This is a genomic window from Mesorhizobium australafricanum, assembly GCF_033977265.1.
Taxonomy (GTDB): Bacteria; Pseudomonadota; Alphaproteobacteria; order Rhizobiales; family Rhizobiaceae; genus Mesorhizobium; species Mesorhizobium australafricanum.
Window position 1 is genome coordinate 57,672 of record NZ_JAVIIT010000004.1, and the last position, 115,099, is coordinate 172,770.

The 115,099-nt window shown below is 63.7% G+C and carries 104 protein-coding genes and 1 other RNA gene (1 of these 105 running past the window's edge); 44 read left to right on the top strand and 61 right to left on the bottom strand.

Annotated elements, in window-relative coordinates:
* From RFM98_RS09530 to RFM98_RS09545, 4 genes are all read left to right on the top strand, one after another.
* Positions 1-3,230 carry the 3' portion of a peptidoglycan-binding protein gene (locus tag RFM98_RS09530; protein WP_320308636.1) on the top strand. 835 nt of this gene lie to the left of the window's left edge, so only the last 3,230 of its 4,065 coding nucleotides appear in the window; its start codon lies beyond the left edge, outside the window; its stop codon occupies positions 3,228-3,230.
* A gap of 192 nt (positions 3,231-3,422) precedes the next feature.
* Positions 3,423-4,346, top strand: coding sequence for a sulfite exporter TauE/SafE family protein (locus RFM98_RS09535; protein ID WP_140629510.1), 924 nt, complete (start codon positions 3,423-3,425; stop codon positions 4,344-4,346).
* A complete protein-coding gene (locus RFM98_RS09540) occupies positions 4,346-5,137 on the top strand; it encodes a TIGR02186 family protein (RefSeq protein WP_320214316.1) in 792 nt (263 codons plus the stop codon). Before RFM98_RS09535 ends, RFM98_RS09540 begins: the two co-directional genes overlap by 1 nt.
* A 197-nt stretch (positions 5,138-5,334) precedes the next feature.
* Positions 5,335-6,591 carry an Hsp70 family protein gene (locus RFM98_RS09545; protein WP_320308637.1) on the top strand — a complete coding sequence of 419 codons (1,257 nt, stop codon included), beginning with the start codon at positions 5,335-5,337 and terminating at the stop codon, positions 6,589-6,591.
* Between the two features lie 325 nt (positions 6,592-6,916).
* On the opposite strand, the gene RFM98_RS09550 is transcribed toward RFM98_RS09545, so the two are convergent.
* On the bottom strand, positions 6,917-7,804 hold the full coding sequence (locus tag RFM98_RS09550) for a LysR substrate-binding domain-containing protein (protein WP_320308934.1): 888 nt from the start codon (positions 7,802-7,804) through the stop codon (positions 6,917-6,919).
* A 123-nt stretch (positions 7,805-7,927) separates the two neighbouring features.
* Here RFM98_RS09550 and RFM98_RS09555 point away from each other — a divergent pair, with 123 nt between their 5' ends.
* Genes RFM98_RS09555 through RFM98_RS09570 form a run of 4 tightly spaced genes read left to right on the top strand, consistent with a single transcriptional unit; the run spans position 7,928 to position 12,685 of the window.
* On the top strand, positions 7,928-8,086 hold the full coding sequence (locus RFM98_RS09555; protein ID WP_320308638.1) for a hypothetical protein: 159 nt from the start codon (positions 7,928-7,930) through the stop codon (positions 8,084-8,086).
* A complete protein-coding gene (locus RFM98_RS09560; protein WP_320308639.1) occupies positions 8,083-11,013 on the top strand; it encodes a molybdopterin oxidoreductase family protein in 2,931 nt (976 codons plus the stop codon). The genes RFM98_RS09555 and RFM98_RS09560 overlap by 4 nt, the downstream gene beginning before the upstream one ends.
* Positions 11,010-11,744 carry a 4Fe-4S dicluster domain-containing protein gene (locus RFM98_RS09565; protein WP_320308640.1) on the top strand — a complete coding sequence of 245 codons (735 nt, stop codon included), beginning with the start codon at positions 11,010-11,012 and terminating at the stop codon, positions 11,742-11,744. Before RFM98_RS09560 ends, RFM98_RS09565 begins: the two co-directional genes overlap by 4 nt.
* A 5-nt stretch (positions 11,745-11,749) precedes the next feature.
* Complete coding sequence (locus tag RFM98_RS09570; protein WP_320308641.1) at positions 11,750-12,685, top strand: dimethyl sulfoxide reductase anchor subunit family protein; 936 nt, start codon at positions 11,750-11,752, stop codon at positions 12,683-12,685.
* A 5-nt stretch (positions 12,686-12,690) separates the two neighbouring features.
* Here RFM98_RS09570 and pdeM read toward each other — a convergent pair whose 3' ends face one another.
* The 5 genes from pdeM to RFM98_RS09595 form a co-directional block, all read right to left on the bottom strand.
* Positions 12,691-13,407, bottom strand: coding sequence for a ligase-associated DNA damage response endonuclease PdeM (pdeM, locus tag RFM98_RS09575; protein WP_320308642.1), 717 nt, complete (start codon positions 13,405-13,407; stop codon positions 12,691-12,693).
* A 15-nt stretch (positions 13,408-13,422) separates the two neighbouring features.
* Positions 13,423-15,954, bottom strand: coding sequence for a ligase-associated DNA damage response DEXH box helicase (locus RFM98_RS09580; protein WP_320308935.1), 2,532 nt, complete (start codon positions 15,952-15,954; stop codon positions 13,423-13,425).
* A gap of 225 nt (positions 15,955-16,179) precedes the next feature.
* Complete coding sequence (locus RFM98_RS09585; protein ID WP_320308643.1) at positions 16,180-17,040, bottom strand: C40 family peptidase; 861 nt, start codon at positions 17,038-17,040, stop codon at positions 16,180-16,182.
* 28 nt (positions 17,041-17,068) lie between these two features.
* Positions 17,069-17,419 carry a MarR family winged helix-turn-helix transcriptional regulator gene (locus RFM98_RS09590; RefSeq protein WP_140782196.1) on the bottom strand — a complete coding sequence of 117 codons (351 nt, stop codon included), beginning with the start codon at positions 17,417-17,419 and terminating at the stop codon, positions 17,069-17,071.
* A gap of 176 nt (positions 17,420-17,595) precedes the next feature.
* Positions 17,596-18,960, bottom strand: coding sequence for a leucyl aminopeptidase family protein (locus RFM98_RS09595; protein ID WP_320308644.1), 1,365 nt, complete (start codon positions 18,958-18,960; stop codon positions 17,596-17,598).
* A 123-nt stretch (positions 18,961-19,083) separates the two neighbouring features.
* Here RFM98_RS09595 and RFM98_RS09600 point away from each other — a divergent pair, with 123 nt between their 5' ends.
* Complete coding sequence (locus RFM98_RS09600; RefSeq protein ID WP_320308645.1) at positions 19,084-19,911, top strand: tetratricopeptide repeat protein; 828 nt, start codon at positions 19,084-19,086, stop codon at positions 19,909-19,911.
* Between the two features lie 90 nt (positions 19,912-20,001).
* On the opposite strand, the gene RFM98_RS09605 is transcribed toward RFM98_RS09600, so the two are convergent.
* From RFM98_RS09605 to RFM98_RS09645, 9 genes are all read right to left on the bottom strand, one after another.
* Positions 20,002-21,021, bottom strand: a complete 1,020-nt coding sequence (locus RFM98_RS09605) for a type II secretion system F family protein (protein ID WP_320308646.1) — start codon at positions 21,019-21,021, stop codon at positions 20,002-20,004.
* 13 nt (positions 21,022-21,034) lie between these two features.
* Entirely contained in the window at positions 21,035-22,048 is a 1,014-nt protein-coding gene (locus tag RFM98_RS09610; protein ID WP_320308647.1) for a type II secretion system F family protein, read from the bottom strand.
* A gap of 154 nt (positions 22,049-22,202) precedes the next feature.
* Complete coding sequence (locus RFM98_RS09615) at positions 22,203-23,702, bottom strand: TadA family conjugal transfer-associated ATPase (RefSeq protein ID WP_320308648.1); 1,500 nt, start codon at positions 23,700-23,702, stop codon at positions 22,203-22,205.
* Between the two features lie 30 nt (positions 23,703-23,732).
* Positions 23,733-25,016 carry a CpaE/TadZ family protein gene (locus RFM98_RS09620; RefSeq protein ID WP_320308649.1) on the bottom strand — a complete coding sequence of 428 codons (1,284 nt, stop codon included), beginning with the start codon at positions 25,014-25,016 and terminating at the stop codon, positions 23,733-23,735.
* Between the two features lie 31 nt (positions 25,017-25,047).
* The gene (locus RFM98_RS09625; protein WP_320308650.1) at positions 25,048-25,776 is read right to left on the bottom strand and encodes a CpaD family pilus assembly protein; all 729 of its coding nucleotides are present in this window, start codon (positions 25,774-25,776) and stop codon (positions 25,048-25,050) included.
* Positions 25,777-25,790: 14 nt separating this feature from the next.
* Positions 25,791-27,317 carry a type II and III secretion system protein family protein gene (locus tag RFM98_RS09630; RefSeq protein WP_320308651.1) on the bottom strand — a complete coding sequence of 509 codons (1,527 nt, stop codon included), beginning with the start codon at positions 27,315-27,317 and terminating at the stop codon, positions 25,791-25,793.
* A complete protein-coding gene (cpaB, locus tag RFM98_RS09635) occupies positions 27,314-28,126 on the bottom strand; it encodes a Flp pilus assembly protein CpaB (RefSeq protein ID WP_320308652.1) in 813 nt (270 codons plus the stop codon). The genes RFM98_RS09630 and cpaB overlap by 4 nt, the downstream gene beginning before the upstream one ends.
* A 301-nt stretch (positions 28,127-28,427) precedes the next feature.
* A complete protein-coding gene (locus tag RFM98_RS09640; RefSeq protein ID WP_320308653.1) occupies positions 28,428-28,946 on the bottom strand; it encodes an A24 family peptidase in 519 nt (172 codons plus the stop codon).
* A gap of 250 nt (positions 28,947-29,196) precedes the next feature.
* A complete protein-coding gene (locus RFM98_RS09645) occupies positions 29,197-29,376 on the bottom strand; it encodes a Flp family type IVb pilin (RefSeq protein WP_040973431.1) in 180 nt (59 codons plus the stop codon).
* A gap of 356 nt (positions 29,377-29,732) precedes the next feature.
* On the opposite strand from RFM98_RS09645, the gene RFM98_RS09650 reads away from it, so the two are divergent.
* From RFM98_RS09650 to RFM98_RS09660, 3 genes are all read left to right on the top strand, one after another.
* The gene (locus RFM98_RS09650; protein ID WP_320308654.1) at positions 29,733-30,155 is read left to right on the top strand and encodes a pilus assembly protein N-terminal domain-containing protein; all 423 of its coding nucleotides are present in this window, start codon (positions 29,733-29,735) and stop codon (positions 30,153-30,155) included.
* 141 nt (positions 30,156-30,296) lie between these two features.
* On the top strand, positions 30,297-30,890 hold the full coding sequence (locus RFM98_RS09655) for a TadE/TadG family type IV pilus assembly protein (protein ID WP_430682284.1): 594 nt from the start codon (positions 30,297-30,299) through the stop codon (positions 30,888-30,890).
* Between the two features lie 37 nt (positions 30,891-30,927).
* Complete coding sequence (locus tag RFM98_RS09660; RefSeq protein WP_320308655.1) at positions 30,928-31,539, top strand: TadE/TadG family type IV pilus assembly protein; 612 nt, start codon at positions 30,928-30,930, stop codon at positions 31,537-31,539.
* Between the two features lie 4 nt (positions 31,540-31,543).
* Here the strand turns inward: RFM98_RS09660 and RFM98_RS09665 are convergent, their stop codons facing one another.
* On the bottom strand, positions 31,544-32,482 hold the full coding sequence (locus RFM98_RS09665; protein WP_320308656.1) for a phosphate/phosphite/phosphonate ABC transporter substrate-binding protein: 939 nt from the start codon (positions 32,480-32,482) through the stop codon (positions 31,544-31,546).
* 132 nt (positions 32,483-32,614) lie between these two features.
* Here RFM98_RS09665 and RFM98_RS09670 point away from each other — a divergent pair, with 132 nt between their 5' ends.
* The 11 genes from RFM98_RS09670 to RFM98_RS09720 all read left to right on the top strand — a co-directional run bounded on the left by RFM98_RS09670 (position 32,615) and on the right by RFM98_RS09720 (position 44,332).
* Positions 32,615-33,853: a phosphopentomutase gene (locus RFM98_RS09670; protein ID WP_320308657.1), complete on the top strand. Its 1,239-nt coding sequence runs from the start codon at positions 32,615-32,617 to the stop codon at positions 33,851-33,853.
* Positions 33,846-34,736, top strand: coding sequence for a bifunctional DNA-formamidopyrimidine glycosylase/DNA-(apurinic or apyrimidinic site) lyase (gene mutM / locus RFM98_RS09675; protein ID WP_320308658.1), 891 nt, complete (start codon positions 33,846-33,848; stop codon positions 34,734-34,736). The genes RFM98_RS09670 and mutM overlap by 8 nt, the downstream gene beginning before the upstream one ends.
* A gap of 47 nt (positions 34,737-34,783) precedes the next feature.
* Positions 34,784-35,557 (top strand): enoyl-CoA hydratase, encoded by a 774-nt coding sequence (locus RFM98_RS09680; protein WP_320308659.1) that lies wholly within the window; start codon positions 34,784-34,786, stop codon positions 35,555-35,557.
* Positions 35,558-35,752: 195 nt separating this feature from the next.
* Positions 35,753-36,019 carry a 30S ribosomal protein S20 gene (gene rpsT / locus RFM98_RS09685; RefSeq protein ID WP_320214292.1) on the top strand — a complete coding sequence of 89 codons (267 nt, stop codon included), beginning with the start codon at positions 35,753-35,755 and terminating at the stop codon, positions 36,017-36,019.
* Between the two features lie 913 nt (positions 36,020-36,932).
* Positions 36,933-38,408, top strand: coding sequence for a chromosomal replication initiator protein DnaA (gene dnaA, locus RFM98_RS09690; protein WP_430682285.1), 1,476 nt, complete (start codon positions 36,933-36,935; stop codon positions 38,406-38,408).
* A 303-nt stretch (positions 38,409-38,711) separates the two neighbouring features.
* Positions 38,712-39,830 (top strand): DNA polymerase III subunit beta, encoded by a 1,119-nt coding sequence (gene dnaN / locus RFM98_RS09695; protein WP_320308661.1) that lies wholly within the window; start codon positions 38,712-38,714, stop codon positions 39,828-39,830.
* Positions 39,831-39,969: 139 nt separating this feature from the next.
* Positions 39,970-41,130: a DNA replication/repair protein RecF gene (gene recF / locus RFM98_RS09700; protein ID WP_320308937.1), complete on the top strand. Its 1,161-nt coding sequence runs from the start codon at positions 39,970-39,972 to the stop codon at positions 41,128-41,130.
* Positions 41,131-41,423: 293 nt separating this feature from the next.
* Positions 41,424-42,179, top strand: a complete 756-nt coding sequence (locus tag RFM98_RS09705) for a molybdopterin-synthase adenylyltransferase MoeB (protein ID WP_320308662.1) — start codon at positions 41,424-41,426, stop codon at positions 42,177-42,179.
* A gap of 4 nt (positions 42,180-42,183) precedes the next feature.
* Positions 42,184-42,672: a GNAT family N-acetyltransferase gene (locus tag RFM98_RS09710; RefSeq protein WP_320308663.1), complete on the top strand. Its 489-nt coding sequence runs from the start codon at positions 42,184-42,186 to the stop codon at positions 42,670-42,672.
* Positions 42,669-43,922, top strand: coding sequence for an aconitase X (locus tag RFM98_RS09715; protein ID WP_320308664.1), 1,254 nt, complete (start codon positions 42,669-42,671; stop codon positions 43,920-43,922). The genes RFM98_RS09710 and RFM98_RS09715 overlap by 4 nt, the downstream gene beginning before the upstream one ends.
* Positions 43,919-44,332, top strand: a complete 414-nt coding sequence (locus RFM98_RS09720) for an aconitase X swivel domain-containing protein (protein WP_320308665.1) — start codon at positions 43,919-43,921, stop codon at positions 44,330-44,332. The genes RFM98_RS09715 and RFM98_RS09720 overlap by 4 nt, the downstream gene beginning before the upstream one ends.
* A 6-nt stretch (positions 44,333-44,338) precedes the next feature.
* On the opposite strand, the gene RFM98_RS09725 is transcribed toward RFM98_RS09720, so the two are convergent.
* A complete protein-coding gene (locus RFM98_RS09725; RefSeq protein ID WP_320214285.1) occupies positions 44,339-45,340 on the bottom strand; it encodes a 2-hydroxyacid dehydrogenase in 1,002 nt (333 codons plus the stop codon).
* A 270-nt stretch (positions 45,341-45,610) separates the two neighbouring features.
* Between RFM98_RS09725 and RFM98_RS09730 the strand changes: the two genes are divergently transcribed.
* Entirely contained in the window at positions 45,611-46,168 is a 558-nt protein-coding gene (locus RFM98_RS09730; RefSeq protein WP_320214284.1) for an SH3 domain-containing protein, read from the top strand.
* On the opposite strand, the gene RFM98_RS09735 is transcribed toward RFM98_RS09730, so the two are convergent.
* The gene (locus RFM98_RS09735; RefSeq protein ID WP_320308938.1) at positions 46,158-46,550 is read right to left on the bottom strand and encodes a DUF4260 domain-containing protein; all 393 of its coding nucleotides are present in this window, start codon (positions 46,548-46,550) and stop codon (positions 46,158-46,160) included. The genes RFM98_RS09730 and RFM98_RS09735 overlap by 11 nt on opposite strands.
* A gap of 10 nt (positions 46,551-46,560) precedes the next feature.
* Positions 46,561-46,992, bottom strand: coding sequence for an iron response transcriptional regulator IrrA (gene irrA, locus RFM98_RS09740; RefSeq protein ID WP_320308666.1), 432 nt, complete (start codon positions 46,990-46,992; stop codon positions 46,561-46,563).
* Between the two features lie 246 nt (positions 46,993-47,238).
* Between irrA and fabA the strand changes: the two genes are divergently transcribed.
* The 4 genes from fabA (at position 47,239) to RFM98_RS09760 (ending at position 51,587) form a co-directional block, all read left to right on the top strand.
* A complete protein-coding gene (gene fabA, locus RFM98_RS09745) occupies positions 47,239-47,754 on the top strand; it encodes a 3-hydroxyacyl-[acyl-carrier-protein] dehydratase FabA (protein ID WP_320214281.1) in 516 nt (171 codons plus the stop codon).
* A 116-nt stretch (positions 47,755-47,870) separates the two neighbouring features.
* Entirely contained in the window at positions 47,871-49,091 is a 1,221-nt protein-coding gene (gene fabB, locus RFM98_RS09750; protein ID WP_320308667.1) for a beta-ketoacyl-ACP synthase I, read from the top strand.
* Between the two features lie 11 nt (positions 49,092-49,102).
* The gene (gene fabI, locus RFM98_RS09755) at positions 49,103-49,915 is read left to right on the top strand and encodes an enoyl-ACP reductase FabI (RefSeq protein WP_320214279.1); all 813 of its coding nucleotides are present in this window, start codon (positions 49,103-49,105) and stop codon (positions 49,913-49,915) included.
* A 118-nt stretch (positions 49,916-50,033) separates the two neighbouring features.
* Positions 50,034-51,587: a putative bifunctional diguanylate cyclase/phosphodiesterase gene (locus tag RFM98_RS09760; protein WP_320308668.1), complete on the top strand. Its 1,554-nt coding sequence runs from the start codon at positions 50,034-50,036 to the stop codon at positions 51,585-51,587.
* 120 nt (positions 51,588-51,707) lie between these two features.
* Here RFM98_RS09760 and RFM98_RS09765 read toward each other — a convergent pair whose 3' ends face one another.
* The 10 genes from RFM98_RS09765 to rimP form a co-directional block, all read right to left on the bottom strand.
* Positions 51,708-52,715 carry a class I SAM-dependent methyltransferase gene (locus RFM98_RS09765; protein WP_320308669.1) on the bottom strand — a complete coding sequence of 336 codons (1,008 nt, stop codon included), beginning with the start codon at positions 52,713-52,715 and terminating at the stop codon, positions 51,708-51,710.
* 130 nt (positions 52,716-52,845) lie between these two features.
* Entirely contained in the window at positions 52,846-54,996 is a 2,151-nt protein-coding gene (gene pnp / locus RFM98_RS09770; RefSeq protein ID WP_320308670.1) for a polyribonucleotide nucleotidyltransferase, read from the bottom strand.
* 360 nt (positions 54,997-55,356) lie between these two features.
* Entirely contained in the window at positions 55,357-55,626 is a 270-nt protein-coding gene (rpsO, locus tag RFM98_RS09775) for a 30S ribosomal protein S15 (RefSeq protein WP_027165894.1), read from the bottom strand.
* 190 nt (positions 55,627-55,816) lie between these two features.
* Positions 55,817-56,911, bottom strand: a complete 1,095-nt coding sequence (gene corA, locus RFM98_RS09780) for a magnesium/cobalt transporter CorA (protein WP_320308671.1) — start codon at positions 56,909-56,911, stop codon at positions 55,817-55,819.
* A gap of 148 nt (positions 56,912-57,059) precedes the next feature.
* Complete coding sequence (gene truB / locus RFM98_RS09785; protein ID WP_320308672.1) at positions 57,060-58,019, bottom strand: tRNA pseudouridine(55) synthase TruB; 960 nt, start codon at positions 58,017-58,019, stop codon at positions 57,060-57,062.
* Complete coding sequence (gene rbfA / locus RFM98_RS09790; protein WP_320214273.1) at positions 58,020-58,436, bottom strand: 30S ribosome-binding factor RbfA; 417 nt, start codon at positions 58,434-58,436, stop codon at positions 58,020-58,022.
* A 123-nt stretch (positions 58,437-58,559) separates the two neighbouring features.
* Positions 58,560-61,142 carry a translation initiation factor IF-2 gene (infB, locus tag RFM98_RS09795; RefSeq protein WP_320308673.1) on the bottom strand — a complete coding sequence of 861 codons (2,583 nt, stop codon included), beginning with the start codon at positions 61,140-61,142 and terminating at the stop codon, positions 58,560-58,562.
* Complete coding sequence (locus tag RFM98_RS09800; RefSeq protein WP_320214271.1) at positions 61,139-61,789, bottom strand: RNA-binding protein; 651 nt, start codon at positions 61,787-61,789, stop codon at positions 61,139-61,141. Before RFM98_RS09800 ends, infB begins: the two co-directional genes overlap by 4 nt.
* A gap of 38 nt (positions 61,790-61,827) precedes the next feature.
* Complete coding sequence (gene nusA, locus RFM98_RS09805) at positions 61,828-63,423, bottom strand: transcription termination factor NusA (protein WP_320308674.1); 1,596 nt, start codon at positions 63,421-63,423, stop codon at positions 61,828-61,830.
* Positions 63,424-63,469: 46 nt separating this feature from the next.
* Positions 63,470-64,102, bottom strand: coding sequence for a ribosome maturation factor RimP (gene rimP / locus RFM98_RS09810; RefSeq protein WP_320308675.1), 633 nt, complete (start codon positions 64,100-64,102; stop codon positions 63,470-63,472).
* Between the two features lie 311 nt (positions 64,103-64,413).
* On the opposite strand from rimP, the gene RFM98_RS09815 reads away from it, so the two are divergent.
* Positions 64,414-64,554, top strand: coding sequence for a hypothetical protein (locus RFM98_RS09815; protein WP_320308949.1), 141 nt, complete (start codon positions 64,414-64,416; stop codon positions 64,552-64,554).
* Between the two features lie 131 nt (positions 64,555-64,685).
* Here RFM98_RS09815 and trmB read toward each other — a convergent pair whose 3' ends face one another.
* From trmB to RFM98_RS09905, 18 genes are all read right to left on the bottom strand, one after another.
* Positions 64,686-65,396 carry a tRNA (guanine(46)-N(7))-methyltransferase TrmB gene (trmB, locus tag RFM98_RS09820; protein WP_320308939.1) on the bottom strand — a complete coding sequence of 237 codons (711 nt, stop codon included), beginning with the start codon at positions 65,394-65,396 and terminating at the stop codon, positions 64,686-64,688.
* On the bottom strand, positions 65,393-66,658 hold the full coding sequence (metK, locus tag RFM98_RS09825; protein WP_320214266.1) for a methionine adenosyltransferase: 1,266 nt from the start codon (positions 66,656-66,658) through the stop codon (positions 65,393-65,395). The genes trmB and metK overlap by 4 nt, the downstream gene beginning before the upstream one ends.
* 164 nt (positions 66,659-66,822) lie before the next feature.
* Positions 66,823-67,245, bottom strand: coding sequence for a helix-turn-helix domain-containing protein (locus tag RFM98_RS09830; RefSeq protein WP_320308676.1), 423 nt, complete (start codon positions 67,243-67,245; stop codon positions 66,823-66,825).
* Positions 67,246-67,385: 140 nt separating this feature from the next.
* Entirely contained in the window at positions 67,386-68,972 is a 1,587-nt protein-coding gene (gene lnt, locus RFM98_RS09835) for an apolipoprotein N-acyltransferase (RefSeq protein WP_320308677.1), read from the bottom strand.
* A 183-nt stretch (positions 68,973-69,155) separates the two neighbouring features.
* On the bottom strand, positions 69,156-69,626 hold the full coding sequence (locus RFM98_RS09840) for a VOC family protein (protein WP_320308678.1): 471 nt from the start codon (positions 69,624-69,626) through the stop codon (positions 69,156-69,158).
* A gap of 231 nt (positions 69,627-69,857) precedes the next feature.
* Positions 69,858-70,934 carry a hemolysin family protein gene (locus RFM98_RS09845; RefSeq protein WP_320214263.1) on the bottom strand — a complete coding sequence of 359 codons (1,077 nt, stop codon included), beginning with the start codon at positions 70,932-70,934 and terminating at the stop codon, positions 69,858-69,860.
* A gap of 27 nt (positions 70,935-70,961) precedes the next feature.
* Positions 70,962-71,459: an rRNA maturation RNase YbeY gene (gene ybeY, locus RFM98_RS09850; protein ID WP_320308679.1), complete on the bottom strand. Its 498-nt coding sequence runs from the start codon at positions 71,457-71,459 to the stop codon at positions 70,962-70,964.
* A gap of 269 nt (positions 71,460-71,728) precedes the next feature.
* Positions 71,729-72,721, bottom strand: coding sequence for a PhoH family protein (locus tag RFM98_RS09855; protein ID WP_320214321.1), 993 nt, complete (start codon positions 72,719-72,721; stop codon positions 71,729-71,731).
* A gap of 137 nt (positions 72,722-72,858) precedes the next feature.
* Positions 72,859-74,238 (bottom strand): tRNA (N6-isopentenyl adenosine(37)-C2)-methylthiotransferase MiaB, encoded by a 1,380-nt coding sequence (gene miaB, locus RFM98_RS09860; RefSeq protein ID WP_320308940.1) that lies wholly within the window; start codon positions 74,236-74,238, stop codon positions 72,859-72,861.
* A 186-nt stretch (positions 74,239-74,424) separates the two neighbouring features.
* A complete protein-coding gene (gene olsA / locus RFM98_RS09865) occupies positions 74,425-75,225 on the bottom strand; it encodes a lyso-ornithine lipid O-acyltransferase (RefSeq protein ID WP_320308680.1) in 801 nt (266 codons plus the stop codon).
* Positions 75,226-75,351: 126 nt separating this feature from the next.
* On the bottom strand, positions 75,352-75,846 hold the full coding sequence (rimI, locus tag RFM98_RS09870) for a ribosomal protein S18-alanine N-acetyltransferase (RefSeq protein WP_320308681.1): 495 nt from the start codon (positions 75,844-75,846) through the stop codon (positions 75,352-75,354).
* Positions 75,846-76,535, bottom strand: a complete 690-nt coding sequence (gene tsaB, locus RFM98_RS09875) for a tRNA (adenosine(37)-N6)-threonylcarbamoyltransferase complex dimerization subunit type 1 TsaB (protein WP_320308682.1) — start codon at positions 76,533-76,535, stop codon at positions 75,846-75,848. The genes rimI and tsaB overlap by 1 nt, the downstream gene beginning before the upstream one ends.
* Before the next feature lie 132 nt (positions 76,536-76,667).
* Positions 76,668-77,783, bottom strand: a complete 1,116-nt coding sequence (locus tag RFM98_RS09880; protein WP_320308683.1) for a DUF1513 domain-containing protein — start codon at positions 77,781-77,783, stop codon at positions 76,668-76,670.
* Positions 77,784-77,786: 3 nt separating this feature from the next.
* A complete protein-coding gene (locus RFM98_RS09885) occupies positions 77,787-78,866 on the bottom strand; it encodes an imelysin family protein (RefSeq protein ID WP_320308684.1) in 1,080 nt (359 codons plus the stop codon).
* Complete coding sequence (locus tag RFM98_RS09890; protein WP_430682290.1) at positions 78,866-80,350, bottom strand: di-heme oxidoreductase family protein; 1,485 nt, start codon at positions 80,348-80,350, stop codon at positions 78,866-78,868. Before RFM98_RS09890 ends, RFM98_RS09885 begins: the two co-directional genes overlap by 1 nt.
* A 129-nt stretch (positions 80,351-80,479) precedes the next feature.
* Positions 80,480-80,965: a bacterioferritin gene (gene bfr / locus RFM98_RS09895; RefSeq protein ID WP_320308686.1), complete on the bottom strand. Its 486-nt coding sequence runs from the start codon at positions 80,963-80,965 to the stop codon at positions 80,480-80,482.
* Positions 80,931-81,242, bottom strand: a complete 312-nt coding sequence (locus RFM98_RS09900; protein WP_320308687.1) for a (2Fe-2S)-binding protein — start codon at positions 81,240-81,242, stop codon at positions 80,931-80,933. The genes bfr and RFM98_RS09900 overlap by 35 nt, the downstream gene beginning before the upstream one ends.
* A gap of 166 nt (positions 81,243-81,408) precedes the next feature.
* A complete protein-coding gene (locus RFM98_RS09905; RefSeq protein WP_320308688.1) occupies positions 81,409-82,698 on the bottom strand; it encodes an imelysin family protein in 1,290 nt (429 codons plus the stop codon).
* Between the two features lie 414 nt (positions 82,699-83,112).
* Here RFM98_RS09905 and RFM98_RS09910 point away from each other — a divergent pair, with 414 nt between their 5' ends.
* The 4 genes from RFM98_RS09910 to RFM98_RS09925 all read left to right on the top strand — a co-directional run bounded on the left by RFM98_RS09910 (position 83,113) and on the right by RFM98_RS09925 (position 85,402).
* On the top strand, positions 83,113-84,366 hold the full coding sequence (locus RFM98_RS09910; protein WP_320308689.1) for an NAD(P)/FAD-dependent oxidoreductase: 1,254 nt from the start codon (positions 83,113-83,115) through the stop codon (positions 84,364-84,366).
* 38 nt (positions 84,367-84,404) lie between these two features.
* Positions 84,405-84,635 (top strand): ribbon-helix-helix domain-containing protein, encoded by a 231-nt coding sequence (locus RFM98_RS09915; RefSeq protein ID WP_320308690.1) that lies wholly within the window; start codon positions 84,405-84,407, stop codon positions 84,633-84,635.
* Between the two features lie 198 nt (positions 84,636-84,833).
* Entirely contained in the window at positions 84,834-85,091 is a 258-nt protein-coding gene (locus RFM98_RS09920) for a type II toxin-antitoxin system ParD family antitoxin (RefSeq protein ID WP_320308691.1), read from the top strand.
* On the top strand, positions 85,091-85,402 hold the full coding sequence (locus RFM98_RS09925; protein WP_320308692.1) for a type II toxin-antitoxin system RelE/ParE family toxin: 312 nt from the start codon (positions 85,091-85,093) through the stop codon (positions 85,400-85,402). Before RFM98_RS09920 ends, RFM98_RS09925 begins: the two co-directional genes overlap by 1 nt.
* A 23-nt stretch (positions 85,403-85,425) precedes the next feature.
* On the opposite strand, the gene RFM98_RS09930 is transcribed toward RFM98_RS09925, so the two are convergent.
* On the bottom strand, positions 85,426-86,703 hold the full coding sequence (locus RFM98_RS09930) for a 4-aminobutyrate--2-oxoglutarate transaminase (protein ID WP_320308693.1): 1,278 nt from the start codon (positions 86,701-86,703) through the stop codon (positions 85,426-85,428).
* A 380-nt stretch (positions 86,704-87,083) separates the two neighbouring features.
* Between RFM98_RS09930 and RFM98_RS09935 the strand changes: the two genes are divergently transcribed.
* The 3 genes from RFM98_RS09935 to RFM98_RS09945 are packed head-to-tail and all read left to right on the top strand — an operon-like array spanning position 87,084 to position 92,382.
* Positions 87,084-88,220 (top strand): efflux RND transporter periplasmic adaptor subunit, encoded by a 1,137-nt coding sequence (locus tag RFM98_RS09935; protein ID WP_320308694.1) that lies wholly within the window; start codon positions 87,084-87,086, stop codon positions 88,218-88,220.
* Positions 88,217-89,290 (top strand): efflux RND transporter periplasmic adaptor subunit, encoded by a 1,074-nt coding sequence (locus RFM98_RS09940; RefSeq protein ID WP_320308695.1) that lies wholly within the window; start codon positions 88,217-88,219, stop codon positions 89,288-89,290. Before RFM98_RS09935 ends, RFM98_RS09940 begins: the two co-directional genes overlap by 4 nt.
* Entirely contained in the window at positions 89,290-92,382 is a 3,093-nt protein-coding gene (locus tag RFM98_RS09945) for an efflux RND transporter permease subunit (protein WP_320308696.1), read from the top strand. The genes RFM98_RS09940 and RFM98_RS09945 overlap by 1 nt, the downstream gene beginning before the upstream one ends.
* Before the next feature lie 210 nt (positions 92,383-92,592).
* Here the strand turns inward: RFM98_RS09945 and RFM98_RS09950 are convergent, their stop codons facing one another.
* From RFM98_RS09950 to ffs, 11 genes are all read right to left on the bottom strand, one after another.
* Positions 92,593-93,339 (bottom strand): ABC transporter ATP-binding protein, encoded by a 747-nt coding sequence (locus RFM98_RS09950; protein ID WP_320308697.1) that lies wholly within the window; start codon positions 93,337-93,339, stop codon positions 92,593-92,595.
* On the bottom strand, positions 93,336-94,172 hold the full coding sequence (locus RFM98_RS09955) for an ABC transporter ATP-binding protein (protein ID WP_320308698.1): 837 nt from the start codon (positions 94,170-94,172) through the stop codon (positions 93,336-93,338). The genes RFM98_RS09950 and RFM98_RS09955 overlap by 4 nt, the downstream gene beginning before the upstream one ends.
* A complete protein-coding gene (gene nikC / locus RFM98_RS09960; RefSeq protein ID WP_320308699.1) occupies positions 94,169-95,095 on the bottom strand; it encodes a nickel transporter permease in 927 nt (308 codons plus the stop codon). Before nikC ends, RFM98_RS09955 begins: the two co-directional genes overlap by 4 nt.
* 196 nt (positions 95,096-95,291) lie before the next feature.
* A complete protein-coding gene (locus tag RFM98_RS09965; protein ID WP_320308700.1) occupies positions 95,292-96,359 on the bottom strand; it encodes an ABC transporter permease in 1,068 nt (355 codons plus the stop codon).
* 18 nt (positions 96,360-96,377) lie between these two features.
* Positions 96,378-98,006: an ABC transporter substrate-binding protein gene (locus tag RFM98_RS09970; protein ID WP_430682291.1), complete on the bottom strand. Its 1,629-nt coding sequence runs from the start codon at positions 98,004-98,006 to the stop codon at positions 96,378-96,380.
* 268 nt (positions 98,007-98,274) lie between these two features.
* Positions 98,275-99,549, bottom strand: a complete 1,275-nt coding sequence (locus tag RFM98_RS09975; protein ID WP_320308702.1) for a lytic murein transglycosylase — start codon at positions 99,547-99,549, stop codon at positions 98,275-98,277.
* Between the two features lie 194 nt (positions 99,550-99,743).
* Complete coding sequence (gene recR / locus RFM98_RS09980) at positions 99,744-100,349, bottom strand: recombination mediator RecR (protein WP_320308703.1); 606 nt, start codon at positions 100,347-100,349, stop codon at positions 99,744-99,746.
* A 203-nt stretch (positions 100,350-100,552) separates the two neighbouring features.
* Entirely contained in the window at positions 100,553-101,530 is a 978-nt protein-coding gene (locus RFM98_RS09985; RefSeq protein WP_320308704.1) for a cell wall hydrolase, read from the bottom strand.
* 217 nt (positions 101,531-101,747) lie between these two features.
* Positions 101,748-102,071, bottom strand: coding sequence for a YbaB/EbfC family nucleoid-associated protein (locus RFM98_RS09990; RefSeq protein WP_027165932.1), 324 nt, complete (start codon positions 102,069-102,071; stop codon positions 101,748-101,750).
* Between the two features lie 22 nt (positions 102,072-102,093).
* Entirely contained in the window at positions 102,094-103,911 is a 1,818-nt protein-coding gene (locus RFM98_RS09995; RefSeq protein ID WP_320308705.1) for a DNA polymerase III subunit gamma/tau, read from the bottom strand.
* Positions 103,912-104,017: 106 nt separating this feature from the next.
* Positions 104,018-104,114: signal recognition particle sRNA small type (ffs, locus tag RFM98_RS10000), an RNA gene on the bottom strand.
* A 180-nt stretch (positions 104,115-104,294) separates the two neighbouring features.
* Between ffs and RFM98_RS10005 the strand changes: the two genes are divergently transcribed.
* The 3 genes from RFM98_RS10005 to RFM98_RS10015 are packed head-to-tail and all read left to right on the top strand — an operon-like array spanning position 104,295 to position 106,005.
* Entirely contained in the window at positions 104,295-104,714 is a 420-nt protein-coding gene (locus RFM98_RS10005) for an HIT domain-containing protein (protein ID WP_320214238.1), read from the top strand.
* Positions 104,715-104,750: 36 nt separating this feature from the next.
* Positions 104,751-105,692: an NAD(+) diphosphatase gene (gene nudC, locus RFM98_RS10010; RefSeq protein ID WP_320308706.1), complete on the top strand. Its 942-nt coding sequence runs from the start codon at positions 104,751-104,753 to the stop codon at positions 105,690-105,692.
* A 10-nt stretch (positions 105,693-105,702) separates the two neighbouring features.
* The gene (locus tag RFM98_RS10015; RefSeq protein ID WP_320214236.1) at positions 105,703-106,005 is read left to right on the top strand and encodes a Dabb family protein; all 303 of its coding nucleotides are present in this window, start codon (positions 105,703-105,705) and stop codon (positions 106,003-106,005) included.
* A gap of 327 nt (positions 106,006-106,332) precedes the next feature.
* Here the strand turns inward: RFM98_RS10015 and RFM98_RS10020 are convergent, their stop codons facing one another.
* Entirely contained in the window at positions 106,333-107,196 is an 864-nt protein-coding gene (locus tag RFM98_RS10020; protein WP_320308707.1) for a prephenate dehydratase, read from the bottom strand.
* 9 nt (positions 107,197-107,205) lie between these two features.
* Complete coding sequence (locus RFM98_RS10025) at positions 107,206-107,934, bottom strand: 3-deoxy-manno-octulosonate cytidylyltransferase (RefSeq protein ID WP_320308708.1); 729 nt, start codon at positions 107,932-107,934, stop codon at positions 107,206-107,208.
* 193 nt (positions 107,935-108,127) lie between these two features.
* Here RFM98_RS10025 and RFM98_RS10030 point away from each other — a divergent pair, with 193 nt between their 5' ends.
* From RFM98_RS10030 to RFM98_RS10050, 5 genes are all read left to right on the top strand, one after another.
* Entirely contained in the window at positions 108,128-108,790 is a 663-nt protein-coding gene (locus RFM98_RS10030; RefSeq protein WP_320308709.1) for a c-type cytochrome, read from the top strand.
* 274 nt (positions 108,791-109,064) lie between these two features.
* Positions 109,065-110,942, top strand: coding sequence for an extracellular solute-binding protein (locus tag RFM98_RS10035; RefSeq protein WP_320308710.1), 1,878 nt, complete (start codon positions 109,065-109,067; stop codon positions 110,940-110,942).
* On the top strand, positions 110,942-112,819 hold the full coding sequence (locus RFM98_RS10040; protein ID WP_320308711.1) for an extracellular solute-binding protein: 1,878 nt from the start codon (positions 110,942-110,944) through the stop codon (positions 112,817-112,819). The genes RFM98_RS10035 and RFM98_RS10040 overlap by 1 nt, the downstream gene beginning before the upstream one ends.
* A gap of 30 nt (positions 112,820-112,849) precedes the next feature.
* The gene (locus RFM98_RS10045; RefSeq protein ID WP_320308712.1) at positions 112,850-113,944 is read left to right on the top strand and encodes a microcin C ABC transporter permease YejB; all 1,095 of its coding nucleotides are present in this window, start codon (positions 112,850-112,852) and stop codon (positions 113,942-113,944) included.
* Positions 113,944-115,083, top strand: coding sequence for an ABC transporter permease (locus tag RFM98_RS10050; protein ID WP_320308713.1), 1,140 nt, complete (start codon positions 113,944-113,946; stop codon positions 115,081-115,083). Before RFM98_RS10045 ends, RFM98_RS10050 begins: the two co-directional genes overlap by 1 nt.
* Positions 115,084-115,099 lie beyond the last annotated feature (16 nt).

Consider the following 115,099-nt stretch of genomic DNA (forward strand, 5'->3'; position numbering starts at 1 on the left):
GCCTTTCGGCGCTGACCGACCGGCTCGAGCAGATCAGCAGCGCCGTCAACAGCCTGCCGGAATCGCTTTCGCTGCGCTCGCTGGAGGAAAAGGTGCGCACGCTTGCCGGCGCGGTCGACCGTTTCGCCGGCCAGCAGACCGTGCGCGGCGGCGAAACGCTCGCCATGATCGACGAGCGGCTGGATGAGATTTCGCGCGCCATCGTCGCATCGACCGTGGCCGCGCAGGCCAATGCCTTCGATCCTGAAACCTTCGGCCGGATCGAGAAGCGCATGGCCTCCCTGGCGGTGCAGATCGACGAGGTCGCGCAGTCGCGGCCGGGAGCGGAGGTGCTCGACCACCTCAACCTTCTGTCCAGCCGCGTGGACCAGCTGGCCGGCCGCGCCGACCTGCCCGAGCAGGCCATGGAGCGGCTGGGCAAGCAAATCGCTTTGATCACCGACAAGATGGACCGCGCGCCGGCCATGCCCGACGCCGATCATATCTTCCAAGGCCTGGAGCAACGCTTCGACGCGCTGTCCACGCTGCTTGAGCGTCGCCAGGGCGATGCGATGGAACAAGGCAATCTCCTGTTCCGTGATCTCGAGCGTCGGCTGGACGAGGTCGCGGACAGGCTCGACCAGCGCATGCGCCAGGACGACAGCGCCGGCATCATGGAAGCGATCGACGCTCGTTTTACCGCGCTTGCCCAGCGCATCGAGACACGCGCGCCGGATCCCGCCAGCGAGATGGCGATCCGCGGACTGGAAAGCCGGCTCGAGGATATTTCCAGCCGGCTGGAATCGTCGGCGCAGCAGGTCGCGGGCATCGATCCGGCCCTGATCCGCAGCCTGGAAGCACAGGTCGCCGGTCTGTCGGCGCATCTTTCCAAGCCCGGCACGCCGCTGCCCGAATTCGAAGACATCAGCCCGCGCCTCAACGAGATCGAGAAGTCGCTGGCCGGCACACGCGATTCCATCCTGAGCGTGGCGCGCGAGGCGGCCGAGGGCGCCGTCAAATCGCTCGCCGAGTCGACGTCCAGCACCGCCCAGACCAATGCGATCGCCGTTGCCGGCCTCGCCCAGGACTTGAAGACGCTCGAAGCGCTGACCCGCCGCTCCGACGAGCGCAACTCGCGGACATTCGAGGCGATCCACGACACGCTGCTGAAGATCGTCGACAGGCTCGGCTCGCTGGAATCGGATGAAACCAGCGAAGCGGTCAGCGAACTGGTCGATCCGCAGCCGGCCGGCAAGCGCGGCGGCCGCGGCGGCAAGATCGCGGTGCAGGACGCGCCGTCGATGGATATCGACCAGCCGCTGCCGCTTACGGGAGACATGGCCAGCCTTGAAGGACGCGCCGCGGCGATCATGCGCGAAGAGCCAGATGCGCCGCGCACGCCTGCGGAGGCTGCGGCAGCAGCGGCGATGGCTGCGCTCGGACCGGACGTGGTCGGCGACAAGAGCGAGACGGCCGGCCGCAAGAGATCGATGTTCGGCGGCCTGGCGCGCGCCTTCAAGGGCAAGAAGGACGCGGATACGCAGCCGCTTGCCGGCTCGGCACCGGTCGGGGACGTGCCAAGCGTCGACATTGACGAACCACTCGACCCCAAGGCCGCCAACCGGCCATTGGAACCCGGTTCCGGCGCGCCGGACCTCAACGCCATCATGAAGCGCGTGCGCGACGAACGCGGCGGCCAGCCGGTCAGGCGCAACGAGAGCGATGCCGCGAAGTCCGATTTCATCGCCGCGGCGCGCCGCGCGGCCCAGGCGGCCGCCGCGGAAGCCGACACGCTGAAGCGGCAATCGACCATGACCGGCCCGGTGAAGGCGCTGAGGATCGGCGACCTGCTCAAGGCGCGGCGCAAGCCGATCCTGATGGCGGCGGCGGCGATCATGATGGCGCTGGCCGGCCTGCAACTGGGCAAGGCCTTCTTCTCCGATCCCGTCGCAGTGGCCAACAGCCAGCCCGCCCCGATCGTCTCCGCGCAGACGGTCGATACGGCTTCGCTCAATGCCACCGCCGCGCCGAAGGCCGACACGCCGAAAGTCGACACGGGGACCGCAAAGGCCGAAGGCGCCCCGGCCCGCCCCGTCAGGCAGGCCGAGCCCGTCCAGGACACGGCACCGGCCGCTTCTATCCCCTCAAGTCCTGAAAATGCCGCCGCCATGCCCGCCGAGCCGGCACCGGCGCCTTTGGCGCTTGCGACGCCTGCCGAACCTGCCGCCGCGGCCGCCACCGCGACGGACACGGATGGCGACACGCAGCCCATGGCCGAGGAACCGGCGACGACCAGTCCGGCGGCCGACGGCGCGGCAGCCAGCGCGCCGACGGCCACCTCCGCGGACACGACAGGCGCCGTGCCGTCGGCCGGGAGCCAGGCAGCCGCGGCCAAATTCGACATTCCTTCAGAAATCGGCCCGGTGGCGCTGCGCGACGCAGCCGCCGGCGGCGACGCCAAGGCGCTGTTCGAGATCGGCTCGCGCTACGCGGAATCGCGCGGCGTGAAGGAAGACATGAAGGCAGCCGCCAAATGGTATGAGCAGTCGGCCGAGCTCGGCTTCGCACCGGCCGAATATCGCATCGGCAATTTCTACGAAAAAGGCATCGGCGTCGCGCGCGACATCAAGAAAGCCAAGACCTACTACCAGCTCGCCGCCGAGCAGGGCAACGCCAGCGCGATGCACAATCTGGCCGTGCTGTTCGCCATGGCCGCGGACGGGGTGACCGACAATGAATCGGCGACGCACTGGTTTCAGGAAGCCGCGGATTTCGGCGTCAAGGACAGCCAGTTCAACCTCGGCATCCTGGCCGCCAAGGGCGTCGGCATGAAGCAGAACCTGGAAGAATCCTACAAGTGGTTCGCGCTGGTCGCCAAAACCGGCGACAAGGACGCCGCCGCCAAGCGCGACGAGATCGCCAATGCGCTGCGGCCCGAGCAGCTCGAGCGGGCGCGTGCCGCCACGGAGCTGTGGAAGGCCAAGCCGCTCAACGCTGCCGCCAACTCGGCCGACGTTCCCGAGTCCTGGCAGGACTCGACGCCACAGACCACCGCCGGCATCGACATGAAGAAGGCGGTGAAGAACATCCAGCTGATCCTCAGCAAGAACGGCTACGACGCCGGCGGCGCCGACGGCGTGATGGGTGGCAAGACCAAGACCGCCATCATGGCCTTCCAGACCGACAACAAGATGAAGCCTACCGGCGAGATCGACGCGCCGCTCGTCAAGGCGCTGCTGGCGCACAAATAACGGCAGACACGTCGCATACGCGACGCCTTGCCACACATTTGCCTGTTAACTGATTGAGATGGTTTTTGTTTCGACGCGGCGGCAGGGTTTGGCCCTGCCGCCGCGTCGGTGCAAGAAAAAATTGGCTTTTCGGTGCTTTATTGTCCGGGGACGGCACTATGCGCCGACAGACAAACTGATCGAGACAGACGGGTGGGCATCTATCTCCCGATCGCGGAAATTTCCGTCAACGTCTTCGTGCTGCTGGCAATGGGCGCGGCGGTGGGCTTCCTGTCGGGCATGTTCGGGGTCGGCGGCGGCTTCCTGATCACGCCGCTTTTGATCTTCTACAACATCCCGCCGGCGATCGCCGTCGCCACCGGCGCCAACCAGGTCATCGCCTCCTCTTTCTCCGGCGCGCTTTCGCATTTCAAGCGCGGCACGCTCGACTTCAAGCTGGGCGGCGTGCTGCTGGCCGGCGGCATCGTCGGCTCGACGGCCGGCATCTTCGTCTTTGCGCTCTTGCGCCGGCTCGGCCAGTTGGACCTGTTCATCTCGCTGCTTTACGTCGTGCTGCTCGGCACCGTCGGCGGGCTGATGCTGGTCGAAAGCGTCAATGCGCTGCGCGCCAGCCGCAGCGGCGCGGCGCCCGTGCTGAAGAAATCCGGGCAGCACAACTGGATCCACCGGCTGCCGTTCAAAATGCGCTTCCGCGCCTCGAAGCTGTTCGTCAGCGTCATCCCGGTGCTTGGCCTGGGTGCCGGGATCGGCTTCCTGTCGTCGATCATGGGTGTCGGCGGCGGCTTCATCATGGTGCCGGCGCTGATCTATCTGCTCAAGGTGCCGACGAATGTCGTTATCGGCACTTCGCTGTTCCAGATCATCTTTACCTCGGCCTACACGACCCTGGTGCACGCCACGACCAACCAGACGGTCGACGTGATCCTGGCCTTCCTGTTGATGGCCGGCGGCGTCGCCGGCGCGCAATATGGCGCCAAGGCCGGCCAAAGGCTGCGCGGCGAACAGTTGCGGGCGCTGCTGGCGATGCTGGTGCTGGCCGTTGCCATCCGCCTTGCCGTCGACCTCTTCGTGACGCCGCCCAATCTTTATTCGCTTACCGCCGCGGGCCTCAACTGATGGCGGGATTGAGAGCATTTGCAGCCGCCTTATCGTTGTCGATGCTCTTTGCCCTTCCCCCGGCAACGGCGCAGACGCCGCCCGCCGAAAGCATCCAGATCGGCCTGTCGACCGACGCCATCTCGATCACCGCGGGTTTCTCCGGCGCCGACCTCACCATCTTCGGATCGTTGGAAAATCCCGATCCGCTGGTCGCGCGCCAGGGGCGCTACGACGTGATCGTGGTGCTCGAAGGGCCGCCGCGGCCGGTCGTGGTCCGGCGCAAGGACCGCGTGCTCGGCGTCTGGATCAACCTTGACTCGGAGACGTTCGAGAACGTGCCGGTCTCCTATTCCGTCGCCACGACGCGGCCGCTGCAGGACATCGCCGAGCCGGCGAAATACAAGCAGCTCTCGCTCGGCGCGCAGAACCTCTACATGAAACCCGCCGACGAGACCGACAGCCCGGCCACCATCGAGGAATTCACCGCGGCACTTCGCGACCGCAAGGCGGCGACGGGCCTCTACAGCGAGAATGTCGGCGGTGTGCAATTCCTGTCGCAGAACCTGTTTCGCGCCACGGTGCGGCTGGCGCCCAATGTTCCGGTTGGAACCCATAAAGCCCGCGCGTTCCTGTTCAAGAGCGGCATGTTCGTCAAGGAAAGCTCGGCCCAGCTCGAAATCCGCAAGTCTGGCTTCGAGCAGTCGGTCTTCCGCGTCGCGCATGACTATTCCTTCCTCTATGGCGTGTTCGCCATATCGCTCGCCATGCTGACCGGCTGGCTTGGCCGGCTCATCTTCCGCAAGGATTGACGTTTCCCGGGGAAAATGGGGCGACCCATTTTCCCGTGAAAAGGGGTTTCCCTTCAGGCGATCATGCGATAAACCGCCGCCTCCCAGCCCAAGGTGAACACGCACGATCAATTCGGCAGAGCGGTCCGGCCATCCGGATGACGGCGCGCTTCGCGTCATTGGCGATCCTGCCACAAGGCAAACGACAGGAGGCTGCGATGCAATCGGCATTCGGCGGCATCGATTTCGGCACGTCCAATTCCACGGTGGGCGTGATCCGCAACGGCCGGGCGCGACTGGTGGCGCTTGAAGGCGAGCAGCCCACCTTGCCAAGCGCCGTGTTCTTCAACTTCGAGGACGGCTTCACCTATTTCGGCCGCCGCGCGATCAGCGACTACACCGATAGCATCGAAGGCCGTCTGATGCGCTCGCTGAAGAGCGTTCTCGGCAGCTCGCTTGCCAACGAGAAGACGCGCATCAAGGCGCGCCAGATCGGCTTCATCGACATCATCGGCCTGTTCATCGATCATCTCAAGAAGCGGCTGGAAGAAGACGCAGGCGGTCCGGTCGAAAGCGTCGTGCTTGGCCGACCCGTGCAGTTCGTCGACGACGACACGGCTGCCGATGCGAAGGCGCAAGGCGAGCTTGAAAAGGCCGCCCATGCGCAAGGCTTCAAACACATCGCCTTCCAGTTCGAGCCGATCGCGGCGGCGCTCGACTACGAGCAGAAAGTCGCCCGCGAGGAGCTGGCGCTGATCGTCGACATGGGTGGTGGCACCTCCGACTTCTCGATCGTACGGGTCTCGCCTGAACGCGCCCGCTCGACCGATCGCAAGGCCGACATCCTCGCCAACCGGGGCATCCATATCGGCGGCACCGACTTCGACCGGCTGCTCAGCATCGCCCATGTCATGCCCGAGCTCGGCTATCTGACGCGGACCAAGGATCACAAGCGCAACCTGCCAGCAGCCTATTTCATCGATCTGGCGACCTGGCAGCGCATCAACCTCGTCTACACCGCCAAGGCGATGAACGACCTGCGACAGATCCGCTACGAGGCCGAGCGGGCCGACCTCGTCGACCGCTTCATCCATGTCGTCGAGCATCGCTATGGTCATGCGCTGGCAGGACTGGTCGAAAGGGCCAAGATCGCGCTGACCGACCAGCCCTCGGCCGAAGTGAAGGTGTCGCTGCCCGGCGCGCGCTTCGCGTCCGAGATCACGCGCGCCGGCCTCGAGGAGACGATCCGCGGCGACATCGAACGCGTGGCCGCTACAGTCCAACAGACGATCGCCGACGCCGGCGTTGCCGCCTCGGCCATCACCGCCGTGTTCCTCACCGGCGGTTCAACCGCCATCCCGCTGGCGAAGCGGCAGATCCTTTCGCTGGTGCCGCAGGCCTCCGTCATCGAAGGCGACATGTTCGGCTCGGTCGGCCTGGGCCTGGCGCTCGACGCGCAGCGCAAATACGCGTGAGCATCAGGTTCTTTGCCCTAAAATTTGGCGGACTGCCTGCGTACGAGATCGACCGAAACGCCCGTCTCTTCGTCATCCACGGGCGAAGCAAGGAGCGAAGCGACGCGCGCAGACCCGAGGATCCATGCCGTGACTTCAGAGCGCTGCTAAGGTCCAGAATTCTGCTCCGTTGAGCTCCTCGGCCAAGGTAACGGCATGGATCCTCGGGTCTTCGCTCCGCTTCGCGTCGCTACGCCCAAGGATGACCACGTTCGGAGGCCTCGGCCAATCTCAAACGTTTGCGATGATCCCCGTCCCGGGAACGCTGTCCGTGTTCTGGCACCGATCAGCCGAGTTTCCCGCTAAGATGCGCCTTCAGCGCCATCTGGGCGAGGCTCGCCTGGCGGTCGCGGTGCGTGATCATGGCGAAGTCGCGCTTCGGCAATTCGACCGGCACGGCCCTGAGGCTGCCCTCCGCCAGCGAGCGCGCGACAACGAGCTCCGAGATGATCGTAGCCCCCGCGCCGGCCTCCACTGCCTGACGTACCGCCTCGTTGCTGGGCAGAACGAGGAAAATCTGCAGCTCCGCCGGCGGGACGCCCTGACTGTGCGCGAAATCCTCCAGCGCCTCGCGCGTGCCGGAACCGCCTTCCCTGATGATCCAGCGCAATGCCCTGATGTCGAGGTTTCCGGCTCGTGTCATCGGAATCTCGGGATGCGAACGCGCCACCACCAGCATCGGATGGTCCTCATCGACCGTGGCGCGGCGCAGGATGTCGGACTCGGTGCGGCCCTCGACCAGGCCGAAATCGGCGCGTCCGTCCAGCACATTGGTCTCGACCTGCCTCGTGTTGCCGATCGTCACGCTCAGCTTCACGGCAGGATAGGCTTCGTGGAAGGTCGCCAGGCGACGCGGCAGCCAGTAGCTGGCGATGGTCTGGCTGGCCGCGATCGACAGGCTGCCGGCGACGGTCTGCGAGACATCCTCCAGCACGCCGCGGGCAGCCGCGGCGCGATCCAGGACCGCCTTCGCCTCCGGCAGGAAGCGGTGGCCGGTCTGGGCCAATTCGATGTTGCGTCCGACCCGGTTGAACAGGCGCACGCCGTGCTGGCTTTCGAGCGCGCGGATGGCGGCCGATGCCGCCGACTGCGAGATGCCGAGCCGTTCGGCGGCCTTGGTCATGTGGCCGTGCTCGGCGACGGCGACGAATATCCGCAACTGGTCGAGGGTCATGGTCAACTAAGAAGCAAAATCGATCGGAATTACAAGAGCTGCTTGTTAGACGGATCAATTGGTTTGTTCTAAGTTTTTGCCTGAAGATGGAAAAAATTGGCCGTCACACGCCAAGAGTTGGAAATGGCAGGGCGCTTCAAATCCCTATTCGCGCATTGGAGCCGCCGGCTGAAGCGGCAGCTCGCCGGCGAGCGCTATCATCCCGAGCTCCACTACATGCGCGGCCCGGGACCTAAGACAAAGGCCAAGATGGCGGACGGCAAGAGCGTTCGCGGATCATGAGCAAAGCTGCGCCGCGCGGCGCCAATTCCGCCCCCTCGCAGCGGCCGCTGGCCGACAGCCGAGCGCCGAATGAAGGCGACGGCGTCGAGACCTCGCCAAACGTCTCCGACCGCGTCGCCAAGACCACCTGCTACATGTGCGCCTGCCGCTGCGGCATCGATGTCCATATCAAGGACGGCAAGGTCCGCTACATCAACGGCAACAAGGACCATCCGGTGAATCGCGGCGTGATCTGCGGCAAGGGCAGTTCAGGCATCATGCAACATTACAGCCCGGCGCGGCTGAGGAAGCCGTTGCTGCGCAGCGGACCGCGCGGCTCGGGCGAGTTCCGCGAGATCGAGTGGGACGAAGCGCTGAGCCTCGCCAGCGAAAGGCTGTCGGCGATCCGCCGTACCGACCCGAAGAAACTCGCCTTCTTCACCGGACGCGACCAGTCGCAATCGCTGACCGGCTGGTGGGCGTCGAAGTTCGGCACGCCAAATTTCGCCGCGCATGGCGGCTTCTGCTCGGTCAACATGGCGGCGGGCGGGCTCTACACGATCGGCGGCTCGTTCTGGGAGTTCGGCGAGCCCGACTGGGACAACACCAAATACTTCATGCTGTTCGGCGTTGCCGAGGACCATGATTCCAACCCGATCAAGATCGGCCTCGGCAAGCTCAAGGCGCGTGGCGCCAAGGTGGTTTCGATCAACCCCTGCCGCACCGGTTACAACGCGATCGCCGACGACTGGATCGGTATCCGGCCGGGCACCGATGGCCTGTTCGTGCTGGCGCTCGTCCATGAATTGCTCAAGGCCGGCCGCGTCGATCTCGACTATTTGCTGCGCTACACCAACGCGCCGGTGCTGGTCGTGCAGGAGCCGGGGTCCGCCGATGACGGGCTGTTCGTTCGCGACGCCGACGGCAATCCGCTTGCCTGGGACAGGGTGGCGAAGCGGCCGGTCAATGCGGCCGACCCTGAAGCAAAGCCGGCGCTGACCGGCAGCTACGAGGTCGGCGGTCGGCGCTGCGCGCCGGTGTTCCAGCTCATGGCCGAACGTTATCTCGACGAGACGTATTCGCCGGACGCCGTGGCGGAGCGCTGCGGTGTTGCCGCCGAGACGATCAGGCGCATCGCGGCCGAACTGGCGCATGTCGCGTTCGAACAGACGATCGAGCTGCCGGTCGCCTGGACTGACTGGGCGGGCCGCCGGCACGAGACGATCAAGGGCCGGCCTGTCTCGATGCATGCCATGCGCGGCATCTCGGCGCATTCCAACGGCTTTCATACCTGCCGCGGCATCCATCTGCTGCAGGTGCTGCTGGGCACGGTGGACGTTCCGGGCGGCTTCCGCTTCAAGCCGCCCTATCCCCGTTGCGCGCCCCCCGGTCCCAAGCCATGCGGCAAAAATGTTCGGCCGATGACGCCGCTCGAGGGCATGCCGCTCGGCTTCGTCTGCGGCCCGGACGATCTTCTCGTCGACGAGGCCGGCCGGCCCACCCGCATCGACAAAGCCTATTCATGGGAAGCGCCTTTGGCCGCGCACGGGCTGATGCACTCAGTCATCCGCAACGCCTGGGCCGGTGATCCTTATCCGATCGACACGCTGATGATGTACATGTCGAACATGGCCTGGAACTCGTCGATGAACACCGTCGAGACGATTCGGATGCTGACCGACAAGGACGAGACGGACACCTACAAGATCCCCTTCATCATCTATTCCGACGCCTATTATTCCGAGACGGTGGCTTTCGCCGATCTGGTGCTGCCCGACACCACCTATCTCGAGCGGCACGACTGCATCAGCCTGCTCGACCGGCCAATCAGCCATGCCGACGGTCCCGGCGACGCCATCCGCCATCCGGCGGTGCAGCCGGACCGCGATGTGCGGCCGTTCCAGTCGGTGCTGATCGAGCTCGGCGCGCGGCTCGGCCTGCCCGGCTTCGTCGACGAGGACGGCTCGGCGAGATATCGCGACTATGCCGATTACATCGTCAACCATCAGCGCACGCCCGGCATCGGCCCGCTGGCCGGCTGGCGCGGCAAGAATGGCGACGCGATCGGCAAGGGCGACGTCAACCCCAACCAGTTGCAGCGCTACATCGACAATGGCGGCTTCTGGCACCACGATTTTTCCGACGACCAGCGCTATTACAAGATGGGCAACCGCTCCTATCTCGATTTCGCGGTCAAGATGGGCTTTATCCCGAAGGCCGAGCCTATCGTCTTTCAACTCTACTGCGAGCCCATGCAGCGCTTCAGGCTCGCCGCGCGTGGCCACGGCAAGGTCCAGCCGCCGGAAGGGGAGCGCGGTCGCATCGAAGCCTGTATGGACCCGCTGCCGTTCTGGTATGCGCCCTTCGAGGAGGAGACCGTCGATCTTGATAAATATCCGCTGCATGCGCTGACGCAGCGGCCTATGCACATGTACCATTCCTGGGGCTCGCAGAATGCGTGGCTGAGGCAGATCACCAGCCAGAACCGGCTCTTCGTCCATCATCAGACGGCCGCCGGGCTTGGCCTCGACGATGACGACTGGGTGTGGATCGAGAGCATCAACGGCCGGGTGAAGGGCCAGATCAAACTCATCGACGGCGTGAACCCAGACACGGTGTGGACCTGGAACGCCATCGGCAAGCGGCGCGGCAGCTGGGGGCTGAAGGACGATGCCGCGGAAAGCAACCGCGGCTTTCTGCTCAACCACATCATTGGCGACCAGACGTCGGCCGATGCCAACGGCAAGCGCTATTCGAATTCGGATCCCGTCACGGGACAGGCGGCATGGTTCGACGTGCGCGTGCGCGTCACGAAATGCGCGCCGGAGGAAGCCGGCTTCACCGAGCCGCAATTCGAGCGCTTCCGGCAGCCACCACATTTGGAGCCATCGCCGGACGTGCTTCGCTTCGGCGCCGCGTTTCGCATGAAGAGGGAAGCCGCCGAATGACCTGCCTTCCCGCCCAAACCGAGAAAAAGCTCGGCCTCGTCATCGACCTCGACACCTGCGTCGGGTGCCAGGCCTGCGTGACCGCCTGCAAGGAGTGGAATACCGGCGGACACATGGCGCCGCTGACCGACATCGACCCCTATGGCGGACATGTCGACGGCGTCTGGTTCAACCGCGTGCACAGCTATGAGCACACGACGGAACTCGGCGGCCGCACGGTGAACTTCCCGCGCTCCTGCCTGCATTGCGAGACGCCTGCCTGCGTCACCGTCTGCCCGACCGGCGCCTCCTACAAGCGCGCCTCGGACGGCATCGTGCTGGTCGATGAGGATAAATGCATCGGCTGCAAACTATGCAGCTGGGCCTGCCCCTATGGCGCGCGCGAATTCGACACCGATGTCGGCGTGATGAAGAAATGCACGCTCTGCGTCGACCGCATCTATAACGACAATCTGGCGCAGGAGGATCGCGTGCCGGCCTGCGTTGCCGCCTGCCCGACCAGCGCCCGGCATTTCGGCGATCTCGGCGATCCGGCCTCGGCCATCTCGCAACTTGTCGAGGAACGCGGCGGCGTCGCGCTGATGCCGGAGCTTGGCTACAAGCCGACCAACAGATACCTGCCACCGCGTGCCCGCAGCGAACGCGCGGCGAAGGTGGATGCGCCGGCGCTGGAGCCGATCCGGGCCGAGGGCGGTTTCCTCGGCTGGATCGACCGCATGCTTTCGAACTAGCGATCATGCATCCCGCTTTCTCGGTCGTCTTCTTCACCACCGCCACCGGGGCCGGCTACGGCCTGCTGGCGCTGCTCGGCCTGCTTGGCGGGTTGGGATTCATTCCTGCCGACTTCTGGCTTGGTCTTGCCGGCATGGCGCTGGCGCTCGGTCTCATCGTGGCAGGCCTGCTCTCCTCGACCGGCCATCTCGGCCGGCCAGAGCGCGCCTGGCGCGCCTTCTCGCAATGGCGCAGTTCCTGGCTGTCGCGCGAAGGCGTGGCGTCGGTGGCGACCTTCATTCCGACCGCGCTGTTCGGCATCGGCTGGGTGTTTCTCGGCAAGAGCGGCGGCTGGGTGGCGGTCGCCGGCCTGCTGACGGCGACAGGCGCGGCTGTAACTGTCTGCACGACCGGGATGATCTATGCGTCGCTCAAGCCGATCGCGCAGTGGCATAGCCGCTATACTTTTCCGGCTTACCTTATCTTCGCGGCGATGACCGGAAGCGTTCTCGCCAATGCTCTGCTTCAGGGGTTCAAGCTGGTCTCAACGGCGGTGCTGGTCTGGGCTTTGCTTGCCACGCTCGCCGGCTGGGGCTGGAAGCTTGCGACCTGGCAGCACAACGATCGGCTGGAAATCCCGACCACCGCCAACACGGCGACGGGTCTGGCGGGCGGCACCGTCCGTTCGATCGAATGGCCGCACACGGAAGAGAACTATCTGCTGAAGGAAATGGGGTTTCGCATCGCGCGCAAGCATAGCGCGAAGCTACGGCTGATCGCGCAGGCTCTGGCTTTCGCAGCGCCCGCTGTCCTGTTGGCCATAGTGTTCTTCCTGCCATGGCCTTTGGGCGCGATCGTATCCGTGCTTGCAGCCGTCGCGCAGTTGGCCGGAATGCTGATCGAGCGCTGGCTGTTCTTCGCCGAGGCGAAGCACACGGTCACGCTCTATTACGGGCGATAGGAGGGTCAGCCCGGCCGCAGCATCGAGCCGGAGATGGCAAAGATGCGCTCGGCGCCCAGCATGTAGGCCATCAGCGTTTCCAGGCGGAACAGGCCGGCATAGGCGCGGTCGAGCACGTTGAGCGAGCCGGTATAGGCGCCGAAGGCCGGCATGATCATGCGGCCGCCATCGCCGGCGAAGCAGCGCCGCCTGACCGAGCGGCCACGCTGGACGATGCGCGCGCAAGGGTGGAGGTGACCGGCGATCTCGCCTTCGACACGCAATTTCGACGGCTCGTGCCGGAAGAGCAGCGAGCCGATGGCGAGTTCCTTGACCGTGTCGCCGGGCAGGTCGGCTGGGGCATCCGGATCGTGGTTGCCGGCGACCCAGAACCAGTCGCGTCCGGCCATCATTGCTTCCAAGCGCTCACGGAAGCTTGAATGCATGCGTTCGGCGCCGCCGCCGTCGTGGAAGGAATCGCCGAGGCTGACGACGATCCGCGGCTGGTAGTCGGCGATCACCGCCTGCAGCCGGAGCAACGTCGCGCCCGTGTCATAAGGCGGGATCAGCGCACCGCGCTTGGCGAAGGACGAACCTTTTTCGAGATGCAGATCGGAAACCGTGAGCAGCCGCAGATCGGGGAAATAGAGCACGCCACGACGGTCGCAGACCGCGCGCTCGCCGGCGATGCCGACAAGGTCGGCCTCGGCGATCAGCGTTGCGCGCGACAGCGAAAAATTCATCCCCTCTACACTCTCCTAGTCCGCCATCTCCGGCCCCATGGCCTCCTCAACGAGCGTGGCGGCATCCATCAGCAGCGTTTCATCCGCCTCGCCATTCACCGGCATCTTGCCGATTTCAAGCATGATCGGCACCGCCAGCGGCGATATCTGTTCCAGATTCTTATGCATGATTCGACCACGGATGCGCGAGAGCATCTCGGCAAGTCTGCTGACATCGAGCAACCCCGTCGCGGCATCCGTACGGGTGGCCTGCAGCAGAATATGGTCGGGCTCATGGCTGCGCAGCACGTCATAAATAAGGTCGGTCGAGACGGTCACCTGGCGGCCGCTTTTCTCCTTGCCGGGGTGGCGCTTTTCGATCAGGCCGGAGATCAGCGCGCAGTTGCGGAAGGTGCGCTTGAGCAGCCAGCTGCCGGCGAACCAGGCTTCGAGATCATCCCCAAGCATGTCCTGATCAAAGAGCGCGGCCAGGGAAGGCTTCTTATTTTTGAACATCCAGCCCATGTCGGCCAGGGACCAAATAGCCAACGCGTAGTCGGTGGCGACGAAGCCTACCGGCTTCGCGCCGGCCCGATCCAGGCGGCGCGTGAGCAGCATGCCGAGCGTTTGATGCGCCAGCCTGCCTTCGAACGGATAGGCGACGAGATAGAAGCGGTTTCCGCGCGGAAACGTTTCGATCAACAGGTCGTCCCGTTTCGGCAATACGGACTTGTCCGCCTGGAACCGCAGCCAATCCGCGACCTGCTCGGGCAATTTCTTCCAGCGTTGCGGGTCATCGAGCATGGCCCGCACCTGCTCGGCGAGATAGGTCGAAAGCGGGAATTTACCGCCGCCGTAATAGGGCACTTTGGCATCGCTGCCCGGGGCGTTCGAGACGAAGCACTCGTTCTCGCGAATGCCTTCGAAGCGCAGCACCTTGCCGGCGAACATGAAAGTGTCGCCGTGGGTCAAAGTCTCCAGAAATGCTTCCTCGATCTTCCCCAGCACCCTGCCGCCGCGCGAGGCTGCCCCCCTGCTGCCGGCCTGGACATAGCGAACGTTCAGCGCCGGCACTTCGATGATGGTGCCGACATTGAGCCTGTATTGCTGGGCGACACCCGGATTTGAAACCCGCCAAAGGCCTTCCTTGTTCAAGCGGATGCGGGCATAGCGCTCGTAGTTTTTGAGCGCGTATCCGCCCGTGGCAACGAAATCGATGACCCTGTCGAAGGTCGGCCTGTCCAAGCTGGTGTACGGTGCAGCCGTCCTTACTTCATCGAACAGCGCGTCGGCATGGAACGGCGCGCCGCAGGCGCAGCCCAGCACGTGCTGTGCCAGCACGTCGAGCCCGCCATTGACCAGCGGCGGCGTGTCCTGTGCGCCGAGATAGTTCGCGTCGAGCGCCGCCCGGCACTCCAGCACCTCGAAACGGTTTGCGGGAATGAGGATCGCCTTTGAAGGCTCGTCCATGCGGTGGTTGGCACGACCGATGCGCTGTGCCAGGCGACTGGCGCCCTTGGGGGCACCGACATGCACGACCAGATCGACATCGCCCCAGTCGATGCCGAGATCGAGCGTGGAGGTGGCGACAATGGCGCGCAGCGCGTTTTCGCCCATCGCCTTCTCGACGCGACGGCGCTGGGCGACGTCGAGCGAGCCGTGATGGAGCGCAATCGGCAAAGTGTCTTCATTGACGCGCCAAAGCTCCTGGAACAGCAGCTCGGCCTGGCTGCGGGTGTTGACGAAGAGCAGCGTGGTCTTGTGCCGCTTGATCTCGCGGTAGATTTCCGGCGTGGCATAGCGCGCCGAATGGCCAGCCCAGGGCACCCGCTCCTCGGAGTCGAGGATTGAAATATCAGGTTTCGCGCCGCCGGTGACGACGATCAGTTCGGACATCGCGCCGGGCGATGCCTGGCTGACCAGCCAGCGCCGCAATTCGTCCGGCTCGGCGACGGTTGCCGAGAGACCTATGGTCTGCAATTCCGGAACGAACGCGCGCAGCCGTGCCAGCCCGAGCGCCAGCAAGTGCCCGCGCTTCGAGGTGACCAGCGAATGCATTTCGTCGAGCACGACGTAGCGCAGATCCTCGAAGAAGCGCCTTGCATCGTTCGAGGCGATCAGCAGCGCGAGTTGCTCGGGCGTGGTGAGCAGGATGTCGGGCGGCACCAATTTCTGCCGCAGGCGCTTGTGCGAAGGCGTGTCGCCGGTGCGCGTCTCGATGGTGACGGGCAGTCCGATCTCCTCGACCGGCTTACCGAGATTGCGCTCGATGTCGACAGCCAGCGCCTTGAGCGGCGAGATGTAGAGCGTGTGGATGCCGCGATGGGCTTGGCCCGGCTTTCGCTTCGGGCGGTTGGCCAGCTCGGTCAGCGACGGCATGAAGCCGGCCAGCGTCTTGCCGGCGCCGGTCGGCGCAATCAGCAGCACCGATTGGCCGGCTTGCGCCTTCGCAAGCAGCTCGAGCTGGTGGACGCGCGGGGACCAGCCCTTTTCGCCGAACCATTTGACGAATGGCTCAGGCAGCAGGACGGCGGCATTCCGTTCGGCGAGGCGCGGCTGCTCGGTCACGCGCAACAGGTAGCGCGGCGGCGCGCGATCGCCAAGAAAAATCGGAACAAAAGGGGATCATGGCAGCATTTCCTCGCCCCGTTCACGGGGAGAGGATGCCGGCAGGCAGGTGAGGGGCAGCGCCGACGCTCATAGGTTGGCCATCAGCGCAGACTATCGCAGGGTCGTGCCGCCCCTCATCCGCCCTTCGGGCACCTTCTCCCCGTGAACGGGGAGAAGGAAAGATCAGGGCCTCCTGAACCCAGTCGGACCGCCATAGAGATAGCCGATGCGGTCGACCGCTTCCTTCAGCCCTTCGCGCGAGACCAGCATGGTGTGGCCGTTGGCGTGGATCATGTCTTTTGCGTCGGTCATGATCGCGACGTGGCCTTTCCAGAAGACGAGGTCACCGCGTTGAAGCCCTGAATAGTCCGGACCCGGCTCGAACGGCGTGCCGATCGATGCCCCCTGCATATCGGAATCGCGCAGCACTTGCCTGGCGGTCATGCGCATCGACAGTTGCACGAGGCCGGAGCAGTCGATGCCGAAGCCGGAGACGCCGCCCCAGAGATACGGTGTGCCAAGGAAGCTTTCGGCGACCGTGACGTAATCCTCGACCAGCGCGGCAATCGGCCGCAAATGGCCAGCGATGATCGCCTGGCCGGAGGACAGAAGCCCGTAATGCGTGCCGCGCGTTTCGGCCGAGCCGGTCACCGTCACGGTGGAGCCCATCGAAAGTTGCCCACCTATCGGAAAGCGCAGATCCGGTCCGGGATAGAGGAAGGTGCGCGGCACCGAAACGATGTGCGTCGGCGCATGCTCGCGTGCGCCAAGAAGATTGTCCGCCACATAGCCGACATAGCCATCGCGCTCGGCCTGCACCCAGGCCCAGCCTTCGGCATCCTCGAAGACCAGCACGTCGTCGCCAAACAGCGCCTGTGTGTTCACGCCCGCATCGGGGCGCGGCGCCTTGCGCAGATCGGCGACCGACGCCGTGATCCGCGCCGGGCGGCCGGTGACGAAGCGGTCGGCGGCGACCTCGCCTTTCAGCCTCGCATCGGCAAGGTCGGAGCGGAAGGCATGAAGGCGGGCATCCCTGGCGGTCAAATCGATAATCCAGTCGTCGGCAATGAGGTCAGATGGGCAGTTCGTGCGCCCTGGCGACGATACCATCGCCGAAGCGCTCGACAAAGAGCGCGCCTTCCACCGTGCGCCTGATCAGCACGTTGCGCTTGTCGAGTTCGTCGCGATGGCGCGAAACCAGCTTCAGCGCGCCCATCGTATCGAGGGCTCGGGTGATCACCGGCTTGGTGACATTGAGCTTGGCGGCCAGCCCGCGCACAGTATGGGGCGGCGGATCGAGATAGATGGTGAACAGGATCGCGGTCTGGCGCATGGTGAGATCCGGCGCGCCGTCGCGTACCTGGGCCAGCATCACCTGCTGCCACAGTCGCAAGGCCTGGCTCGGGCGCATCGAGATCGACATCGCCCAAGCATGCCGGCAAATTGTTTCGGTTCCGTTTCAGTGACGGTTTATCCCGAACCTGCTCAGCTGTGCTCCAATGCATGTCGCCCAGAAGTGGCAGCGTTCTGGGACAACGACATGCATAAAAACAAAAACTTAAAGCGCGTCGCCTGAATCCGGTTCAGCGCGACGCGCTTTTAGGCAAATCGTCCGGCAATTATCCGCTCCAGCGCGCGAATGCCTTGCGCCTCGCCGCCGGCCAGGCCGTAGGGGCGATCGGCAGGGTTCCAGGCGAAGATGTCGAAATGCGCCCAGCCGTGAGTCCTCTCGACGAAGCGCTTGAGGAAAAGTGCTGCGGTGATCGATCCGGCAAAACCGTCGGTGGTGACATTGTTGATGTCGGCAATTTTCGAAGAGAGCTTTGCATCGTAGGGACGCCACAGCGGCATGCGCCAGAGCGGATCCTCGACCGCAACGGACGCGGCGGCCAGATCGGCCGCCAGCGTCTCGTCGGCGGTGTAGAAAGGCGGCAAATCGGGTCCCAGCGCGACGCGGGCAGCACCGGTTAGCGTCGCCATGTCGATCAGCAAGCTGGGCTGCTCTTCATCGGCCAGCGCCAGCGCATCGGCCAGGATCAGCCTCCCTTCGGCGTCCGTGTTGCCGATCTCGACAGTGATGCCCTTGCGGCTGCGCAGCACGTCGCCGGGCCGGAAGGCATTGCCGGCGATCGAATTCTCGACGGCGGGAATCAGCACGCGCAGCCGGACATTCAGTTTCGCCGCCATGATCATGGAAGCGAGGCCCAGCACATTGGCGGCGCCGCCCATGTCCTTCTTCATCAAAAGCATGCCCGACGACGGCTTGATGTCGAGGCCGCCGGTGTCGAAGCAGACGCCCTTGCCGACCAGCGTCACCTTCGGCGCTTCGGTCGGTCCCCAGGTCATGTCGATCAGCCGCGGCGCGCCGGTAGAGGCACGGCCGACGGCGTGGATCATCGGGAAATTTCGCGCCAGAAGATCATCGCCGTGGATCACGGAGATATCGGCGGCATGGGCGGTCGCCAGCTTCCTGGCGGCTTCTTCCAGCTCGAGCGGGCCGAGGTCGCTGGTCGGCGTGTTGACGAGGTCGCGCGCCAGGAACACGCCATCGGCGACGCGGCTGACATGCGCACCGTCGGCGCCGTCCGGAAGCGCAAAGCGCAAGGCCTTGCCCGGTTTCTTGCCGTAGCGGGTGAAGACATAGCCGCCGAGGACCAGCGCCAGCGCAGCCGGACCGGGCTCCCGCAAGTCCGAAGCAAAATGCCAGTCGCCTTCCGGCAGCGCCCTGGCGAGCGCGCCGAGGGCGAGAGCGCTTTCGCCGTCGCCCGTGCCGAACAATGCGCCGCCAAGGCCTCCGCCCTCGCCCGGCAAGACCAGCGTGCGCCCGGCCTCGCCGGAAAACCCGTTGGCCCTTGCCCAGGCGATGGCGGGCGGCGGCAGCGCCGCGGCTTCAAGGGCGTCCTTTGCCACCAGATAGACAGGCAAGGAGGCGTCCGGCTTTTGCTCGACGAGTTCGACAGGCATGCGATGATCTCCGGCCGAACACGACGAGTCGGCTTCTTAACGGTCCGTTAGGGTTAACAGAATATTTCTGCGGGAGGGAAGACGGCCAGCCAATGGCCGCACAGGAATGGAGACCGGGCGCCGATGCCGATCAAAGCCTTGAACCTTACAGCCAAGCGTCTGATCACCACGGCCTTCATGGCGGCGCTGGCAGCCAGCGTGGCCGGTTGCGGCAGCACCAGCAGGATGACCACCGGCTCCATCTCACGCGCCGACAGCAGGCCATTGGAAACGATGTCGGCCGGCGAACTGCACGTCGCCACGTCCAGGCTCGGCGAATCCTACGCCCGCAATCCGAACGACAAGCGCATGGCGATGAATTTCGCGGCGGCCCTGCAGATGGACGGCGATGCCGACCAGTCGCTGGCCGTGATGCGCAAGCTGGCGATCGCCTACCCCAAGGATCGCGAGGTGCTTGCCGCCTATGGCAAGGCACTCGCCGCCAATGGGCAGTTCGAGCCGGCGCTCGACGCCGTGCGCCGCGCCCAGACGCCCGAATATCCGGACTGGAAGCTGGTCTCGGCGGAAGCCGCCATTCTCGACCAGATGGGCCAGAAAGACGAAGCGCGGCAGAACTACAGGAAGGCACTGGAACTCAAGCCGAACGAGCCTTCGGTGCTGTCCAATCTCGGCATGTCCTATGTTCTCGAAGGCGACCTGCGCACCGCCGAGACCTATATGCGTTCGGCCGCGCAACAGCCCGGCGCCGACAGCCGGGTGCGACAGAACCTCGCGCTTGTGGTGGGCCTGCAGGGCCGCTTCGACGAGGCCGAGAAGATCGCCTCGCAGGAGCTTTCGCCAGAGCAGGCGCAGGCCAACGTCGCCTATCTGCGCCAGATGCTTGCCCAGCAGAACGCCTGGAGCCAGCTGAAGGATCAGGACAAGAACAAGGCGAAAGTCGCCACGAACTGACCGCGGACAGCGCTGTCAGGTGCCGATCACTGCTGAAATAAAAGCCGCGCGGACCACGCGCGGCTTTTTGATTGATGTGAACGGGTTCGCCTACTGGCTCGAGGAACTGTGCTGGTCGCCGAAGACGCCACGCTGGCTGACCTGGATGCCGGCCGGGCCCAGAATGATGGCGAATAGGACCGGCAGGAAGAACAGGATCATCGGCACGGTGAGCTTGGGCGGAAGTGCCGCGGCCTTCTTCTCGGCCGCATTCATGCGCATGTCGCGGCTTTCCGAGGCGAGCACGCGCAGCGCGTGCGCCACCGGCGTGCCGTAGCGTTCGGCCTGGACCAGGGCCTGTGACACCGACTTCACCGATTCCAGGCCGGTGCGGCTTGCCAGGTTCTCATAGGCGATCTTGCGATCCTGCAGATAGGACAGCTCGGCATTGGTGAGCACGAATTCTTCGGCAAGCGCCACCGACTGCGTGCCGATTTCGTCGGCAACCCTGCGCAAGGCCGCTTCCACCGACATGCCGGATTCGACGCAGATCAGCATCAGGTCGAGCGCGTCAGGCCACGCCAGCTGGATCGACTGCTTGCGCTTGGTCGCGCGGTTGTTGACATAGAGGATAGGCGCGTAGAAGCCGCCATAAGCGACGACGACACAGACGAACAGCTTGATGAAAGCCGGCTGCAGCGGCAGGCCGCCGAGCACGAACAGGTAGATCGCCGCCAGGGCAAAGCCGACGAATGGCAGAACGAGGCGGAAGAAGAGGAAACGCGTCATCGGGTTCTGGCCGCGAAAGCCCGCGACCTTGAGCTTCTGGATCGTGTTTTCATCGGCAAGCGCGCGCCTGAGATCCAGGCGGTCGACGATGTTGCGCATCCCGATGGACTGTTCCTCGCGCAGACCACCCTTGCGGCGGCGGTCGGCTTCGTTGGCAAGACGCTGGCGCTGCTTGGCGCGCAGTTCGTCGCGTTCGAGCGCCACGGTTTTCATGCGCGACTTGAGCGAAGTGCCGCCGAGCGCGGGCATGAGGGTGAAGACGGTCGCAAACACGGCGATGCCGACCAGCAGCGCGATCAGGAAGGAAGGATCGGTGAGTGTTTTGACGACCTGCTCTGTCACTGGATCCGCGCCCCTACACTTCGAAGTTCATCATCTTGCGCATCACCAGGATGCCGATCGACATCCAGACACCAGAACAGCCGAGGATCAGGTTACCGACGTTGGTGGTGAACAGCGGCATGATATAGGTCGGGCTCGTCAGATAGACGAGGACGGCGACGACGAAAGGCAAGGCGCCGATGATGACGGCGGATGCCTTGGCTTCCATCGACAGCGCCTGGACCTTGGCCTTCATCTTCTTGCGGTCGCGCAGCACGCGCGACAGGTTGCCCAGCGCCTCGGACAGGTTGCCGCCGGCCTGTGACTGGATCTGGATGACGATGCCGAAGAAGCCGGCCTCGCTGCACGGCATGGTCTCGGACATGCGCATGGCGGCGTCGGGCACCGACATGCCCAGCTGCTGGGAATCGACGATGCGGCGGAACTCGGACCGGACCGGTTCTGGCGACTCGTTGGCGATCAGGCGGATCGCGTCGTTGAGCGGCAGACCGGACTTGACCGCGCGTACGATGATGTCGAGCGCGTTGGGGAACTCTTCCAGGAAGGCTTTGACGCGACGCGTGCGGCGAAACGTGACGAACCAGCGCGGCAGGCCGAGGCCCCCCACCAGCAGGGCGCCGGGCAGAGCCCACAGAGGCGCGCCGAGGAAGAAGAGAAGGGCCGTCAGGACGATGCTGCAGACGGCGGAGTAGATGTAGAAACGCTCGATCGAAACCTGCATGCCGGCCTGGCGGATCTGGACCCTCAGCGGCGGTTTCTTGACGTTGCGATCATTGGCCTTCTGCTTCTCGTCGAGCTGCTTGAGCGAGTCCTGAAGACTTTTGCGCCGCTTGACCGCTTCCGAGGCGCGGTCGCGCGTGGCTTTCACCACGGACCGGTCGGTTTCGGCTGTCTTGATGGTCTGAAGCCGCTTGCCGGCCTGCTTCTCGTTGTCGATGCGCGTGAACAGGAAAGCATAGGCTATCGCGCCTGCGCTGAAGCCAGCAAGCACGATGAAAGCCAGTACGGTGGTGTCAATTCCGAACATCGACCGGTATCCCTGAGCGGTTCATCGTTTCACGGAAACGACGAACCGCTCTATCTCTTTGATTTCACGCAATTCCGGGCGGAAAGTTACGGCGAAGTCGCCGAGCCCGACCGTTTCACACTTTTCCCGGAATTGCTCTTGACCTCCAGCTGCATCAATCAGCGCGTTTCTCCATCGCCTCGAGCGCATTGGCGAGACGTTGTTCCTCGGCATAATAGCGGGCGCGGTCCCAGAAGTGAGGGCGGCCGATGCCCGTCGACACATGCTCGCCGACCAGCCGGCCGCTCGAGTCCTCGCCCTTGATGTTGTAGAGGACAAGATCCTGGGTGATGATGACGTCGCCTTCCATGCCGACCACCTCGGTGATGTGGGTGATGCGGCGCGAGCCGTCGCGCAGGCGGGCCGCCTGGATGATAACATCGATCGAGCCGACCACGATCTCGCGCACAGTGCGCTGCGGCAGCGAATAGCCGCCCATGGCGATCATCGATTCGATACGGTTGAGGCATTCGCGCGGGCTGTTCGAGTGGATCGTTCCCATCGAGCCGTCGTGACCGGTGTTCATCGCCTGCAGCAGGTCGAACACTTCCGGTCCGCGCACCTCGCCCACGATGATCCGCTCCGGACGCATGCGCAGGCAGTTCTTGACCAGGTCGCGCATGGTCACCTCGCCCTCGCCCTCGAGATTGGGCGGCCGGGTTTCGAGACGGACCACATGCGGCTGCTGCAGCTGCAGTTCCGCCGAATCCTCGCAGGTGATGACGCGCTCCTCGCGGTCGATATAGTTGGTCAGGCAGTTGAGCAGCGTCGTCTTGCCGGAGCCGGTACCGCCTGAGATGACGACATTGCAGCGGACGCGGCCTATGATCTTGAGGATTTCCGCGCCTTGCGGCGAGATGGCGCCGAACTTGACCAGCTGGTCCAGCGTCAACTTGTCCTTCTTGAACTTGCGGATGGTGAGCGCGGTGCCGTCGATCGAGAGCGGCGGCGCGATGACGTTGACGCGCGAGCCGTCGGGAAGACGCGCGTCGCAGATCGGGCTCGATTCATCGACGCGGCGGCCGACCTGGCTGACGATGCGCTGGCAGATATTGAGCAGCTGCTGATTGTCGCGGAAGCGGACGCCGGTCTGTTCGACCCTTCCGTTGACTTCGATGTAGACGTTCTTGGAGCCGTTGACCATGATGTCGGCTATGTCGTCGCGGGCAAGCAACGGCTCGAGCGGTCCATAGCCCAGAACGTCATTGCAGATGTCTTCGAGCAGCTCTTCCTGCTCGGAGATCGACATTGCGAAGTTCTTGATCGCGATGATGTCGTTGACGATGTCGCGGATTTCCTCGCGCGCGCTCTCGGGATCGAGCTTGGCAAGCTGCGACAGGTCGATCGTATCGATGAGCGCGGAAAAAACCTGGCTCTTGGTGTCGTAGTAGAGTTCGCTGCGCTCGCGCTGGACCTTTTTCGGCGGCTCTGACGCCATCGGCGGCGCCTCGACTGGACGGCGAGCCGGCGGCGCGGCCGGCGCGCTGGACGTCGGCGCGGCCGGCCGCTCGGCCGTCATCGTTCCCGTTGAAGCGGCAGCGGCGGGAGCAGATGCCGGCGGACGGAATTCGGGCGTTGCCCGGTTGCCGTCGTCCTTGCCTCTTTTACCAAACATGATCGACTACCCGATGCCGCTCAATCAGCGTCACTTCTTGTTGCGCGAGAGCTTGCCGAGGATGGAGCCCAGGCCTGCCTTCTTCTTTGCCTTGATTTCGCTGCGTCCGGTCAGGACATGCGCTATCTCATTGATGGTGGTGACGACCGGGCTCTTGGCGTCCATCTCGCTGAGCATGCGGCCGTTGTTGGAGGCATTGCCGAACAGCAACGGTTCGAAGTTGATCACGGCCATGGGGGTAATGCCGAGCGGTTCGGCGAAATCGGAAGCCGCGATCTCGGGCCGTTTCGGCACACCTGCCTGGTTGATGATCAGCTTCGGCGGCGGATCGTTCGGACGCAGCCGCTTCAGCATATCCACCATGTTCTTGGTGTTGCGAAGATTTGCGAGCTCGGGCGTGGCGGTGATGACGATCTCGTCGGCCTTGATCAGCGTGCTCTTCGTCCACCCGCTCCAGACGTGCGGGATATCGAGCACAAGCAGAGGCGCGCTGCGCTGCGCCGTCTCGATGATCTGCGAGAACGCCTCGGCGTCGAAATCATAGACGCGCTCCAGCGTGGAGGGAGCAGCAAGCAGCGACAGATGCTCGGCGCATTGCGCGAGCAAGCGGTCGAGATAGACCTCATCGACCCGCTCAGGCGAAAACACGGCCTCGGCGATGCCTTGCGCCGGGTCCTGATCGAAATTGATGTTGGCGGTGCCGAAGGCGAGATCGAGATCGGCGATGACGACTTCGGATTTGAACAGTGACGACATCGCCCAGGCGACATTGTGAGCGATTGTCGATGAACCGACGCCGCCCTTGGCTCCGATGAAAGCGATCGAGCGGCCGATCGGCTCCGATTCAGGATCGACGAAGATCGACGACACGACGCTGACGATGTCGGTCATCGAGACCGGCGCGATGACATATTCGGAAATGCCCGAACGGATAAGCTCACGGTAGAGCCCGACATCGTTGTAGTGGCCGATGACCACGACCTTGGAGGACGGATCGCAGTATTCCGAGAGCTGGCCGAGTTGTTCGAGCAGCTGCTGCGGCTCGCTGCGCGATTCCAGCAGGATCAGGTTCGGTGTCGGCGCGGACTGGTAGAACTCGATCGCGGTCGGGATGCCGCCCATGTGGACCTTGAGATGGGCCTTGGCCATGCGGCGGTCTTCGCCCGCGCGCTCCACGGGGTTGGCGACGCCTTCGGTCTCGCAGAAGGCCTGGATCGAAATGCGCGGCACCGGACGCAGCGCCTGCATGGCGGCGATGTCCTGCTGCGAAAGGTCGCCGGCTTCCGCGGGCGTTTCGTAGGCAAGATTGCTCATCGTTGTTTGCCCCAAGACTTCGAATTCATGATCAGTAATCGACCTCCTGATTAACAGGAGGAATCGCCAATGGAACTTTCCGATAATCGTCGATGATCCGGCCACGCCGCTCGGCGTCGATCTCGGACTGTTTGCGCGGTCCGAGCAGATCGTTGGGATTGGCTATCTGGGCCGCGAGGTTGTTCTGATAGGAGCAGCCGAAATCGGCATAATGCTTGTTTTCCGACGTCTCCGTCAGGTCATCGGGCCAACGCCCGCATTTGTCGGTCTGTGCCCTCACGGCGACGAAGGCCACGCGCACAGGCGCAGAGGCTTCGGGAACGGCAGACTCATAGGATGTCATGACGATCCGGTCGCGCTTCACACCGGCTGCCATGGCAACCCGGGCAAAATCGCGGCCTGCCGCCCGGGCAGCAATTTCGTTGGCGGAGCCGGCCGGCATCGCGATCGTCAGCGTCGGCGCGGCGCTCCTGTCGTAACCGCCGAGAAAGCCGAGCAGCGTGTCGCGCTGGGCACCTGTCATGCCGCGATCGCCGGCGCCGACCGGCAGGTCGATCTTCTGGTTCTTCTCGGCAATGACGATCGGATGGGTCGTGCGGTAATCGTCCGGGACTGACCCGACCGTGATGCTGTCGCGATTGGCGCAGCCAGTGAGCGAGGCCGCGAGCACCACCGCAAGTGCCGGGACCACCGACCGGCGGATCCTTGCGATACCGGATGCTGTCCGGGCCGTCATGACTTTCGATGCTGACTTGGACATATCCGCATTCCCACTCATTTGTAGATGAAGCCGACGACGCCGTGATAGCGGCCCGGCGGCCTGTCGGTCTGCATGGTGCCGTAGACGCGGTTGACGCGGCCGAGGAACATGCCGGCGCCGTCGCTCGGCGGATTGAAATTGTCATCCGGCTTGGCGAGATCGTTGCGCGCCACCGCTTTCACCAGATAGGGCGTGATGATGACAACGAGCTCGCTTTCGTTGCGCACGAAGTCCCGGCTGCGGAACAACGCACCAAGCACCGGAATCTTGGTCAGTCCGGGCAGTCCGTTCACGGCCTGCCTGACATCATCGCGGACGAGACCGGCGATCATCATCGAACCGCCAGAGGGCAGTTCGACCGTAGTGTCCGCCAGCCGCTTGCGAAGCGAAAGCACGTTGATGCCCTGGCGGCTGATACCACCTGACAGGGAGACCGATCCTTCTGTCGTTGGCTCGGAAACCGCGGTCCTGACCTTCAGACTGATGCGTCCGGGAGACAGAACGACCGGCTGGAACTCCAGGCCGATACCGTACTCGATCTGCTTGACGGTGTAGGTGACGCCGTTGGCGCCGCCTGCCGCCTGGTTCTGCACCATGTTGTATTCGCCACCGACCTTGAACGTCGCCTTCTCTCCCGAAACGGCCGTAAGCGTCGGTTCGGCCAACGTCTTCATAACGCCAGCCTGCTCCATGGCGTTGATGTAGGCTCGCAGCGGTGGGTTTGCTCCCGGCCCACTGGCAAAATTGAACCCGGAAGCCGATAACGATTTGCCGAGGCCCGCAAAGTTGTCGCTGATTGCGCCGTAGCTGATGCCGTTGCTGCCGCCGTTGCCAACCATGTTGACGCCGAGCTGCTTCATCACCGAGCGGCTGACTTCCGCCACCGTCACCTTCAGCGTCACCTGGTCGTCGCCGATGATCTGCAGCAGGTTGACGATCTTGGAGACCCGGCGCTCCTGGTCGGGATTGTTGATATCGACGCCGCCATTGACCGAGCCACCGGCGGCAGTCTGCGAATATTGACCCGTCGTCGCTTCGCCGCCTGACACGAAGATGGTGGCGAGGTCGACGGCGCGCTTGGCGTCGAGCGGCGTGTCGACGGTGCCGGTCAGGACGACGTTGTCATTGAGAAGCTCGACCTTGATCTGCGAGGACGGGATGAAGCGCTTCAGATAGTCCTCCAGCCCGGCGACGTCGCGTTCGACGGCCAGATCCAGGCTGACGATCTGCTCGCCATTGGGGCCGAAAACGAAGATGTTGGTTTCGCCGACCGCCTTGCCGAACAGGTAGATGCGCCGCGCCGTGCGGGTCACGGCATCGGCAACCGCCGGATTGGCGACAAGGATATCATAGGCGTCGCTTGGCAGGTCGATGACCACCGATTTGTTGAGGCCGAGCTTGACGCGCTGCGTGGCGACGGAAGCCGATACGCCGGCACTCGCGGCCTTGGCTTCAGCCAGGCCCAGGGCGTCGGTGCCGAGCAGGAACAGGCCGATCGCCGCGGCCGCCAGGAAGGGCAGCAGTTTACCGTCTCGCCTCATTTCCTCGCTCCTACCTCGGAAACCTCACCCGACTTGATCAGCCGCACCGTTCCGCGTCGACCATTGCCGTTGACAAGGTAGTCGGCTTCGCCCGTATTCTTCTCATGGATGTCGGTGATCGGACGCAGCGCCAGGGTCAGGCGGTCCGCCATCTGCTGCGCCACGGTGATGATCTCGGCCTGCTGCGGCGTCAGCTCCAGCGTCGCGGTCTGGCCGACCCTGGTCTTCTTGCCTTCCTCGTCTTCCTGGATGGTCTGGTCGATGGCCAGCACGCGGATGTTCTTGAGGATCGTCTCGGTGTTGAAGCCGCTGCCGCCATTGCCGGTGTCGGCGCGGCGGGTCATGATGACATCGACGAAGTCGTTGGGCAGGATGAAGCCGCCGGCGGAGGTATCGGCCGATATCGCGGTGGCGACAGCGCGCATCCCGGAAGGCAGGATCGACGACATGAAGCTCTGCCCCTCGCCGACCAGCTTGGAGCGTCGCAGCGGCTCGCCCGTATACATGGCGACGCGCGCGACCGAGCCCTTGAGCTTTTCGATCGCATCAGGTTCGGCGGCGCGGGTGATGAAATTGGCGTTGATGCCGTCGGCCGGCCATTCTTCCCAACTGATGTTGTTGGCGAGCTGGCTGCCCATCGGCACGTCGCCGGAAAGCACCAGCACATCCTGCAATGCAATCGCCGGCTGCTTGGGCCCATCGACAATGACCTGAGGCGCAGGCGCCACGACCATGTTCTTCGCGACATAGCCTGCGCCACCTGCCGCCACCGCGGCCACGCCCAGAATGATCAATCGGGATGCTGGCATTCGTCCGAAACCCTCGCCTCGTGGCAACCACCCTCGCCAGGCCGGACTTTGCAACCGCAATCGTCAAAACAAGGTTAATGCAATGCTTACGATCGTGATTAATTTAAGGCTTACTCAAATTGGAACGAACCGCTTGCCGTTAACGAAAAAGGCGGCCTTGCCGCCTCGATAACCCAGTTTTCGTCGACAGGGCGAACTAAAGCGCGTCGCGCTGAATCGGATTCAGGCGACGCGCTTTAAGTCTTTCTTTTTGATGCATGTCGTTGTCCCAGAACCGCTGCACGCTTCTGGGCGATATGTATCAGGCAGTGAGCCTCTCCAGCGCCCAGACCATTAGCGGGGAATCCGGAAAGGTGATGAGCCCGCCGAGCCCCAGCGCGACACCATAAGGAACACCTACCCGTTCGTCGGCGAAATGGCGCAGGAAGCGGTTGTGGCCGGTGTAGGCCGCAAGCGGCGATTTTCGGTAGACCAGAATGGCGATCGTCAGCACGCCGCCGATCAGTGTCGAAGTCACCAGATAGCCGACGAGATTGATGTTGAGTCCCATCCAGACGGCCGTCGCCGCCAGAAGCTTGGCATCACCCCCGCCCATGCCGCCGAGCGCGAACAGGCCGAACGTCACCGCCAGCACCAAGGCGCCTGCCGCGAAGTGCCAGCCATAGGTGGCCCAGTCCATTCCGGTCAACGGAGCGATCAGGGCGAATGTCGCCAGAAGCAGCACCGGCACCCGGTTGGCGATCGTCATCGACAGCGTGTCCGAGATCGCCGCGAACAGCATGCAGAAAGGAAAGACGACGAAGATCATGGCTTCAAGCATCGACGCGGCACCCGTGGAAAACGCTCGGCCTGCACCCTAGGCATATCCGATTAACGATTGATGAGACGGGGCTCTTAAAGCGCGCCGCGACGAAACGAATTCGGGCGACGCGTTTTAAGTCTGTGTTTGATGCAAGTCGTTCTCCCAAAACCGCTGCGCACTTTTGGGCGACATGCATTGGTGGCCCGCATCATACAAGAAGGGCCGCCCTTTGGCGGCCCTCTTTGCTAGACAAGGACGTTTCCGTTTATCACGGAGCCGTGCCGGTGTTGACGGCGCCTGCGATGGCGACGAACTTGGCATTCAGGGCGCCGCCGAGCTGGCTGGCGCCGACCATGATGGCGAGCGCGATGAGAGCAGCGATCAGACCGTATTCGATAGCGGTCGCGCCGGATTCGTCCTTCACAAAACGTGCAATGAGATTAGACATTCGAGAGCTCCTACTCCACGTGTTACAGCACTTCCGTCAACTTCTCTTCACGGTTGATCGGATGCTGCAAATCTAGGGAGAAGCCCTTTCAATCGGCTTAATAAACAGCCTTACCGATTCCTTTCCGATGGCGAACGCGTTGCGTGGTTAACCGTGACCTAAACACTGTCAGGCAGCATGGGATCCCGGAAAACAGCGGAAACCGGCGGCTCCTGCAATATTGCTAAAACAGCGAGCACCATTGATGCGTAAGGCATGGGAAGCCGATCCTCCATCGTGGCCAGGCACGGTTTAACCGTTGGTTCACCAATCTCGTTCATGTTCCGTTGAAGAATCTGCCCGCCGGGAGCGCTTCAATGACCTTGTCCAGATCGCTGTTTCCAGTCGCCGCGCTGCTGGCAACTGCCGCCTTGGTCATGCCGGCCATGGCCGGCGCGGGGATAGAAGTCACCATGAACCAGGCAAAGATCGTCAAATTGTCACGCGCGGCCGACACGGTCGTCGTCGGCAATCCGCTGATCGCCGACGCCTCCGTGCAGGACGCCTCGACCATCGTTCTCACCGGCAAGGGTTTTGGCGTCACCAATATGGTCGTGCTCGACTCCGACGGCAGCCCGATCATCGACGAACAGGTGACCGTCGTGCGACAGGCGGCCTCCTCGGTACGCATCTACAGGCGCGCCGAAGTCCAGACCATGTCCTGCACGCCCTATTGCGAGAGTGCGTTCAAGAGCGAGGCCGAGAAGACTTCCGAATCCGAAATGAGCGCCGGGCACTGAGCCCTGCGAGAAGTGAATCCACGGGCATTAAAGACCGCTTAAGGCTTGCCCGACGAATTTATCGATCATCCAAACCGGCCCTCAATGGGTTTTCGCTAACCTTGCCGCCGGTACCGATATGGGATCGGCAGGAAACGCAAAATGAGCAAGGATGCCACATCCGGCGACGGCATGGACAGCAAGGCGCGCGCCAAATCCGGCCCCGGCTTCTTCAGCGACAGACGCGGCAGCACGGCGATGGAATTCGCGATGCTGGCCATCCCGTTCGCGCTTCTCGTCTTCGCCATCCTCGAGAGCTGCATTTCGTTCGCCGGCCAGGAGGTGATGGCCAACATCACCGACGACGTCGCCCGCCAGCTGCGCACCGGACAGCTTCAGAAATCGAACGTCACCGAATCCTCGATCAAGCAGCTGATCTGCGGCAGGCTGGAGATCATGGTGGCCAAGGACTGCCCGGGATTGCTGGTCGATCTGCGCGAATATCCGAGCTTCGCCGACGCCGCCACGGCGGGCTTCAAGATCGTGGATGGAGATATCGTGCTGACGCAAGGCACGGGCTCGACGACCCCTACCGTCTCTCCGGGGTTGGCGGAGTCCATCAACATGCTGCGGGTGTTCTACAAATGGCCGGTGATGACCGATTTCCTGGCCAAGTCGATGGCCAATCTGAAGGACGGCAAAACGCTGCATTTCGCATCGGTGACCTGGCAGAACGAACCATTCGACGACAATTGAGGCTGCTCGACGGCTAAGCCGCGGCGTGGAGGATAGTATGCATAGTGCGGGGGCACTCCGGGGGATTTCGGCGAAGGTGGAGCGGTTTTGCCGCGACCGCCGCGGCGTCGCGGCGATCGAGTTCGCGTTCATCGTGCCGGTGCTGCTCATCATGTATTTCATCACGATGGAGGCCTCGCAGGCCATCGAGACCAGCAAGAAGGTCAGCCGCATCGGCAGCATGGTGGCTGATCTCGTCACACAGCAGCCGGCCGTCGTGAAGGCCGACCTCGATGCGATGATGCGAATCGGCACGTCGACGCTGCAGCCTTACAACCGTTCACTACCGACGATCATCATCACAGGCATACAGATCACGGACGAGGCGACGCCGAGAGTGCAGGTTGCGTGGTCGCGCAAGCTTGTGGGCAGCACCTATAGCGTCGACGCGGCAAAGGACACCATCACCACGGTTCCCTCGACGCTGAACATCCGCAACACTTTCCTGGTGCGGGTGGAAAGCGATCTCGGCTACAAACCGATCATCATCTGGTCAGCCAGCAATTCGCAGACGCTCGGGCTGACCTCGGCCTTCAACAACATATCGATGAGCGAAACCTATTACCTGCGGCCTCGCCGGAGTCCGACGATCCCTTGCAGCGACTGCTGATTGGCTATTCTTTTCCGGCCGCTTCCCGCCGCACGATCGCCAGAGCCATCGCGTAGTCCTTCTGCACGGCCGGCGCAAAGCCGCCGGGATGCGCCCCCTCCAGCAGATCGTACACATCGGGCGTCTGGGACCTGAGATTGGTCAGGAAGACCGTCAGCCGGCGCTTTGCCTCGGGATCGAGATCGCTGCGGACGGCATGAGGGCCGTAGCGCAAGAGGCCCGAAGTCCATAGCACCCGAAGCGACGCCCAGGGGATGCCCGCAGCCTCCAGCCGCGCGACGGTGCCTTTGGAACGGGTGGGCCGGCCCTCGGCATCGGCCGGTTCCCAGCCGAACAGCGCGTCCGCTTCGCCGCCGGCCAGCATCGTTTCGGCCGCAGTGGCCGAAGCGGCGCGTGCCAGGAAGGGCGAATCCTGCGCGATCTTGACGCCTTCGGCGGAAAGAGCCGCCAGCGGCAGCAGCGCGCCGGCGACATTTTCGGCCGGCGCAATCGCGATCCGATGCGAGGCCATGGCGGCAAGATCCGGAAGCCTGCCGTCGCGCGTCACGAGGACCGAGCGGATGCCGACGGCGCCGTCGGCATCGACCGGCGCCACCAGCGGTTCCACACAGCCGCAGCGCTCCGAGGCCGTAGCATAGGCAAGAGCCGAATAGGCCCCGTATTGCACGCGCCCGCTCGCCTGCGCCTCGATCAACGCCGCATAGTCACGCGCAACGACGAACTCGACCTTCATGCCGAGCGCATTGGCATAGGCGTCCGTCAGGCGCGCAAGCCCGGGGATGGTGTTGCCGCCGCCCCGCTCGGCAACGATGCCGATGCGGAACGTGCCGATGTCGTCACGCCAGTCGGCGCGTGCCGGCCAGGAGGCTGCGCCGAACGCCGCGAGAGCGGCCGCGCACACCTTCACGGCCTGTCTTGCCGCGGTTTCGCCGCGCGTCGCCATGCTTGCTTTGCTCCCGCCGCGTCTGCGCCTCGTCGCAACTATGGCGCGAACCCGTTGCGGTTTGGTTTCCGATTTGCCAACACCGACGGGGAACCTTATGTCTGGCAACCAGGACTGACAACAAAGATACCAATGGCGCGCGCTTTCCTGTTCGTTCTCGATTCTTTCGGCATCGGCGGCGCGGCCGACGCCGAACGCTACGGCGATGCCGGCGCCGACACGTTCGGACATATCTTCAAGGCCTGCGACGAAGGTCGCGCCGATCGGGAAGGTCTGCGCAAGGGGCCGCTCGCCGTGCCCAACATGATGTCGCTCGGGCTCGGCAGGGCGGCGCAAACCGCAACGGGACTGATACCAGGCGTCGACGCGCCGCTAAGTGCCTCGGCCTTCCATGGCGCCGCCCAGGAAGTGTCGAGCGGCAAGGACACGCCTTCGGGCCATTGGGAGATTGCCGGCCTGCCCGTGCGCTTCGACTGGGGTTATTTTCCCGACACCATGCCGGCCTTCCCGGCCGAGCTCACCGAGGCGATCATCCGCGAAGGCAAGGTGCCGGGAATCCTCGGCAACTGCCATGCGCCGGGGACCGAGATCATCGAGCGGCTCGGCGAAGAGCACATCCGTACGGCCAAGCCGATCTGCTACACATCGGTCGATTCCGTGCTGCAGATCGCCGCGCATGAGACGCATTTCGGCCTGGAGCGACTCTATGAGCTCTGCCTTACCGTGCGCCGCCTGGTCGACCCGCTGAAGATCGGGCGGGTGATCGCGCGTCCCTTCGTGGGCGAAACACCAGCCACGTTCCAGCGCACCCACAACCGCCGCGACTATGCGGTGCCGCCGCCAGAGGAGACCTTGCTCGACCGGCTGACCGGCCGCGGCAGCAAGGTGATCGCCGTCGGCAAGATCGGCGACATCTTCGCCCATCGCGGCATCTTTGAAGTGCGCAAGGCCGGCGGCAACATGGCGATGTTCGACAAGGCGCTCGGCGCCATGGACGACGCCGGCGAAGGCGACCTGGTCTTCGCCAATTTCGTCGATTTCGACACCGATTTCGGTCACCGGCGCGATGTCGCCGGCTATGCTGCCGCGCTTGAAGCCTTCGACCGCAGACTGCCTGAGGCGCTGTCGCGCATCAGGCCGGGTGACCTTCTCATCCTCACCGCCGACCATGGCAATGACCCGACCTGGCGCGGCACCGACCATACACGCGAGCGCGTTCCGGTGATCGGCATCGGGCCGGGGCTGAAGGGCGGTGACATCGGGCTGAGGCCAACCTTCGCCGATATCGGCGAAACGGTCGCGGATCACCTTGGCCTGGCAGCCGGCCGCCACGGAACATCATTCCTCGCAACGATAGGCGGCCATGCCTGAGCTGCCTGAAGTCGAAACCGTCCGGCGCGGACTGCAGCCGGTGCTGGAAGGGGCGCGACTCGTCAAGGTCGAGGCGCGCAGGCCCGACCTTCGCTTTCCTTTCCCCGAACGATTTTCGGAGCGGCTTACCGGCAGGACCGTGGCGGCGCTTGGCCGGCGCGCCAAATATCTGACGATGCATATCGAAAACGGTCCCGTGCTGATCTGTCATCTCGGCATGTCGGGATCGTTCCGGGTCGAAGCCGCCGGGACCAGCGACATCCCCGGCACCTTCCATCACGAGCGCTCGAAAAGCGCGGCACACGACCACGTCGTGTTCGACGTCGTCTCGCCAAAGGGCGAGCGCTCGCGCGTCATCTTCAACGACCCGCGCCGCTTCGGCTTCATGCTGTTTGCCGAAGGCGCGCCGGACACGCATCCGATGCTGGCCGGACTGGGCGTGGAGCCGACCGGCAACGCGCTTGACGGCGCGCTGCTCGCGTCGCTGCTCGAGGGCAGCAGATCGCCGCTCAAGGCAGCCCTGCTCGATCAGCGGCTGATTGCCGGGCTCGGCAATATATATGTGGCGGAGGCCTTGTGGCGCGCCGGCCTCTCGCCGCTGCGCGAAGCCGGCACCATTGCCGGGTCGGCCAAGAAGGCGAAAGAGCAAAGCGAGCGCCTGGCGCAGGCGATCCGCTCGGTCATCGCCGACGCTATCGCCGCCGGAGGCTCCTCGCTTCGCGACTATATCCAGGCCGACGGATCGCTTGGCTATTTCCAGCATTCCTTCGCAGTCTACGATCGCGAAGGCGAGCCGTGCCCGAAGCCGGGCTGCCGCGGCCACATCGAGCGCATCGTGCAAAGCGGCCGCTCGACCTTCTATTGCCGGACCTGTCAGCGGTAAGCTAGGAACGGTATCGATCGTCCCACTGCCGCGGAGGAAGCGAAACCATGGCTTATGAAACGATTATCGTCGAGACGCGCGGCAAGGTCGGGCTGATCACGCTGAACCGGCCCAAGGCGCTCAATGCGCTGAATTCGCAAGTCCTCGCCGAGGTGGTGGCGGCGGCGAGCGCGTTCAACGCCGATGCCGGGATCGGCGCCTTGGTGCTTACCGGCTCGGAAAAGGCCTTTGCCGCCGGCGCCGACATCAAGGAAATGCAGGCGATGTCCTTCGCCGACGCCTACACGCAAGACTTCTTCGTCGGCTGGGAGGAATTAACACGCACGCGCAAGCCCATCATCGCGGCGGTCGCGGGCTATGCGCTTGGCGGCGGCTGCGAGCTGGCCATGATGTGCGACTTCATCATCGCCGGCGACAACGCCAAGTTCGGCCAGCCCGAAATCACGCTCGGGGTCATGCCCGGCATGGGCGGATCGCAGCGATTGACCCGCTTCGTCGGCAAGTCCAAGGCCATGGACATGTGCCTGACCGGGCGCATGATGGATGCGGCCGAGGCCGAGCGCTGCGGACTGGTATCGCGGGTGGTCCCGGTCGCAGAGCTGCTCGAGGAAACGCTGAAGGCGGCGGTGAAGATCGCCGAGTTCTCACTGCCGTCGGTCATGATGACCAAGGAAGCCGTCAACCGCGCCTACGAGACGACGCTGACCGAGGGGCTGCGCTTCGAACGCCGCCTGTTCCATTCGCTGTTTGCGCTCGACGACCAGAAGGAAGGCATGGCCGCCTTCGTCGAGAAACGGAAGCCGAATTTCACCAATCGCTAGGGCATGCTGCCCAGTTCTGAGAGCGGGTCGTGACGTGACGCGCTTCCAGTCTCCAAAAAGACCGCCAAGTGGCGTTGACGCGCCGGAAAAGCTGAACTATAAGCCGCACCAACCGAGGCGGCCCTGTGGCTGCCCGTTTGTTTTTTGCGCCCTGCGGCACCCCGCTGGCGCCCACCAGATCAGAAGAGAGGCATCATGGCCAATACGTCTTCGGCCAAAAAGGCAACGCGCAAGATCGCCCGCCGCGCGGCGGTCAACAAGAACCGTCGCTCGCGTGTGCGCACCTATGTCCGCCAGGTCGAAGAGGCGCTGGCCGCCGGCGACAAGGCCGCGGCGGTGGCAGCCTTCAAGGTGGCAGAGCCGGAATTGATGCGCGCCGCCACCAAGGGCGTCGTCCACAAGAACACGGCTTCCCGCAAGGTTTCGCGGCTGGCCCAGCGGGTCAAGACGCTGTCGGCCTGACCGACTTAACCCTCTTCCATCGACGTTGAACCCGGCCGCACAGGCCGGGTTTTTTCGTTTGCCGGCAAGTACTTAAAAAAAATGCGCGAACAGCCCTCGGAATGGACTAGCAATGGCGTGAATGCTTTGCCGGCATATACAGTGCCGCCGATATTGACGGGACCGCTCCGCGGCAAGCTGCCAAATTTCACCTGTCAAAAAATCTGCTGTTTTTTCAGTGACTTACAGCCGGTCATCCACAGCTTGTTCAACTCACGATCGAGCGGCGGGGGAGAAGTAGCTGTCAAGAGATTTATTTCAGATTATTTCGTTTCGGGCGGCCTTTTTCATATTCGCCGGAAAAGGGTTTGAATCACAATGGCTTTGTCAAAATGTGCCGTCGCGGCACCGGATTTCAAGCCCCGCCTGCTAACCAGATTCGTTAAAAAACCGTTAGACGTGGCCTTGCCCTATCCACAACGATTTCGGTAATGTCCATCCATCGAAGGGACGGGCTTTTGCCCCTGACCCAGCCTGAATCGGCCAGCACAAAATGGCAGAATTCATGACGTGGAGCAATTCCGCGTGTGGCTTGGTTTGTCTCTTCGGTGCGGGTTGGGGACTGGCGTAATTGTACATGGCGGTCGATGTCTCGCCGGCGTTTTTGCCGGAGGGTGAGGTATTGCCTTGTCGTTGTCGGAAAGCCGGCGTGCGGAGACGCCAGCCGGTCCCTTGCGCGTGTTGCAAACCATCATTGCCGGCGGCGGCAGTGGCGGCGCAGCGAAATGAGGTCGCCGGACCAAGGATGCAGGAGGCGCATCCCCGGCGGGAAAAGGGTACGACAAGACAAGGAACTTTGATCATGCAAAGCGGCATTGAGAGGGAGCTGGCGGGCGAGCTTCCACTTCCAGCAACTTTTGTCGGGGGGACCGACGTGGCGGCATCCAGCGACGCGGAACAGAAGTTCGAGCGGGTCAAGACCCAGCTGAAGGCGCGTCTCGGGGCCGAGGTCTATTCGAGCTGGTTTGGCCGTATGAAGGTCGCCGAGGCTTCCCGTGGCATTGTCCGCATTTCAGTGCCCACAGCCTTCCTGCGGTCCTGGATCAACGGCCATTATCTCGAGCTTATCGCGGAGCTGTGGCGGCATGAGGATCCCGACATTCTCAAGATCGAGATCGTCGTGCGCACCGCGACGCGCCAGGGGCGCAACCATGTCGAGCCGGAAATCGTGCCGGCGCGCAAGATGACCAAGCAGACGCATACCGCGCTCGCCAACGGCACCGCGGGCGCCGGGCGAGTGGAACAACGCGCACCCGCGCCCCGCCAGGGCGCACCCGTGGAACCGGAGTTCCGCCACAATGTGCTGGGGTCGCCGCTTGACCCGCGCTATACGTTCGCCTCCTTCATCGAGGGACCGTCGAACAGGGTGGCCTTCGCCGCGGCCAAGGCGGTGGCGGAATCGCAGTCGAGCGCGGTGCGTTTCAACCCGCTTTTCCTGCATGCCACCGTCGGGCTCGGCAAGACGCACCTCTTGCAGGCGATCGCGGCCGAATCGCTGCGGCACAATCCGAAGTCGCGCGTCGTCTATCTGACGGCGGAATATTTCATGTGGCGCTTCGCCACCGCGATCCGCGATAACAACGCGCTGACGCTGAAAGAACAGCTGCGCGACATCGATCTCCTGATCATCGACGACATGCAGTTCCTGCAGGGAAAATCGATCCAGCACGAGTTCTGCCACCTGATCAACATGCTGCTCGACAGCGCCAAGCAGGTGGTGGTCGCGGCCGACAGGCCGCCGTCGGAACTGGAATCGTTGGAGCCGCGCGTGCGTTCGCGCCTCAATGGCGGCGTGGCGCTGGAAATGTCGGCGCCCGATTTCGCCATGCGGCTTGGCATGCTCAAGCTGCGCCGTGCCACGGCCAAGACCGATGACACCTCGCTCGATATCTCCGACGAGATCCTGGAGCATGTCGCCCGTACGGTTACCGGCAGCGGGCGCGAGCTTGAAGGCGCCTTCAACCAGCTTCTGTTCCGCCAGTCCTTCGAGCCGCAGATCACGATCGACCGTATCGACGAGATCCTCGGCCACATCTACCGCTCGGGTGAGCCGAAGCGGGTGCGCATCGAGGATATCCAGCGCATCGTGGCGCGCCACTACAACGTGTCGAAGACGGAGCTGCTGTCCAACCGGCGCACGCGCACCATCGTCAAGCCGCGGCAGGTGGCGATGTATCTGTCGAAAGTGATGACGCCGCGCTCATTGCCGGAGATCGGGCGGCGTTTCGGCGGCCGCGACCACACGACCGTGCTCCATGCCGTGCGCAAGATCGAAGACCTTTCAGGCGGCGACAACACGCTGGCGCAGGAACTCGAACTGCTCAGAAGGCTGATCAACGACCAGGCCTGAGGCAGCGCAAAACGCTGAAGCGCGTCGTGTCGCACGGATTCGAGCGACGCGCTTTAAGTTCTTGTTTTCATGCATGTCGTCTTCCCAAAACCGCTGCGCATTTTTGGGCGACATGCATCGGTCGGCGTGCTTCGCCGGCTTTATCCCCAGAAAGCCCGCGCAACCGGCCGGAACCGGTGCCCCGGGCTTGCGTTCGCAGGCTTTTTACTGTCAGCTTACACAGATTCTGAAAGCCTTTCAGAGCTTTCGCGGGATGCCGCCCGCCGGTGACCCGTTCATTCATTGAAGCGAGCCTGTTTCGTCATGCGTGTTATCCTGGAACGGTCAAATCTCTTGAAGTCCCTCAACCACGTCCACCGCGTGGTCGAGCGGCGCAACACCATACCGATCCTGTCCAACGTGCTGCTCAGCGCCGAGGGCGCCAGCCTCGAGATGAAGGCTACAGACCTCGATCTCGAAGTGACGGAGGCGACGCCCGCCAAGGTCGAACGCGGCGGTGCGACGACGGTGCCGGCGCATCTGCTCTACGACATCGTGCGCAAGCTTTCCGACGGCGCCGAGGTGATGTTGAAGACGGACGAAGACGGCAACGCGATGACCGTTACCTCCGGCCGCTCGAGCTTCCGCCTGCAGTGCCTGCCGCAATCCGACTTCCCGGAGCTTTCGGCCGGTTCGTTCTCGCATATCTTCCGGTTGGAATCGGCGGCGCTCAAGGGACTTATCGACAAGACCCAATTCGCCATCTCCACCGAAGAGACGCGCTATTACCTCAACGGCATCTTCCTGCACACGCATGAGGTGGACGGCAAATTGAAGCTGCGCTCGGTGGCGACCGACGGACACCGCCTGGCGCGCGCCGAGATCGACGCGCCTGCCGGCTCGGAAGGCATGCCCGGCATCATCATTCCTCGCAAGACGGTGAGCGAGCTGCAGAAGCTGGTCGACGACCCCGACGTCGCGGTGACCACGGAACTGTCGGACACCAAGATCCGCCTCACCATCGGCAGCGTCGTTTTGACCTCGAAGCTGATCGACGGCACCTTCCCCGACTATCAGCGCGTCATTCCGACCGGCAACGACAAGAAGCTGATCATCGACCGTCAGACCTTCGCCGCCGCCGTCGACCGCGTGTCGACGATCTCGTCCGAACGCGGCCGCGCGGTGAAGCTCTCGATCAACGAAGGTCAGGTCACACTTGCCGTCAACAACCCGGATTCAGGCAGCGCCACCGAGGAGTTGGCGGCGGACTACTCATCCGATCCGATCGAGATCGGCTTCAACGCCAAATACCTGCTCGACGTCGCGGCCCAGCTCACCGGCACGGAAGCCAAGTTCATGCTGGCCGACGCCGGCTCGCCGACGCTGATCCACGACATGGCCGACGAGACAGCGCTCTACGTGCTGATGCCGATGCGGGTCTAGGTTCTCTTTGCCGACGCAATTCCGGACGGAAAACCGTGTCACACTTTTCCTGGAATTGCGCTTTTGTCTGTCGCAATTCCGGACGGAAAACCGTGTCACACTTTTCCTGGAATTGCTCTAGCGGACCCGATGTTTGACCGTGACCGCGGACGCGAAACAGCTTCGGCAGCAAAGCTACATCAGTAAGCTAGCGCTTACTAATTTCCGCAATTATGCGACGCTGTCGCTTGACCTCGCGCCCGGCGCGGTGGTGCTCTCGGGCGACAATGGCGCCGGCAAGACCAATCTCCTGGAAGCGATCTCGTTCCTGACGCCGGGCCGGGGCTTGCGCCGCGCGCCCTATGCCGATGTGGCGCGCGAAGGCGGCGATGGCGGCTTCGCCTTGCACGCGCGCATCGAGGGGCCGGAGGGCTATGTCGAGATCGGCACCGGCATTTCCGGCGGCGACGCCGCCGGAGAAGGCGGCAGGAGGGTGCGGATCAACGGTGCACCGGCGCGATCGGCCGAGGACATGCTGGAATGGCTGCGGATCGTCTGGCTGACGCCGGCTATGGACGGGTTGTTTCCTGGACCGGCAGCCGATCGCCGCCGCTTCCTCGACCGGCTGGTGCTGGCGATCGACCCCGGCCATGGCCAGCGCGCGCTCGACTATGAGAAAGCCATGCGTGGCCGTAACCGCCTGCTTACCGAAGGCTCCCGTGACGGTGCCTGGTTCGACGCAATCGAGACGCAGATGGCCGAAACCGGAGTGGCGATCGCGGCGGCGCGGGCCGAGCTGGTACGGCTGCTTGCCGCCATGATCGACAGATTGCCCGGCAGCGGGCCGTTTCCGCAGGCCGACATCAGTCTTGCCGGCGATCTGGAGAGCGCGCTCGACAGCGCGCCGGCGGTCGATGTCGAGGAGCGGTATCGCGCAGCACTTGCCAACGGCCGGGAGCGCGACCGCGCCGCCGGCCGCACGCTGGATGGCCCGCACCGCTCCGATCTCGTGGTGCGGCACCGGCCGAAGTCGACGCCGGCGGAACTGTGCTCGACCGGCGAACAGAAGGCGCTGCTGGTCGGCATCGTGCTGTCGCATGCCAGGCTGACCGGCGAGATGTCGGGCCTGACGCCGATCCTCCTGCTGGACGAGATCGCCGCGCATCTGGATGCAGGCCGGCGCGCGGCACTGTTTTCCATCCTCGAGGAATTGAACTGCCAGGCCTTCATGACGGGCACGGATGCCGCCTTGTTTTCGAGCCTTGCCGGGCGCGCGCAGTTCCTGACGGTCGATCACGGCAGCGTCGGGCTGACGGGGTGACTTCTTGGAGAATCGGCGGGTACTTGCGCCGCGGGACAAGGCTTCGCCTTGCCCGTACTTGCCCGGCGGGACAAAGCTTCGCCTTGCCCGTACTTGCCCGGCGGGACAAAGCTTCGCCTTGCCCGTACTTGCGGGACAAGGCTCCGCCTTGCCCGTACTTGCCCGGCGGGACAAAGCTTCGCTTTGCCCGTACCTGCGGGACAAGGCTTCGCCTTGCCCGTACTTGCCCGGCGGGACAAAGCTTCGCTTTGCCCGTACATGACAAGGCTTTGCACCGGCTATAAGGTCCAGCCATGACCAATGCCGCCCTGACCGACGAAGAACTCGAACGCTATGCCCGCCACATCGTGCTGCCCGAGATCGGCGGCCCAGGGCAGCAGAAGCTGAAACGGGCGCGGGTGCTGGTGGTCGGCGCCGGCGGGCTCGGTGCGCCGGTGCTCGAATATCTTGCTGCCGCCGGCGTCGGCACGCTCGGCATCGTCGACGACGACACCGTGTCCTTGTCCAACCTCCAGCGGCAGGTGATCCATGGCGGCAACACGATCGGCATGGCCAAGACCGACAGCGCCGCGGCGGCGATCATGCGCATCAATCCCAACGTCACGGTGGAAACGCATCGCCTGAGGCTGACGGCGCAGAACGCCCCTGCCCTCGTCGCCCGCTACGATATCGTTGTCGACGGCTCCGACAATTTCGACACGCGTTACGCGGTCGCCGATGCCTGCGTCAGCGAGAAGAAACCCCTCGTCACCGCGGCCGTCGGCCGCTTCGACGGCTCGGTGACGGTGCTGAAGCCATTCGAAACAGGCGCCGACGGCAAACGCAATCCGAGCTATCGCGACCTGTTCCCGGAAGCACCGCCGGAAGGGCTGGTGCCGTCCTGCGCCGTTGCCGGCATTGTCGGCGCGCTGACGGGCGTCATCGGCACGCTGCAGGCGATGGAGGCCATCAAGCTGATCACCGGCATAGGCGAGCCACTCATCGGCCGGCTGCTGCTCTACGATGGGCTCACCGCCCGCTTCGACACCATCCGCTACAAGGCCGTCTGAGCACATGGACCAGACCGTCGGCATCTCCATAGTCGGTCTTCCCGCGGATTTCGACCGATGGGACGACTTGCTCGCGCTGATCCGGCGCGCCTTTGCCTATATGGACGGCGTCATCGACCCGCCGTCATCGGCCCATCTTTTGACCGCCGACAGGCTTGGCGGGAAGGCAAAGCAGGAGACTGGGTTTCTGGCCGCCGAGAACGGCCGCATCGTCGGCTGCGTCTTCGCGCTGGAGCGAGTGCGGGATTTCTATGTCGGCAAGCTCGCGGTCGAGCCACGGCTCCAGGGCCAGGGCATCGGAACCCGGCTGATGCGGGCGGTCGAGGATCTTGCCCGCGAACGCGGAAAGGATGCCATTGAGCTTCAGACCCGTGTCGAACTGACCGCAAATCACGCAGCCTTCGCCCGGCTCGGCTTTCGCGAAACCGAGCGCACGGCGCATGAGGGCTATGACAGGCCAACCTCCATCACCATGCGCAAGGTGCTGTCTTGAGCCTCGCACTCAGCCCGCAGGAACAGGCGATCGCCGCCGGCCGGGACGGCGCTGGCATGGCGATGCGCATCGTCGCCGAAAGCGCCCGCCTGCTTGGCGCGCCGCGGCTCATCCCGATCGCCTCCACCCATATCGATGGCGCGCTTTACCATGGCGATTCCGGCACGTTGTTTGCCGAGAAGTTGGTCGAAGGCGGCGCCAAGGTCGCGGTGCGCTCGACGCTCAATGTCGGAGCGCTCGACCTGATGGGTTGCTCGCGCATTCGTCTCGAGGAGCCGCAGCGCGGCATGGCTCGCCGGATGATGGAGGCCTATCGCAAGCTCGGCTGCGAGCAGAGCTGGACCTGCGCGCCCTATCAGGCCGGACACAGGCCGGCACAGGGAAGCGACGTCGCCTGGGGCGAGTCCAACGCGGTCGTCTTCTGCAATTCGGTGCTGGGCGCGCGCACCAACCGCTACGGCGATTTCCTGGACATTGCCTGCGCCATTACCGGCCGCGCGCCGGATTACGGCCTGCACCGGCCTGATAATCGCCGGGCGCGGCTCATTTTCGATGTCTCGGGCCTGTCGCCATCTTTCCTTGCCTCGGAGATCGCCTGGCCTGTTCTGGGCAACCTCTATGGTCGCGAGGTGGGCAACGCGATCGCTGTCGTCACCGGCGTGGCCAGTCATCCCGGCGAGGACGCGCTGAAAGCCTTCGGCGCCGCAGCCGCGTCGTCCGGCGCGGTCGGCCTGTTCCATATTGCCGGCGTCACGCCCGAGGCTCCCGACGTCGAAACCATTCTGACCGGAGCTGAACCGGAGGCGGTGATCCGCGTGACGCGCGAGATGGCGGCGAAGGCTCGCGCCGGCCTGTCGACCGCCGCCGCGGGCAAAGCCATCGACGCGGTGGCGATCGGCAGCCCGCATCTGTCGCACGCCGAGTTCGACAGCCTGGAGCGGCTGATCGCCGGGCGGCGGCTTGCGGTGCCGGTCTATGCCTGCACCGGCCGCCACGCGCTTGCCTTGCTGGAGCAGAACGGCCGGCGAAAGAGGCTCGAAGCCAGCGGCGTCGTCATCGTCGCCGATACCTGCGTGGTGGTGACGCCGATCATGCCGGACCTCAGCAACGGTGTGCTGATGACCAATTCGGGCAAGTTCGCGCACTACGCGCCGGGCAACACCGGCTATGCGGTGCTCTACGCATCGCTCGCCGACTGCGTCGAAAGCGCGGTCCTCGGCAAGCCGGTCTTTACGGATATCGCCGCATGAGCGCTCGGGCCGAAATCCTGGTGCCTGGCAAGGCGGGCGAAGGCGAGGCGCTGGTGCTGACGGCGCCAATCAGCTTCTGGGGCGGCGTCGATCCCAGGACCGGGCGCATCGCCGACGTTCGCCACCCGCAGCATGGCGAAGTCATCGCCGGCCGGGTGCTGTTTTTGCCGGGCACGATCGGCTCGTCATCCGCTTCGGCGGTGCTGATGGAGCTCGTCCACAACGGACGGGCGCCGGCGGCCCTGGTGCTGCACGAGCCTGACGCCATCCTTCTGCTCGGCCTGATCGTCGCCCGGGAAATGGGCTGGGAAACGCCGATGGCGGTGCGGCTCGACCGTGGCGCGTTCGATACCTATCACGGGACCGCCGTGACAGTCGCCGCGGACGGTGCAGTCACCGTGGCCGTTTGAACCTTCTCAGGTCCTCAGCGGCAGAACCCGGTCCGGAGGGCGGTGGCCGTCGAAGAAGGCGCGGATGTTGATGATCACCTTCTCGCCCATGTCGATGCGGCCCTCGAGCGTGGCCGAGCCCATATGCGGCAAAAGCACCACCTTGCCCTTGGCGGCAAGCTTCAACAGCTTGGTGTTCAGCGCCGGCTCGTGCTCGTAAACGTCGAGGCCGGCGCCGGCGATCTTGCCGTCATGGATGAGCTTGATCAGCGATTCCTCGTCGATGATATCGCCGCGCGCGGTGTTGACCAGGTAGGCCGAAGGCTGCATCAGCGCCAGCCGACGTCCGGACAGCAGGTGGAACGTCGCCGGCGTCGAGGGACAATTGACCGAGATGATGTCCATGCGGGCCAGCATCTGGTCGAGGCTTTCCCAGTAGGTTGCCTCCAGTTCTTCCTCGACCGCCGGCAACACGCGGTGCCGGTTGTGGTAGTGGATCGACAGTCCGAAGGCCTTGGCCCGCCTGGCGACCGCCGTGCCGATGCGGCCCATGCCGACGATGCCCAGCCGTTTGCCCCAGATGCGCCGGCCGAGCATCCAGGTCGGCGACCAGCCGGCCCATTTCTTCTCGCTTGTAAGCACATTGGCGCCTTCGGCCAGCCGCCGCGGCACGGCGAGCATCAGCGCCATGGTCATGTCGGCGGTGTCTTCGGTGAGCACATTCGGCGTATTGGTGACGGTGATGCCTTTCTTGGCTGCCGCCGCGACGTCGATCTTGTCGACGCCGTTGCCGAAATTGGCGATCAGCTTGAGGTTTTCGCCGGCCTGGGCGATCAGCGCGGCGTCGATATGGTCGGTGATGGTGGGAACCAGCACATCGGCTTCCTTGACCGCCGCGACCAGCTCCGGCTGCGTCATCGGCCGGTCCTCGACATTCAGCCGCGCGTCGAACAGTTCGCGCATGCGGGTTTCGACCGGATCGGGCAGCTTGCGCGTGATGACGACGAGGGGCCGTTTTTTGCCTGCCATTTTATCCCCGAAGCTTCCTCGATCAGAATGACGTTTCGTTGAATCGTCATCCTGATCCTACTCTTTTTTGGAGCATGATCTTTTCCGAAAACCGGTTCCCACTTTTCGGGATCATGCTCTCGAAACCGATCTCGTTGAGACCTCTTTAACCAAGACCGGCGAAACTTGTAGCCAATCGCGGCATCAGCCCACTCCTGTAACAAGCGGTGCCGCCGAAGACAAAGAAAAAGGGGCGCTCATCCCGACGGACCGGCGCCGAAAGGAACGAAAGTGTCTGGTATCGCGTCGCTTCGCCTGGCCTTCAGCGCGGCCATTCTCGGGGCCCTGCTTTGCGCGCCGCAGGCATTCGCGCAGAGCGCGGCCGCGCCGGCGCAGACCATAACGCTCGGCCCAAGCGGCCTGCCGCTGCCGCGCTTCGTCAGCCTGAAGCCGGCCCGCGTCAACTCGCGCGTCGGCCCTGGCGCCAATTATTCCGTCAACTGGATGTACATGAAGGCCGGCCTGCCGATGGAAGTCATCCAGGAATTCGATACCTGGCGCCGCGTGCGCGATGCCGACGGCTCGGAGGGCTGGATCAACCAATCGCTGCTCTCCGGCCGCCGCACCGCGATCGTCGCGCCGTGGCAGCGCGGCAAGGGCGGGCGAATCAACCTGCTCAACGAGCCCGACAAGGATGCCGGTGTCATCGCCATCATCGAGCCGGGCGTGATCGGCGCGATCAAGAAATGCGACGGCCAATGGTGCGAAATGACCTTCGACGGCCACACCGGCTGGATGGCCCAGTCACAGGTGTGGGGCGCCTATCCGGGCGAGAAGGTCAAGAACTGAGTTTGCCCGAAGGCTCCGCCCCACGGCGCCCGATGCGGCCGAGATGGGTATCCTGAAAACCGGTGGACAATTTCAGGCCATAGCCCAGGGCGCGGTCTATGGCGATATGGGCGATCCAGATCAGCGCCACGGCAATGACCGTTGAATTGCCAAGAAGCTTGCCGGCGAGCGCCAGAACGAGCGGCGCGATCAGGATGTGCAGGGCGTTATAGGCAATCGCGCCGATACGCGGCCCGGCAAGGTAGCCGAGCATCGACAGGTCGGGCGCCAGGATGAGCAGCGCGAACAGCCACCAGGAGACGCCCGCCATTGCGTAGAAAGCGATGGCCACTATGGCAGCGGTGACCCATTCCAGCCGGACTGTCAGATCGACGGGACGCATCGCCAACGGATCAATCGCGCCGTTTGGGCCGCAGCCTCACCACGATGTCGACATTGGCGATCTCCATGCCTTCCGGGGGTGCCGGCAGGTTGGAGACGGTTACCGGCCCGCTTTCGATGTCGAAAATCCGGTTCTCGCCTTCGATGTAGAAGTGATGATGGTCGGAGGTGTTGGTGTCGAAATAGGTTTTCGAGCCTTCGACCGCCAGGATGCGCAGCAGGCCGGCCTGGGTGAACTGGTGGAGCGCGTTGTAGACCGTCGCCAGCGAAACCGGCACGCCGGCCGCGATTGCCTCTTCATGCAGTTCCTCGGCCGAAAGGTGGCGGTCGCCCTTGGCGAAAAGCAGATCGGCCAGCGCAATGCGCTGACGCGTCGGCCTCAGGCCGGCTTCGCGAACCCGCTTGTCCACAGCGACATTTTCCTTCCGGTAGCCCGAATCCATCTTCGCGTCGAAGCTTTGTTGCCCAGCCCATCAACAGGTCCAGAATGGCAAAAAGACGTCAAAAGCCAAAACCGGACATCAGCCGACATATATTCTGTAGTCCGGATGCGATCAATAGCGCGCATTGACCCGGGCAGGCGCACGGGTTAAGCGCAAACGCCGGTTTCCGGCCGCAAACAGAGTGTGTTAGGAAACCACCGACAAGGGCGCCCTGCCGCCCGCGAAGAACACGGGGACGGAAATTTGATGGCGGATCAAAAGTCCAGCTACGATTACGAGGAACTGCTTGCCTGCGCCCGCGGCGACCTGTTCGGGCCAGGCAACGCCCAACTGCCCTATCCGCCGATGCTGATGTTCGACCGTATCACCGAGATCAGCGAGACCGGCGGGGCTTTCGACAAGGGCTTCATCCGCGCCGAATTCGACATCAAGCCGGACCTGTGGTTTTTCGCCTGCCACTTCATCGGCAATCCGATCATGCCGGGCTGCCTCGGCCTCGACGCCATGTGGCAGTTGACCGGCTTCTATCTCGGCTGGCTCGGCGAGCCGGGCAAGGGCATGGCGCTTTCGACCGGCGAGGTGAAGTTCAAGGGCATGGTGACGCCGTCGGTGAAGAAGGTCGAATATGGCATCGACTTCAAGCGCGTGATGCGCGGCCGCCTGGTGCTCGGCATCGCCGACGGCTGGCTCAAGGCGGATGGCGAACCCATATACGCGGCTGCGGATCTGAAGGTCGGCCTGTCCAAGCAGTCCGCCGCCTGACCGTTTAGCGTGTCGCCCGCGTGTCCGACGGACCGCAAGGGAGCAGTTTATTTGCGTATGATGAAAGGCGAAAACCGACTAGGTTTTTCGTCCCAATACGCCGGAAGGAGTTGCGAATGAGACGGGTCGTAGTGACAGGGCTCGGCATTGTGTCGTCGATCGGCAACAATGCCAATGAGGTGCAGAGCTCGCTTTACGATGCCAAATCCGGCATCAGCTTTTCCAATTCCTTCGCCGAACACGGCTTCCGCTGCCAGGTCTGGGGCGCGCCGACGCTCGATCCCACCCCGATGATCGACCGCCGCGCGATGCGCTTCCTGAGCCAGGGTGCTGCCTGGAACCACGTTGCCATGGACCAGGCGATCGCCGATGCCGGCTTAAGCGAAAGCGACATCACCAATGAGCGGACCGGCATCGTGATGGGTTCCGGCGGCCCCTCGACCCGGACCATCGTCGAAGCGGCGGAAACCACGATCAAGAACAACAGTCCCAAGCGTATCGGCCCGTTCGCCGTGCCGAAGGCGATGTCGTCGACGGCGTCGGCCACTCTGGCCACCTGGTTCAAGATCCACGGCGTCAACTATTCGATCTCGTCGGCCTGCTCGACCTCGGCGCATTGCATCGGCAATGCCTATGAGCTGATCCAGTGGGGCAAGCAGGACATGATGTTTGCCGGCGGCCATGAGGACCTCGACTGGACGATGTCGGACCTGTTCGACGCAATGGGCGCAATGTCGTCGAAGTTCAACGACAATGCATCGGCCGCTTCCCGCGCCTATGACGTCAACCGCGACGGTTTCGTCATCGCCGGCGGCGCCGGCGTGCTGGTGCTGGAAGAATTGGAACACGCCAAGGCGCGCGGCGCCAAGATCTATGCCGAGATCGTCGGCTACGGCGCGACTTCCGATGGCTACGACATGGTGGCCCCATCCGGCGAAGGCGCCATGCGCTGCATGCGGCAGGCGCTTGCCACCGTCTCGACCCCGGTCGACTACATCAACACTCACGGCACCTCGACGCCGGTCGGCGATTCCAAGGAAATGGGCGCCATCCGCGAGGTGTTCGGCGACAAGATGCCTTACATCACCTCGACCAAGTCGCTGACCGGCCATTCGCTGGGGGCGGCCGGCGTGCAGGAATCGATCTATTCGATCCTGATGATGCAGGGCGGCTTCATCGGCGAGAGCGCCCATATCGAGGCGCTCGATCCGGAATTCGAGGGCATGCCGATCGTGCGCAAGCGTATCGACAACGCCAGAATCGACACCGTCCTGTCCAACTCCTTCGGTTTTGGCGGCACCAACGCAACGCTGATTTTCCAGCGCTATTCCGCATAAGGATGCCTTTTATGGACGGGTTGATGAAGGGCAAGCGCGGGCTCGTCATGGGTGTCGCCAACGACCATTCCATTGCCTGGGGCATTGCCAAAAAGCTCTCGGAACATGGGGCGGAGCTGGCTTTCACCTACCAGGGCGACGCCTTCGGGCGGCGGGTCAAGCCGCTTGCCGAGAAGGTGGGAGCCTCGTTGATCGTGCCCTGCGATGTCGAGGACAGCGCCTCGGTCACCGCGACCTTCGAGACCCTCGGCAAGGCCTGGGGCGGGCTGGACTTCGTGGTGCACGCCATCGGCTTTTCCGACAAGAACGAGCTCAAGGGCCTCTACGCCGACACCAGCCGCGACAATTTCGTGCGCACCATGGTGATCTCCTGCTATTCCTTCACCGAGATCGCCCGCAACGCCGCCGCGCTGATGGGCAATGGCGGCTCGATGATCACGCTCACCTATGCCGGCTCGGTCAGGGTGATGCCGAACTACAATGTCATGGGCGTCGCCAAGGCCGGGCTCGAGGCCAGCGTACGCTACCTTGCCAACGACTACGGCCCGCGCGGCATCAGGGTGAACGGCATCTCGGCCGGTCCGGTGCGGACGCTTGCCGGCTCGGGCATTTCCGACGCCCGCCATATGTTCTCCTACCAGCAGCGCAATTCGCCTCTCAGGCGCACCGTGACCATCGACGAAGTCGGCGGTTCGGCGCTTTACCTGCTCTCCGATCTGTCGTCGGGCGTCACCGGTGAGATCCATTATGTGGATTCCGGCTATCACATCGTTTCGATGCCTGCACTGGAGGAACTGAAGCAGAACGACGGCGCTCGCGAATAGTTTGCGGCCGCGATAGTAGCCTCCAGTAAAATTGGATGCCCAGTAAAATTGGATGCATTGGCGGAAACTCATTTTAAGGAGATATCCGCTATAAGGCCCCCTAATCTAGGGAGCTTGCATGTCTGCAGTCAGCAACCCGAAGCGAACACCGCTGTTCCGGCTGATCACCATCGCCAGCTCGGGCATGGGCAGTTTCATCCTTGGATTATGGGGGCTTCGGTTCGGCTTCGGCGACGGCATGGCCGGCATGCCGGCCGAGATGATGGCGGGCATCATCGCCGCGCTCTGTGCCCTTGCCGCCGGCGGTGCGGCGCTCTCGTTCTTCGCGGGCGTCGATGAATCGGAGGCCTATGTCTTCAAGGAGACCCATTTCGACAAGCTGACCGGCCTGCTGTCGCGCCAGGCCATGGTCGGCAAGATTGCCGATGCCGCCTCCGGGACGATCCGAACCGGCGAGCCGGTGTTCCTGATCGACATCGATATCGACCGCTTCAAGCAGATCAACGACGCCATCGGCTACAGCCAGGGCGACGAGCTGATCCGCGCCTTCACCAGCAGGCTGAAGGAGAATATGCCGAAGGATGCGGTGATCGGGCGCACCGGCGCCGGCGAATTCGGCGTGCTGCTGCCGGATCGCGACATCAAGGGTTCGATCGAGCGGCTGATCGAAAAACTCATCAACGAGATGATGGAGCCCTACCAGCTGCAGACGCATCTGCAGTCGGTCAGCCTGTCGGTCGGGATCGTGGCGATGCCGAAGGACGGCGTCGATCCCGTTCTTGTTCTGCGCCGCTCGAACCTGGCGCTGCAGAACGCGCGCGCCAGCGGCGTCGGCAACTGGTCCGTCTTCCACGCCGACATGGGCCGCGTGGCGGACTATCGGCAATGGATCGAGTCCGAGCTGAAGACCGCTTTCGACCGTGGCGACTTCAGTCTCCATTATCAGCCGCAGCTCAACCTGCCGAGCGGCCGCATCGTCGGCTATGAGGCGCTGATCCGCTGGAAGCATCCGGAGCGCGGCATGATCCCGCCGATGGAGTTCATTCCGATCGCCGAGGAAACCGGCATGATCAATCCGATCGGCGAATGGGTGCTGCGCAAGGCCTGCGGCGACGCCCAGCACCTGCCGCAGGATTGCTTCGTCGCCGTCAACATCTCGCCGGTCCAGTTCATGACCAAGGATTTTGTCGGCATCGTGCGGGAGGTGATGGAATCGACCGGCATCAAACCGTCGCGGCTCGAGCTCGAGGTCACCGAGACGGCGATGATGCAGGATCGCGACCGCGCCGCGACGATCCTGGAGCAGCTTGCCGAAATGGGCATTTCGGTGGCCGTCGACGATTTCGGCACGGGCTATTCCAATTTGAGCTACCTGATCGATTTCTCCTTCGGCAAGCTGAAGATCGACCGTTCCTTCGTCAGCCGCATCGACACCGACTCCAGCTCCGGCGCGATCGTTTCGACCATTGTCGGCCTGTCGCGGGCGCTGGGCGTCGGCATCATCGCTGAAGGTGTCGAGACCGAGAACCAGGCCACGCTGCTCAGGGCCGCCGGCTGCGAGGTGGTGCAAGGCTATCTGTTCGGCCGGCCGGCGCCGCTCAAGGTGGAGCTCGGCGAAGCGCGGCCGGCCTTCGCCGCGCGCGAGCCGGCCCGCATCGTCAGCTTGCAGTAGCGCGCGCTCTTTTCCTCGCGCAGCTCCGAACGGAAAACCGCTCCACACTTTTCCTGGAATTGCTTTTTGCGGCGCAATTCCAGACGGAAAACCGCTTCACACTTTTCCTGGAATTGCTTTTTAGCGGCGCGCCGAAAACACCTTGAACATGCCGTCGCGGGCGACCTCTGAATAGCTGGCAAAGGCTGCCGACAACGCTTGCTCGTAGGGAAGCTGGCGGTTGGCGACCATGAACAGGCGGCCGCCCGGTTTCAGCGCTTTCGACGCTTTACCGATCATGCCGGCGCCGATGCCAGGCTCGGCCGCGCGGCCGCCATGGAAGGGCGGGTTCATGACGATTGCGTCGTAGCGGCGTTCGACCGCTTCGGTGAGAAGATCGGTCCAGAAGAAGCGCGGCTCGGGGGCGCCATGGACGTTCAGCCTGGCTGCTTCCAGGGCTTCGAAATCCGCTTCATAGAGATCGAGGGCGGTGAGGCCGTGCGAGCGCCGAGCGACTTCCGCCGCCAGATAACCCCAGCCGGCGCAGAAATCGGCGATGCTGCCCCTGAGGTCGCCGGGCAGGCTTGCGGCGAGCAATTTTGAACCGGCGTCGACCCGATCAAAAGAGAACATGCCGGGGGCGGTTTTGAAGCCGCCTTCGACGACCAGGTCGGGGTTGCCGGCGCGCAGCGTCGCGGCCGTCTCCGTGCCGGCTCGCCGGAACCAGAAGGCAACGCCGTGATGCTTCGGCAGGTGGCCTTCGAGCGGCGCCAGGGCATTGATCCGTTTGCGCAGGCTGTCGACGCCGTCGTCCTTGCCGCCCGCGACAGCGATCAGCCCGCCCGGCACGACGCGCTCGATGGCTTCGGCGATGCGCAACTCATTTTGCCCGCGATGTCGGCCGGCGAGCACGAGAGCCATGTCGTAGCCCTGCCCTTCCGCCCGCGCCGTCACATTATGGCCTGACGCCTGCAAGGCGCGAAAATGCGGCCGGAAACCTTGCACGAGATGCAGCGCCGCATCGAAGCCGGCGGGCAAGCGGAAACCGGGCTCGGCGCCCAGAAAAAGAACGCGGGCATCCTTTCGCGGCAGAGGCAGCGCCTCGGCCTCAAACGGATAGAACAGCGTTTTCAGCGGCTCCGCGGCCATTCATTCACCCTGAAACGAAACGGGCGCGCCTCGCGGCGCGCCCGTCTCGATGTATCCGTGGCTTTTCGTTTGATGCATGTCGTTATCCCAAAACCGCTTCGCACTTTTTGGGCGACATGCATAAGGCCAATCAGGCGGCGTCTTCCTCGCCGTCCGACTTCTTCTTGTCCTGAGCGATTTCCTTGCCCGTCGCCTGGTCGACGACCTTCATCGACAGGCGGACCTTGCCGCGCTCGTCGAAGCCCATCAGCTTGACCCAGACCTTGTCGCCTTCCTTGACGACGTCGGAGGTCTTGGCGACGCGCTCATGGGCGAGCTGCGAGATGTGGACGAGACCGTCGCGCGGGCCGAAGAAGTTGACGAACGCGCCGAAGTCGGCCGTCTTGACGACGGTGCCTTCGTAGATCTCGCCGACTTCCGGCTCGGCGACGATGGTGTGGATCCACTTCTTGGCCGCCTCGATCTCCTTGGCGTTCGCCGAAGCGATCTTGACCGTGCCGTCGTCCTCGATGTTGATCTTGGCGCCGGTCTTCTCGACGATCTCGCGGATCACCTTGCCGCCGGAGCCGATGACGTCGCGGATCTTGTCGGTCGGGATATGCATGACCTCGATGCGCGGCGCGAACTCGCCGAGCTCGGCGCGGGCGCCGGACAGCGCATGCGCCATCTCGCCGAGGATATGCAGGCGGCCGTCCTTGGCCTGGGCAAGCGCGATGCCCATGATTTCCTCGGTGATGCCGTCGATCTTGATGTCCATCTGCAGCGAGGTGACGCCGTTGGCGGTACCGGCGACCTTGAAGTCCATGTCGCCGAGATGATCCTCGTCGCCGAGGATGTCGGAGAGCACCGCGAAGCGCTCGCCTTCCTTGATCAGCCCCATGGCGATGCCTGCGACCGGCTTTGCCAGCGGCACGCCGGCATCCATCAGTGCCAGCGAGGTGCCGCAGACGGTTGCCATCGAGGACGAGCCGTTGGACTCGGTGATCTCCGAAACGACGCGCAGCGTGTAGGGGAACTGGTCAGCGCTCGGCAGCATCGGGCGGATGGCGCGCCAGGCGAGCTTGCCATGGCCGATTTCGCGGCGGCCGGGCGAGCCCATGCGGCCGGTCTCACCGACGGAGTAGGGCGGGAAGTTGTAGTGAAGGAGGAACTTCTCCTTGTACATGCCCGTCAGCGAATCGACATACTGCTCGTCCTCGCCGGTGCCGAGCGTGGCAACGACCAGCGCCTGGGTCTCGCCGCGGGTGAACAGCGCCGAACCATGGGTGCGCGCCAGGACGCCGACTTCGGAGACGATCTTGCGGACCGTCTTCAGGTCGCGGCCATCGATGCGCGAGCCGGTGTCGAGGATGTTCCAGCGCACGACCTTGGCCTGGAGCTCCTTGAACACCGAGCCGATCTGCTCGGAGGTGTGCTTGGCCTCTTCGCCTTCGGCCGGCGCGAATGCGGCCTTGACCTTCGCCTTGACGGCGTCGACGGCGGCGTAGCGCTTCTGCTTGTCGGTGATCTTGTAGGCCTCGCGAAGCTCATCGCCGACGATCTTCAGCATCTCGGCTTCGAGCGCGGAGTAATCGGGCGCCGTGAAGTCGCGCGGTTCCTTGGCGGCGACCTCGGCCAGCTTGATGATCGCCTCGATCACCGGCTGGAAGCTCTTGTGGCCGAACACGACGGCGCCGAGCATCAGGTCCTCGGAGAGTTCCTTGGCCTCGGATTCGACCATCAGCACGGCGTCGGCGGTACCGGCGACGACGAGGTCGAGCTTGGATTCCTGCATCTCGTCAATATGCGGGTTGAGCACATATTCGCCGTTGATGTAGCCGACGCGGGCGCCGCCGATCGGGCCCATGAAGGGCACGCCCGAAAGCGTGAGCGCCGCGGAGGTGGCGACAATCGACAGGATGTCCGGATCGTTTTCGAGATCATGCTGGACGACGGTGACGACGATCTGGGTGTCGTTCTTGTAGCCGTCGGCGAAAAGCGGGCGGATCGGGCGGTCGATCAGGCGGGAAACCAGCGTTTCCTTTTCGCTCGGACGGCCCTCGCGCTTGAAATAGCCGCCCGGGATCTTGCCGGCGGCATAGGTCTTTTCCTGGTAATTGACGGTAAGCGGGAAGAAGTCGAGGCCGGGCTTCGGCTCCTTCATCGAGACGACGGTGGCGAGAACAACGGTCTCGCCGTAGGTGGCGAGCACCGCACCGTCAGCCTGGCGGGCGATCTTGCCGGTTTCCAGGATGAGCGGACGGCCGCCCCATTCGATTTCCACTTTGTGTTGATTGAACATATCTTGTCCTTCATATGCGGAAAGGGCCGCACCGTCTTAACGGTCGCGGGTTCTCCCTTTCCTGGCTTCCTTCGGGCAGCCACGGGCAAGACAACGGGAAGCTCGATCAAGTCCGGCTCTCAGCCGAGCGAGCATCCTGCAATCCTGCCCCATGACCGTCCATGGGCGGTTCCGGATAGCCCTCTGCAAGTCCGGAACCCGATTGGCCGATTGGTCGGCCGGCCTTGCACATGACGCCGGAAACCGCTGTTTCCGGAACGCGCCATGCGCGGAGGGGAATTTCCAGCATCGAGGCATCGGACCATCCGATACGCCAATGCGCGACCGGCGGGCCCCTTGGAGAGCCCGCCGGTCAATTCGTCAGCGACGCAGGCCGAGCTTGTCGATCAGCGTCTGGTAGCGCGCGTCATCCTTGCGCTTGAGATAGTCAAGCAGGCTGCGGCGCTGGGAGACCAGAGCAAGCAGACCACGACGGGAATGGTTATCCTTCTTGTGGTCCTTGAAGTGCTCGGTCAGGTTCTTGATGCGCTCGGAAAGGATGGCAACCTGGACTTCCGGAGACCCGGTGTCGCCCTTGGCGGTTGCGAATTCAGTCATCAATTCCTTCTTGCGATCGGCAGTGATCGACATCGTGCTTTTCCTTATCTGTTGGAGGAAACGGGACGCCCACAGCCGGGATGTCGTCCAGCAAGGGCCAGTACAAGCGACGCGTCAGGGCGCGAAGCTGCGGCGCATATAGTGCAATTCCGGATAAAACGCCAGCCCAATCGTCAAGCCGGCTTGTCGCAGGTTCCGGTTGCGAAACAGGAGAATTCAAAGGCTACAGCCATTTCTTCCACTTGAAGAACGCAATCAAACCGGCGGCGACCAGCAGCATGAACACCAGCGCCACCGGATAGCCGTAATAGGCTTTCAGCTCCGGCATGTTCCAAGGCGAGGTTTCCGGATCGAAATTCATGCCCCAGACGCCGACAAGGAAGGTCAGCGGCATGAAGATCACCGAGACGATCGTCAGATAGGAAATAACGTCGTTGGTGCGAGCCTGGGTCAGCGAGACATGCATCTCGATCAGGCCGGTGAGCATATCGCGCTGGTTCTCGACCAGTTCGATGAGGCGCAGCGAATGGTCGAGCGTGTCGTTGAAGAAGATCTTGGTCTCGGCCTTCACGAAGGGCACATCGTTGCGGATCAGCGTCGCCAGCGCGTCGCGCATCGGCCACAGCACGCCTTTGAGCACGTTGGCGTCGCGCCGCAATTCATGCAACTGCCGCATCTGATGCTTGTGCGGCTTGTTCAGCATCTCGTCCTCGATGCCGTCGACCAATTCGCTCGCCGCCTCGATTGGCGGGAAGTAGCTGTCGACGATGGCATCGATCAGCGCATAGGCAAGATAGTCGGCGCCGCGCGAACGGAGCCTGTTCGGCATCGCGCCGGCAATGCGCTTGCGCACCGGATCGAAGGGATCGCCCTCGCGCTCCTGGAAGGAGACGACGAAATTCCTGCCGAAGAACAGCGCGATCTGCTCGTAGCGATGCGAGGTGACATCGTCGATCATGCGCATGACGACGAAGGCATGATCCTCGAAGAAATCCACCTTGGGCCGCTGGCCGGTGTTGACGACGTCCTCCAGAGCCAGCGGGTGCAAATTGAAGATCCGGCCGATCTCCTCGATCAGCGGGATGTTGGCAAGCCCGGTGCAGTCCAGCCAGACCACCGGCCATTTCTCGCAATGGGTGTTGAGATCGTCGATACTGGCGTTGTCGATGGTTTTGTATTTTTCCGGCGAGATCAGCGTCAGCCGAAGCTCGCTGCGCCGCGCCGCCGGATCGGCGATAAGCGTGCCAGGCGACGCCCCGACCGGCGGCCGACGGGTTTTCAGCGATGCCCGCTTCTTGCCTGTATCAGCCTTTGCCATGAGATCCCTGGAACTTCAGCGCTCAGCCGAACCCTAGAGCGAGACGGCGTCCGTTGAATCGCTATCTCGCTCTAAGCATTTGTTTTTGGAGCATGATCCTCTCCGAAAAGTCTGCAACTTTTCGGGATCATGCTCAAGACGACCGGTTTCACCCGACAAAGACCCGTTTGGGCTTGAACATGCCCTGTTCGATGGCGCCGATGGCGACGAGCCTGCCGCGCGCGGTGGCACAAGCCTCCTCGGCCTCGACCGGCGCATCGCGGCCGCGAATGATGACGGGATTGCCAAGCCGGATCTTGGTGGCCGCGTCGTCGCTGACCGCGACCTGCGGCAGGCAGTCGAGCGCGACCGCGGTGTCGACCAGCAGCGCGTCGATGGCGCTGAAATCGACCGGAGCCTCGGCTTCGTCCGGACTGGCTTCGGTGCTGCCGCCAAAACGGGCCGCTTCGAGCTCGGCCAGGGTGACAAAATCATCGGGCGTGAACGGCTCGACCTCGACGCGGCGCAATTCCGCGATATGGCCAAAGCAGCCGAGGTCGCGGCCCATGTCGCGCGCCAGCGAGCGCACATAGGTGCCCTTGCCGCATTCGACCTCGAAGACAGTCTTGTCGGTACCGTGCTCGGCGATTTCGAGGCGGCCGATCTCGATCTCGCGCGCCGGAATCTCGACCGTCTCGCCTTCACGCGCGAGGTCATAGGCGCGCTCGCCGGCGATCTTGATGGCCGAGAATTGCGGCGGGGTCTGCATGATGACGCCGGTGTATTTCGGCAGCAGCGCCCTCACCTGCGCCTCGTCCGGTCGACGGTCGGAGCTGTTGGTCACCGGGCCTTCGAGATCGTCGGTCGTGCGCTCCTCGCCCCAGGCGACGGTGAAGCGGTAGATCTTGGCGCCATCCTGCACGTAGGGAACGGTCTTGGTGGCCTCGCCCAAGGCGATCGGCAGCATGCCGGAGGCCAGCGGGTCGAGCGTGCCGGCATGGCCGGCCTTTTCGGCCTGGAACAGCCATTTGATCTTGGAGACGGCCTCGGTCGAGCCCATGCCGACCGGCTTGTCCAGCACCACCCAGCCGGAGACCGGCCGCCCCTTCTTCTTGCCGCGACGCGCCACCTATTCCTCGTCCTTGTCGTTATTCTTGCCGTCGCCGAGATCGCGCGCCACTTCGGGCGACTTCAGCAGTTCATTGATTTTCGCGAAATTGTCGAAGGAGGTATCGAGCCGGAAGCGGAATTCCGGCATGTATTTCATCTGCCTGAGCGCGCCGGAAACACGGCCGCGGATGAATTTCGCATGCTTGTTGAGCGCTTCGATCACTGCGCCGGTGTCGCCGGCGCCGAGCAGCGAGACGAAGGCGGTGGCGATCTTGAGATCGGGCGACATGCGCACCTCGGACACCGAGACGACGCTGTTTTCGATCACCGGATCTATGATCTCGCCACGCTGCAAGGTCTCGGACAGGGCATGACGCACCTGCTCGCCGACGCGCAGCATGCGCTGGGAGGGGCCTGATATGGTCGAACGGGGCATTTTCTTCGGTCCTGAAATCGTGAAGCGCGGGATGGGACCGCGCCACATGTCTCGACTGCATAAGGGGGCTGGGCGGCAGCCTTTCGGCCGCCGCCCGTTTCATTCCGGCACGTATACCCGAATTTACAGCGTTCTGGTTACCATCTCGATGCGGAAGCACTCGATGACGTCGCCGACGCGCATGTCCTCGTAGTTCTGGAAGGCCATGCCGCACTCCTGGCCGCCCGGCACTTCCGAAACCTCGTCCTTGAAGCGCTTCAGCGTCTTCAAGGTGCCTTCGTGGATGACGACGTTGTCGCGGATGAGGCGAACGCCCGCGCCACGCTCGACCTTGCCTTCGGTGACGCGGCAGCCGGCGATCTTGCCGATTTTGGAGATGTCGAAGATCTCGAGGATCTCGGCATTGCCGATGAAGGTCTCGCGCCGCTCCGGCGAAAGCATGCCGGAAAGTGCCGCCTTCACGTCATCGACGAGGTTGTAGATGATCGAGTAGTAGCGGATCTCGATGCCCGCGGCGGCCGCCGCCGCACGCGCCTGCGCGTTGGCGCGGACGTTGAAGCCGATGATTGCCGCTCCGGACGTCTCGGCGAGCGAGACATCGCTTTCGGTGATGCCACCGGCACCGGCATGGACGATGCGCGCGCGCACCTCGTCGTTGCCGAGCTTTTCGAGGGCGGCATTGATCGCCTCGATCGAACCCTGCACGTCGCCCTTGATGACCAGCGGGAATTCCTTCAGTCCGCTCGTCTGCAACTGCGACATCATCTGCTCGAGCGAGCCGCGCTGGCCGGCATGCTTGGCCACCGCCTTGTCGCGCGCCAGGCGCTGGCGGTATTCGGTGATCTCACGGGCGCGCGCCTCGTTGTTGACGACGGCGAAGCGGTCGCCCGCCTGCGGCGTGCCCTGGAGGCCAAGCACCTCGACCGGCATTGCCGGCGGCGCCTCCGGCACGTGCTCGCCGCGATCGTTGACAAGCGCGCGCACACGGCCCCACTCGTTACCGGCGACGATGATGTCGCCCGGCATCAGCGTGCCGGTCTGCACCAGCACGGTGGCGACGGGACCGCGGCCCTTGTCCAGCTGCGCCTCGATGACCGCGCCTTCGGCGGTGCGGTCGGGATTGGCCTTGAGGTCGAGAACTTCGGCCTGCAGCAGGATCGCTTCGAGCAGCTTGTCGAGATTGGTGCCCTTGGTCGCCGAAACCTCGACGTCCAGCACCTCGCCGCCCATCGATTCCACGAACACTTCGTGGCGCAGCAGTTCGGTCCGCACCTTCTGCGGGTCGGCGTCGCGCTTGTCGATCTTGTTGATGGCCACGATGATCGGCACGCCGGCCGCCTTGGCGTGGCTGATCGATTCGATCGTCTGCGGCATCACGCTGTCGTCGGCCGCCACCACCAGCACGGCGATGTCGGTGACCTGAGCGCCTCGGGCGCGCATCGCCGTGAAGGCGGCGTGGCCGGGCGTATCGATGAAGGTGATCTTCTGGCCGTTTTTCTCGATCTGGTAGGCACCGATGTGCTGGGTGATGCCGCCGGCCTCGCCGGAGACGACGTTGGCGTTGCGGATGGCGTCGAGCAACGAGGTCTTGCCGTGGTCGACATGGCCCATGATGGTCACGACCGGCGGACGCGACACCAGGTCTTCCGGGCGGTCGGCAATGTTGAACAGGCCTTCCTCGATGTCGGATTCGGCGACGCGGCGGACCGTGTGGCCGAATTCGGAGGCGACCAGCTCGGCCGTGTCGGCGTCGATGACGTCGCCCGGCTTCAGGATCTGGCCCTGCTTCATGAAGAACTTGACCACGTCCACGGCACGCTCGGACATGCGCTGCGCCAGTTCCTGGATGGTGATGGTTTCGGGCAGGATCACTTCGCGCATGACTTTCTCGCGCGGCTCATTGTGGAGCGCGCGTTTGAATTTTTCCTGGCGGCGGCGCATCGACGACAGCGAACGGGCGCGCGCATCTTCATCCGACAGCGCCGAGTTCAGCGTCAGCTTGCCGCGACGGCGGTCTTCCTCGCCCTTGGTGGGCTTGGCCGGCCGCGCCACTTCGGGCGTGGCAAGGCGGCGCGCTGGCGTACTCGCGCCGGCGCCGGGGCCAGTACGCCTCGGCTTGGCCCCCTCCTCGTCGTCGACAGTGGCAACATCTGCTGCCAGCGGCGCGCGGCGGCGAGCCTCTTCCTCGGCGCGTCGGCGCGACTCGGCCTCAGCCTGGAGGCGTGCCTCCTCCTCGGCCTGACGGCGTGCGGAGTCCTCACGCTCGCGCTTGCGGCGATCTTCTTCCTCGGCGCGGCGCTTGCTCTCTTCCTGGGCTCGCTGGCGATCCTCGACCTCACGAGCTTTGGAGCCTTCAAGCGCCTTGCGACGCGCTTCCATCTCGCCGCGCGAGAGTTCGTTCAGCACCATGCCGGAGCGTTCCGGCGGCTGGGGCGGCGCCTTCGGCGCTTGCTGCACGACAGGGGCGGCGGCAACAGGGGCAGCCGCGACGGGCTTCGGCGTGAAGACGGACGGCGCCACCGGCTCCGGCTTGTCGCCGGGCAACGAGAACTTGCGCTTCTTGGTCTCGACCACGACCGACTTGGTGCGGCCATGCGAGAAATTCTGGCGCACGGTGCCCTGCTCGAGGCCGGGGCGCTTCAGCGTCAAGGTCTTCTTCGGCGTAACGCTCAACGTCTTGTCGTCGCCCGATTTCGTATCGTTCATTCCATATCCTCTGCGGCCTCATCTTCGTCAGCAACGGCCGCAAGCATTGCCAGATCGTTCGGGGTACCGCCCCGATATCGGTCGAGCGCAACAACGCGCTTCTCAACCGCCTGTCCCGCGTCCTGCGCGAGAACGGCAGCATGTATCACATTTGTACCCCCCAATGCCAAGCTCAAGTCGGCCTCGGAGAAAAGTTTGTAGGCAAGGATGGCGGGGCCGCCGAGATGGACGGTTGCCCGCCGCGCCTGGCTGATCTTGCGGATACCGTCGTCCGCAGCCTCGGCCGCATGCAGCACGAGGAGCGCCTGCCCGTCGCGCACCGCGCCTTCGACCTTGGCCGCGCCGAGAACGACGGCGCCTGCCTTGCGGGCCAGGCCAAGCATGCCCAGAGCGGATCTGGAGAGCAGCCCGTCGACCATGCCGCCGAGATCGGCCGGAACCGTCACCTGCGCCTTGAAAGCACGAGCAAACAGGTTCTTCGCCGCTGCCTTCTCGATATGTAGGCGATCGGCGGTGACCCAGCAACCGCGGCCGGGCAGATTTCTCTTGATGTCGGGGACGACGGCCGAATCCGGGCCGACGACGAAGCGGATCAGTTCATCCGCTTCGGCCTGCCTGCGCGTAACGATGCAAGTGCGATCGTTCATCTCGTCCTGGGGCGGGTTGTGTGCGATGCGGTTTCACCTCACGCACCAACAGCTTCGTCAGCCGCGACTTGTTCGGCTGCAAGCTCGTCTTCGCTGATCCAGCCAGCCTTAACGCGGGCGGCCAGAACCATCTGCTCGGCGTCGGCGCGCGAGACGCCGTGGCTGGCGAGCACGCCCGGATAGACCTTGGTCTCACCGTCCTTGCGCTCTTTCCAGCCGATCAGATCGTCCGCGGCATAGCCGGCGAAGTCCTCGATCGTCTTCACGCCGTCCTCGCCAAGCGTCACCATCATGGCGGTGGTGACACCGGGGATCTCGCGCAGCTCGTCCTTGACGCCAAGCGCCTTGCGCTTTTCGTCATGCTCGGCCTCGATCTTCTCCAGATATTCGCGGGCGCGGGTCTGGATTTCCGAAGCGGTATCCTCATCGAAGCCGTCGATCGACGCGATCTCGCCTGAATCCACATAAGCGACCTCCTCGACGCTGGTGAAGCCTTCCGAGGCGAGCACCTGGCCGACCATCTCGTCGACGTCGAGGGCTTCCATGAAGAGTGCCGAACGCTCGACGAATTCCTTCTGGCGGCGCTCGCTCTCCTCCTGCTCGGTCAGGATGTCGATATCCCAGCCGGTGAGCTGCGAGGCAAGACGCACGTTCTGGCCGCGGCGTCCGATGGCCAGCGACAGCTGGTCGTCCGGCACCACCACTTCGATGCGCTCGGCATCCTCGTCGAGCACCACCTTGGCGACCTCGGCCGGCTGCAGCGCGTTGACGATGAAGGAAGCCGCCGAGGGCGACCACGGAATGATGTCGATCTTCTCGCCTTGCAATTCGCCGACCACCGCCTGGACGCGGCTGCCGCGCATGCCGACACAGGCGCCGACCGGATCGATCGAGGAATCGCGCGAGATGACGGCGATCTTGGCGCGCGAGCCCGGATCGCGGGCGACCGACTTGATCTCGATGATGCCGTCATAGATTTCCGGCACTTCCATGGTGAACAGCTTGGCCATGAACTGCGGATGCGTGCGCGACAGGAAGATCTGCGGGCCGCGCTGCTCGCGGCGCACGTCATAGACGTAGGCCCGGACGCGGTCGCCATACTTGTAATTCTCGCGCGGGATCAGCTCGTCGCGGCGGATGATCGCCTCGCCGCGGCCGAGATCGACGATGACGTTGCCGTATTCGACGCGCTTGACGGTGCCGTTGACGATCTCGCCGATGCGATCCTTGTATTCGTCATACTGGCGATCGCGCTCGGCCTCGCGCACCTTCTGCACGATGACCTGCTTGGCCGACTGGGCGGCGATGCGGCCGAAATCCATCGGCGGCAGCTGCTCGGCGATGAAGTCGCCGAGCTGAGCGTCGGGGTTGCGCTCGCGCGCCGTGGAAAGCGCGATCTGCGTCGCGTAGTCCTCGACCTTCTCGACCACTTCCATCAGCCGCTGCAGCTTCATCTCACCGGTGTTCGGGTTGATGTCGGCGCGGATGTTGGTCTCCTGGCCGTAGCGAGAGCGCGCCGCCTTCTGGATCGCATCGGCCATGGCGGCGATGACGATCGACTTGTCGATCGACTTTTCACGCGCGACCGCATCGGCGATCTGCAGCAGTTCAAGCCTGTTGGCGCTTACAACCATTGTCTTTCTCCCGATTTCGCGCTGGGCATATGGCCCGGCTACTCAATCAACTTTCCTGTTCGGTTTCGTTTTCCTCGCCGGCGGCGGCGTCTTCCGCTTCGCCGCGGCGCTTCTTGGCTTCCTTGCGCGCCCGGTTGTCCTTCGACAGGGCATCGCGGATGAGATCGTCGGTCAGCAGCAACCGGGCTTCGGCAATCGCGTCATAAGGCACGCGCAGCGTCGGCTCCTCGCCATAGGCCGCCTTGTCGCGCTCGATAAGGATGCCGTCGGCATCCGCCTCGGCGATCTTGCCCTTGAACCGCTTGCGATCGCTGACAAGAACCGACGTCTCCAGCTTGACCAGATGGCCGGTCCAGGTGGTGAAATCCGACTTGCGCACCAGCGGCCGGTCGATGCCGGGCGACGAAACTTCGAGATGATACGCCTTTTCGATCGGATCATCGACATCGAGGGCTGGCGACACGGCGCGGCTGACCTCTTCGCAATCCTCGACGGTCATGGTGCCGTCCTCGCGCTCAGCCATGATCTGCAGCGTCAGCCCGTTCTGGCCGGTCAGTTGCACCCGCACGAGCCGAAAGCCGATGGCCTTGAGCACCGGCTGCACGATCAGCGCAATGCGCGCATCGATGCCGCTTTCGCGGATGATACGGTCGTCGGCCTCGCTTGCCGCTGCAGTCATCAGATCCCTGTCGCTTTTTGCTTCCGGCCGGCAGGTAACAAAAAAGAGCGGGACCGGGTGGACCCACTCTTCGTCATACCGACCAAGAATTTGAGGCTGATATAGACGATCCCGAATTGTGTTTCAAGCCTGCAGGCAGTCCGGGGCGAAGTTCCGCCGGTGAAGGCAGGGTTGCGCGCCGGGCATGGCCGCCATGCGGCCGGCTGCCTTGCAAACAGCGGCAGGCGCCACCCATCTATGTTGCAATGCAAAAGAGAAGGACGCGCCTGGTGGCGCGTGAGGCTGGTTCTATGGACCGTGGATTGTTTTTCGTGATCGGTGACTTCTTCAATACATTCGGCAGCGCGCCAGCCGCGTCGCGGGCCGTCGAGGCCGGCCGCAAGCCGCGCCGCGGCGACCTGAAGAAGCTCGGCATCGATCCGGCCGCTTTCGACAAGATCGGCCGGTTTTAAAGCAGCCGAAGTTGGGAACTGCCCGACTAAAGCGCGTCGCGCTGAACCGGATTCAGGCGACGCGCTTTAAGTTCTTTGTTTTGATGCACGTCGTTGTCCCAGAACCGCTGCACACTTCTGGGCGACATGCATTATCTCCGGATAAAGGTCAGGTAGGCAGGCTGCCGCCCCTCACGGATGGCCTTGGCCTCGTAGCGCGTGCCGGGCCAGCCGTCATAGGGCCGGTGCCAGCCGGCAGCGTCTTCAGCCTGCCATGTGAAGGCGCCGTGATCGCGGCAGGCAAGCAGCGTCCAGTTCACATAGCTGTCGATATCGGAGGCGAAGCGGAACCTGCCGCCGGCTTTCAGCACCCGGGAAAAGCGGCCGAGATTGGCGGCGCTGACGAAGCGCCGCTTCCAGTGCTTCTTCTTCGGCCACGGATCGGGATAAAGCAGGTCGATGCCGTCGAGCGAGCTTGACGGCAGCCAGTCGAGCAGGCGCGTGGCGTCGTCGTCATAAACCCTCAGATTGGCAAGCGGCGCCTTGCCAAGCGCTGTCATCATCTTGGCCATGCCGTTGACGAAAGGCTCGACGCCGATGAAGCCGATTGCAGGCAATTCGGCTGCGCGGTGCAAAAGATGCTCACCGCCGCCAAAGCCGATTTCCAGCTGGAGGGCCGAAATTTCCGCCTTGAACAGGCTTCGGAGGTCGGCCGGCGCTTGCGCCGTCAGGTCGACCCGGTATTCGCGCAGGCCGCTTTCAAGGGCGACCGCCTGCTGCGGGCGAATAGTCTTGCCGTGCCTGCGACCGAAAAATCCTTCGGTCGCGCGGCTCGGCCTGTCCTTGGTGTCTACTGGCGTCAGGCGGCGACAGCGTCCTTGAGCGCCTTGGCGAGATCGGTCTTCTCCCAGGAGAAGGATCCGTCGCGACCGGCCTTGCGGCCGAAATGGCCGTAGGACGAGGTTTTTGCGTAGATCGGCTTGTTGAGGTCGAGATGACGGCGGATGCCCGACGGCGACAGGTCCATCACCTTGCGCAGCACATCCTCGAGTCTCGACTCGTCCACCTTGCCGGTGCCATGCAGGTCGACATAGACCGACAGCGGCTGGGCGACGCCGATGGCGTAGGACAGCTGGATGGTGCAGCGGTCGGCAAGCTTGGCCGCCACCACGTTCTTGGCGAGATAGCGCGCCGCATAAGCGGCCGAACGGTCGACCTTGGTCGTGTCCTTGCCGGAGAAGGCGCCGCCGCCGTGGGGTGCCGCACCGCCATAGGTGTCGACGATGATCTTGCGGCCGGTGAGACCGGCATCGCCGTCAGGCCCGCCGATGACGAACTTGCCGGTCGGGTTGATGTACCAGTTGCAGTCCTCGGCGATCTTGAGATCGCCAAGCGCCTCGCGGATGTACGGCTCGACGACCTTGCGGACCTTCTTGGAATCCCAGCTCGCATCGAGATGCTGGGTGGAGAGCACGATCTGCGTGACTTCCGCTGCCTTGCCGTCGGCATAGCGCACGGTGACCTGGCTCTTGGCGTCCGGGCCGAGCTTGCCGGCCTCGCCATTGCCTTCATGGCGCGCCGCGGCCAGCAGTTCCAGAATCTTGTGGCTGTAGTAGATCGGCGCCGGCATCAGGTCGGGCGTCTCGCGGCAGGCGTAACCGAACATGATGCCCTGGTCGCCGGCACCTTCCTCACCCTGACGGTCGGCGGCATTGTCGACGCCCTGGCCGATGTCGGGCGACTGGCCGTGCAGCAGCACGTCGATCTTGGCGGTCTTCCAGTGAAAGCCGGACTGCTCGTAGCCGATCTCGCGGATCGCCTTGCGGGCAACTGACTTGAACTTGGCCGGGTTGACCACCGGGTGGCCGGACGCATCCATCAGGACGTTGCCCGCCTTGTCCTTCTTCAAAAGCGTGTCGGGGACGCGGACCTCGCCGGCAATGACGACGCGGTTGGTGGTGGCCAGCGTTTCGCAGGCGACGCGAACCTTCCACGGATCCATGCCCGTCTTCTTGGCTTCGCGATAGACCAGATCGACGATCTCGTCGGAGATACGGTCACAGACTTTGTCGGGGTGACCCTCGGAGACGGATTCCGAGGTGAAGAGATAATTCTGCCGCGTCACGGGTGTCCCCTCTTGAAAAAAGATCGGCAGGCTGCCGATTTTTGGCGCGCCACGTGTTAACGGTGCCGGGCGCTGCTCGTCAAGCGGCGCGACGGATCTGGCATGGAATGTAGGCAAAGCCGGCTATGCCACCGGCGGTGTCACCGCCGGCGGCATGAGACAAATCAATCGGCGTCGTCGGCGGACAGCGCCTTCACCAGATCGATGATCCTGCGGCGGACCTTGACGTCGCCGATCTTGACGAAGGCCCGGTTGAGCTGAAGCCCTTCCGGACTGCCGCAGAATTCGATGGCGAACGACATCGAGGAGTCTTCGGCAAATCCCCGATTGCCGCTGCCGGTCTCCTCGCCCGGGGCGTCCTCGAAAAAGAAGGCGACGGGAACGCTCAGGATGGAGGCGATCGCCTGCAGACGGCTAGCGCCGACCCTGTTCGTGCCCTTTTCGTACTTCTGGATCTGTTGAAACGTGATGCCGAGATTTTCACCGAGCTTTTCCTGGCTCATTCCAAGCATATTGCGGCGCAGCCGGATGCGACTCCCGACATGGATATCGATCGGATTCGGCTTCTTCTTGTTCTCTTCTGTCATTTTTTCCTCGCCGAATTTTTCCGGCTTTTTCTATTTTGTTCCGCCCATATGAAGCCGGAGCCACCTGCCCCAACAGAACCCTCCAACCGACTTCGAGAAAATTTTAGGCGTTACAGTATGAGTTTCTAATGTGCCAACTGTCAATTCACCCGTAGCCGCTGCCTTACATTCAATGTGAAGGCCGCCAGAGCAAGCACCAACATGATCAGCAATCCGTTAACTCGCCGCTGGTCGGCAGGAAAAAGCGCGTGGCCGGAAATCGGCACATGCGCGTCGATGGCGCCGCGCGCGTTGACGGCCAGCGCATCGACAATGCGGCCGCGCGAATCGACTACGGCGGAGATGCCATTGTTGGCCGCACGCAGGAGAGGCAATCCATTCTCCACCGCACGAACCTGGGCCTGCCTGAAGTGCTGATACGGGCCCGGCGTGTCGCCAAACCAAGCGTCGTTGGTGACGTTCACAATAAGCTCAGCTGACGCTGCGTCAACTGCCACCAGATCGGGAAAGATCACCTCGTAGCAGATGAACGGAGCGGCGCGCAGGCCGCCCGGCACGCTGATCGGATGGCGTTCGTTGCCGGCGGCGAAATTCATCGGCCCGGCAACGAGCTGGCCTATGCCGAAGCGTTCGAACAGGTCGGCGAAAGGCAAGTATTCGCCGAACGGCACCAGATGCACCTTGTCGACGGCATCGACGATCTCGCCCTTGTCGTTGATCGCCACCACGGAATTGTAATAGCGGCTGCCGATATTCGCCGATCCGCCCTCCTCGCGCACGACACCGGCAATCAGCATCTGGCCGTCGGCCAACATGTCGCCTAGCGCCGTCAGCGCGTCCGGACGCTCGGTGAACAGGAACGGCACCGATGTTTCCGGCCACAGAATGAGCTGCGGCTTGGCGTGGCCGTCTACCGGCGCTTCCCCCGATATCCCCAGCAAAGTTGCGAAGATGCGGTCGCGCACCGAGGCGTCCCATTTTTCGCTGAGATCGACCGCGGGCTGGACGATGCGGACATCGATCGAGCGTGTCGGTTCGACCGGCGCGACGAGCCTGACATAGCCGAAGCCGACATGAGCGGCGACAAGGACGACGAACAGGGCGACGCCCAGTCTCAGATGGCGGCGCGCCACGATGAGTGCCGGCAGGGAGAACAGGAAGACCGCCAACGCGTTCATGCCGATCATGCCGGTCACCGACACGCTCTGCATCAAGAGCGGCACCGGCATCGCCGCGTAGCCGACGGCGTTCCAGGGAAAGCCGGTGAAGAGAAAGTCGCGCAACCATTCGGCAAGGCCGAAACCGAAGGCAAGGGCGGCGATGCGGCCGATATCGCTGCTCCAGAACAGCCGCGCCACCACGGTGGCAAAGCCATAGAAGAAAGCCAGCGCGAAGGGGATGCCGACAACGGCGAAGGGCAAGGCCCAGGCGAAGCTGTCGGCCTCGACCAGCAATGCCTGGCCGATCCACCAGAGACCGGCGAGGAAATAGCCGAAGCCGAACCACCAGCCGGTGGCAAAAGCCGGCCTCAGGCGCCTGAACCAGCCATCGGAAGCCTCGCCGGTGGCGCCGTCGAGCAGCCAGACCAGAACCGGGAACGAAACGAAGCAGACGGCGAAAAAGTCGTAAGGCGCCTGGGCAAGCACCGCCAGCGCGCCGGCGGCAAACGCGACCAGCGCCCGCCGCCACCCCCACAGCAGAATTATCCGGCCGGCAAAGCGCTGCATTCAACTTCCCAAGTCGGGCGAATCAGGGAGTTAGAGGTTTAACAGGCCGCGCTGCCTGATCCAAATCCAGATAGGCGCGGCCTGAAACACGGTTGCGCTATAGCGGGAACAGTATCCCGCTATAGCTCTTTGTTTCAGCCGCATTTCTGCAACGCCATGCCATTCCGCTTGGCTGCAAAATGCTCAGCGGTGCCAGCCCTCGATCCGCAGGCCGCTCAGTTGCTCGGCCTCGTCCTTCAGGACAACGCGCACGGTTCGGGTGAATGTCCAGATATGGCCTTCGGGGTCGCGGGCGCGATATTGCCGCTCGCCGTAGAAGTGGTCCGCCGGTTCTTCAAGAATTTCCGCGCCCGCCATACGTGCTTTTTCGCAATGAGCGTCAAGGTCTTGCTGCAGGCGGACATAGACGGCCTGAGTGTTCCTGCCGCCGACGGAGGCGGGACTGGCGACGTGGTCGGCCCATTCGGAATCGACGATGATGTAGCCGTCGCCGAAGCGCATTTCGGCATGCACAAGCCGACCGTCGGCGTCGCTCACCAGCATGCTCGGCTCGAAGCCGAAGGCCGCCTGCAGCCAGGCCAAGGCCGCGCGTGGATCCTTATAGAAAACACCCGAACCCAGGACCGCGTGCTTGAACGGATCGTCGATCGGCATGCCACTCCAAGTCTTTGTCTTTGCGCAATTCCGGACGGAAGACTACGGCGAAGGCGCCGAGCCTAACCGCTACGCACTTTTCCTGGAATTGCGCTCCAAGTTTTTGTCTTTACGCAATTCCGGACGGAAAACCGCTACGCACTTTTCCTGGAATTGCGCTCCAAGTTTTTGTCTTTACGCAATTCCGGACGGAAAACCGCTACGCACTTTTCCTGGAATTGCTCCAGGATATCAGGCCTGTTCGGTGCGGGCGGCGCGGCGGCGCTGCCGCTCGCCCTTCGGGCTCTGCACGATGCGCACGCGCTTGACGCGGCGCGGGTCGGCGTCGAGCACATGGAACTCGAAGCCGGGAATCGCCTGCACCACTTCGCCCCTGGCCGGGACGCGGCCGAGCGTGTTGAAGATCATGCCGCCGATAGTGTCGACATATTCGCCGTGCTCGCCGGCGGCGAAATCCTCGCCGATCATCTTGGCGACCTCGTCGATCTCGGCCTTGCCGTCGACGACAAAGACGCCGTCGCCGGTCTGGGTGATCATCGGCTCGTCGTCGTCGTGCTCGTCCTCGATGTCGCCGACCACCATCTCGACGATGTCTTCCAGCGAGGCGAGGCCGTCGGTGCCGCCATATTCGTCGATGACCAGCGCCATCTGCGTACGGTTCGTCTGCATGCGGCCCATCAGGTCGGAGGCCAGCATCGACGGCGGCACGAACAGCACCTGGCGGATCAAGTTGAGATCGCCGATGGTGCGTGCGAGATCCACCTGCGCGAGGTCGAGCGCGGTCGTCGCCGGCGTCTTGCGGCTCGTGCGGCCCTTCTTGACGCGGGCGACCTTGGTGATGTGGGCGAGCACGTCGCGGATGTGGACCATGCCGCGCGGATCGTCGAGCGTCTCGGAATAGACCGGCATGCGCGAATGGCCGGACTGCTCGAAAAGGCCGAGCAGGTCGCCAAGCGTCGTGTTGATCTCGACCGCCTCGATATCGGCGCGCGGCACCATGACGTCCTCGACCCGCACCTCGCGCAAGCGCAGGATGTTGTTGAGCATGGCGCGTTCGCCGGGCGAGAAGGCGCCGGCATCGGTCGCCGTTTCGGCAAGCGCGCCGGCAATCTCCTCGCGCAGGCTGGTGCCGTTGCGGTGCCGGAACAAGCCGAGCACACGGTCGAAGAGGGAAGGACCGGCATGCGTCGGCTCCGCGGCCGCGCTGCCGGTCGCAATACTCGGACTGGAGCCCTCTTCCGTCTTTTCGGAAGACTTGGCAGCACTGCCGGCGTCCGGACGGGCGGCAGTTTCTGGTGTGTCGTTCATCGCCATCGGGTCAATTGAGCTTTTTTGTTACGCGTAGGGATCGGGAATGGCAAGCCTCGCGAGCGCGGCGCGCTCGATCGCTTCCATCTCCTCGGCCTCGGCGTCGGTCTCGTGATCATGGCCCAAAAGATGCAGCAGGCCATGGATAACGAGATGAGTGATATGGTTCGCAATCGGCTTGTCTTCCAGAGTGGCCTCGCGCGCCACCGTCTCGCAAGCCAGCACGATATCGCCCAGCATCGGCGGCAAGGGGCCACCTTTCGGAGCCGAAAAAGCCGGGAAAGACAAGACGTTGGTTGGCTTGTCCTTGCCGCGCCATCCGGCATTGAGCGTCTGGATATGGGCATCGTCGGAAAAGACGATGCTGAGCTCGGAGGTGCCGCTGGCGCCGGTTTCGGCAAAGGCTGCCGCGACGGCGCGCTCGACCAGACGCATCAGTTCGGCTTCCGCGGGCCAGTCGCCGGCCTCGACGAAAATATCGATATCGACCGGCATTTCGCCGCTTAGTCCCGGATTTTCAGCCATCGGGCTTATCTTTTGTTTGAGCACGATCTTTCTCGAACCGAAGCGAAGCAAGAACCGCGCACACTTTTTCGCGAGCGCGATCCTTCGGTTCGGGATCACGCTCTAGAGCGGTTCAGCCTTTCACAGGATCGCGGAGCCGCTCTAAGTCTTTGTTTTGTCGCAATTCCGGACGGAAAACCGCTACGCACTTTTCCTGGAATTGCGCTCCAAGTCTTTGTTTTGTCGCAATTCCGGACGGAAAACCGCTACGCACTTTTCCTGGAATTGCTCTAGCTTTCGGCGCCGAGCCCTCTCGCCAGCTTGCCGTCGCGATCATAGGCCTTGACGATCTCGGCAACCAGCGGATGGCGGACAACGTCGCCTTCGTTGAAGCGGACCGTGACGATGCCGGGGACCCCGTCGAGGACGCGCAGCGCCTCGACAAGTCCCGACTTGGTGTTGGGCGGCAGATCGATCTGGGTCGGATCGCCGGTGACGATCATGCGCGAGTTCTCGCCAAGGCGGGTGAGGAACATTTTCATCTGCATCGGCGTGGTGTTCTGCGCCTCGTCGAGGATCACCGCCGCATGCGCCAGCGTGCGGCCGCGCATGAAGGCCAGCGGCGCGATCTCGATCACCTCGGCCGCGATCGCCCGCTCGACCTTGTCGGCCGGCATCATGTCATAGAGCGCGTCGTAAAGCGGCCGCAGATACGGATCGACCTTCTCCTTCATATCGCCGGGCAGGAAGCCCAGCCGCTCGCCGGCCTCGACGGCCGGGCGCGACAGGATGATGCGCTCGACCATGCCGCGCTCCAAGAGCATCGCAGCATGCGCCACCGCCAGATAGGTCTTGCCGGTGCCGGCAGGACCGATGCCGAACACCATTTCGGAGCGCTCCAACGCCCGCATATAGGCGTCCTGGTTGAGCGAGCGGGCATAGATCGTCTTCTTGCGCGTCGCGATCTGGGCAGCCGAGACCTTGCCTTTGCGCTCCAGCGTCGGCAGCGTCAGTTGGTCGTCGGCGGCGATCGCCATGCGCACGGCGCCGTCGACATCCGACTGGCCGATATCGACCCCCTTTTGCAGGATGCCATAGAGCGTATCCAGCGCGCGACGCGCCTGTTCGGAGGCTGCCGCCGAGCCCTTGATCGTAAGCTGGTTGCCGCGCGAGCGTATGTCGACACCGAGCTTCTGCTCAAGCCGGGCCAAATTCTCGTCGAATTGACCGTAAAGGGCGCTGGCAAGCTTGTTGTTGTCGAAGGTCAGTACGATGTGCGCCATGTCGGAGGCCCCGGACGCCTGGCTCTGGGGCGGATTCTTCAGTTCAGCAGCGCTCAACCGTCTCTCCTCATCTGCCGAGGCTTGTGGCTATGCATGTCGTTATCCCAAAACCGCGAGCACTTTTAGGGCGACATGCATCAGGCCAACTCGGCGAACAGGCTGTTGTAGCCGGTCCTTGTGATTCGTACGTCGATAATGTCACCGATTCCGCCGGCCTTGTCGTCAACAATAACCGGCTGCAGCCACGGCGAACGGCCAACTTTCTGGCCAGCCTGCCGGCCAGGCTTCTCGATCAGCGTGCCGATGGTCCTGCCGACCAGGCTCAAACCGAAATCCTGCTGCTGCTTGAGAAGCAGCGCCTGCAGACGCTGCAGACGCTCGTCCTTCACCGCTTCCGAGACATGGCCATCCATCTCGGCGCCCGGTGTGCCGGGGCGCGGCGAATATTTGAACGAGAAAGCCGAGGCATAGTTCACCTCGCGCACCAGTTTCAGCGTCGCCTCGAAATCCTCATCCGTCTCGCCGGGGAAGCCAACGATGAAGTCGCCGGACATGGCGATATCGGCGCGGGCGGCGCGGATGCGCCCGATGAGCGCCAGATAGTCGCGCGCCGTATGGCGACGGTTCATCGCCTTCAAAATCCGGTCGGAGCCAGACTGCACCGGCAGATGCAGATAGGGCATCAGCGCTGGCAGGTCGCGATGCGCGGCGATCAATTCGTCGTCCATGTCGCGCGGATGGCTGGTGGTGTAGCGCAGCCGCGCCAGGCCGGGGATTTCCGCAAGCCGGAACAGCAGGCGGCCGAGACCCCATTCCTGGCCATTCTCGCCGACGCCGTGCCAGGCATTGACGTTCTGGCCGAGCAACGTCACCTCGCGCACGCCGGCTTCAGCCAGGCGCTCGGCCTCGGCGACGATCTGCGCCACGGGCCGCGACACTTCGGAGCCGCGCGTATAGGGCACCACGCAAAAAGTGCAGAATTTGTCACAGCCTTCCTGCACCGTGAGGAAAGCGGTGACGCCGCGCCTGGCAAGCTCGGCGCGCTTCGGCTGCGGCAGATGCTCGAACTTGTCCTCGACGGCGTATTCGGTCTCGACGATCTTTTCGCCGCCACGGACCCTGGCCAATACATCGGGCAGCCGGTGATAGGTTTGCGGGCCGATGACCAGATCGACCGCAGGCGCACGGCGGATGATCTCGGCGCCTTCGGCCTGCGCCACGCAGCCGGCGACACCGATCAAGAGCTCGCGGCCGGCTTCGGCGCGTTCTGCTTTCATGTCGCGGATGCGGCCAAGCTCGGAATAGACCTTTTCCGCCGCCTTTTCGCGGATATGGCAGGTGTTGAGCAGCACCAGATCGGCGTCTTCGACGGCGTCGGTGGCGACATAGCCGTCAGCGGCCAGCGCATCGGTCATGCGCTGGGAATCGTAGACGTTCATCTGGCAGCCATAGGTCTTGACGAAGACCTTTTTCGCCGCCCTGGCGGGCACCGGCTGATGCTCAATGGCACCGCCCATGTCTTGGCTTTCAATCGTGTTCAATTCCATCGGGCGGCTTCTACCGCCTTTCCGTGACAAAAAACAGACGATTTTGCCCGAAGCGCGTCGTGCTGTATGGACTGAGCAAGACGCGCTTCAGGCCTCTTCCTTCTGTGCATGTCGTTATCCCAAAGCCGCCACACACTTTTGGGCGACATGCATTGATTACCGGCTCTTGGCCGGGTCGGCGAGGACGGCCTGCATCATCTCGCGCACCCTGGCTTCCATGAGCCTTGCCGTTTCCTTGCGGTTCGAGCCCTTGCAGAACGGCACAGGCTGGCCGAAATGCACCTCGGCATCGATCGCACCCTCGGCAAGCAGGGTCTTCAGATGCGGCATCAGATCCTGGTCGCCGATCCAGGCGGACATCGGCCTATGGCGCCGGCCCATCGGCATGCCGTGCAGCCGCGTATAGGCGATCGCCACCGGCTGGATGAAGACCTGTTCCGCCGCGCCTTCCGAAATCGCCATGGAGGCGGCGCCGAACAGCGTGCTCTTGAACGGCAGCACGAGATTGCCGTCGCCGGTCGAGCCTTCGGCGAACAGCACCATGGCATCGCCCTTGGCCATGCGCCTGGCGATCTCGCTTGCCTGGTCGCCGGAGGTGCGCTTGCGCTCGCGCTCGATGAAGACGGTGCGCTGCAGCTTGGACAGCATGCCGATCAGCGGCCAGCCCTCCATATCGGCCCTGGCGATGAACTTCACATCGACAACGGAGCCCAGCACCATGATATCGGTCCAGGAAATGTGGTTGGCCGCCACCAGCAGAGGGCGCTCCTTGGCCAGCGCGCCCTTCACATGGACCCGCATGCCAAGCGCCCGGAGGATCATACCGTGCCAGATTTTCAGGATGAAAGTTTCTGGCCAGAGCCCCGTCTTCATCGACAGGATCTGCAGCGGCACCAGCACCAGTGAACAGACGACGACATAGCCGAGCGCCAGGAAAATCCGCAATTTCTTGATCATTCGCTCCGGCCCTAACATTACAGCGCCGCGCGCCTTGGGCGCGCAAAGGACGCTGTAACACTCCCACTTGGCGCAAGATCCTTTCCGAAAATCGGAGCCGATTTTCGGGGTCATGCGCGACTGTGGCTAGCGAAGATCGCGGCGCATGACAAGCGCGCCGGTCGGACCGTGCTCAGTCGAGCGATAATAGTTCGGCCGATGACCTACCTGGCGGAAGCCAAGCCTGCGGTAAAGCCCGATCGCCGGCGCATTGGTCTCGTCGACCTCGAGGAAGAGCGCTTCGGCGCGCTGCGCATGCAGTTCGCGCAGCACCGCGTCCATCAATTGCCAACCGAGACCCTGGCGGCGATGCGTACGGGCGACCGCCACGGTCAGGATCTCGCCCTCGCCGGCCGCGAGCCGGGCCAGGACGAAGCCGACCGGCGGCTTGGCGCCTTGGCCGGTTTCCCGCGCCGCATAGCCGAACACCGTATCCTGCTCGAGGAGCGCGGCGAATTCGCCATCGGTCCATGGCCGCACGAAATCCTCTCGATGCAGCTCCGAAACAGCGGCGCTGTCGGCAACGGTCAGCGGTTGCAAGGCGTAGTCCCTGCGGCGGGGCTGAAAGAACGGTATGCGCATCAGGCACCGTTTCCCTTATCCTGCCTCGGCAGGATGAAACCCGCCTGCGGCTTGGCGTCGGCACCGCGCAGATAGAGCGGCTTCGGCCTTTCGCCCGGCCCCTTGGCCGAGGCCAGCCTGGCATAGGTCGCAATGTCGGCGGTGGCGGCAGCCGGACCCGTGTCGAAGGCACGCCCGGCCGCCGCGGCAATCTGCGGCGCGGCGGTCCCGACAAGAACCGCTTCCGCGCCGATAGCCATGGTCGTTGCCTCGGCAAGCGTGGTTACCGAAGGTCCGTAAGTTTCGACCAACGTTTTATCATAGAGCGCCGCATGGATTTCCTCGCGGCCGGCATCGAGCGCGGCAAGCACCGCGCGCCCGGGAAAGGCATTCGCACCCTCCGCCGCCAGGGCTTCCAGCGTCGTCACGCCGATCGCCGGGATTTTCAGCGCCAACGCCAGGCCGCGCGCGGTCGAGACGCCGACGCGCAGGCCGGTGAAGGAGCCCGGTCCGATCGAGACGGCGATAGCGCCAAGGTCGTGATAGCCGGTGCTGGCGGCTTTCAAAGCAGCTTCGATGACGGCCATCAGATGCTCGGCATGCCCCTTGCCGAGATCAAGCACCTCGCGGCCAAGCTCCGCTCCCACGCCTGTGTCATAGATGCAGGCGGCGCAGAGGTTGGCGGCGCAGTCGATGGCGAGCAGCTTCATATAGGCAGCTTCATATGGCCGGTTAACGAACTGGATCGAAACACAATTCCCTCTGCCCGGCATGGGCCGCCACCGCAAGGGCCAGGGCCCAGAAATGTTAAGCGGCTTTGCATCCCTGCCAAGACTCGTTTGTCAGGCCAAGGCCGCGATCCGCAGCATGTGGTTGTCCCAGACATAATCCGGCTCGGAACGGGCGGCACCAGCGCCACCGACGATCTCGCCGGCGCCGGTCGTTGCCATGAAGCCGGCGCCGTCGGGCGCCAGGCCGCAGACCTCGATCAGCGATCTGGTCGCGACCACGCGCCCGCTGGCGGCGTCGATGACGGCCAGCGAGTTTCCTTCCGGCGAGGTGACGGCGACCGTACCCGTCGCGGCATTGGCGGCGACGGAGCCGATATAGTTGCGAAAGCCGGAAAGCACGTCCCGCGGCATCTCCAGCAGTTCGAGCTCGTTGCCGCGCGCGGCACGGCCGACCAGTGCCGGACGGTCGGTTGCGGGCCCGCGATATTGGCAGCCGAACCAGACCGTGCCCGCCTGGTCGCGATCCATGTGGCGGATCGAAAGCTGATGCAGCGCCGGCGGCAATTCATGCTTTTCGATCAGGTCGCCGGTGATGCTGTCGACCAGCGCATAGGACGGCTTCATCGTCGCGATGTTGAGCTCGGCGCGGCCATAGTCGGGATGGGTTTCGATGCCGCCATTGGCAATGGCTAAAGTGCGGCCATCGCCGAGCAGGAGCAGCTCGTGCGGCCCCATGCCATAGGTCGGGAACTCGCCGATGCGATTGAACCTGGCGCGCGCGTCGTAGATGCCGACGACGCCGGCGGCGTTGTCGAAATCGTTCTCGGTCGCATAGAGCAAGGCGCCATTGGGCGAAAACACGCCATGGCCGAAGAAATGCCGTCCGGCGATGCTGGCGATGGTCAAAGGCTTGTCGCGGCCGGCATGGTCGAAGACGACAGCGAAAGTGCCGGGCTGGCGGGCGAAAACGACCGAGCGTTTCGACACCGGATCGAAAGTGAGGTCATGGCCGCGATCTGGCAGATCGACCGTGTGCAGGATCTTGCCGGCCTCGGAAAGCACGGCGGCGCCGAAGCTGCCGTCGCGCTTGACGAAAGCGGTGGCAAACACCGCATCCGCGGCAAGCGTTTCGGCCCAGGCGCGCGGCGCCATGGCGGCGGCGAAACTCGCGCCCGCGGCCCGCAGGAAATCGCGGCGGTCGATGAGTGGTGTGCCTGACCAGGCCATCGATCAATCCCCGTCCAGCGACGAAAAGCCGGCGGTCAGGCCGAATTCGGCGGTCATCCTGGTGCCGATCAAGGTCGACAGGCTGGAGGTTATCAGCGCGAAGTGATCCAGCTTGTCGCGCAGCGCCGGATCGGCGAGCGCCTTGTCGATCGGGCCGCTGACGGAGTTCGCGGTCGTCACGCCATTGGCGAGCTGGATGTGGATGGATTCGGCCATCCATTGCGCATCGGCGGGCAGCGCGTCGCCAAGCTTGGAAGCCTGGAACAGCTCGTCGACCCCGGACAGGTTTCCGGCCAGCGAAGTCGTCGTGTTCTGCGAGCGCCAGTAGATCGCCTGCTTCGGCCTGTCGGCATCGGGCTTGGCGCCGAGAAAGCCCTTGAGCCGCACGTCGCGGATCATTTCCAGCTCGTTGATGAAGGCGCCGACCAGTTCCGTCACGGCTTCGGCACCGTCGCGGTAGAGCGGGTTCTTCGGCCCTGGATTGGCCCAGAGCGACGCGAAGCCGTCGGGCCTGTTCCAGGCATCGCGCACCTCGCCCGAGATCGTTTCGATGTTGCCGGCAACCGCGGCGCCATAAGCGCAGCGATAGGGATCGTCCTTCCTGACGAGCGTTTCGGCGCCATCGCCGTAAAGCACATATTCGAGCGCGCCGAGACCTTGCATGGCCACGCTCTTTTGCGCCAGTTGCGCCGGATCGGTAGCTGAGGGATCTTTGGCGGCAAGCGTCGACTGCACCTGCCGCAGACCGATGCTCTTGCGGTCCGGCCAATACAGCATGCGCTCCAGCCGGTTGTTCTCCTTGATCGGTCCGAAGGCAATGATCTCGGCCACCGACCAGGCTTCGACTGTTGCGGAAAACGTCGAACGCGCCGCTTCGAGATTCTGTTCGGATGGCGTTTCGCAAAGCTGGCGCATCGCCTTGGTCAGGCTGTCAGCACGCTCGTCGAGACTGGCATAGGCCGGGCGGACGAAACCGTCGATCGCGCGGCCGATGACATCGGTGGCCTTGACCGTGGCCGATGCGGGCAAGGCGGCGGCCAGAAGAAGCGGAAGGGCAAGCGCGGCGGCCAGGCGTTTCGACATCAGAGCGACTCCAAAAATTTGATCAGCGCATCACGATCGGCCGCGGGGGCTCCGGCGAAGCGGTCGCGCGCCTTCTGGCCCTCGCCGCCATGCCACAGGATCGCCTCGGCAAGCGTGCGGGCGCGGCCGTCGTGCAGATAAAAAGCATTGCCGTTGACTATCGCGGTGAGCCCGATGCCCCAGAGCGACGGAGTGCGCCACTCGCTGCCGCTCGCTTCCCCCACCCGTTGCCCGTCGGCGAGACCCTCGCCCATCTCGTGCAGCAGGAAGTCGGAATAGGGCCAGATCAACTGGAAGGCCTGCGACTTGTCGGGTGTGCCGCGCATGGTGACGAATTTCGGCGTGTGGCAGGAAATGCAGCCCATCTCGTAGAACTGCTTCTTGCCGGCAAGCACTTGCAATGTGTCGAGATCGCGCCGCGCCGGCACGGCCAGGTTCTGCGAATAGAAGGTGACGAGGTCCATCACCGGCGGCGGCGCCTCGGCCGTGCCGAGACGCTGCTGCACGCCGTTCGGCATGGCAAGGCAATCCTGCTGCGCTTCACTGCAATCGCCCCAATGCTTCGGCATTTCCGGCGTCGAGATACCGATATCGCTGGCAAAGGCATCGGCCGCCTGCTGGCGGATCGACGCGGTCTGCGCCTTCCAGCCGAAGCGACCCAAAATAACCGCGCCGCTTAGCTGATCGCGCACGATGTTCGGCCTGCCCGAAATGCCGTCACCGTCACGATCGTCCGGATCGGCATGGGCAAGGATATCGGCCGGTGCAATCTGCTCGATCAGACCGAGCCCGATCATCGGCGGCGTCAGGCGCGGCGAGAGCGTGGTGCGCGGATCGAGCGGACCATAGCCGAGATTTTCGACGGAATAGCTCGGCTTGCGCAGCGATACGGCGGTGCCGTCGCCGAGCGTCACCTTTTGCTCCGAGTATTCGACGCGCATGCGGCCCTCGCCCTTGAGGCCGGGAACCGCGAGGTCCTGCATTTGCGCGCCATAAACCGGATCGGGAAAGTTCAGCACCTTGTGGTCGGCAAGTGCTGCCTTTTCCTCGGCGCTGCTGGCGTCGCGCGCGAGCCGGAGGAACATCGACGTCGAGCCGGCAGTACCCTCCGGCGGGCGGCCGCGGCCATCCTTCAGATGGCAGTTCTGGCAGGCGCGTTCGTTGAACAGGGGGCCGAGCCCATCCGAAGCCTGGGTCGAAGACGGCGACGACACCCAGTTCTTGCGGAATAGAGCGTTGCCGAGCTTGAAGCTGCCCTCCTCCTCGAAGGTGATGTTGGCGGAGGACTGCGAGAAGGCATCGCGGTTGACGTCCTTGCGCGACGTGCCGGCGCCGCCCTGCATCAACTCGAACTGCTCGGGTTTGGTAAAATCGGTCGTCGGCTTGGTGACGGCCAGAACCCGCGCCTGATCCCTCGGCGTCAGGTCGGTCCGGCTTGTCGGCAGATCGGCTGGCTCACCGGCCCAGGCGGATGCGGAAAGCATGATCGCCGGCAAAAGCGATGCCCCGCGATAGATCCGGTATCGCGGGGTCTTTCGAAACGACAGGCCGTCGTTTTCGGCCCGACGCAAGCGGCGCGAAAAATCTACGGGGCGCCGCATTCCCGCATGTCCTTACTCCGCCTCGTTAGCCGGATCGGCGTTGAGCAGGCCGTACTTTTCCTCGCCGATCGAGGCAAGCAGGTCGAGCTGCGTTTCCAGGAAGTCGATATGTCCTTCCTCGTCGGTCAAAAGGTCCTCAAACAGCTTCATCGTGACAAAATCGCCTTCGTCGTGGCAGATCTCGCGCGAGCGCTTATAGGCGGTGCGCGCGTCATATTCGCCGGCCAGATCGGATTCGAGCACCTCCTTGACGTTCTGGCCGATGCGCAACGGCGCGACGGATTGCAGGTTGGGATGGCCTTCGAGGAAGATAATGCGCGCGATCAGCCGGTCGGCGTGATGCATTTCCTCGATCGATTCCGCCCGCTCCTTCTTTGCCAGCTTGGTGTAGCCCCAATCCTCGAGCAGGCGATAATGCACCCAATACTGATTGACGGCCCCAAGCTCCAGGAACAGAGCTTCATTAAGCCGCTCGATGATTTGCGGTTCGCCTTTCATGGCTTCTGCTCCCGTATTGGACGCGCAAGCCTCTCACGCGATCCAGGTGTGAAACGATGTCCACGTCTCCCACCTCTGAGCGGGCGTGGTAGTTCTCGGTGACCCGAATGATCGTTTCCACCACATTTGGGAAACAGCCGCAACAGCGACCGCGCTTGCCCATCGCATGGTAGACCTTCGCGGGCACGATCAGCTGCCAGGGGTCTTCATCCAGCAGTCCGACGATCGTCTGCTCGATCTCCTTTTCGGTGATGATGTTACAATGACAGATCAGCATTTACTTGCTCTGGCTGACGGCGCGGTCCGCCGTTTGGCTGGTTTGTTAGTCGGGCATGATCTTGTCCAAAAACCGGTTTCCACTTTTTGGGATCATGCCGGTTTCCCAGTCGGGCATGATCTTGTCCAAAAACCGGTTTCCACTTTTTGGGATCATGCCCTGGACCTTACTTGAACACCTTGTCGGGAGCATCGAGGCTGTCGGAGCCCTCGAAGGCGATCTGGTTGAGCTTGAGCGAGCCGACGGCGCGCTCGATCGACTTGGTCTGGTCGACCAGCGCGTCGATCGCGGCCTGCACGGTGGCGTTGCCTTCGGTGTTGCCTTCGGCGATCTGCTGGTCGTAGGCCTCGCCGGCCAACGCGCGTGCCTTGATCGCCTCCATCTTGGCGACGGTGGTGTCGAGCTTGCCTGACAGTTCCTTGTCGATCGCCGGATCGGCGACCTTGACCATGTCGGACACCGACGGACCCGAAACCACGGAGCCGTCGAGCCGTTTGTAGCTGGCATGATAGGCGTCGCGGATGCCGACCGCGTCATAGAGATGCGAGATATAGGTGTTGTCGGAGAAGCAGTCTTGCTCCTCCTCCGGATCGTGCAGCAAAAGGCCGAGCTTCATGCGCTCGCCGGCGAGCTCGCCATAGGAGAGCGAGCCCATGCCGGTGAAGATGGTCGAGATGCCAGCATTCGCATCGCCGTCGGTCAGGTTCTTGCGCGCGGCGCCGTCTTGTTTCCAGTTGTCGACCATCTCCTGCAGGTCGGACACCAGAAGGTCGCTGGCCGACTTCAGATATTCGGCGCGACGGTCGCAATTGCCATTGCTGCAATTCTTGAGGTCGTAGTCGGTAAAGGGCCGCTCGCCGGCGCCCGGCCCGGTGTCGTGCAGGTCCTGGCCCCAGAGCAGGAATTCGATGGCGTGATAGCCGGTCGCTACATTGGCTTCGACGCCGCCGGCTTCCTGCAGCGTGCCGGACAGGAATTCCGGCGTCAGCTTCGAGGCGTCGACCTTCTTGCCGTTGATCTCGATCTCCTTGTTGGCGATGACGTTGGCCGTATAGAGCGCGTTTTCGTCCGACTCGGTGCCGTAGCTCTTGGCGACATAGTCGATCAGCCCCTCATCCAGCGGCCACGAATTCACGCGGCCTTCCCAGTCGTCGACGATCTTGTTGCCGAAGCGATAGACCTCGGTCTGCTGGTAGGGAATGCGCGCCGCCTTCCAGGCTTCGCGCGCAGCGTTCAACGTATCGGCCGAGGGGCTGGCGATGAGCGCATCGACCGCCTTGTCCAGCGCCTGCGCCGTGGTCAGCGTATCCTCATACTTGGCCAGCGCGATGTCGGCATAGGTCTTGATCACCGCTTTCGCATCGGCCTCGGCTTTCGCCGGCAACACGAACACCGCCGCCGTCAACGCAACCGTGGCGCAGATCGCGGCCAGCCTGCCGCCATTACGTGCCGTCATTATCCTTCTCCAGTTGCTTGGAAATTCAAGAAAAGGCGCCCACCCGCGCCGAGGCATAAGCATGCCGGGAAAAATGGTGGCCGCGTCGATGCGCGGTTCGCGATAAAAAGTCACCCACTTGCCTCCAATCGAAAGGGTTCAAGGCCCAGACATCAAAGGGATACGCTTTGCGCGCAGCTCTCCATAAAGCGACGGAGCGGCCGGGAGTCAACTGGCGCGGCAGAAAAAATTCAATCGAAACAATAGTTTAGAATTATTCTAAACTACGATTATCAACTTTAGACGCATCCCGCGTGCCGCACGTTATTGACAGGTGGCCGTCCTGGGTGCGACCCGGACACCGGCTCTTGCGGCGGCGGCAGACAATCGCCACCTGGCGGAAGATCATAGATTTCAAAAAGAAAAAGGATCGCGATGACGAACGGGGTTGTGATTGTCGGTGCGGGCCACGCCGGCGTGCAGGCGGCTGCCAGCCTGCGCGAGGAAGGCTATCAAGGGCCTGTCGTCCTGATCGGCGACGAGAAGGAACTGCCCTATCACAAGCCGCCGCTGTCCAAGACCTTCATCAAGGACGCCGAGGCCAAGCCGCAGCCCTTGCGCGGCGAGACCTTCTACACCGGCCACACTATCGACTATCGGTCGGGCGTGCGCATCGAGAGCATCGATGCCCGCGCGGGCCAATTGAATGTCGCAGGCGGTGGAACGCTCGGCTTCGACCGGCTGATCCTTGCGACCGGCTCGCGGCCGCGTCTGCTCAAGCTCGACGGCGCCGGCCTCTCCGGCGTGGTCTCGCTGCGCTCGCTGGCCGACGCGCGGGCGATCCGCGAGCTCAGCGCGCAAACCGAGGACGTGGTCATTCTCGGCGGCGGCTTCATCGGGCTGGAGATCGCGGCGACGCTGAGGGCCGCCGGCCGCAACGTCACCGTCGTCGAGGCCGTCGACCGATTGCTCGGCCGCGCCGTCGCGCCGATCATCGCCGCGCATGTGCGCCAGCGCCTGGAGGCAACGGGCGTGCGCATCCTGACCGGCACCACCGTTGCCCGTCTGGAAGGCGAAAACGGCCGCGTTTCGGCCGCGATAACCTCGCGCGGCGAACGCCTGCCGGCGCAGATGGTCATCATCGGCATCGGCGTGGTGCCCAATGTCGAACTGGCGGAGGCGGCGGGCTTAGCCATCGGCAACGGCATCCGCGTCGACCAGCATATGCAAAGCTCGTTTCCCGAAATCCTCGCCATCGGCGATGCCGCCTCCTACCGGCACTGGTTCACCGGCGGCGACGTACGGCTGGAATCGGTGCAGAACGCCACCGACCAGGCCAGGCTAGCCGCGCGCACCATCCTCGGCCATGCCGAGCCCTTCTCGGCGGTGCCGTGGTTCTGGTCCGATATCGGCGACATGAAGCTGCAGATGGTGGGGCTGACGCAAGGCGGCGATCACCATGTCGTGCTGGGCGACCTCGCCGACAACAAGTTCTCCATTTACCACTATGCCGGCAGCCGGCTGCTCGGCATCGAATCCGTCAACCGGCCCGCCGACCACATGCTTGGCCGCAAGATGCTCGGCGCCGGCTTCTCGCCGACGCCGCAGACGGTCGAGGGCGGGCCGGATACGCTGAAGGCGGCGCTGGCGGCGTTTCAGAATATGGAGCCAGCCAAGGCCGGGGCGTAGAGTTGCCAAATTTTTGCCATAGGCCATAAAGTGCTTTGATGAGCATCATGAACATCTCACTGCCTGACAGCTTGAAGCATTTTGTCGATCAGCAAGTGATGGATCGCGGCTACGGCACGAGCAGCGAATATCTGAGTGAATTGATCCGCCACGATCAGGATCGTCAAGTCCTGCATCGTTTGCTCCTCGAAGGCGTGTTATCGGCGCCTGGCGCTCCTGTTGACGACGACTATTTCAACGCGCTGCGAAGACGAGCACAGCGCCGATAAACTGGCGTGACGAGTTCTGCACGCCAAGACGGATATTCCAGCTTGGCTGCGGAATCCGAGTTTCTAACGGCACCCCCTCGGGGCAGACCGTCAGCAGAAATGGAGTGCGTTTTAAGCGAGGCCGCTTCCAACCTTGGCAAAAGGGCATCACCGACTTATCATAGATTGATAAATTCGGATAAGGTGAAAGATTGTTCCATGCCTGCAAGCTACAGCATTGGCTCCCGCTACGAGGCATTCGTGCGCGAGCTTGTCGAGAGTGGTCGCTACGCCAGCGCAAGCGAAGTTGTGCGCGATAGCCTGCGCCTGCTGGAGGAACGCGAAGAGCACCGGCAGGCGAAGCTTACTGCACTGCGTGAAGACATCCGCAAGGGTGTAGAGAGCGGACCAGCTATTTCAGCCGACGACGTTTTTGACCGGTTGGGGAAAAGATACGCGGCTGAAAGCCGTAAATAATGGCTCTCAGTTTCGCGCCTGCCGCCGTACAGGACATTGAAGAGATTGGCGATTACATCCACGCTGAAAATCCGGCGGCCGCCCGCCGCTTGATAGCGGCACTTCGAGTGCGATGCGACACCACCTTGGACGCACCCCGTGGTGGCGCTCCCCGTTCCGAACTCTGGCGCGGTCTGCGCTCCGTCGCGTTCCAGAGATATGTCATCTTTTATACCGTCGAGGGCGACGGTGCGCGTGTCGAGCGCATCCTGCACGGCTCACGCGACATCCAAGGCATTTTCGATGAAGGGAAAATGCCCAAGGATAGTTGAAGCCGACACTCTGACTATTCCGATTAAGCCGCGCGCGCTTCGCGGATCGAGGTCTCCAGAATGTCCAGCGCCTCGGTCATGACGCCGTCCTGGATGGTGATCGGCGACAGGAAGCGGATGACGTTGCCGTAGACGCCGCAGGTGAGCAGGATGAGGCTCTTGTCCAGCGCCTTCAGCCTGACGGCGTTGGCGAACTCGGCCGACGGCAGGCCCTTCTTCACATCGTTGAACTCGACGGCGTTCATGAAGCCCGGACCACGGATATCGACGATCTCCGGCACGTCGTCGCGGATCGATTCCAGCCGCTGCTTCAGCCTGGCACCGAGCGCATTGGCGCGGTCGCAGAGCTTTTCCTCCTCGATGACGTCGAGCACGGCGTGCGCAGCGGCGACGCCGATCGGGCTGCCGCCATAGGTGCCGCCGAGCCCGCCGGGGCCTGGCGCATCCATGATCTCGGCGCGGCCGGTGACAGCCGCAAGCGGGAAACCGCCGGCAAGGCTCTTGGCCATGGTGGTGAGATCGGGCGCCACGTCATGATGATCCATGGCGAACATCTTGCCGGTGCGGGCAAAGCCGGTCTGCACCTCGTCGGCGACGAGCAGGATGCCGTGCTGGTCGCAGATCTTGCGAAGTGCTGCCATGAAATCGCGCGGCGCCTCGTAGAAGCCGCCCTCGCCCTGGACCGGCTCGACGATGATGGCGGCAACGCGGCCCGGATCGACATCTGCCTTGAACAGCTTGTCGAGCGCGGCAAGCGAATCCGCGACCGAAACCCCGTGCAGCGCGACCGGGAACGGGGCGTGGAAGACATCGGCCGGCATCGCGCCGAAGCCGACCTTGTAAGGCACGACCTTGCCGGTCAGCGCCATGCCCATGAAGGTGCGGCCATGGAAGCCGCCGGAAAAGGCGATGACCGCCTGGCGGCCGGTGGCGTTGCGGGCGATCTTGATGGCGTTTTCGACCGCTTCGGCGCCGGTGGTGACGAAGACGGTCTTCTTGTCGAACTTGCCGGGCAGCATGCCGTTCAGGCGCTCGGCGAGATGCACATAGCTCTCATAGGGCACGACCTGGTGACAGGTGTGGGTGAAGCGGTCGAGCTGCGCCTTGACCGCCTCGATCACCTTCGGATGGCGGTGGCCGGTGTTGACCACCGCGATGCCCGACGAGAAGTCGATATAGCGGCGGCCTTCGACGTCCCAGATCTCCGAATTCTCGGCGCGATCGGCATAGATCTGCGTCGTCATGCCGACGCCGCGCGATATCGACTGGTTCTTGCGCTCGGAAATGGCTGAATTCTTCATCTCGTCCCTCATCGGGCCATCCCTCATCGAGATTGGGCCCGTTCCGTTGATCGAAACTCTTCTCGCCTTATTTTACGTTTTCCTCAAGTCGGCACATTGGCCCAGTCGATTGGGCCTGCCGAAAGGCAATTCCAGGAAAAGGGTGAAGCGGTCGGGCTCGGCGACTTCGCCGTAGCTTCCGTCCGGAATTGCATCAAACCAAAGAGATAGAACGGCTCGCCGTTTCCATGAAGCGGTGAACCGCTCTGGCCCGGAAAACGATCTTGACCAGCCCGGCGACTAGCGCCGCGGAAATGGTTTCCTTTTCCCGCCGATCGATTATCCTCGTTTCGTCCGCGACGTGCCGCCGTCAGGAGCGGCTCCCACGCTTGAGGGGAACCATGAGCAGGAACGCGACATCGTCCGCCTTGCCGTCTTCTCCGCTCAGCCCTTTGCCTCGTCCAAACATCCTGTTGCTGCTGGCCTGCGCCGGCGCGATGCTCTCAGCGACCGGCTGCCAGAAACAGCAGGCGGCGGAAAAGAAGCTGCCGGTGGTGGTGACGACGCAGACTGTCGCGCTCGCCGACTACGCGCCACGAACCTCGTTGACCGGCGTGATCGCTGCCCGGACCCTCAACAATTTGTCGTTCCGCGTCGGCGGCCGCGTCGCCGAACGGATGGTCGATGTCGGCCAGCATGTCGACCAGGGCACCGTGCTTGCCCGCATCGACCCGCAGGAACAGGAAGCCGACCTGCGTTCGGCCCAGGCCGACCTCGACGCGGCACAGGCGCAGCTCACCCAGGCGGCGGCCACTTATCAACGGCAAAAGACGCTGCTTTCGCAAGGCTTTACGACGCGACGGGATTTCGACACCGCCAACCAGACCCTGAAAGTGGCGCAGGGCAGCGTCGATGCGGCGCAAAGCGCTTTGGCCAACGCCAAGGAAAACCTTTCCTATACCGAGCTCAAGGCGGGTGCCGCCGGCGTCATCACGGCGCGTCAGGTCGAGGCCGGGCAGGTGGTGCAGGCGGCGCAGACCGTGTTCACCATCGCCGAGGATGGCGACCGGGACGCCGTCTTCAACGTGCACGAGACGCTGGTGGTCCAGACGCCGCCTTCCCCGGCGGTGACGATCACGCTGCTGTCCGACCCGCAGGTGCGGGCAGTCGGCAAGGTGCGGGAAATCTCGCCGGCGGTCGATACCGCGTCCGGGTCGATCCGGGTCAAGGTCGGCATTCCCGATACGCCGGCCGGCATGCCGCTCGGTGCCGCCGTCATCGGCACCGTCAGCGCCATGCCGGTGAAGGCTGTCCTTTTGCCTTGGCAGGCGCTGACCTCGACGGCCGGCAAGCCCGCCGTCTGGATCGTCGATCTGTCGAGCAAAGCAGTGACGACAGCGCCTGTCGAAGTGCTCGCCTTCGATTCCGGCGTGGTCGTCGTCGACAAGGGTTTGCGGGAAGGCCAGAACGTCGTCACCGCGGGCGGGCAACTGCTCAGTCCCGGGCAGAAGATCGAGATCGCGGGGGCGAGCCAATGAACCGGTTGCCAGGCATCGCTCCCTTGCTGATCCTTACCGCACTTGCCGCCTGCTCGCGCTCGGAAGAGAAGCCGCCGGTGATCATCCGGCCGGTGCTGTCGATGGTGGTCGAACCGAAGACCGTTGAGATCTTCGGCTTCGCCGGCACGGTGCAGCCGCAATACAGCGCCGATCTCGCCTTCCGCCTGCTCGGCCGCGTCGTCTCGCGCGACGTCAAGGTCGGCGACCTCGTCACCAAGGGCACGACGATCGCCGCGCTCGACCCGACGGCGCTGGAGCTTGCCGTCCAGGCCTCGAAAGCCGATCTGTCGAACGCGCAGGCGCAGTTCACCAACGCCGCCGCAAGCGAGGATCGTCAGCGCCAGCTGCTTGCCTCGGCCAACACCTCGCAAGCGACGTTCGATGCCGCCAAACAAGCGCGGCAGGCGGCGGAAGCCGGTGTCGAGCGCGCCAATGCCGCTCTGGCCAAGTCGCAGGAGCAACTCGGCTACGCCCGGCTGTTCTCCGATTTCGACGGCGTCGTCACGGCGGTCGGCGCCGAGGTCGGCCAGACAGTCTCGCCCGGACAGACGGTCGTCACCGTGGCGCGCACCGATCCGCGCGAGGCGGTGGTCGACATTCCCGATCAACTGACCGGCGACCTTGCCGTCGGCACGCCGTTCGAGATCATCCTGCAATCGCTGCCGACCATCAAAGCCGACGCCAAGTTGCGCGAGTTGGCGCCGCAGTCGGAAGGCGCCACGCGCACCCGCCGCGTGCGGCTGACACTGGTCAGTCCGCCGTCGGCGTTCCGGCTGGGCTCGACGATCACTGCAACGCGCATGACCAAGGTCACGCCGACGATCGAACTGCCGTTGTCGGCGCTGCTCGAAAAGGATGGTGCGGAGAAAGTCTGGATCGTCGATCCGCAATCCTCAAGCGTGAGCGCGCGCGAGATCAAGATCGCCTCGAAGAACGGCGGCAGCTTCACGGTGGCCGAAGGCCTTGAGGCCGGAATGCGCGTCGTTACCGCCGGCGTCCACAGCTTGAGCGAAGGCCAGAAGGTCAAGGTACCCGAGGGCGGCGTCTGATGAAGGGCTTCAACCTCTCCGACTGGGCGCTCAGCCACCGCTCCATGGTCTGGTACTTCATGCTGGTCTTCGTGGTGGCCGGCATTTTCTCCTACCTCAATCTCGGCCGCGAGGAAGACCCCGCCTTCACCATCAAGACCATGATCATCCAGGCCAACTGGCCCGGCGCCTCGGTCAAGGAGACGGTGCAGCAGGTGACCGACCGCATCGAGAAAAAGCTCGAGGAGCTCGACAGCCTCGACTTCACCCGGTCCGTCACCACCGCCGGCCAGACCGTCATTTTCGTCAACCTGAAGGACACCACCAAGGCGCGCGATGTCGTGCCGAACTGGCTTCAGGTGCGCAACATGGTCAACGACATCAAGGCGCAGTTTCCGCAGGGCGTGCAGGGACCGTTCTTCAACGACCGGTTCGGCGACGTCTACGGCAACATCTACGCCTTCACCGCCGACGGGCTGACGCCGCGCCAATTGCGCGACTATGTCGAGGATGTCCGCACCAGGATCCTGACCGTGCCGAATGCCGGCAAGGTCGATCTGGTCGGCGCGCAGGACGAGGCGATCTATCTTGAATTCTCGACGCGCCAGATCGCAGCACTTGGCCTCAACCAGCAGGCGATCGTGGCCAGCCTGCAGGCCCAGAACGCGATCACGCCGTCCGGCGTCGTCCAGTCCGGGCCGGAGCGCATCAGCGTGCGCGTCGGCGGCCAGTTCGCTTCCGAGGAAAGCCTGCGGGCCATCAACTTGCGCGTCAACGACCGCTTCTTCCGGCTGAGCGATGTGGCGACGATCCGGCGCGGCTATGTCGACCCGCCGACGGACCTGTTCCGCTTCAACGGCCAGGATGCGATCGGGCTTGCCATCGGCATGAAGCCCAACGCCAATCTGCTCAAATTCGGCGAAGCGTTGCACGAGGAGATGCAGCGGGTGCTGGCCGACCTGCCGGTCGGCGTCGGTGTCCATCTGGTCGCCGACCAGCCGGTCATCGTCGAGGAAGCGGTCTCGGGCTTCACGCGGGCACTGTTCGAGGCGGTCGCCATCGTGCTCGCCGTCTCCTTTATCAGCCTCGGTTTGCGCGCCGGCTTTGTCGTCGCGCTGTCGATACCTCTGGTGCTTGCGATCACCTTCACCGTCATGGCCTATCTCGGCATCTCGCTGCAGCGTATTTCGCTTGGCGCCCTGATCATCGCGCTCGGGCTTTTGGTCGACGACGCGATGATCGCGGTCGAGATGATGGTGGCCCGGCTGGAGGTCGGCGACAATCTGCGCAAGGCGGCGACCTATGTCTACACCTCGACCGCCTTCCCGATGCTGACCGGAACGCTGGTGACGGTCGCCGGCTTCATCCCTATCGGTCTCAACTCGAGCGCGGCCGGCGAATACACCTTCACGTTGTTCGTCGTCATCGCGGTGTCGTTGCTTGTGTCATGGATCGTCGCGGTGCTGTTCGCGCCGCTGCTCGGCGTGACCATCCTGCCCGCAACGATGAAGGAGAAGCATCACGACCAGCCCGGGCGCTTCACCTCGCTGTTCCGGCGCGTGCTTGTCTTTTCCGTGCGCCGCCATTGGCTGACCATCATCGCGACGGTGCTTCTGTTTGCGGCCTCGATCGCCGGCTTCGGGCTTGTCCAGCAGCAGTTCTTCCCGCCTTCCGACCGGCCGGAGCTGATCGTCGACTGGAACCTGCCGCAGAACTCCTCGATCACGGAGACGCGCGACCAGATGGAGCGCTTCGAGCAGCGCGCGCTGGTCGGCAATCCCGACATCGATCATTTCAGTTCCTATATCGGCCAGGGCGCGGTGCGCTTCGTGCTTGCCTATGACGTGCAGCCGGCCAATCCCTATTTCGGCCAGACGGTGATCGTCACCAAGAGCATCGAGGCGCGCAACCGGGTGAAGCCGGCGCTGGAAAAGCTGCTGCGCGCGGAGTTCGTCGGCACCGATGCCTTCGTCAAGCCGCTCGAGCTCGGCCCACCGGTCGGGCGTCCGGTGCAATACCGCGTCGGCGGTCCCGACATCGAGACGGTGCGGGAGCTCGCGCAGCAATTCGCCGGCCTGATCTCGGCCAATCCGAAGCTTGCGGCACCGACCTTCGACTGGAACGAGCCGCAACGCGTGCTCAGGGTCGACGTGCTGCAGGACAAGGCGCGCCAGCTCGGCATCACCTCCTCCGACATTGCGAGCACGCTGAACAGCACGGTGGGCGGCGCGACGATCACGCAGGTGCGCGACGCGACATACCTCATCAATGTCGTGGCGCGGTCGCGCGAGGCCGAGCGCGGCTCGATCGAGACGCTGCAGAACATACAGCTGCCGACCGGAAACGGCGAGGCGATCCCGCTCGCCGCTGTCGCCAATTTCCGCTACGATTTGGAGCAGCCGACGGTATGGCGGCGCAACCGCACGCCGACGATCACCGTGCGCGCCGGCCTGGTCGGCGACGTGCTGCCGGCGACGGTCGTCAACGAGCTGAAACCATCGGTCGATGCCTTCATCGCCAAGCTGCCGCCCGGCTATTCGATCGAGACCGCAGGGTCTGTCGAGGAAAGCGCCAAGAGCCAGGGGCCTATCGCGGCCGTGGTGCCCTTGATGCTGTTCATCATGGCGACCATCCTGATGGTGCAGTTGCAGAGCTTCCAGCGCCTGTTCCTGGTGGTGGCGGTGGCGCCGCTCGGGCTGATCGGCGTGGTGGCGGCCCTGGTGCCGAGCGGCGCGCCGCTCGGCTTCGTAGCCATCCTCGGCGTGCTGGCGCTCATCGGCATCCTGATCCGCAACTCGGTCATCCTGATCGTGCAGATCGAGGACCTGGTCACCGAGGGCAAGCACCGCTGGGCGGCGGTGATCGAAGCGACCGAGCACCGCATGCGGCCGATCGCGCTGACCGCTGCTGCCGCGAGCCTGGCGCTGATCCCAATCGCGCGCGAAGTGTTCTGGGGGCCGATGGCCTATGCCATGATGGGCGGCATCATCGCAGGTACCGCGATCACGTTGCTGTTCCTGCCGGCGCTTTACGTGACGTGGTTCCGGATCAAGGAGCCGAAAGAGGTGGAGCCTGCCGACAGCGCTGTTGTCGCGGAGAGTGGCGCAACCTGAGCCGCAGAATTCGAACGCCGAGTTCCCGCCCACCCCCCTCTGTCCTGCCGGACATCTCCCCCGCAAGGGGGGAGATCGGCAGCTTCGGCATGGCGCCTTTTCGTGAGACCATGGTGATTGGCGAAAATGGCGGAGCGCTTAATCTCCCCCCTTGCGGGGGAGATGTCCGGCAGGACAGAGGGGGGTTGTGACGGAACACTACCTCCGAAACTACACCCGCACAAACCCCTCGCTGGCCCTCAGCAGATTGCGCGTATAATCCTCGCTCACCCGATGCCCGATCAGCTGGCTCGCGGTCAGCGTCTCGACCGCCTCGCCATTCTGCATCACCATCAGCCGCTCGCACATATGGGTGATGATGGCGAGGTCGTGGCTGACCATCAGGAAGGTAAGCTTGCGCCGCCCACGCACCTCTTCGAGCAGGTTCAGCACCTCGGCCTGGACCGAGGCGTCGAGCGCCGAGGTCGGTTCGTCGAGTAGAAGGATAGACGGTTCGAGGACCAGCGCGCGGGCAATCGCCACGCGCTGGCGCTGGCCGCCGGAGAGCTGGTGCGCGTAGCGGAAGCGGAAGCCCTTGCCGAGACCGACCTCGTCCAGCGCGCGCTCGATGCGCTTCTCGCCATCGGCAATGCCGTGGATGGCGAGAGGCTCCTGCAACAGACGATCGACGGTCTGGCGCGGATGCAGCGAGCCGTATGGATCCTGGAACACCATCTGCACGTCGCGGTAGAAAGCCTTGTCGCGGGTTTTGCCGAGCGTCTTGCCGTTGACGGTGATGGTGCCCGAGGCGACAGGCACAAGGCCGGTGATTGCCCTGAGCAGCGTCGACTTGCCGGAGCCGCTCTCGCCGACCAGCCCGTAGGATTCGCCCTCCTTGACCTCGACGCTGACACCCTTCAGCGCACGAAAACGGTCGAACACCACTTCCAGCCCCTGGATGGCGATCGCGGCCGTCATGCCGCCCACTCCGGCTTGCGGTCGAGCACCGGCAACGGATGGCGCTCGAAGCCGATCTTCGGCATGCAGTTGAGCAGGCCGCGCGTGTAGGGATGCTGGGCGTCGCGCAGCTCGGAGGCCTTGAGCTGCTCGACCACCTTGCCGGCATACATGACGACGACCCGGTCGCAGAAGGATGAGACCAGGCGCAGGTCGTGCGAGATGAAGATCAGCCCCATGCCGCGCTCGGCGACGAGCTTGTCGAGGATCTTGAGCACGTCGAGCTGCACGGTGACGTCGAGGGCCGAGGTCGGCTCGTCGGCGATCATCAGTTCGGGCCCGGCGATCAGCATCATGGCGATCATGGCGCGCTGACCCATGCCGCCCGAGACCTCATGCGGATGAAGATCGAAGACGCGGGCCGGGTCGCGGATCTGGACCGCCTGCAGCATGGCGAGCGCGCGCTCGCGCGCCTCGGCTTTGGAGACCCTTTCGTGCGTGCGCAGCGTCTCGACGATCTGGCGGCCGATGGTCATCACCGGGTCGAGCGAATATTTCGGATCCTGCAGGATCATGGCGATCCGATTTCCCCGCAGCGACCGGCGCTGGCGAGGCGATATGGAGAGCAGATCAATGCCGTCGAAGGCGAGTTTCTTCGCCGAAACCTCCGCCTGCGGCGGGGTCAGGCCCATGATGGCGCGACCGGTCTGCGACTTGCCGGAGCCGCTCTCGCCGACAATGCCGAGACGCTCGCGGCCAAGCGAGAAGGAGACGCCGCGAACCGCCTGTACAAGGCCGGTGCGGGTCGGGAAGGTGACGCGCAGATCGTCGACTTCGAGAAGCGTGTCGCTCATTGGTCACCACTCCGGGGGTCGAGCGCGTCGCGCAGGCCGTCGCCGAGCAGATTGAAGCCGAGGCTGACGATCAGAATGGCGGCACCCGGAGCCGCGGCCACCCACCACTGATCGAGAATGAAGCGGCGGCCGGACGCGATCATCGCGCCCCATTCGGGCAGCGGCGGCTGCGCGCCGAGGCCGAGGAAACCGAGACCGGCGGCGGTCAGGATGATGCCCGCCATGTCGAGCGTCACCCGGACGATCAGCGAGGAAATGCAGAGCGGCATGATGTGGCGCAGCACGATGCGGAAGGGCGAAGCGCCCATCAGTTGCACCGCCTTGATATAGTCCGAATTGCGCACCGTCAGCGTCTCGGCACGCGCGATGCGCGCATAAGGCGGCCAGGAGGTGATCGCGATCGCCAGCACGGCGTTCTCGATGCCTGGCCCGAGTGCCGCCACAAAAGCCAGCGCCAGCACCAGCTTCGGAAAGGCGAGGAAGATGTCGGTGACGCGCATCAGGATAGCGTCGGTCCAGCCGCCGGCATAGCCGGCCACGGTGCCGACCAAGAGGCCGATGGGAGCCGCGATGACGGCGACGAGGATCACCACATAGAGCGTCCAGCGCGAGCCGTAGACGATGCGGGAATAGATGTCGCGGCCAAGGTCGTCGGTGCCGAACCAGTGCGCGGCGCTTGGCGGCAACAGGCGGGCGTTCTTCAAATCGCCGATGGTCGGCGAATAGGGCGCCAGCACATCTGCGAGAGCGGCGACGACCAGCAGCGCGATGATGATCATCAGGCCGACAAAGGCGAGCCGGTTCGCCGAGAAACGCCGCCAGGTGACATAGGCGCGGCCGAGCCTTGCCTGCATGCGTGAGGCCGGCCGCTCGCTGAGCAGCCATTCGCGGCGGGAGAGGGAGCCGGCGTCGGAGGCGCTCATGACGAAGCCCCTGGGAGCTGTCGACCCCCGCTCCGGTCTGCTTCGCAGGCCACCTCTCCCCCGTTCGACGGGGGCGAGGAAAGGCGCCAGGCGTGCGACCGGCTTTTCCTCTCCCCCGGACAGGGGGAGAGGTGGTCCGAAGGGCCGGAGTGGGGGTGATTGGCCGCAGCCAAGCCCGACGGTGCGATAGCTCTGCTCATTCGGCCTTCGTCCTTGGATCGAGCAGCCGGTAGAGCAAGTCGGACAGAAGGTTGATGCCGATGAAAACCGAGCCGATGGCGATGGTGCCGCCGAGCACCGCGTTCATGTCGGCATTCTGCAGCGAATTTGTGATGTAAAGCCCAATGCCCGGCCAGGAGAAGACGGTCTCCGTCAGCACCGAGCCTTCGAGCAGGCTGGCATAGGAAAGCGCTATCACCGTGACCATCGGCACCGCCGCGTTGCGCAATGCATGGCCCCAGATGATGCGCGTTTCGGAAAGGCCCTTGGCGCGGGCGGCGACGATATATTCCTGCGACAGCTCGTTCAGCATGAAGGAGCGCGTCATGCGGCTGATATAGGCAAGCGCGAAATAGCCGAGGAGCGCGGCCGGCAGGATGATGTGACGGTAGGCGTCATAAAAGACATCCCACTGCCCCTGCATCGCGGCATCCAGCAGGTAGAAGCCTGTGATCGGCGTGAAAGTGTATTCGTAGACGACGTCGAGCCGCGCCGGGAAAGCGACCCATTGCAGCTTGGCGTAGAAGAGCACGAGCCCCAGCAGGCCGAGCCAGAAGATCGGCACCGAATAGCCGATCAGGCCGATGATGCGCACGACCTGGTCGATGAGGCTGCCGCGCTTCACCGCGGCCAATACCCCGAGCGGCACGCCGATCACGGCGCCGATGATGGTGCCCAGCGTCGCCAGCTCGATCGTCGCCGGGAAGACGCGGCGGATGTCGGACATCACCGGATTGGTGGTCAATACCGAGGTTCCGAAATCGCCGTGAAGGGCGCTTTTCACATAGATATAGAACTGCTCGATCCAGGGCAGGTCGAGACCCATCTCACGACGCGTACGCTCGACGACGGCGATGGGCGCCCGGTCACCGAGCACGGCCAGCACCGGGTCGATCGGGATGACGCGGCCGATGAAGAAGGTCACCGCGAGCAGACCGAGATAGGTCGTCACCGCGATGACCAGGAAGCGGCCGATCGATGATAAAATCGCGACGGCACGAGCGCTATCGCGCCCTGCCGCCGCCTGATTGTCAGCTACGCTCACGCGTCGCGTCCGCCGGGTCTACTGCTTGGAGACCGACCCGACGAAGTTGGTGTCGAAGCTCGGGCCGAGCTTGAAATCCTTGAGGTTCTTGCGCAGCCCGGCCACTTCCAGCTGCTGATGGATGATGACAAAGGGGCTGGTGTCGAGGATCTTCTGCTGCAGGTCCTTGTACATGTCGGCGCGCTTGCTCGAATCCTTCTCCAGCAGCGCCGCCTCGGTTTGCTTGGTCAGGTCCGGAATGTCCCAGGCATTGCGCCAGGCGAGCGTGTGGGACTTGCCGGCATCCGAATTGTCCGGGTTGGAGGCGAAGGTCTGGGCGTTGGAGTTCGGATCGAAATAGTCCTGGCCCCACTGGCCGATATAGATGTCGTGGTTGCGGGCGCGATACTTGGTCAGCGTCTGCTTGCCGTCGCCGGGGATGATCTCCAGCTTGATGCCGGCTTGCCCGAGCGTCTGCTGGATCGATTCCGCCATGCCTGTCTCCGGCTGTTTGCTGCGCACGTCCATGGTCACCTTGAAACCATCCGGCAGGCCGGCCTTGGCAAGCAACTCCTTGGCCTTGGCGACATCGAGCTTGAAGGGATTGTCGTCGATTGCGCCGAGGTCGCCCTTGGGCAGGAAGGATTGGTGGATCTCGCCGATGCCCTTGAGGATGGTCGTGCTCAGCGCGTCATAGTCGACCAGATATTTGAACGCCTGGCGCACCTCGGGCTTGGCGAGGTTCGGGTTCTTCTGGTTGAGGCTGATGTAATAGACCGTGCCCTTCGGCGCGCTGGTGGTGGTGAGGTCGGCGTTCTTGGCGATGGCATCGAGATCGTTCGGCTCGAGGTTGCGGGCGACGTCGATGTCGCCGGCTTCCAACGCCAGGCGCTGCGCCGAGCTTTCCTTCATGTTGCGGTAGATGACGCGGGCGAGCTTGGCCTTGTCACCATTGTAGTTGTCGTTGCGCTCCAGCACGACGGCTTCGTTGGCGCGCCATTCGCGCAGCTTGAACTGCCCGGAGCCGGCATAGCCGGTCTTCAGCCAGGCATTGCCAAAGTCGTTGTCCCATTTGTAGTCGGCGCTCGGCGTGGCCGCCGCGACATGTTCCTTGACCAGCTTGGCATCGACGACGGAGGCGACCGTGGCCGACAGGCAGTTGAGCACGAAGCTCGGCGCATAGGCCTTGTCGACGACGAATTGGAAGGTAGTGTCGTCGACCGCTTTGGCCTTCTCGGTGACATTGTCGCCGCTGATGCCGAACTGACCGATGATGAAGGCCGGGCTCTTGTCGAGCTTGATGGCGCGCTCGAAGGAATAGGCGACATCGGCCGCGGTGATCGGATTGCCGGACGCGAACTTCATGCCGGGCTTGAGCTTGAAGGTGTAGGTCAGGCCGTCATCGGAAACGGTCCAGCTCTCGGCGAGGTCGCCCTTGACCTTGGAGGTATCGCTGAGGTCGAGACGAACCAGGAGATCATAAGTGTTGCCGGTGACCTCGGCCGTCGACAGCTCGAACGCCTCGCCCGGATCCATCGAGATGATGTCGTCGATGGCAAAGCCTTCGACCAGCGTGTCGGCCGGCGTGACCGCGAAGGCGGGCGTTGCGAGCAACGCAGTCATCGCCACACCCGCAAGCAAGCTACGGAGCGCAAACTTTTCCAGCATCATGGTGATCGTTCCCTGTTTTGTTGACCTGAGTTCCCGGCTCAGGGCTTCATTATTCTTCTCGAAGCCGGCAGCGGCATGGACCACGTACCGTCGTGGTTTTTGTCCAGTTGGTCAACACCCTATTCGGCGCCGCGCGAACCGGCAACGCGCATTTGCGAGATAGTCTATTGGACCTGAACGGGCCGCGACGAGTCGACCTATGTGCCGGCTAATCGAAGCCGCCAATCGGGAAAAATCTACTGCAGTCGGTGGCCCGGATGCACTGCTATTTCAGCTGCGCAACCAGGCTCGCATCGGGAAAACAGGTCGCGGGCCTACCGTTCTTCGCTTGCCAGGCGCCGATCGAGCGGCGCGTCTTGAAACCGGGCAAGCCGTCGGCGCTGCCGACGTCATAACCCTTGGCCTCCAGCGCGCGCTGTAGCGCCGCGATGTCGGACCGATGCAGGTCGCCGACCGCGCCCCAGCTGGCGTTAAAGGTAGCGTCACCCTTGGCGATGCGATCGGCCGCGTGGCCGATGAACAGGGCATAGAGGTCGCTGGTGTTGTATTCCTTCAGCACGTAAAAATTCGGCGTGACGACGAAGGCCGGACCGCTGCGCCCGGCCGGCATCAGCAGGAAGCCCTCGGCTTTCAGCTCGCTCGCCGGGAATGCCTTGCCGTCGACGCGCCTGATGCCCATCGCCACCCAATCGGAGATCTTCTTGCCCTGGTCGGGGCCTTCGAGCGAGCAGGAGACATTTGCCGGCACCGTCACCTCGGTCCCCCAGCCGCGGCCCCTCACCCAGCCGTAATGGACGAGGTAGTTGGCGATCGAGGCGAGCACGTCGGGCGTGGAATTCCAGATGTCGGGCCGTCCGTCGCCGTCGAAGTCGACGGCGTGCTTGAGGAAGGATGTCGGCATGAATTGCGGCTGGCCGAGTGCGCCGGCCCAGGACGACTTCATGGCATTCACCGGTGCCAGACCGCGCTCGACGATTTCGAGCGCCGCCAGCACTTCGGTGCGGAAGAAATCCTTCTTCGTCGACATGAACGCCTTGGTGCCCAGCACCTCGAAGGCATCGTAGGGCATCTTGGCTGCGCCGAAGCCGGTCTCGCGGCCCCAGATCGCCAGCACGATCTCGCCCGGCACGCCGTAGCGCTTCTCGATCAGCCCGAGCACCCTGGCGTTGACGCTATCGCGCGAACGTCCGCCTGTGGTGACGGCGCGGATGATCTTCTCCGCGAAATAGTTGGCCGGCGGGCCGAACTCGGCCTGGTGCTGCTTCTCAGGGGTCGTCGGCTGCTCGCCGGGCATGACGAGATCGGGCAGCTTGAGGTTCGGCTTCACCCCGGTGAAGGCCTCGTCGAAGGTTTTCCTGGAGATGCCTTTTGTCTTGGCCTCGGGCCAGAGGTCGGTTTGCAGCCAGGCCTGGAACTGGTCGTCGATGGGGGCGGCGTGGGAGGGGGTTCCGAAGGAGAAAACCAACGCGGCCAAAATGAAAACAGTGACGAATACGCGAAGGTGGCGTTCCTTCACACCCCCCTCTGTCCTGCCGGACATCTCCCCCGCAAGGGGGGAGATCGGATGTCGCGCACGCTTTCGCCAATCATCAACGTTGCAGGACGGTGCGGGGCGCCTAAACAGCCAATCTCCCCCCTTGCGGGGGAGATGTCCGGCAGGACAGAGGGGGGTGCCTGGCACAAGCTTCGAAGGATGCATTTCAGTCATGGCGCGCATCCCTCCGGTGCATCCCCTCAAAACGCCGTCCTCGCCCGCAACGCCGCAGCCAGCGTGCCTTCGTCGAGGTAATCGAGCTCGCCGCCGACCGGCACGCCATGCGCCAGCCTTGTCACCTTGATGTCGAAGCCTGACAACTGATCGGTCAGGTAATGCGCCGTTGTCTGCCCCTCGACGGTAGCATTGACCGCGAGGATGACCTCCTTCACCTCGCCGCCGGCGACGCGGTCGACCAATGAGCGGATGTTGAGCTGGTCCGGACCGATGCCGTCGAGCGGCGACAGCGTGCCGCCGAGCACATGGTAGCGCGCGTTCATGGCGGCCGCGCGCTCCAGCGCCCAAAGGTCCGAGACGTCTTCGACGACAATGAGCGTGCCGGCGTCGCGGCGCGGATCGGTGCAGATCATGCAAGGATCGAAGGTGTCGACATTGCCGCAGGTCGAGCAGATGCGAACCTTGTCGACCGCCTCGCCCATGGCGGCCGCCAAAGGCTCGAGCAGCTGTTCCTTCTTCTTGATGAGATGGAGTGCCGCGCGCCTGGCCGAACGGGGCCCAAGCCCCGGCACCTTGGCCAGGAGCTGGATCAGGCGTTCGATTTCCGGTCCGGCGATTCTCTTCGACATCGCTCTGATCTAGAGCAATTCCAGGAAAAGTGCGAAGCGGTTTTCCGTCCGGAATTGCGTCAAAGCGAAAAGGTGGAGCAGTTCATCGTTTCCCTGGAACGGTGAACTGCTCCAGGATTTTTCAGCGCGGTTTGGAACAGCCGGCAAGAGCACAGGGCCCGCCATGCTGCCATGGCGGGCCCTGCTCTGGATGGAATCGGGTTTCAGTTGGTTTCCAGCGGCCGGCCCTGGCTGACGATCATCGCACCGATGGCGTCGGTGTTCTCAGGCGTCGACTGGAAGCCCATCGACGCTTCCTGCGGCGGGTTTGGCACCGAGGTGATGTAGCGACCCTTGAGCGTGCCGCCGAAACGCGTGGCGTCCGGTTCGGCCATCGGCTCCTGCATCGCCACGACCGTCTGCTTTTGCGCGATACGGCCGGACTTCGCGAATAGTGCAGCCGGCGCTGCGGCAGCGGTCACATAGGTCTGTTCGGCGGAAGCGTCCTCGGTTTGCGCGGCGGCCATTGCGGCCTGCTTTGCGGGGTCTGGACGAACGATCGTCTTGACGATCGGCTCGGCGGAGGCCACGAGCACCGGCGCGGCGGCCGCGGGCTTCTGCTGGCCATCCGAGGTCATGGCGACCATCGGCTCGTCCGGCAGCGGCTGCCAGTTGCGGCCGCGCTTCTCATAGAAGGCGTTGCCGCCGGCCACCATCGTGTAGTGCATGTTATTGTAAGGGAAGCGCAGGCCGGCGGTGTGGAAATACATCGTGTTCTTGAGTTTAGCCTTGCGCTCGCCTCGCAGCACCGCGTCCGCAGCTTCCTCGACATCGGGCAGCGCTCTCGAATTCATCGGCCGGGTCATCACGCCGGGCGCGAACTGCCCCTTCTCGCCGACGACCTCGCAGATGGTGTTGCCATGCTGGCCCGAGCGCAGACGGTTCATCACGACCGTGCCGACGGCGATCATGCCGTCGCGGCTCGACCGGTTGGACTCGAAGAACATCGCCCTTTGCAGGCATTCCTTGTCCTTCAGCGAGTGGCTGGAGGAACGTGTGAGGAAGCTCGGCGTAAGCGCGTCGGTCAGGCCCGACACCGACATGCCATGGGAGGAAGTGGTCTGGCTGCAGCCGGCCAGGAGCAAGGGGGAAGTGACGATGCCGACGAGCAGCAGCGGCGTCTTCCATCGCGTCGCGATCACCAAAAAAGCCTCATGTCCAGATGCCAGCCCGCCCCGAGATGTGGCAAGAATGAGACTCTTTCGGGCAAAAAGATGGCTAGAGGGTTAGCAACTTCTGGACTTGGGTAAAACTTTATGAAAGCCGCGAAATGAGCCCGTGAGCAACGCCGGCAAAATGGTTAACAACGCGCCGCGCACTCAATTTCCGTTCATAATCAATTAACTGGCGGATGCCGCCTCAGAACGGCAATTTCATTCCGGGCGGAATCGGCAGGCCCGCCGTCAACGCCTTGGTCTTCTCCTGCATGATCTGCTCGACCTTATTTTTGGCGTCATTGTGGGCGGCCAGGATGAGGTCCTCGAGGATCTCGGCTTCGTCCGCCTTGATGAGCGAGGGATCGATCTTAAGCGCCTTCATCTCGAATTTGCCGGTGAGCGTGATGCTGACCAGACCGCCGCCGGCCTGGCCGGTGGCTTCGAGCGTGGCTATCTCGTCCTGCATGGCCTGGAACTTGGCCTGCATTTCCTTTGCCTTGCCCATCAGGCCGAGAAGATCTTTCATCGGGTTGTCCTCTAAGATTGTTTCAGATTTCGTCGTCGTCGGCGGCAGGCTCGACCGGCACTTCGGCCTCGGTCACTTCCACGTCCGGCACGTCCGGAATGCGCACGTCGATGATCTTGGCGCCCGGAAAGCGGGCGAGGATGGCCGCGACCGTCGGGTCGCTCTTGGCGTCGGAGAAGGCGTTCTCGCGCTTCGTCGTCTCCATCTCGGCCAATGTCTGGCCGCCCTCTTCCTTCGACAGCGACACCAGCCAGTTGCGGCCGGTCCAGGCGCGCAGCTTGGAGGTCAGGTCGTTGAGCAGCATCTTGGGCGCGTCGTCGGTCAGGGTGACGTCGAGACGGCCTGGCTCGATGCGCACCGGCCGCACGCAGCGTTTCAAGAGCACCTTGAAGGCCATGTCGCGATTGGCGTCGGCAAGCGCAACAATGTCGGCCAGCGATTTGACCGGAACGACAGGCGTCTCGGTGACCGGTTCCGGCGCCGGAACAAACGCGGCGGGCGCGGGCTGCGCTTCGACCAGGCGCATGGTCTGCGCACCGCCACCGGAGGTCGGCATCCGGGTCTGCGCGACAGCACTGGCGCCGCCGCCATTGCCCGGATTTGCCGGTGCTGCATTGGCGCGCGGAACGCCGTTCGGCAGCGGGCCGGCGCCTTCCAGCGATTTCAGCGCCTCGTCCAGTGTCGGCAGGTCGGCGGCATGCGCCAGCCTGATCAGCACCATTTCGCCGGCGCTGACCGGGCGGTTGGACGACTGCACCTCGGGTATGCCCTTGAGCAGCATCTGCCAGGTTCGCGACAACACGCGCACCGAGAGCGTGCCGGCGAATTCGGCGCCGCGCCGGCGCTCGTCCTCGGAGAGCGACGCGTCGTCTGCGGCTGTCGGCACGAAGCGCAACCTGGTGACGAGGTGGTTGAATTCGGCAAGATCGGTGAGCACGGCAGCCGGATCGGCACCGGTGTCGTATTGCGCGCGGAACTCGGCCAGGGCCGCCGCCACGTCGCCCTTCATGACATGCTCGAACAGGTCGATGATGCGGGCGCGGTCGGCGAGGCCGAGCATGGCGCGCACCGCATCGGCGCTGACGGTGCCGCTGCCATGGGCGATCGCCTGGTCAAGGATGGAGAGCGAATCGCGCGCCGAGCCTTCGGCGGCACGCGCGATCATCGCCAAGGCCTCGTCGTCGACGGAAATGCCTTCCTTGGCCGCGATCGAGGACAGATGCCCGACCAGCGCGCCGGCATCGATGCGCCTCAGGTCGAAGCGCTGGCAGCGCGACAGGACCGTGATCGGCACCTTGCGGATCTCGGTGGTGGCGAAAATGAATTTGACGTGCGGCGGCGGCTCTTCCAGCGTCTTCAACAGGCCGTTGAAGGCCTGGGTGGAGAGCATGTGCACTTCATCGATGATGTAGACCTTGTAGCGGGCCGAGACCGGCGCGTAGCGCACGCGGTCGATGATGTCCCTGATGTCGTCGATGCCGGTATGCGAGGCGGCATCCATCTCGATGACGTCGACATGGCGGCCTTCCATGATCGCCTGGCAATGCTCGCCGGGGATCGAAAGATCGACCGAGGGTTGGTCTACTGTTGCGGTCTTGTAGTTCAAGGCCCTCGCGAGGATGCGCGCGGTCGTCGTCTTGCCGACACCGCGCACGCCGGTCAGCATCCAGGCCTGGGCGATGCGGCCGGTGGCAAACGCATTGGTCAGCGTGCGGACCATCGGCTCCTGGCCGATCAGCTCGGAAAAATTCGAAGGACGGTATTTGCGCGCCAGGACGCGATAGGCGCCGGCCTTTCCTGTTTCCAGGCTTTCTGGCCCCAAATTTCCGGCTTCGCTCATTCGCCGTCAAAAGCTCCCAGGACCGCGACGGAAGGCGGCCGATTCCTGCGCATAGTCTCACCCGCACGGCTTGGCACCGTCAATGTCGCGGGAGAAAGGCGAAGAGGTGGGAGGCTGGAACAATGACCCGTTCCGGGCTCGTTAGGGCTGCTTCCTTCCGGACCTGACCCGGTTGGCGAGTGGATCGTCCACCACCAACCTCCCGCGCTCCATATCGGCAATTCGGCGGCGAAATGCAAGGGCAGAGCCGGAACCTGCAGCCACATAGCGACTGGAAAGTCCTTCAAATCGATAACAGCGGTCAATGAATCGCTTGCAGCCACCTTGCCGCCGCTCTAGCGTTCCGGGTTTGGAAAATGCTTACAAAAGCAAAGGAAACGCCCATGCTGCCTGGCCTCAAGGCCGGATTTACGCTGGACGCCCGGCTGGAGGCGGATAGCGAGCAGCTTATGTGGCTTGGCCTTTGCGAGCTCAGGCTGATGAACGACCGCCGCTGGCCATGGCTGGTGCTGGTGCCGCAACGGCCGGGCATGGAAGAAATCCACGAAATGACGCCGCTCGACCAGGCGATGCTGACTTTCGAGACCAATATGGTGGCGCAGGCGCTAAAGCGGGTGACCGGCTGCACCAAGATCAACACCGGCGCGCTCGGCAATATCGTGCGCCAGCTGCATGTCCACGTCGTCGCCCGGTCCGAGGGCGATCCCGGTTGGCCAGGACCGGTCTGGGGTCACGGCATTCGCGAACCCTACCAGCGCTCCGATATCAGGCGGTTTGCCCAAACGATCAAGGCGGCGCTATAAGCTGACCAGTGTCCACCTGCACATTCCCGAGTCCCCATGAGCTTTCGCCTGTTTGACGCGCCCTTGCGCGAGCCGAGCCAGTTCGTCGGTTTCGCCGGCAACCAGATCGACCGGCAGTCCGAGAACCGCGCCGACGATGCGGTGGAAAAAGCTCTGGCCGACCCAACCGCGCGGCTGATGCTGATGCATGGCGGCCGGCTCTATCTCAAACTCGACGACGGCAAGTTCGACCCCTGGTTCAAGGCGGATGAAAGCCAAGCCTTCGAGGTTTCGCTCGACCACGGTGTGCTGCTCGGCTTTTCCGACAGCGGGCCGGTGCTGGCGGTGCCTGCCGGCATCGAGCCGGAAAAACTGCCCGAGACGATCAAGGCGATCGATTATCGTTCCGTCTACATGCAGGGGCTGATCGACGAGGCGGCCGCCGGCGCGCTGGCGCAGGGCGCGGCACTGCTCGCCTGGCACGCAAGCCACGCCTTTTGCTCGAAATGCGGCAACCGCTCGGAGATGCGCGCCGGCGGCTACAGGCGGCATTGCCCGGCCTGCGGCACCGACCATTTCCCGCGCACCGACCCGGTGGCGATCATGCTGACGGTGACGCGCGAAAAATGCCTGCTCGGGCGCGGCAAGCATTTCGCGCCAGCCATGTATTCGGCGCTTGCCGGCTTCATCGAACCGGGCGAGACGATCGAGGCGGCGGTGCGGCGCGAAACGCTGGAGGAGGCGGGCATTAGGCTCGGCCGCGTCGTCTACCACGCCAGCCAGCCCTGGCCGTTTCCCTATTCGCTGATGATCGGCTGCTTCGGCGAGCCGATCAACGAAGACATCCAGGCCGACCTCAACGAGCTCGAGGACTGCCGCTGGTTCCTGCGCGACGAGGTGCGCACGATGCTGGACAGGCAGCATGCCGGTGGCTTGATTACACCGCCGAAAGGGGCGATCGCCCATCACCTCATCCGCGCCTGGGTCGACAGCGAATAGGAGCCGAGAAATGATCCGTCACACCGTCGTGTTCACGCTGAAGCATCCCTTGCAGTCGCTGGAGACAAAGCGGTTCCTTCACGACGCCAAGAAAATCCTCACCGGGATCAAGGGCGTCACGCATTTCGAGCAGCTGCGGCAGGTGAGCCCGAAGAACGACTACCAGTTCGGCTTCTCGATGGAGTTCGCCGACCAGGCCGCCTACACGCGCTACAACGAGCATCCCGACCACGTCGCCTTCGTGCGCGACCGCTGGGTGCCCGAGGTCGATAAGTTCATGGAGATCGACTACGTGCCGCTGGGGTTTGGCTGACCAAAATCGGTTCCGGCATCAATCACAATAGTGAAACATTTCGTCCCCTGCTGCTCCCTTTCTGCGGCTTTGACGATTAGCGAAATCAGCAGTGACAGCGCCCCTCTCCCCGTCACTATACGGGGAGAGGATGCCGGCAGGCAGGTGAGGGGCGGCACAGACGCTGGAGGCCAAATGCGAGCTTCTGGCCTCGACTCGAATTTGGACGCGTTAACCGTCGAAGTCAGCGCTGCCCCTCATCGCCCTGCCGGGCACTTCTCCCCGTATAGTGACGGGGAGAAGGGGCTGGCCGCGGCGCCGGCTCCTTCCTGAAAACGTGCGAAAAGGCTAATCCGCCACCTTCCACTGTTCGCGCGAGGCGCTTGCCGGATAGACGCCGAGGATGCGCACTTCGCGCGAGAAGAAGCGCAGTTCGTCGAGCGCCAGCTTGACCAGCGGATCGTCCGGATGGCCCTCGATGTCGGCGTAGAACAGCGTCGCGGTGAAGGCGCCGAGCTGGTAGCTCTCCAGCTTGGTCATGTTGATGCCGTTGGTGGCGAAGCCGCCCATGGCCTTGTAGAGCGCGGCCGGGACGTTACGGACACGGAAGATGAAGGTCGTCATCATCCTGGCGTCCGGCGCGGGGCGCTCCACCCATTGCTTGTTCTTGGTCAGCACGACGAAGCGGGTGACGTTGGAGTCGGTGTCCTCGACATTCTTCTCGATGATGTCGAGCCCATAGAGCTCGGCGGCTAAAGCCGGCGCCAGCGAGGCCATGGTGCGGTCCCTGACCTCCGACACCATCTTCGCCGAGCCCGCCGTGTCGCCGGCGACCACCGGCTTCCAGCCGTTCTTGCGGATGTATTTGCGGCACTGGCCGAGCGCATGGATGTGGCTGTGCACGGTCTTGATCTCTTCGCGGTTCACGCCCGGCAGCACCATCAGTTGGAAGTGGATCGGCAAGAAATATTCGCCGACGATATGCAGCTTCGATTCCGGCAAGATGTGATGGATGTCGGCCACGCGCCCGGCGATCGTGTTCTCGATCGGGATCATGGCAAGCTCGGCCTTGCCGGTCTCGACCGCGTTGAAGGCGTCCTCGAAGGTCGGGCAAGGCAACGGTTCCATCGACGGGAACATGTTGCGGCAGGCGGTGTCGGAGTTGGCGCCGGGCTCGCCCTGGAAGGAAATTCTGTTGGTCTTAGCGGTCATGCCGATATCTCAGTTTGAAAGGATCTTTCTTGCCCGCTCGAGGTCGTCGGGCGTGTCGACGCCGAGCGGCAGCGATTGGACGATCTCGGCGTCGATGCGCATGCCGGCTTCCAGCGCGCGCAGCTGCTCCAGCCGCTCGCGACGCTCCAGCGGCGACGGCTTCAGCGCCACGAAGCGTTCGAGCGCTGCGCGGCGATAAGCGTAAAGGCCGATGTGATGATAGAGCGGACCCTCGCCCCAGGGCGCGGTGGCGCGGGTGAAATAGAGCGCTTTCAGCCGTGTCGACGACAGCGGCGAGCCAACGATCTTGACCACGTTCTGGTTGGTCTTCTCCTCGTCGCGCACGATCTCGACGCCGAGCGTGGCGATATCGACCGACCTGTCCTCGAACGGCCGCAGCGACGCGCCGATGATCTCGGGATCGATGGTGGGCAGGTCGCCCTGGACGTTGACGATCGTTTCCACCTGCTGTTCGGGATCGAGGGCCGTCAGCGCCTCGAAGATCCGGTCCGAGCCGGATTCGTGATCCATGCGGGTCATGACCGCTTCGAAGCCATGCGCGCGCACGGCCTCCGCGACCGCTTGCGTGTCGGTCGCCACCACCACGCGGCCAAGCCCGGCCTCGGCGGCGCGGCGGGCGACGTGGACGATCATCGGCGCGCCCGCAATGTCGGCCAGCGGCTTGCCCGGCAGGCGCGTCGAGGCCATGCGGGCGGGGATCAGGATCAAGGTTGACATCGGATTTCAGGGCGGTCGAAAAACGCGGATGGAAAAGTGGCAAAAGGTCTCACTGGAAGCGCCCTTATAGGTGTTGCAACGCCAGAGCAAAAGACCTAGTTTCCGCCCGATTTGACTGGCCTTTCGGGGCAGTTCGCGATACCGACGGACGGAGTGGACGGGACGGTCCGCCGGAAAAGGGAGCAAGGGGCGTATGGATTCCAGCGAAGTCAACAAGCTGCTCGGCGGATTTCTGGGAACCTGCTTCATCGTCTTTTCGATAGGCCTGGTCTCGGACGGGCTGTTTGCCTCGCCTGCCCCCGAAAAGCCCGGCTTCGCCATCGAAGCCCAGGAGCCGACGGAGGGTGGCGCCGCCGCGCCTGCCGCAGCCGAAAAGCCGATCGCCGACCTGCTTGCCACCGCCAGCGCTGACGCGGGTGCGGCCATCTTCAAGAAATGCCAGGCCTGTCACTCGGGTGAAAAAGGCGGCCCGAACAAGGTCGGCCCCGATCTTTGGGACATCGTCGACCGTCCGGTCGCCTCGCATGAGGGCTTCGCCTATTCGGCCGGCATGAAGGAATATTCCAAGGGCGGCACCGAGAAGTGGACCTACGAAAACATCAACCGCTTCATCACTTCGCCCAAGAAGGACGTGAAGGGCACGGCGATGGGCTTTGCCGGCCTGCCGAAAGAAGAAGACCGTGCCAACGTGATCGCCTATCTGCGCACGCTGTCGGACAATCCGAAGCCGCTGCCGCAGCCGGGCGCCGCCGCCGACGCTTCCAAGCCTGCGGACGCTGCCGCGAAGCCTGCGGACGCTGCCGCCAAGCCGGCCGAGGGAAACGCTCCGGCCAAGCCCGCCGCGCCCGCTCAATAAACAACCCGCTCAATAAACAATTTGTCATAGAGACTTCCTTGGAAAAGCCGGGTTCGTCCCGGCTTTTCTGTTAGGAAAGCCGCATATTGGGTGACAAAGACTGCCCTTTCGGTTTTCACCGCCGTCAAATGATCTAGATTGCGGGTGGGTAGAGCAATTCCAGGAAAAGCGGGGAACCGGTTTTCCGTCCGGAGTTGCATCGAGACAAAGCGATAGAGCGGCCGTCGTTTCCGTGAAACGAAGAATGCTCCAGGGTTCGCGACGAGGAGAACGCATGAAGGTTGGCCGCTTCCGCACGCTTTTCGCATCGGCGTTCGCGCTCGCCTTCGCCACCAGCCTGCAACCCGGCTTCGCCGATGAGTGGCACACGACGTCCTCACTGATCGGCCCTTCCAAATATGGCGAGAATTTCCAGCGCTACGACTACGTCAACCCGGATGCGCCGAAAGGCGGAAGCTACAATTCCGTGGTTACGGGCACATTCGACAGCTTCAACCCCTATATCGTGCAGGGATCGCCGGCCTCCGGCTTCGCGCAATTCGGCGGCGGGCTGCTCTACGATACGCTGATGGATCAGGCGACCGACGAGGGTAGCGTCAGCCACCCTCTCATTGCCGAGGCTTACAAGTACCCACAGGATTATTCCTCGGCTACCTACAGGCTCGACCCTCGCGCGAAATGGCATGACGGCCAGCCGATCACCGTCGACGACGTGATCTGGTCCTTCCAGGTGCTCAAAACCAACAGCCCGATGTACAACCGCTATTTCGAGAACGTGACCGAAGCGGTCGCGGTCTCCGACCGTGAGGTCGAATTCCATTTCAACCAGAAGGGCAACCGGGAACTGCCCAAGATCCTCGGCGATCTCGTCGTGCTGCCGAAGCATTGGTGGGAGGGTACCGACGCCAGCGGCAAGAAGCGCGACATCACAAGGCCGACGCTCGAGCCGCCGCTGGGCTCCGCCGCCTACAGGATCGCCGGCTTCAAGCCGGGTTCGGAAATCGTCTGGCAGCGCGTGCCCGACTATTGGGGCGCCAAGCTGCCGGTGAAGATCGGGCGTGAGAATTTCGACACCCAACGCTTCACCTACATACTGGACGACAATGCCACCTGGCAGGCCTTCACCAAGGGCGGGCTTGACGACATCAAGCCGGAAAACAGTTCGCGGCGCTGGGCGACGGCCTACAATTTTCCGGCGGTCAGCGCAGGCGACGTGATCAAAAAGGAATTCAAGACCACATCGCCTGAGCCGATGCAGGCTTTCGTGCTCAACCAGCGGCGGCCGCTGTTCCAGGACCGGCTGGTGCGCGCGGCGCTGACCTATCCGTTCGACTTCGAGACGATGAACCGCACGCTGTTCTACAACTCGAACACGCGCACCAAGAGCTATTTCCAGGGCACCGAGCTGGCGTCGAGCGGACTGCCACAGGGCAAGGAACTGGATATCCTGGAAAAATACCGCGACAAGCTGCCGCCGGAACTGTTCACCCAGGAATTCAAGCTGCCGGTCTACGATTCACCGCAAGCAGAGCGGAAATACCTGAAGCAGGCGGTCGACCTCTTCGCCCAGGCGGGCTGGGTGATCAAGGGCGGCAAGATGGTGAACGCCAAGACCGGCGCGCCGTTCAAGTTCGAGATCCTTGGCTGGAACGACACCGACCAGGTCATCGCCAGCCCTTGGATCGCCAATCTGCGCAAGATCGGCGTCGATGCCACGCTGCGGATCATCGACCAGACCCAGTACATCAACCGCGTCAACAACTTCGATTACGACGTCGTCACCAGCATACTCGCGCAATCGGAATCGCCTGGGAACGAGCAGCGCGACTTCTGGAGCTCGAAGGCGGCGGACACGCCAGGATCGCGCAACTATTCCGGCATCAAGAACCCAGTCGTCGACGCGCTCGTCGACCGCATCATTTTCGCCACCGATCGCGACGATCTCGTCGCCACCACCCATGCGCTCGATCGGGTGCTGCTGTGGAACTACTATGCCGTGCCGCAATACTACCGCGCGGTGGTGTGGCTCGCCTATTGGAACAAGTTCGGCATGCCGGAAAAGCAGCCCACTTACCGCGGCGCCGATATCGATTCCTGGTGGATCGACGCCGCGAAGGAAAAGGCGCTGGCTGCCAAATACAGGGGCAACTGATGAGGCGGCAGACATTGCTTCCTCGTCGCGAATTCCTGGCGCTAGGCGCTGCAACGGCGGCTGCGGCACTGCTGTCCGGAAAGGCTTTCGCCGCCATTCCGACCGGCGTCAAGGTGCACGGCCTGTCGGCCTTCGGCGATCTCAAATACAAACCGGATTTCACGCATTTCGACTATGTCAATGTCGATGCGCCGCAAGGTGGCACTTTCAACTTTTCGCCGCCCAACTGGGGCGCCAATCAAAGCCCGCAGACATTCAACACGCTGAATGCATTCGTCCCCAAGGGGGATGCGCCGCAGCGTATGGAAATGTGCTTCGACTCCTTGATGGTACGGGCGCTCGACGAGCCGGACTCGGTCTATGGGCTGATCGCCGACGGTGTCACAATCTCGGACGATCGCAACGGTTTCACCTTCTCACTGCGCCCGCAGGCGCACTTCCATGACGGCACGCCACTCACTGCCGACGATGTCGCCTTCACCTTCAAGCTGCTGAAGGACAAAGGGCATCCGGACTACGCGTTGCCGCTGACGCATCTGGACGACGCCGTGGCGAAGGACGCCCACACCGTCGAGCTCAAATTTGACGGCAAGCAGTCGGCCCGCACAATCCTCAACATTGTCGGATTTCCGATCCTGTCCAAGGCCTTTTTTACGGCCAACCCGTTCGATTCCTCGCAGCTCAATCCGCCGCTCGGATCGGGCGCGTACAAGACCGGGCGCTGGTCGGCGGGCGCCTGGATCGAGTATGAGCGGGTAGTCGACTATTGGGGCAACGACCTGCCGGTCAATCGCGGCCAGAATAATTTCGCGCGTATCCGCATCGAGTTCTATCAAGACCGCACGGCCGGCTTCGAGGCTTTCAAGAAGGGGGAGATCCTCTATCGCGAGGAGTTCACCTCACGCGTCTGGGCGACCGCTTACGACTTTCCGGCCTTCACAGCCGGCAAGGTGGTCAAGCACGAATTCCCGGCCGAAACGGTGCCCTCAATGCAGGCCACGGCCGTCAACCTGCGGCGCGAGCAGTTCCACGACCCGCGCGTGCGGCAGGCGATCGCGCTCTGCTTCGATTTCGAATGGACACGGCGTAATTTCTTCTATGGCTCCTATGAGCGCTCGCAATCCTGCTTCGAGAAATCGGACTTTCGCGCCGACGGCACACCATCGCCGGAGGAACTCGCCCTGCTCGAGCCGTTGCGCGACAAGCTGCCGCCGGAGGTCTTCGGCGAGGCGGTGACGCAACCGGCTTCGGACGGTTCGGGGCGTGACCGCAAACAACTCGGCAAGGCCGCGAAGCTGCTTGGCGAAGCGGGCTGGAAACGCTCCGGCGATTTCGTCGTCAACGACAAGGGCGGGCGGCTGCCCGCCGAATTCCTCGTCGACGACGAGACCTTCGTGCAGGTCTATTCGCCGTGGGTCGCCAATATGAAGGCGATCGGCATCGATGCCTCGATCCGGCTGGTCGATTCGGCCCAATACCAGCTCAGGCAATCGACGTTCGATTTCGACCTGGTCTCGGCCGCTTTCTCCTTCAGCGCCACGCCGACCCGCGATGACCTTGAAATCTTCTTTCATTCGCGAAGTGCGGGCGTTTCAGGCTCGCGCAACCTGCCTGGCATAGCGAGCCCGGCCGTCGACGCGCTCATAGACGCCGTCGGTGCGGCCAAGGACCGCGACAGCCTGACGGTCGCGATGCGGGCGCTCGATCGGGCCTTGCGCGCGCAGCGCGATTGGATTCCAAGTTGGTATCTGGCGAATCACCGAAGCGCCTATTGGGACATGTTCGGCTTTCCCGAGCATAAACCCGATTTCGGCTTTCCGGTCGAAGCGCTGTGGTGGGTCGACAAGGGCAAGGCGGCAAAAATTGGCAAGGCCTGACACTCCCCTTCGCGCGGGACCGGCAGCCTGATGGGCGCCTATATTCTGCGCCGCGTCCTTCTGATGATCCCGACGCTGTTCGGGATCATGGCGATCTCCTTCGCCGTGATCCAGTTTGCGCCGGGCGGGCCGGTGGAGCAGGTCATCGCCAGGCTCACCAATCAGGGCGGCAACGATCGGCTGGGCGGCGGCGGTGGCGATGCCGGCGCCACTAATTTCGATGTCTCGGGCGACGTCAGCTCGAAATACCGCGGCGCGCAGGGGCTCGACCCTGAATTCATCAAGAAGCTGGAAAAGCAGTTCGGCTTCGACAAGCCGCCGCTCGAGCGCTTCGGCATGATGCTGTGGAACTACAGCCGCTTCGACTTCGGCGACAGTTATTTCCGCGACATCTCGGTGCTCGACCTGATCCTGGAAAAGATGCCGGTGTCGATCTCGATCGGGCTGTGGATCACGCTTCTGTCCTACCTGATCTCGATCCCGCTTGGCATCCGCAAGGCGGTGAAGGACGGCTCGACATTCGATATCTGGACGAGCGGCGTGGTGATCGTCGGCTACGCCATCCCCGGCTTTCTGTTCGGCATCCTCTTGATGGTGCTGTTTGCCGGCGGCTCGTTCTGGGACTGGTTCCCGCTGCGCGGCATCGTCTCCGACAATTGGGACCAGTTGTCCTGGCCGAACAAGATCATCGACTATTTCTGGCACATGACGCTGCCGCTGACGGCACTGGTGCTGTCGGCCTTCGCGACGACGACGCTGCTCACCAAGAATTCCTTCCTCGAGGAAATCCGCAAGCAATATGTGGTGACGGCGCGCGCCAAGGGCCTGTCCGAGCACAAGGTGCTCTACGGCCACGTCTTCCGCAACGCCATGCTGATCGTCATCGCCGGCTTCCCCGGCGCGTTCATATCAGCCTTTTTCACCGGCTCGCTGCTGATCGAGAACATCTTCTCGCTCGACGGGCTTGGCCTGCTCGGCTTCAAGTCGGTGATCGACCGCGACTATCCGGTGGTCTTCGCCAATCTCTACATCTTCTCGCTGCTCGGCCTTTTCGTCGGCCTGCTGTCGGACCTGATCTACACCTGGGTCGATCCGCGCATAGATTTCGAGCGGAGAGACGTTTGATGGCAATAGCATCGGCCGAAACCAATCCGGCCCGCGCCGCCCGTCCGTGGCTGTCGCCGCTCAACCAGCGGCGGCTGCAGAACTTCAAGGCGAACCGGCGCGGCTACTGGTCGCTGTGGATCTTCCTGCTGCTGTTCGTGCTGTCGCTGTTTTCCGAGCTGATCGCCAACGACAAGCCGATCATCGCCTCCTACAAGGGCGAGATCCTGTTTCCGGTGCTCGTCGCCTATCCGGAAGAGAAGTTCGGCGGCTTCTATGCGGTCACCGATTATCGCGATCCGGTGATCCAGGACGAGATCAATGCCAATGGCTGGATGATCTGGCCGCCGGTCCGCTACTCCTACCAGACCGTCAACAACGCCATCCCTGAAGCAGCGCCCGCCAAGCCCTCCTGGCTCTACGACAAGAAGGCGCGCTGCAGCCAATATCCGAAGGGAGACGCCGACGAGAACTGCGTCGTCGGCAATTGGAACTGGCTGGGCACCGACGACCAGGCCCGCGACGTGCTGGCGCGCGTAGTCTACGGCTTTCGCATTTCGGTGCTGTTCGGGCTTATCCTGACGCTCGGCTCCTCGCTGATCGGCGTCGCGGCCGGCGCGGTGCAAGGCTATTTCGGCGGCTGGACCGACCTTCTGTTCCAGCGCTTCATCGAGATCTGGTCGGCGATCCCGGTGCTCTATCTGCTGCTCATCGTCTCCGCGATCCTGCCGCCCGGCTTCTTCATCCTGCTTAGCCTGATGCTGTTGTTCTCCTGGGTGGCGCTGGTCGGCGTCGTGCGGGCCGAGTTCCTGCGCGCGCGCAACTTCGAATATGTCAACGCCGCGCGCGCGCTCGGCGTGCCCAACCTAACCATCATGTTCCGCCACCTTTTGCCCAACGCCATGGTGGCGACGCTGACCTTCCTGCCATTCCTGCTCTCAGGCTCGATCTCGACGCTGACCTCGCTCGACTATCTCGGCTTCGGCCTGCCACCGGGTTCCGCGTCGCTCGGCGAGCTGCTGAAACAGGCGCAGCGCAATCTCAACGCGCCGTGGCTCGGCATCTCCGGCTTCATCGTGATTTCACTGATGCTGTCGCTGCTGGTCTTCATCGGCGAGGCGACGCGCGACGCCTTCGATCCGCGCAAGACGTTCAAATGACTACAATGCGGATTGG

Bases quoted from the DNA above. Each gene is read 5' to 3' on its own strand.
- RFM98_RS09540 (WP_320214316.1), top strand. From the start codon at position 4,346: ATGGCGGGATTGAGAGCATTTGCAGCCGCCTTATCGTTGTCGATGCTC.
- RFM98_RS09545 (WP_320308637.1), top strand. From the start codon at position 5,335: ATGCAATCGGCATTCGGCGGCATCGATTTCGGCACGTCCAATTCCACG.
- RFM98_RS09550 (WP_320308934.1), bottom strand. From the start codon at position 7,804: ATGACCCTCGACCAGTTGCGGATATTCGTCGCCGTCGCCGAGCACGGC.
- RFM98_RS09555 (WP_320308638.1), top strand. From the start codon at position 7,928: ATGGCAGGGCGCTTCAAATCCCTATTCGCGCATTGGAGCCGCCGGCTG.
- RFM98_RS09560 (WP_320308639.1), top strand. From the start codon at position 8,083: ATGAGCAAAGCTGCGCCGCGCGGCGCCAATTCCGCCCCCTCGCAGCGG.
- RFM98_RS09565 (WP_320308640.1), top strand. From the start codon at position 11,010: ATGACCTGCCTTCCCGCCCAAACCGAGAAAAAGCTCGGCCTCGTCATC.
- RFM98_RS09570 (WP_320308641.1), top strand. From the start codon at position 11,750: ATGCATCCCGCTTTCTCGGTCGTCTTCTTCACCACCGCCACCGGGGCC.
- pdeM (WP_320308642.1), bottom strand. From the start codon at position 13,407: ATGAATTTTTCGCTGTCGCGCGCAACGCTGATCGCCGAGGCCGACCTT.
- RFM98_RS09590 (WP_140782196.1), bottom strand. From the start codon at position 17,419: ATGTCGATCTCGATGCGCCCGAGCCAGGCCTTGCGACTGTGGCAGCAG.
- RFM98_RS09595 (WP_320308644.1), bottom strand. From the start codon at position 18,960: ATGCCTGTCGAACTCGTCGAGCAAAAGCCGGACGCCTCCTTGCCTGTC.
- RFM98_RS09600 (WP_320308645.1), top strand. From the start codon at position 19,084: ATGCCGATCAAAGCCTTGAACCTTACAGCCAAGCGTCTGATCACCACG.
- RFM98_RS09610 (WP_320308647.1), bottom strand. From the start codon at position 22,048: ATGTTCGGAATTGACACCACCGTACTGGCTTTCATCGTGCTTGCTGGC.
- RFM98_RS09615 (WP_320308648.1), bottom strand. From the start codon at position 23,702: ATGTTTGGTAAAAGAGGCAAGGACGACGGCAACCGGGCAACGCCCGAA.
- RFM98_RS09620 (WP_320308649.1), bottom strand. From the start codon at position 25,016: ATGAGCAATCTTGCCTACGAAACGCCCGCGGAAGCCGGCGACCTTTCG.
- RFM98_RS09625 (WP_320308650.1), bottom strand. From the start codon at position 25,776: ATGTCCAAGTCAGCATCGAAAGTCATGACGGCCCGGACAGCATCCGGT.
- RFM98_RS09630 (WP_320308651.1), bottom strand. From the start codon at position 27,317: ATGAGGCGAGACGGTAAACTGCTGCCCTTCCTGGCGGCCGCGGCGATC.
- cpaB (WP_320308652.1), bottom strand. From the start codon at position 28,126: ATGCCAGCATCCCGATTGATCATTCTGGGCGTGGCCGCGGTGGCGGCA.
- RFM98_RS09640 (WP_320308653.1), bottom strand. From the start codon at position 28,946: ATGCTTGAAGCCATGATCTTCGTCGTCTTTCCTTTCTGCATGCTGTTC.
- RFM98_RS09645 (WP_040973431.1), bottom strand. From the start codon at position 29,376: ATGTCTAATCTCATTGCACGTTTTGTGAAGGACGAATCCGGCGCGACC.
- RFM98_RS09650 (WP_320308654.1), top strand. From the start codon at position 29,733: ATGACCTTGTCCAGATCGCTGTTTCCAGTCGCCGCGCTGCTGGCAACT.
- RFM98_RS09655 (WP_430682284.1), top strand. From the start codon at position 30,297: ATGAGCAAGGATGCCACATCCGGCGACGGCATGGACAGCAAGGCGCGC.
- RFM98_RS09660 (WP_320308655.1), top strand. From the start codon at position 30,928: ATGCATAGTGCGGGGGCACTCCGGGGGATTTCGGCGAAGGTGGAGCGG.
- RFM98_RS09665 (WP_320308656.1), bottom strand. From the start codon at position 32,482: ATGGCGACGCGCGGCGAAACCGCGGCAAGACAGGCCGTGAAGGTGTGC.
- RFM98_RS09670 (WP_320308657.1), top strand. From the start codon at position 32,615: ATGGCGCGCGCTTTCCTGTTCGTTCTCGATTCTTTCGGCATCGGCGGC.
- mutM (WP_320308658.1), top strand. From the start codon at position 33,846: ATGCCTGAGCTGCCTGAAGTCGAAACCGTCCGGCGCGGACTGCAGCCG.
- RFM98_RS09680 (WP_320308659.1), top strand. From the start codon at position 34,784: ATGGCTTATGAAACGATTATCGTCGAGACGCGCGGCAAGGTCGGGCTG.
- rpsT (WP_320214292.1), top strand. From the start codon at position 35,753: ATGGCCAATACGTCTTCGGCCAAAAAGGCAACGCGCAAGATCGCCCGC.
- dnaN (WP_320308661.1), top strand. From the start codon at position 38,712: ATGCGTGTTATCCTGGAACGGTCAAATCTCTTGAAGTCCCTCAACCAC.
- RFM98_RS09705 (WP_320308662.1), top strand. From the start codon at position 41,424: ATGACCAATGCCGCCCTGACCGACGAAGAACTCGAACGCTATGCCCGC.
- RFM98_RS09710 (WP_320308663.1), top strand. From the start codon at position 42,184: ATGGACCAGACCGTCGGCATCTCCATAGTCGGTCTTCCCGCGGATTTC.
- RFM98_RS09720 (WP_320308665.1), top strand. From the start codon at position 43,919: ATGAGCGCTCGGGCCGAAATCCTGGTGCCTGGCAAGGCGGGCGAAGGC.
- RFM98_RS09725 (WP_320214285.1), bottom strand. From the start codon at position 45,340: ATGGCAGGCAAAAAACGGCCCCTCGTCGTCATCACGCGCAAGCTGCCC.
- RFM98_RS09735 (WP_320308938.1), bottom strand. From the start codon at position 46,550: ATGCGTCCCGTCGATCTGACAGTCCGGCTGGAATGGGTCACCGCTGCC.
- irrA (WP_320308666.1), bottom strand. From the start codon at position 46,992: ATGGATTCGGGCTACCGGAAGGAAAATGTCGCTGTGGACAAGCGGGTT.
- fabA (WP_320214281.1), top strand. From the start codon at position 47,239: ATGGCGGATCAAAAGTCCAGCTACGATTACGAGGAACTGCTTGCCTGC.
- fabB (WP_320308667.1), top strand. From the start codon at position 47,871: ATGAGACGGGTCGTAGTGACAGGGCTCGGCATTGTGTCGTCGATCGGC.
- fabI (WP_320214279.1), top strand. From the start codon at position 49,103: ATGGACGGGTTGATGAAGGGCAAGCGCGGGCTCGTCATGGGTGTCGCC.
- RFM98_RS09760 (WP_320308668.1), top strand. From the start codon at position 50,034: ATGTCTGCAGTCAGCAACCCGAAGCGAACACCGCTGTTCCGGCTGATC.
- RFM98_RS09765 (WP_320308669.1), bottom strand. From the start codon at position 52,715: ATGGCCGCGGAGCCGCTGAAAACGCTGTTCTATCCGTTTGAGGCCGAG.
- pnp (WP_320308670.1), bottom strand. From the start codon at position 54,996: ATGTTCAATCAACACAAAGTGGAAATCGAATGGGGCGGCCGTCCGCTC.
- rpsO (WP_027165894.1), bottom strand. From the start codon at position 55,626: ATGTCGATCACTGCCGATCGCAAGAAGGAATTGATGACTGAATTCGCA.
- corA (WP_320308671.1), bottom strand. From the start codon at position 56,911: ATGGCAAAGGCTGATACAGGCAAGAAGCGGGCATCGCTGAAAACCCGT.
- rbfA (WP_320214273.1), bottom strand. From the start codon at position 58,436: ATGCCCCGTTCGACCATATCAGGCCCCTCCCAGCGCATGCTGCGCGTC.
- infB (WP_320308673.1), bottom strand. From the start codon at position 61,142: ATGAACGATACGAAATCGGGCGACGACAAGACGTTGAGCGTTACGCCG.
- RFM98_RS09800 (WP_320214271.1), bottom strand. From the start codon at position 61,789: ATGAACGATCGCACTTGCATCGTTACGCGCAGGCAGGCCGAAGCGGAT.
- nusA (WP_320308674.1), bottom strand. From the start codon at position 63,423: ATGGTTGTAAGCGCCAACAGGCTTGAACTGCTGCAGATCGCCGATGCG.
- rimP (WP_320308675.1), bottom strand. From the start codon at position 64,102: ATGACTGCAGCGGCAAGCGAGGCCGACGACCGTATCATCCGCGAAAGC.
- RFM98_RS09830 (WP_320308676.1), bottom strand. From the start codon at position 67,245: ATGACAGAAGAGAACAAGAAGAAGCCGAATCCGATCGATATCCATGTC.
- lnt (WP_320308677.1), bottom strand. From the start codon at position 68,972: ATGCAGCGCTTTGCCGGCCGGATAATTCTGCTGTGGGGGTGGCGGCGG.
- RFM98_RS09840 (WP_320308678.1), bottom strand. From the start codon at position 69,626: ATGCCGATCGACGATCCGTTCAAGCACGCGGTCCTGGGTTCGGGTGTT.
- RFM98_RS09845 (WP_320214263.1), bottom strand. From the start codon at position 70,934: ATGAACGACACACCAGAAACTGCCGCCCGTCCGGACGCCGGCAGTGCT.
- ybeY (WP_320308679.1), bottom strand. From the start codon at position 71,459: ATGGCTGAAAATCCGGGACTAAGCGGCGAAATGCCGGTCGATATCGAT.
- RFM98_RS09855 (WP_320214321.1), bottom strand. From the start codon at position 72,721: ATGGCGCACATCGTACTGACCTTCGACAACAACAAGCTTGCCAGCGCC.
- miaB (WP_320308940.1), bottom strand. From the start codon at position 74,238: ATGGGCGGTGCCATTGAGCATCAGCCGGTGCCCGCCAGGGCGGCGAAA.
- olsA (WP_320308680.1), bottom strand. From the start codon at position 75,225: ATGATCAAGAAATTGCGGATTTTCCTGGCGCTCGGCTATGTCGTCGTC.
- rimI (WP_320308681.1), bottom strand. From the start codon at position 75,846: ATGCGCATACCGTTCTTTCAGCCCCGCCGCAGGGACTACGCCTTGCAA.
- tsaB (WP_320308682.1), bottom strand. From the start codon at position 76,535: ATGAAGCTGCTCGCCATCGACTGCGCCGCCAACCTCTGCGCCGCCTGC.
- RFM98_RS09880 (WP_320308683.1), bottom strand. From the start codon at position 77,783: ATGGCCTGGTCAGGCACACCACTCATCGACCGCCGCGATTTCCTGCGG.
- RFM98_RS09885 (WP_320308684.1), bottom strand. From the start codon at position 78,866: ATGTCGAAACGCCTGGCCGCCGCGCTTGCCCTTCCGCTTCTTCTGGCC.
- RFM98_RS09890 (WP_430682290.1), bottom strand. From the start codon at position 80,350: ATGCTTTCCGCATCCGCCTGGGCCGGTGAGCCAGCCGATCTGCCGACA.
- bfr (WP_320308686.1), bottom strand. From the start codon at position 80,965: ATGAAAGGCGAACCGCAAATCATCGAGCGGCTTAATGAAGCTCTGTTC.
- RFM98_RS09900 (WP_320308687.1), bottom strand. From the start codon at position 81,242: ATGCTGATCTGTCATTGTAACATCATCACCGAAAAGGAGATCGAGCAG.
- RFM98_RS09905 (WP_320308688.1), bottom strand. From the start codon at position 82,698: ATGACGGCACGTAATGGCGGCAGGCTGGCCGCGATCTGCGCCACGGTT.
- RFM98_RS09910 (WP_320308689.1), top strand. From the start codon at position 83,113: ATGACGAACGGGGTTGTGATTGTCGGTGCGGGCCACGCCGGCGTGCAG.
- RFM98_RS09915 (WP_320308690.1), top strand. From the start codon at position 84,405: ATGAGCATCATGAACATCTCACTGCCTGACAGCTTGAAGCATTTTGTC.
- RFM98_RS09920 (WP_320308691.1), top strand. From the start codon at position 84,834: ATGCCTGCAAGCTACAGCATTGGCTCCCGCTACGAGGCATTCGTGCGC.
- RFM98_RS09925 (WP_320308692.1), top strand. From the start codon at position 85,091: ATGGCTCTCAGTTTCGCGCCTGCCGCCGTACAGGACATTGAAGAGATT.
- RFM98_RS09930 (WP_320308693.1), bottom strand. From the start codon at position 86,703: ATGAAGAATTCAGCCATTTCCGAGCGCAAGAACCAGTCGATATCGCGC.
- RFM98_RS09935 (WP_320308694.1), top strand. From the start codon at position 87,084: ATGAGCAGGAACGCGACATCGTCCGCCTTGCCGTCTTCTCCGCTCAGC.
- RFM98_RS09940 (WP_320308695.1), top strand. From the start codon at position 88,217: ATGAACCGGTTGCCAGGCATCGCTCCCTTGCTGATCCTTACCGCACTT.
- RFM98_RS09945 (WP_320308696.1), top strand. From the start codon at position 89,290: ATGAAGGGCTTCAACCTCTCCGACTGGGCGCTCAGCCACCGCTCCATG.
- RFM98_RS09950 (WP_320308697.1), bottom strand. From the start codon at position 93,339: ATGACGGCCGCGATCGCCATCCAGGGGCTGGAAGTGGTGTTCGACCGT.
- RFM98_RS09955 (WP_320308698.1), bottom strand. From the start codon at position 94,172: ATGAGCGACACGCTTCTCGAAGTCGACGATCTGCGCGTCACCTTCCCG.
- nikC (WP_320308699.1), bottom strand. From the start codon at position 95,095: ATGAGCGCCTCCGACGCCGGCTCCCTCTCCCGCCGCGAATGGCTGCTC.
- RFM98_RS09970 (WP_430682291.1), bottom strand. From the start codon at position 98,006: ATGCTGGAAAAGTTTGCGCTCCGTAGCTTGCTTGCGGGTGTGGCGATG.
- RFM98_RS09975 (WP_320308702.1), bottom strand. From the start codon at position 99,549: ATGTCCGGCAGGACAGAGGGGGGTGTGAAGGAACGCCACCTTCGCGTA.
- recR (WP_320308703.1), bottom strand. From the start codon at position 100,349: ATGTCGAAGAGAATCGCCGGACCGGAAATCGAACGCCTGATCCAGCTC.
- RFM98_RS09990 (WP_027165932.1), bottom strand. From the start codon at position 102,071: ATGAAAGATCTTCTCGGCCTGATGGGCAAGGCAAAGGAAATGCAGGCC.
- RFM98_RS09995 (WP_320308705.1), bottom strand. From the start codon at position 103,911: ATGAGCGAAGCCGGAAATTTGGGGCCAGAAAGCCTGGAAACAGGAAAG.
- RFM98_RS10005 (WP_320214238.1), top strand. From the start codon at position 104,295: ATGCTGCCTGGCCTCAAGGCCGGATTTACGCTGGACGCCCGGCTGGAG.
- nudC (WP_320308706.1), top strand. From the start codon at position 104,751: ATGAGCTTTCGCCTGTTTGACGCGCCCTTGCGCGAGCCGAGCCAGTTC.
- RFM98_RS10015 (WP_320214236.1), top strand. From the start codon at position 105,703: ATGATCCGTCACACCGTCGTGTTCACGCTGAAGCATCCCTTGCAGTCG.
- RFM98_RS10020 (WP_320308707.1), bottom strand. From the start codon at position 107,196: ATGACCGCTAAGACCAACAGAATTTCCTTCCAGGGCGAGCCCGGCGCC.
- RFM98_RS10025 (WP_320308708.1), bottom strand. From the start codon at position 107,934: ATGTCAACCTTGATCCTGATCCCCGCCCGCATGGCCTCGACGCGCCTG.
- RFM98_RS10030 (WP_320308709.1), top strand. From the start codon at position 108,128: ATGGATTCCAGCGAAGTCAACAAGCTGCTCGGCGGATTTCTGGGAACC.
- RFM98_RS10035 (WP_320308710.1), top strand. From the start codon at position 109,065: ATGAAGGTTGGCCGCTTCCGCACGCTTTTCGCATCGGCGTTCGCGCTC.
- RFM98_RS10040 (WP_320308711.1), top strand. From the start codon at position 110,942: ATGAGGCGGCAGACATTGCTTCCTCGTCGCGAATTCCTGGCGCTAGGC.
- RFM98_RS10045 (WP_320308712.1), top strand. From the start codon at position 112,850: ATGGGCGCCTATATTCTGCGCCGCGTCCTTCTGATGATCCCGACGCTG.
- RFM98_RS10050 (WP_320308713.1), top strand. From the start codon at position 113,944: ATGGCAATAGCATCGGCCGAAACCAATCCGGCCCGCGCCGCCCGTCCG.